The organism is uncultured Roseibium sp., assembly GCF_947494555.1.
Lineage (GTDB): Bacteria > Pseudomonadota > Alphaproteobacteria > Rhizobiales > Stappiaceae > Roseibium.
On sequence record NZ_CANLVF010000002.1, the window covers coordinates 689,425 to 804,767 of the forward strand.

Annotated in this window: 103 protein-coding genes and 2 tRNA genes (2 of these 105 only partly in view); 47 read left to right on the forward strand and 58 right to left on the reverse strand. The window is 56.1% G+C overall.

Annotated elements, in window-relative coordinates; translation table 11 throughout:
• Positions 1-873, reverse strand: partial view of a LysM peptidoglycan-binding domain-containing protein gene (locus Q0915_RS11660; protein WP_299471566.1) — the 5' end (the start) only. Its footprint begins 942 nt before the window's first position; only the first 873 of its 1,815 coding nucleotides appear in the window; it begins with the start codon at positions 871-873; its stop codon lies off the left edge, out of view.
• Positions 874-1,063: 190 nt separating this feature from the next.
• Here Q0915_RS11660 and Q0915_RS11665 point away from each other — a divergent pair, with 190 nt between their 5' ends.
• A complete protein-coding gene (locus Q0915_RS11665; RefSeq protein WP_299471568.1) occupies positions 1,064-1,699 on the forward strand; it encodes a TIGR00730 family Rossman fold protein in 636 nt (211 codons plus the stop codon).
• 140 nt (positions 1,700-1,839) lie between these two features.
• Entirely contained in the window at positions 1,840-3,096 is a 1,257-nt protein-coding gene (locus Q0915_RS11670) for a diguanylate cyclase (protein ID WP_299471570.1), read from the forward strand.
• 13 nt (positions 3,097-3,109) lie between these two features.
• Here the strand turns inward: Q0915_RS11670 and rarD are convergent, their stop codons facing one another.
• From rarD to cysS, 4 genes are read right to left on the reverse strand one after another with little or no spacing between them, the layout of a single operon-like run.
• Entirely contained in the window at positions 3,110-4,021 is a 912-nt protein-coding gene (gene rarD / locus Q0915_RS11675) for an EamA family transporter RarD (RefSeq protein ID WP_299471572.1), read from the reverse strand.
• A gap of 28 nt (positions 4,022-4,049) precedes the next feature.
• Positions 4,050-5,645 carry a citramalate synthase gene (gene cimA, locus Q0915_RS11680; protein ID WP_299471574.1) on the reverse strand — a complete coding sequence of 532 codons (1,596 nt, stop codon included), beginning with the start codon at positions 5,643-5,645 and terminating at the stop codon, positions 4,050-4,052.
• Between the two features lie 26 nt (positions 5,646-5,671).
• Complete coding sequence (locus tag Q0915_RS11685; protein ID WP_299471576.1) at positions 5,672-6,196, reverse strand: GFA family protein; 525 nt, start codon at positions 6,194-6,196, stop codon at positions 5,672-5,674.
• Positions 6,193-7,608 carry a cysteine--tRNA ligase gene (gene cysS, locus Q0915_RS11690; RefSeq protein WP_299471578.1) on the reverse strand — a complete coding sequence of 472 codons (1,416 nt, stop codon included), beginning with the start codon at positions 7,606-7,608 and terminating at the stop codon, positions 6,193-6,195. Before cysS ends, Q0915_RS11685 begins: the two co-directional genes overlap by 4 nt.
• A 363-nt stretch (positions 7,609-7,971) precedes the next feature.
• On the opposite strand from cysS, the gene Q0915_RS11695 reads away from it, so the two are divergent.
• The 3 genes from Q0915_RS11695 to Q0915_RS11705 all read left to right on the forward strand — a co-directional run bounded on the left by Q0915_RS11695 (position 7,972) and on the right by Q0915_RS11705 (position 10,297).
• Entirely contained in the window at positions 7,972-9,552 is a 1,581-nt protein-coding gene (locus tag Q0915_RS11695; RefSeq protein ID WP_299471580.1) for a L,D-transpeptidase family protein, read from the forward strand.
• Positions 9,553-9,692: 140 nt separating this feature from the next.
• Positions 9,693-9,881, forward strand: a complete 189-nt coding sequence (locus Q0915_RS11700; RefSeq protein ID WP_299471582.1) for a sugar transporter — start codon at positions 9,693-9,695, stop codon at positions 9,879-9,881.
• Positions 9,882-9,955: 74 nt separating this feature from the next.
• On the forward strand, positions 9,956-10,297 hold the full coding sequence (locus tag Q0915_RS11705; protein ID WP_299471585.1) for a metalloregulator ArsR/SmtB family transcription factor: 342 nt from the start codon (positions 9,956-9,958) through the stop codon (positions 10,295-10,297).
• 29 nt (positions 10,298-10,326) lie between these two features.
• Here Q0915_RS11705 and Q0915_RS11710 read toward each other — a convergent pair whose 3' ends face one another.
• Complete coding sequence (locus tag Q0915_RS11710; RefSeq protein ID WP_299471587.1) at positions 10,327-10,842, reverse strand: CreA family protein; 516 nt, start codon at positions 10,840-10,842, stop codon at positions 10,327-10,329.
• A gap of 156 nt (positions 10,843-10,998) precedes the next feature.
• Positions 10,999-12,234 (reverse strand): MBL fold metallo-hydrolase, encoded by a 1,236-nt coding sequence (locus tag Q0915_RS11715; protein WP_299471589.1) that lies wholly within the window; start codon positions 12,232-12,234, stop codon positions 10,999-11,001.
• A gap of 370 nt (positions 12,235-12,604) precedes the next feature.
• Here Q0915_RS11715 and Q0915_RS11720 point away from each other — a divergent pair, with 370 nt between their 5' ends.
• Both Q0915_RS11720 and Q0915_RS11725 read left to right on the forward strand, forming a co-directional pair.
• Complete coding sequence (locus tag Q0915_RS11720) at positions 12,605-13,105, forward strand: MarR family transcriptional regulator (RefSeq protein ID WP_299471591.1); 501 nt, start codon at positions 12,605-12,607, stop codon at positions 13,103-13,105.
• A gap of 131 nt (positions 13,106-13,236) precedes the next feature.
• Positions 13,237-14,586, forward strand: coding sequence for a DUF2865 domain-containing protein (locus Q0915_RS11725; RefSeq protein WP_299471605.1), 1,350 nt, complete (start codon positions 13,237-13,239; stop codon positions 14,584-14,586).
• Here Q0915_RS11725 and gltX read toward each other — a convergent pair.
• Entirely contained in the window at positions 14,549-15,910 is a 1,362-nt protein-coding gene (gene gltX / locus Q0915_RS11730) for a glutamate--tRNA ligase (protein WP_299471607.1), read from the reverse strand. The genes Q0915_RS11725 and gltX overlap by 38 nt on opposite strands.
• 358 nt (positions 15,911-16,268) lie before the next feature.
• Between gltX and Q0915_RS11735 the strand changes: the two genes are divergently transcribed.
• Positions 16,269-18,425: a hypothetical protein gene (locus tag Q0915_RS11735; RefSeq protein ID WP_299471609.1), complete on the forward strand. Its 2,157-nt coding sequence runs from the start codon at positions 16,269-16,271 to the stop codon at positions 18,423-18,425.
• A gap of 391 nt (positions 18,426-18,816) precedes the next feature.
• On the opposite strand, the gene Q0915_RS11740 is transcribed toward Q0915_RS11735, so the two are convergent.
• From Q0915_RS11740 to Q0915_RS11755, 4 genes are all read right to left on the reverse strand, one after another.
• Positions 18,817-20,022, reverse strand: coding sequence for an MFS transporter (locus tag Q0915_RS11740; RefSeq protein ID WP_299471611.1), 1,206 nt, complete (start codon positions 20,020-20,022; stop codon positions 18,817-18,819).
• Positions 20,023-20,084: 62 nt separating this feature from the next.
• On the reverse strand, positions 20,085-21,752 hold the full coding sequence (locus Q0915_RS11745; protein WP_299471613.1) for an NAD+ synthase: 1,668 nt from the start codon (positions 21,750-21,752) through the stop codon (positions 20,085-20,087).
• A gap of 97 nt (positions 21,753-21,849) precedes the next feature.
• Complete coding sequence (locus Q0915_RS11750; protein ID WP_299471615.1) at positions 21,850-22,383, reverse strand: response regulator; 534 nt, start codon at positions 22,381-22,383, stop codon at positions 21,850-21,852.
• Between the two features lie 161 nt (positions 22,384-22,544).
• The gene (locus Q0915_RS11755) at positions 22,545-23,927 is read right to left on the reverse strand and encodes a class II 3-deoxy-7-phosphoheptulonate synthase (protein WP_299471616.1); all 1,383 of its coding nucleotides are present in this window, start codon (positions 23,925-23,927) and stop codon (positions 22,545-22,547) included.
• Positions 23,928-24,202: 275 nt separating this feature from the next.
• On the opposite strand from Q0915_RS11755, the gene Q0915_RS11760 reads away from it, so the two are divergent.
• Entirely contained in the window at positions 24,203-24,934 is a 732-nt protein-coding gene (locus tag Q0915_RS11760; RefSeq protein ID WP_299471618.1) for a VIT1/CCC1 transporter family protein, read from the forward strand.
• Positions 24,935-24,956: 22 nt separating this feature from the next.
• Here the strand turns inward: Q0915_RS11760 and Q0915_RS11765 are convergent, their stop codons facing one another.
• Positions 24,957-25,550, reverse strand: a complete 594-nt coding sequence (locus tag Q0915_RS11765; protein WP_299471620.1) for a gamma-glutamylcyclotransferase family protein — start codon at positions 25,548-25,550, stop codon at positions 24,957-24,959.
• 54 nt (positions 25,551-25,604) lie between these two features.
• Between Q0915_RS11765 and Q0915_RS11770 the strand changes: the two genes are divergently transcribed.
• The 3 genes from Q0915_RS11770 to Q0915_RS11780 all read left to right on the forward strand — a co-directional run bounded on the left by Q0915_RS11770 (position 25,605) and on the right by Q0915_RS11780 (position 30,167).
• Positions 25,605-26,798 carry an aminotransferase class V-fold PLP-dependent enzyme gene (locus Q0915_RS11770; RefSeq protein ID WP_299471622.1) on the forward strand — a complete coding sequence of 398 codons (1,194 nt, stop codon included), beginning with the start codon at positions 25,605-25,607 and terminating at the stop codon, positions 26,796-26,798.
• Between the two features lie 105 nt (positions 26,799-26,903).
• Positions 26,904-28,430: a diguanylate cyclase gene (locus Q0915_RS11775; protein WP_299471623.1), complete on the forward strand. Its 1,527-nt coding sequence runs from the start codon at positions 26,904-26,906 to the stop codon at positions 28,428-28,430.
• Between the two features lie 192 nt (positions 28,431-28,622).
• Positions 28,623-30,167 carry a diguanylate cyclase gene (locus tag Q0915_RS11780; RefSeq protein WP_299471625.1) on the forward strand — a complete coding sequence of 515 codons (1,545 nt, stop codon included), beginning with the start codon at positions 28,623-28,625 and terminating at the stop codon, positions 30,165-30,167.
• A gap of 31 nt (positions 30,168-30,198) precedes the next feature.
• Here Q0915_RS11780 and gor read toward each other — a convergent pair whose 3' ends face one another.
• From gor to rpiA, 3 genes are all read right to left on the reverse strand, one after another.
• The gene (gene gor, locus Q0915_RS11785; RefSeq protein ID WP_299471627.1) at positions 30,199-31,575 is read right to left on the reverse strand and encodes a glutathione-disulfide reductase; all 1,377 of its coding nucleotides are present in this window, start codon (positions 31,573-31,575) and stop codon (positions 30,199-30,201) included.
• Positions 31,576-31,792: 217 nt separating this feature from the next.
• Positions 31,793-32,308 (reverse strand): DUF2059 domain-containing protein, encoded by a 516-nt coding sequence (locus Q0915_RS11790; protein WP_299471629.1) that lies wholly within the window; start codon positions 32,306-32,308, stop codon positions 31,793-31,795.
• A gap of 52 nt (positions 32,309-32,360) precedes the next feature.
• A complete protein-coding gene (gene rpiA, locus Q0915_RS11795) occupies positions 32,361-33,053 on the reverse strand; it encodes a ribose-5-phosphate isomerase RpiA (protein WP_299471631.1) in 693 nt (230 codons plus the stop codon).
• 321 nt (positions 33,054-33,374) lie between these two features.
• On the opposite strand from rpiA, the gene Q0915_RS11800 reads away from it, so the two are divergent.
• Together Q0915_RS11800 and gph are read left to right on the forward strand one after the other, a co-directional pair.
• Positions 33,375-35,045, forward strand: coding sequence for a methyl-accepting chemotaxis protein (locus tag Q0915_RS11800; protein ID WP_299471633.1), 1,671 nt, complete (start codon positions 33,375-33,377; stop codon positions 35,043-35,045).
• Between the two features lie 95 nt (positions 35,046-35,140).
• Positions 35,141-35,827, forward strand: coding sequence for a phosphoglycolate phosphatase (gene gph / locus Q0915_RS11805; protein ID WP_299471635.1), 687 nt, complete (start codon positions 35,141-35,143; stop codon positions 35,825-35,827).
• A gap of 36 nt (positions 35,828-35,863) precedes the next feature.
• Here gph and Q0915_RS11810 read toward each other — a convergent pair whose 3' ends face one another.
• The gene (locus Q0915_RS11810) at positions 35,864-37,867 is read right to left on the reverse strand and encodes a DUF4139 domain-containing protein (protein ID WP_299471637.1); all 2,004 of its coding nucleotides are present in this window, start codon (positions 37,865-37,867) and stop codon (positions 35,864-35,866) included.
• Positions 37,868-38,006: 139 nt separating this feature from the next.
• Here Q0915_RS11810 and Q0915_RS11815 point away from each other — a divergent pair.
• Positions 38,007-38,081: transfer RNA gene (locus tag Q0915_RS11815), tRNA-Val, on the forward strand.
• A gap of 193 nt (positions 38,082-38,274) precedes the next feature.
• Here the strand turns inward: Q0915_RS11815 and Q0915_RS11820 are convergent.
• Together Q0915_RS11820 and Q0915_RS11825 are read right to left on the reverse strand one after the other, a co-directional pair.
• Positions 38,275-38,898 (reverse strand): hypothetical protein, encoded by a 624-nt coding sequence (locus tag Q0915_RS11820; protein ID WP_299471639.1) that lies wholly within the window; start codon positions 38,896-38,898, stop codon positions 38,275-38,277.
• 359 nt (positions 38,899-39,257) lie between these two features.
• Positions 39,258-40,040, reverse strand: a complete 783-nt coding sequence (locus tag Q0915_RS11825) for an ATP-grasp domain-containing protein (RefSeq protein ID WP_299471641.1) — start codon at positions 40,038-40,040, stop codon at positions 39,258-39,260.
• Between the two features lie 248 nt (positions 40,041-40,288).
• On the opposite strand from Q0915_RS11825, the gene Q0915_RS11830 reads away from it, so the two are divergent.
• The gene (locus Q0915_RS11830; protein WP_299471643.1) at positions 40,289-42,133 is read left to right on the forward strand and encodes a tetratricopeptide repeat protein; all 1,845 of its coding nucleotides are present in this window, start codon (positions 40,289-40,291) and stop codon (positions 42,131-42,133) included.
• A gap of 11 nt (positions 42,134-42,144) precedes the next feature.
• Here Q0915_RS11830 and Q0915_RS11835 read toward each other — a convergent pair whose 3' ends face one another.
• From Q0915_RS11835 to Q0915_RS11860, 6 genes are all read right to left on the reverse strand, one after another.
• A complete protein-coding gene (locus tag Q0915_RS11835) occupies positions 42,145-43,029 on the reverse strand; it encodes a class I SAM-dependent methyltransferase (protein ID WP_299471645.1) in 885 nt (294 codons plus the stop codon).
• Positions 43,030-43,086: 57 nt separating this feature from the next.
• Positions 43,087-44,262, reverse strand: a complete 1,176-nt coding sequence (locus Q0915_RS11840) for an acylneuraminate cytidylyltransferase (protein ID WP_299472319.1) — start codon at positions 44,260-44,262, stop codon at positions 43,087-43,089.
• 40 nt (positions 44,263-44,302) lie between these two features.
• Positions 44,303-45,052: a class I SAM-dependent methyltransferase gene (locus Q0915_RS11845; protein WP_299471647.1), complete on the reverse strand. Its 750-nt coding sequence runs from the start codon at positions 45,050-45,052 to the stop codon at positions 44,303-44,305.
• Between the two features lie 69 nt (positions 45,053-45,121).
• Positions 45,122-45,985: an N-acetylneuraminate synthase family protein gene (locus tag Q0915_RS11850; protein WP_299471649.1), complete on the reverse strand. Its 864-nt coding sequence runs from the start codon at positions 45,983-45,985 to the stop codon at positions 45,122-45,124.
• Positions 45,986-46,229: 244 nt separating this feature from the next.
• On the reverse strand, positions 46,230-47,042 hold the full coding sequence (locus Q0915_RS11855; RefSeq protein WP_299471651.1) for a ferredoxin--NADP reductase: 813 nt from the start codon (positions 47,040-47,042) through the stop codon (positions 46,230-46,232).
• 181 nt (positions 47,043-47,223) lie between these two features.
• Positions 47,224-47,964, reverse strand: coding sequence for a TylF/MycF/NovP-related O-methyltransferase (locus Q0915_RS11860; protein WP_299471653.1), 741 nt, complete (start codon positions 47,962-47,964; stop codon positions 47,224-47,226).
• A gap of 339 nt (positions 47,965-48,303) precedes the next feature.
• Here Q0915_RS11860 and Q0915_RS11865 point away from each other — a divergent pair, with 339 nt between their 5' ends.
• Positions 48,304-49,338 carry a GlxA family transcriptional regulator gene (locus Q0915_RS11865; RefSeq protein ID WP_299471655.1) on the forward strand — a complete coding sequence of 345 codons (1,035 nt, stop codon included), beginning with the start codon at positions 48,304-48,306 and terminating at the stop codon, positions 49,336-49,338.
• 47 nt (positions 49,339-49,385) lie between these two features.
• Here the strand turns inward: Q0915_RS11865 and Q0915_RS11870 are convergent, their stop codons facing one another.
• Entirely contained in the window at positions 49,386-50,156 is a 771-nt protein-coding gene (locus tag Q0915_RS11870; protein WP_299471657.1) for a sulfite exporter TauE/SafE family protein, read from the reverse strand.
• A gap of 207 nt (positions 50,157-50,363) precedes the next feature.
• On the opposite strand from Q0915_RS11870, the gene Q0915_RS11875 reads away from it, so the two are divergent.
• Positions 50,364-51,581 (forward strand): crosslink repair DNA glycosylase YcaQ family protein, encoded by a 1,218-nt coding sequence (locus tag Q0915_RS11875; RefSeq protein ID WP_299471659.1) that lies wholly within the window; start codon positions 50,364-50,366, stop codon positions 51,579-51,581.
• Positions 51,582-51,757: 176 nt separating this feature from the next.
• On the opposite strand, the gene Q0915_RS11880 is transcribed toward Q0915_RS11875, so the two are convergent.
• Positions 51,758-52,132, reverse strand: coding sequence for a DUF805 domain-containing protein (locus tag Q0915_RS11880; RefSeq protein WP_299471661.1), 375 nt, complete (start codon positions 52,130-52,132; stop codon positions 51,758-51,760).
• An 883-nt stretch (positions 52,133-53,015) separates the two neighbouring features.
• Between Q0915_RS11880 and Q0915_RS11885 the strand changes: the two genes are divergently transcribed.
• A complete protein-coding gene (locus Q0915_RS11885; protein ID WP_299471663.1) occupies positions 53,016-53,402 on the forward strand; it encodes a hypothetical protein in 387 nt (128 codons plus the stop codon).
• Positions 53,403-53,457: 55 nt separating this feature from the next.
• Entirely contained in the window at positions 53,458-54,426 is a 969-nt protein-coding gene (locus tag Q0915_RS11890; protein ID WP_299471665.1) for a DoxX family protein, read from the forward strand.
• A gap of 37 nt (positions 54,427-54,463) precedes the next feature.
• On the opposite strand, the gene tdh is transcribed toward Q0915_RS11890, so the two are convergent.
• The 3 genes from tdh to Q0915_RS11905 form a co-directional block, all read right to left on the reverse strand.
• Positions 54,464-55,504 carry an L-threonine 3-dehydrogenase gene (tdh, locus tag Q0915_RS11895; RefSeq protein WP_299471667.1) on the reverse strand — a complete coding sequence of 347 codons (1,041 nt, stop codon included), beginning with the start codon at positions 55,502-55,504 and terminating at the stop codon, positions 54,464-54,466.
• A complete protein-coding gene (locus Q0915_RS11900; protein WP_299471669.1) occupies positions 55,501-56,688 on the reverse strand; it encodes a glycine C-acetyltransferase in 1,188 nt (395 codons plus the stop codon). Before Q0915_RS11900 ends, tdh begins: the two co-directional genes overlap by 4 nt.
• Positions 56,689-56,812: 124 nt before the next feature.
• Complete coding sequence (locus Q0915_RS11905) at positions 56,813-57,373, reverse strand: XRE family transcriptional regulator (protein ID WP_299471671.1); 561 nt, start codon at positions 57,371-57,373, stop codon at positions 56,813-56,815.
• A gap of 247 nt (positions 57,374-57,620) precedes the next feature.
• Between Q0915_RS11905 and Q0915_RS11910 the strand changes: the two genes are divergently transcribed.
• From Q0915_RS11910 to Q0915_RS11940, 7 genes are all read left to right on the forward strand, one after another.
• Positions 57,621-59,291, forward strand: coding sequence for a formate--tetrahydrofolate ligase (locus Q0915_RS11910; RefSeq protein WP_299471673.1), 1,671 nt, complete (start codon positions 57,621-57,623; stop codon positions 59,289-59,291).
• A 186-nt stretch (positions 59,292-59,477) separates the two neighbouring features.
• On the forward strand, positions 59,478-60,182 hold the full coding sequence (locus Q0915_RS11915; protein WP_299471675.1) for a B12-binding domain-containing protein: 705 nt from the start codon (positions 59,478-59,480) through the stop codon (positions 60,180-60,182).
• 4 nt (positions 60,183-60,186) lie between these two features.
• Entirely contained in the window at positions 60,187-60,855 is a 669-nt protein-coding gene (locus Q0915_RS11920; RefSeq protein ID WP_299544283.1) for a DUF1638 domain-containing protein, read from the forward strand.
• Between the two features lie 102 nt (positions 60,856-60,957).
• Positions 60,958-61,254: a virulence factor gene (locus Q0915_RS11925; RefSeq protein WP_299471677.1), complete on the forward strand. Its 297-nt coding sequence runs from the start codon at positions 60,958-60,960 to the stop codon at positions 61,252-61,254.
• Positions 61,251-62,141, forward strand: a complete 891-nt coding sequence (locus tag Q0915_RS11930; protein WP_299471679.1) for a methylenetetrahydrofolate reductase — start codon at positions 61,251-61,253, stop codon at positions 62,139-62,141. The genes Q0915_RS11925 and Q0915_RS11930 overlap by 4 nt, the downstream gene beginning before the upstream one ends.
• On the forward strand, positions 62,142-63,098 hold the full coding sequence (locus Q0915_RS11935) for a methyltetrahydrofolate cobalamin methyltransferase (protein ID WP_299471681.1): 957 nt from the start codon (positions 62,142-62,144) through the stop codon (positions 63,096-63,098).
• 172 nt (positions 63,099-63,270) lie between these two features.
• Entirely contained in the window at positions 63,271-65,304 is a 2,034-nt protein-coding gene (locus Q0915_RS11940) for an ASKHA domain-containing protein (protein ID WP_299471683.1), read from the forward strand.
• A gap of 70 nt (positions 65,305-65,374) precedes the next feature.
• Here Q0915_RS11940 and Q0915_RS11945 read toward each other — a convergent pair whose 3' ends face one another.
• A complete protein-coding gene (locus Q0915_RS11945; protein ID WP_299471684.1) occupies positions 65,375-66,610 on the reverse strand; it encodes an amino acid permease in 1,236 nt (411 codons plus the stop codon).
• A 68-nt stretch (positions 66,611-66,678) separates the two neighbouring features.
• Positions 66,679-67,503: a DUF1194 domain-containing protein gene (locus Q0915_RS11950; RefSeq protein ID WP_299471686.1), complete on the reverse strand. Its 825-nt coding sequence runs from the start codon at positions 67,501-67,503 to the stop codon at positions 66,679-66,681.
• 162 nt (positions 67,504-67,665) lie between these two features.
• Here Q0915_RS11950 and Q0915_RS11955 point away from each other — a divergent pair, with 162 nt between their 5' ends.
• Positions 67,666-68,487, forward strand: a complete 822-nt coding sequence (locus Q0915_RS11955; RefSeq protein ID WP_299471688.1) for an enoyl-CoA hydratase — start codon at positions 67,666-67,668, stop codon at positions 68,485-68,487.
• Positions 68,488-68,561: 74 nt separating this feature from the next.
• Here Q0915_RS11955 and Q0915_RS11960 read toward each other — a convergent pair whose 3' ends face one another.
• Complete coding sequence (locus Q0915_RS11960; RefSeq protein ID WP_299471690.1) at positions 68,562-69,023, reverse strand: BA14K family protein; 462 nt, start codon at positions 69,021-69,023, stop codon at positions 68,562-68,564.
• A 372-nt stretch (positions 69,024-69,395) separates the two neighbouring features.
• On the opposite strand from Q0915_RS11960, the gene Q0915_RS11965 reads away from it, so the two are divergent.
• The 3 genes from Q0915_RS11965 to Q0915_RS11975 all read left to right on the forward strand — a co-directional run bounded on the left by Q0915_RS11965 (position 69,396) and on the right by Q0915_RS11975 (position 71,907).
• The gene (locus tag Q0915_RS11965; RefSeq protein ID WP_299471692.1) at positions 69,396-69,812 is read left to right on the forward strand and encodes a DUF3052 family protein; all 417 of its coding nucleotides are present in this window, start codon (positions 69,396-69,398) and stop codon (positions 69,810-69,812) included.
• Between the two features lie 135 nt (positions 69,813-69,947).
• Complete coding sequence (locus tag Q0915_RS11970; protein WP_299471694.1) at positions 69,948-70,478, forward strand: CoA-binding protein; 531 nt, start codon at positions 69,948-69,950, stop codon at positions 70,476-70,478.
• A gap of 148 nt (positions 70,479-70,626) precedes the next feature.
• Positions 70,627-71,907 carry an O-acetylhomoserine aminocarboxypropyltransferase gene (locus Q0915_RS11975; RefSeq protein ID WP_299471697.1) on the forward strand — a complete coding sequence of 427 codons (1,281 nt, stop codon included), beginning with the start codon at positions 70,627-70,629 and terminating at the stop codon, positions 71,905-71,907.
• Positions 71,908-71,956: 49 nt separating this feature from the next.
• Here Q0915_RS11975 and Q0915_RS11980 read toward each other — a convergent pair whose 3' ends face one another.
• Complete coding sequence (locus tag Q0915_RS11980; RefSeq protein WP_299472320.1) at positions 71,957-72,976, reverse strand: COX15/CtaA family protein; 1,020 nt, start codon at positions 72,974-72,976, stop codon at positions 71,957-71,959.
• Positions 72,977-73,200: 224 nt separating this feature from the next.
• Here Q0915_RS11980 and Q0915_RS11985 point away from each other — a divergent pair, with 224 nt between their 5' ends.
• Complete coding sequence (locus tag Q0915_RS11985; RefSeq protein ID WP_299471699.1) at positions 73,201-73,416, forward strand: DUF2842 domain-containing protein; 216 nt, start codon at positions 73,201-73,203, stop codon at positions 73,414-73,416.
• Here Q0915_RS11985 and Q0915_RS11990 read toward each other — a convergent pair.
• Entirely contained in the window at positions 73,376-74,476 is a 1,101-nt protein-coding gene (locus tag Q0915_RS11990; RefSeq protein ID WP_299471701.1) for a polysaccharide deacetylase family protein, read from the reverse strand. The two genes, Q0915_RS11985 and Q0915_RS11990, sit on opposite strands and share 41 nt — an antisense overlap.
• A 143-nt stretch (positions 74,477-74,619) precedes the next feature.
• On the opposite strand from Q0915_RS11990, the gene Q0915_RS11995 reads away from it, so the two are divergent.
• Positions 74,620-75,828, forward strand: coding sequence for a GNAT family N-acetyltransferase (locus tag Q0915_RS11995; RefSeq protein ID WP_299471703.1), 1,209 nt, complete (start codon positions 74,620-74,622; stop codon positions 75,826-75,828).
• Between the two features lie 97 nt (positions 75,829-75,925).
• Here Q0915_RS11995 and Q0915_RS12000 read toward each other — a convergent pair whose 3' ends face one another.
• A complete protein-coding gene (locus Q0915_RS12000) occupies positions 75,926-78,385 on the reverse strand; it encodes an exopolysaccharide transport family protein (RefSeq protein WP_299471705.1) in 2,460 nt (819 codons plus the stop codon).
• A gap of 196 nt (positions 78,386-78,581) precedes the next feature.
• On the opposite strand from Q0915_RS12000, the gene Q0915_RS12005 reads away from it, so the two are divergent.
• The 7 genes from Q0915_RS12005 (at position 78,582) to Q0915_RS12035 (ending at position 86,969) form a co-directional block, all read left to right on the forward strand.
• A complete protein-coding gene (locus tag Q0915_RS12005) occupies positions 78,582-79,139 on the forward strand; it encodes a polysaccharide biosynthesis/export family protein (protein ID WP_299471707.1) in 558 nt (185 codons plus the stop codon).
• Positions 79,140-79,244: 105 nt separating this feature from the next.
• On the forward strand, positions 79,245-80,474 hold the full coding sequence (locus Q0915_RS12010; RefSeq protein WP_299471709.1) for a glycosyltransferase: 1,230 nt from the start codon (positions 79,245-79,247) through the stop codon (positions 80,472-80,474).
• The gene (locus tag Q0915_RS12015) at positions 80,474-82,078 is read left to right on the forward strand and encodes an undecaprenyl-phosphate glucose phosphotransferase (RefSeq protein ID WP_299471711.1); all 1,605 of its coding nucleotides are present in this window, start codon (positions 80,474-80,476) and stop codon (positions 82,076-82,078) included. The genes Q0915_RS12010 and Q0915_RS12015 overlap by 1 nt, the downstream gene beginning before the upstream one ends.
• Positions 82,075-83,382, forward strand: coding sequence for an O-antigen ligase family protein (locus Q0915_RS12020; RefSeq protein WP_299471713.1), 1,308 nt, complete (start codon positions 82,075-82,077; stop codon positions 83,380-83,382). The genes Q0915_RS12015 and Q0915_RS12020 overlap by 4 nt, the downstream gene beginning before the upstream one ends.
• A 26-nt stretch (positions 83,383-83,408) precedes the next feature.
• Positions 83,409-83,485 (forward strand) — tRNA-Pro (locus Q0915_RS12025).
• 137 nt (positions 83,486-83,622) lie between these two features.
• Positions 83,623-85,506: an adenylate/guanylate cyclase domain-containing protein gene (locus Q0915_RS12030; protein WP_299471715.1), complete on the forward strand. Its 1,884-nt coding sequence runs from the start codon at positions 83,623-83,625 to the stop codon at positions 85,504-85,506.
• A 503-nt stretch (positions 85,507-86,009) separates the two neighbouring features.
• A complete protein-coding gene (locus Q0915_RS12035) occupies positions 86,010-86,969 on the forward strand; it encodes a LysR family transcriptional regulator (protein WP_299471717.1) in 960 nt (319 codons plus the stop codon).
• 366 nt (positions 86,970-87,335) lie between these two features.
• Here the strand turns inward: Q0915_RS12035 and Q0915_RS12040 are convergent, their stop codons facing one another.
• The gene (locus tag Q0915_RS12040; RefSeq protein ID WP_299471719.1) at positions 87,336-87,944 is read right to left on the reverse strand and encodes a VPLPA-CTERM sorting domain-containing protein; all 609 of its coding nucleotides are present in this window, start codon (positions 87,942-87,944) and stop codon (positions 87,336-87,338) included.
• Between the two features lie 734 nt (positions 87,945-88,678).
• On the opposite strand from Q0915_RS12040, the gene Q0915_RS12045 reads away from it, so the two are divergent.
• Positions 88,679-89,191: a hypothetical protein gene (locus Q0915_RS12045; protein WP_299471721.1), complete on the forward strand. Its 513-nt coding sequence runs from the start codon at positions 88,679-88,681 to the stop codon at positions 89,189-89,191.
• Here the strand turns inward: Q0915_RS12045 and Q0915_RS12050 are convergent.
• Positions 89,112-89,822 (reverse strand): hypothetical protein, encoded by a 711-nt coding sequence (locus Q0915_RS12050; RefSeq protein WP_299471723.1) that lies wholly within the window; start codon positions 89,820-89,822, stop codon positions 89,112-89,114. The genes Q0915_RS12045 and Q0915_RS12050 overlap by 80 nt on opposite strands.
• Before the next feature lie 511 nt (positions 89,823-90,333).
• On the reverse strand, positions 90,334-90,522 hold the full coding sequence (locus tag Q0915_RS12055; RefSeq protein WP_299471725.1) for a hypothetical protein: 189 nt from the start codon (positions 90,520-90,522) through the stop codon (positions 90,334-90,336).
• 272 nt (positions 90,523-90,794) lie between these two features.
• Here Q0915_RS12055 and Q0915_RS12060 point away from each other — a divergent pair, with 272 nt between their 5' ends.
• The 3 genes from Q0915_RS12060 (at position 90,795) to Q0915_RS12070 (ending at position 94,768) form a co-directional block, all read left to right on the forward strand.
• Positions 90,795-92,030, forward strand: a complete 1,236-nt coding sequence (locus tag Q0915_RS12060) for a cytochrome P450 (protein ID WP_299471727.1) — start codon at positions 90,795-90,797, stop codon at positions 92,028-92,030.
• A gap of 46 nt (positions 92,031-92,076) precedes the next feature.
• Positions 92,077-93,276 (forward strand): glycerophosphodiester phosphodiesterase family protein, encoded by a 1,200-nt coding sequence (locus Q0915_RS12065; RefSeq protein WP_299471729.1) that lies wholly within the window; start codon positions 92,077-92,079, stop codon positions 93,274-93,276.
• 181 nt (positions 93,277-93,457) lie between these two features.
• Positions 93,458-94,768, forward strand: coding sequence for a hypothetical protein (locus tag Q0915_RS12070; RefSeq protein WP_299471731.1), 1,311 nt, complete (start codon positions 93,458-93,460; stop codon positions 94,766-94,768).
• Between the two features lie 12 nt (positions 94,769-94,780).
• Here Q0915_RS12070 and Q0915_RS12075 read toward each other — a convergent pair whose 3' ends face one another.
• From Q0915_RS12075 to Q0915_RS12100, 6 genes are all read right to left on the reverse strand, one after another.
• Positions 94,781-95,365, reverse strand: a complete 585-nt coding sequence (locus tag Q0915_RS12075; protein WP_299471733.1) for a MerR family transcriptional regulator — start codon at positions 95,363-95,365, stop codon at positions 94,781-94,783.
• A 10-nt stretch (positions 95,366-95,375) separates the two neighbouring features.
• Positions 95,376-95,690: an integration host factor subunit alpha gene (locus Q0915_RS12080; RefSeq protein ID WP_023003819.1), complete on the reverse strand. Its 315-nt coding sequence runs from the start codon at positions 95,688-95,690 to the stop codon at positions 95,376-95,378.
• A 143-nt stretch (positions 95,691-95,833) separates the two neighbouring features.
• Positions 95,834-96,811, reverse strand: a complete 978-nt coding sequence (locus Q0915_RS12085; RefSeq protein ID WP_299471735.1) for a beta-ketoacyl-ACP synthase III — start codon at positions 96,809-96,811, stop codon at positions 95,834-95,836.
• A complete protein-coding gene (gene plsX, locus Q0915_RS12090) occupies positions 96,808-97,872 on the reverse strand; it encodes a phosphate acyltransferase PlsX (RefSeq protein WP_299471737.1) in 1,065 nt (354 codons plus the stop codon). The genes Q0915_RS12085 and plsX overlap by 4 nt, the downstream gene beginning before the upstream one ends.
• 213 nt (positions 97,873-98,085) lie before the next feature.
• Entirely contained in the window at positions 98,086-98,658 is a 573-nt protein-coding gene (locus tag Q0915_RS12095; protein ID WP_299471739.1) for a DUF177 domain-containing protein, read from the reverse strand.
• Between the two features lie 31 nt (positions 98,659-98,689).
• Positions 98,690-99,238, reverse strand: coding sequence for a ubiquinol-cytochrome C chaperone family protein (locus tag Q0915_RS12100; RefSeq protein ID WP_299471741.1), 549 nt, complete (start codon positions 99,236-99,238; stop codon positions 98,690-98,692).
• Positions 99,239-99,352: 114 nt separating this feature from the next.
• Here Q0915_RS12100 and bamE point away from each other — a divergent pair, with 114 nt between their 5' ends.
• The 3 genes from bamE to Q0915_RS12115 all read left to right on the forward strand — a co-directional run bounded on the left by bamE (position 99,353) and on the right by Q0915_RS12115 (position 102,123).
• Positions 99,353-99,790 carry an outer membrane protein assembly factor BamE gene (gene bamE / locus Q0915_RS12105; RefSeq protein ID WP_299471743.1) on the forward strand — a complete coding sequence of 146 codons (438 nt, stop codon included), beginning with the start codon at positions 99,353-99,355 and terminating at the stop codon, positions 99,788-99,790.
• A gap of 407 nt (positions 99,791-100,197) precedes the next feature.
• Positions 100,198-101,142: a UDP-glucuronic acid decarboxylase family protein gene (locus Q0915_RS12110; RefSeq protein ID WP_299471745.1), complete on the forward strand. Its 945-nt coding sequence runs from the start codon at positions 100,198-100,200 to the stop codon at positions 101,140-101,142.
• A gap of 3 nt (positions 101,143-101,145) precedes the next feature.
• Positions 101,146-102,123, forward strand: coding sequence for a glycosyltransferase (locus Q0915_RS12115; RefSeq protein ID WP_299471747.1), 978 nt, complete (start codon positions 101,146-101,148; stop codon positions 102,121-102,123).
• Between the two features lie 144 nt (positions 102,124-102,267).
• On the opposite strand, the gene Q0915_RS12120 is transcribed toward Q0915_RS12115, so the two are convergent.
• From Q0915_RS12120 to mmsB, 13 genes are all read right to left on the reverse strand, one after another.
• A complete protein-coding gene (locus tag Q0915_RS12120; RefSeq protein WP_299471749.1) occupies positions 102,268-104,406 on the reverse strand; it encodes a sodium-translocating pyrophosphatase in 2,139 nt (712 codons plus the stop codon).
• A gap of 216 nt (positions 104,407-104,622) precedes the next feature.
• Positions 104,623-105,846 carry an MFS transporter gene (locus Q0915_RS12125; RefSeq protein ID WP_299471751.1) on the reverse strand — a complete coding sequence of 408 codons (1,224 nt, stop codon included), beginning with the start codon at positions 105,844-105,846 and terminating at the stop codon, positions 104,623-104,625.
• 117 nt (positions 105,847-105,963) lie between these two features.
• Positions 105,964-106,962, reverse strand: a complete 999-nt coding sequence (thiL, locus tag Q0915_RS12130; protein WP_299471753.1) for a thiamine-phosphate kinase — start codon at positions 106,960-106,962, stop codon at positions 105,964-105,966.
• 2 nt (positions 106,963-106,964) lie between these two features.
• A complete protein-coding gene (gene nusB / locus Q0915_RS12135) occupies positions 106,965-107,483 on the reverse strand; it encodes a transcription antitermination factor NusB (protein ID WP_299471755.1) in 519 nt (172 codons plus the stop codon).
• Positions 107,484-107,488: 5 nt separating this feature from the next.
• Positions 107,489-107,938, reverse strand: coding sequence for a 6,7-dimethyl-8-ribityllumazine synthase (gene ribH / locus Q0915_RS12140; RefSeq protein WP_299471757.1), 450 nt, complete (start codon positions 107,936-107,938; stop codon positions 107,489-107,491).
• A 145-nt stretch (positions 107,939-108,083) separates the two neighbouring features.
• Complete coding sequence (locus Q0915_RS12145) at positions 108,084-108,695, reverse strand: riboflavin synthase (RefSeq protein WP_299471759.1); 612 nt, start codon at positions 108,693-108,695, stop codon at positions 108,084-108,086.
• A gap of 1 nt (position 108,696) precedes the next feature.
• On the reverse strand, positions 108,697-109,821 hold the full coding sequence (gene ribD, locus Q0915_RS12150) for a bifunctional diaminohydroxyphosphoribosylaminopyrimidine deaminase/5-amino-6-(5-phosphoribosylamino)uracil reductase RibD (protein WP_299471760.1): 1,125 nt from the start codon (positions 109,819-109,821) through the stop codon (positions 108,697-108,699).
• A gap of 19 nt (positions 109,822-109,840) precedes the next feature.
• Positions 109,841-110,317 (reverse strand): transcriptional regulator NrdR, encoded by a 477-nt coding sequence (gene nrdR / locus Q0915_RS12155; protein ID WP_299471762.1) that lies wholly within the window; start codon positions 110,315-110,317, stop codon positions 109,841-109,843.
• Between the two features lie 27 nt (positions 110,318-110,344).
• Complete coding sequence (gene glyA, locus Q0915_RS12160; RefSeq protein WP_299472321.1) at positions 110,345-111,646, reverse strand: serine hydroxymethyltransferase; 1,302 nt, start codon at positions 111,644-111,646, stop codon at positions 110,345-110,347.
• A 222-nt stretch (positions 111,647-111,868) separates the two neighbouring features.
• On the reverse strand, positions 111,869-112,096 hold the full coding sequence (locus Q0915_RS12165) for a serine hydroxymethyltransferase (RefSeq protein ID WP_299471765.1): 228 nt from the start codon (positions 112,094-112,096) through the stop codon (positions 111,869-111,871).
• A gap of 98 nt (positions 112,097-112,194) precedes the next feature.
• Positions 112,195-113,415: a L,D-transpeptidase family protein gene (locus Q0915_RS12170; RefSeq protein ID WP_299471767.1), complete on the reverse strand. Its 1,221-nt coding sequence runs from the start codon at positions 113,413-113,415 to the stop codon at positions 112,195-112,197.
• Positions 113,416-113,870: 455 nt separating this feature from the next.
• The gene (locus Q0915_RS12175) at positions 113,871-114,386 is read right to left on the reverse strand and encodes a winged helix DNA-binding protein (protein ID WP_299471769.1); all 516 of its coding nucleotides are present in this window, start codon (positions 114,384-114,386) and stop codon (positions 113,871-113,873) included.
• Between the two features lie 194 nt (positions 114,387-114,580).
• On the reverse strand, positions 114,581-115,343 hold the 3' portion of the coding sequence (gene mmsB / locus Q0915_RS12180) for a 3-hydroxyisobutyrate dehydrogenase (RefSeq protein ID WP_299471771.1). The gene runs 227 nt beyond the window's last position; only the last 763 of its 990 coding nucleotides appear in the window; its start codon lies off the right edge, out of view; the stop codon is at positions 114,581-114,583.

Below are 115,343 nucleotides of genomic sequence, written 5' to 3' on the forward strand. Positions count from 1 at the left end.
GGATTGAGCCGCTGCAGACGATGTATCCGAAGCAGTGTCCGGCTGCGAGGATTGCTGTGCCGCCGATTGCGCGGCAGCACCTGTCTCGCCGTCTGAAGCGGGCTTTGGCAAAGCCGCTACAACGGTTTCTTCACCCTGTCCTTCCGCTTGCCCAGCCGGTGTCTTTGCAGATCCCGCCACCTCTTGGGTGGATGGTGCGGCTGCCTGGTCCGTTGCAGCCGTCGTTGGTGCCGACGCGCCCGCGGTCAGCTGCTCGGTGGCCGGCTTTTGCAGGATATCGGACGGTGCGTTCGGTGCGTTCAGGACGACAAGCGGCTGTTCCTTGCCGCTTTCAGGGACCGAAACGGCTAATCTTTGCGTCGATTCCTCGATCGCGTCGCCCTTTTCATCATGGACTTCAAGACCGACGTCATAGTCACCGGGTTTGAGCGGTTCTTCGAGAATGATCGTCCATTCGCCTGCCTCGTTGGCGATGCTCTTGCCGACGACATCGCCGTTGGCGGTCAGCGCCACGATCGCGCCGGCATCGGACCTGCCTGCCACAACCGTTTCGCCCGTGGGTTCGACGCCCACGACATCGAAGCTCGGGCCCTCGACCGGTGCTGCAGGCCGCTCGGCGTCCGGACCGGGTTGCGCAACGACTGTCTCGGGTTGAGCGGAAGACTTTTCGCTGCCTCCGGCCGGCGGCCTGGCGGCAACATTTGCATCTGTTTTTCCGGAGCTTTCGGTCGACCCGTCGGACCCGGGTGCCAGCTCAACGGCTTCCTGAAACGCCGAACGGCCGAGATCCCCGTAGAAATAGGCTGCAGCAAGACCCACCACCGCCAGAGGAACAGCCACGATCAAAGTCCGGATAAGTGTCCTGTTGTTCATTTTTTTCCCGTCAGAAGGCTTGCGAGCGACCCAGTCTGTTGCCAGTCCTTTTCACGGTCAGCTGCAGCATCTGCCCCTGTCACATCTTCTTAGCTGTCACATCCATAGCCCCCTTTTGGGGGCACGGCAAGAAATCCCGCTTGTTTCCCAAAGGACTTAAAACAGAATGCTTGACCTTGAGGTGATCTGAATGCCACATCTTTGCGTCATGAATACGGTTTCTCAAAAACAACTTACCAGCGTTTGCGTCTATTGCGGCTCCAGCTTCGGTTCCGATCCGGCACACGAGGCTGCCGCCACGCGCCTCGGGCAGATCATCGCGGAGGCTGGAATTCGCCTCGTTTATGGCGGCGGTTCGGTCGGCCTGATGGGCACGGTTGCAAATGCCGCGCTCGAATCCGGCGGCGAAGTCACAGGCATCATTCCCCATTTCCTGGAAAAGCGGGAAGTCATGCTTGAATCGCTGGAAGACCTCGTCATCACGAAGGACATGCACGAACGCAAGCACCTGATGTTCCAAAGATCGGATGCCTTCATCGCTTTGCCTGGCGGCATCGGGACCCTTGAAGAAGCCGTTGAAATGATGACCTGGGCCCAGTTGGGACAGCACAAGAAACCTGTCGCACTCGCAAACATAAACGGCTTCTGGTCGCCTCTCCTGGAGCTGCTCGATCACATGCGGGCGCAGGGATATATCCGCCCGGACACCGAGGTTCCCTACCTAGTCGCAAAGAAAGTCGACGATATCCTGCCGATGCTTCGCCACGCGGTCGCGGGAAACGTTATCGACGAAGCCAGCGCCCTGGCAAAAGTCACGGAGCTCTGATCCTTTCCAGGTCAATGCACTGACGCACAACACGTTGCAGGTACTCCAGGCACCTGCGCGCGAGTTTGCTGCAGCGCAAATTGCAGTCCCTTCAACGGAATAGTACGTTCGCCCAATTCTCTCCGGTTACGGACCTTTTCATGCAGACCACCCTCCTCGTTGAAGACGCATCGTTTTTCGAAAAAGCGATCGTCAAGAAATTGCATGAAGTCGGCCGAAACCAGATCATGGTGGCCCGAAACTACGCTGAAGCCGAAAGCTGCCTGTCCCTGCCGATCGGCGAACCCGATCTTGCCCTCGTGGACCTGACGTTGCCGGACGCACCCGATGGTGAAATTGTCGACCTCTGCGACAAGTGGAAAATACCCACAATCGTTTTTACCAGCCGGTTCGACCCGAAAACGCGGAAAAAGATGCTCCAAAAGGGGGTTATCGACTATGTCCTGAAGGATTCGCCGGGCAGCCTGAACTACGTTGCGGACCTGATTCGCCGCCTCGCAAAAAATCCGAAAATCGGCATCCTGGTTCTGGATGATGCCACGGTCGAGCGGCGCGCCATCTCGCGGATTGTCTCCAAACACCTTTACAAGGTTTATGAGGCGGCAAGCACGGACGAGGCGCTTACGTGCCTTAAAGAAAACAGCGACATCAAGCTTGTGCTCGCGGACTACTTCCTGCCGGGCAAAGATGGTTTTGCGTTCCTGAAAGCTGTCCGCCGCCGCCACAGTCCCGAACAGGTCGGCATCATCGGCATGTCGGCTGTCACCAATTCAGACAATCGGGTCCGCTTCCTGAAATACGGGGCCGCCGACTTTGTCGACAAGAACGGCTCACCGGAGGAGCTACTGCTGCGGATCTCACAAAATCTGGCATATATCTACCGCATCGAGGAGTTGAACAATCTCGCGATGCGGGATTCACTCACCGGGCTCTACAATCGCCGCTTTCTGTTTGACGAACTGTCCAAGGAAATCAAAACCTGGAAAGCCGCAACGAAACGCCGCAACTGGCTGGCGCTTTTCGACCTGGATTCCTTCAAGAGTGTAAATGACAGCCGCGGTCACGATTTCGGCGATGCCGTTCTGAAGAGTTTCGCGCAAAGTCTGACACAGTTTGCACGTGACGAAGACTACGTCGTTCGCCTGGGCGGAGACGAGTTCTGCGCAGTGCTCCACGACCAGTCTGAGGAAGAGGTGCATTCGCGTCTTGCTGCTTTGCTTGACGAAGTTGAGACGATGCCGGTGGAACACCGCGGCGAAAAGATCAGCTTCAAGACCAGCATCGGTGTCGCCCCCTTTCAGCCGGACGCTCTGCCAGATGCGCTGAAAGCTGCGGATGTCAGGCTCTATTCGGCAAAACGCACCGGACGAGGCCTGCTTGCCGTTTCAGACCAGTGATTAATGCCAAGCTTCAGGCGGCGCGGCGATAGCGATTCCAGCTGTCAAACGAGAAAATTGCCAGTGCCATCCAAATCATGACAAATGTCAGCAGCTTTTCCTGATCCAGGGGTTCGTTCCAGACATAGACTGCCATCAGAAAGTGCATGGAAGGTGCAAGGTATTGCATCAACCCCAGCATGAACAGCGGCAGTCTGCGCGCAGCGGCCGAAAAGCATGTCAGTGGCAAGGCGGTAACGATGCCGGTACCCGCGAGTGCGATCAGCACCGGGATATCATTGAGCACGAGCGCGTCTTTGCCCCAGCTCAGGCTCAACAGCACGTATCCGATTGCCAGAGGCAGAAGCAGCAAGGTTTCAACAAACATTCCCGGCGTTGCGTTTACCGGCGTCACTTTTCGGACATAGCCATATCCGGCGAAGGAAAACGCGAGCACAAGAGAGACCCAAGGCAAGCCGCCTGCCAATATCGCCTGAATCAAAACAGCAACTGCGGCAATCGCAACCGCTATTCCCTGTCCGAACGAAAGACGTTCCCGCAGAACCACAAGCCCGACAACGATGCTCACCAACGGGTTGATGAAATAGCCGAGCGAGACATCAAGGACACGTTCCTGCTCGATCGCCCATACAAAAACCAGCCAGTTCACCGCGATAAACATGGCGGACGAGGTCAGCCTTTTGAGAACTGCCGGCTGCTTGAAAACATCCCAGACTTCCTGCGATCTGCCGCGCAGGTAGAGAAACAGGCCGACAAAGAGGACTGACCACAGTATCCGATGAGAGACAATAATGTCCGGCGCTATGGAATCGGTGAGCTTGTAATAGGCTGGAAGGAAACCCCACATGCTGTATGCCGCCAAGCCATAAGACAAGCCCTGGCGAAATTCGGCATTGGCTTCGGCTTGCGAAACCCGCTGGGACATTCAGTTTGCCTTTCTGGCGTGCCTGTGGTCAGGCGTTGTCGGCCTTCAGCAGTGCAAATGTGATGGAATCGACCAATGCCTGAAACGAGGCGTCGACGATATTGGGAGAAACGCCGATCGTGAACCAGCGGCGCTGCGTCTTGGTGTTGTGGCTTTCTATCAGCACGCGGGTGACAGCGGCCGTGCCACCGTTCAATATCCGCACCTTGTAGTCAATAAGTTCCAGGCCTTCGATCGCGGACTGGTACTTGCCGAGGTCTTTCCGCAGGGCCATGTCCAGTGCGTTGACGGGGCCGTTGCCCTCCGCCACCGACATGCGGGTTTCGCCGTCTATGTCGACTTTCACCACGGCTTCAGACACTGTGATGAGATCACCGATCGCGTTGAAACGTCGCTCGACCATGACCTTGAATGAATTGACATCGAAATACCTGGGAACTTCGCCGAGTTCCCTGCGCGCCAACAATTCAAAGGAGGCATCCGCAGCTTCGTAGGCATAGCCCTCGGCTTCCCTCTCCTTCACGAGTGCAAGAAGCCGGTCGAGACGCGGCTCCGATTTGTCGACTTCAATACCGACGCGCGTCAGCTCACCGAGCAGATTGCTCTTGCCAGCCTGGTCCGACACCAGGACCCTTCGCTGGTTTCCGACAATCTCGGGCGCGACGTGCTCATAGGTTTTCGGGTCCTTGAGGATCGCGGACGCATGAATTCCGGCCTTCGTCGCAAAGGCAGTTTCGCCAACATACGGCGCCTGCCTGTCCGGCGACCGGTTCAGAATCTCGTCGAATGCGTGCGAAATCGATGTGACGTCCCTGAGCTGTTCTTCGCTGACACCGATCTCAAACCGGTCGGAAAAGGCGCTCTTGAGTTTCAGGGTCGGGATCAGGGTGATCAGATTGGCATTGCCGCAGCGCTCGCCCAGACCATTGAGCGTTCCCTGGATCTGCCGCACACCTGCGTCGACTGCCGCGAGCGAATTGGCAACTGCATGGCCCGTATCATCATGCGTGTGGATGCCGAGATGCGACCCCGGGACAACCTCCTGGACCTTCGTGACAATATGGTAGATTTCATCGGGAAGCGTGCCGCCGTTTGTGTCGCACAAGACGACCCAGCGTGCACCGGCCTGGTAGGCCGTGCGCGCGCAATCCAGGGCGTACTCCGGATTGGCCTTGTAGCCGTCGAAGAAGTGCTCACAGTCGATCATGGCTTCCTTGCCGGCCGCGACCGTGGCCGAAACGGTGTCATGGATGGAATCGAGGTTCTCCTCGTTGGTGCATCCAAGTGCGATGTCGACATGGTAGTCCCAGGTTTTCGCGACAAAACAGCATGCGTCCGATTTGCTGGACAAGACCTGCTGGAGACCGGGATCGTTGGAGGCAGACCGTCCGGCGCGCTTGGTCATTCCAAAGGCCGTAAACTTCGCGGTTTCGGTCCGCTTTTCGCTGAAAAACTCCGTATCGCCCGGATTGGCGCCGGGATATCCGCCCTCGACATAATCGACGCCCAACCGCTCGAGCAATTCAGCGACAACAATTTTCTCGTTGACCGAAAAATCGATTCCGCTCGTTTGAGCACCATCTCGAAGCGTGGTGTCGAAGAGATAAAGACGTTCCTTGGTCATTCGCGTTTCCCGCCGGCCATACAGGCCTAATTTTCTGTATTTTGTGATTCAGCCGACGAGCCAGGCAAAGCCTGCGGCCAGGTTTCGGTGTCGTGATCCGGATGCTGGTTGGAAACGATCGTCGCTAGGAAAGCCAGCGTTTCCTCGTCTTCTTCCGTTCTGCGTGCCGGTATCTCGCCCATGCGGTCCGCAAAGGGAAGTTTGGCTTCGACACCGTACTGGATCACCGGAGCGATCTTGTCCGGTTCATCGAAGGCACCGATTGCAATCGCGACGCCGTCGGGTGCCTTATAGGTAAGCGGTGTGCCGCACGCGGGACAAAATCCGCGTGCGACGTGGTTTGAACTTTGAAACCGTTTCGGTTCACCTCGGGCCCAGGTCAGGGTCGCATCTTCGCGCACGCTGACCAGCGGTGCGTAAAACGCACCAAAGGCCTTCTGGCACATCCGGCAATGGCAGATAGAGGCAGTGCCGAGTGGCCCTTCAACTCGAAATCGCACCGCACCACATTGGCATCCACCGGTCAGCGCCTTTTGTTGATCTGCGCTCACCTCTGAAGCTCCCAGGTCGTTATACGTTCACCGGTTTCAGAGTCTTTTGAATCCTTTAGAACAATTCCCTGAGACGACAGATTAGCCCGGATTTCGTCGGCCAACGCCCAATCCTTCTCCTTCAGGGCGGCGAGCCGCTGCTCCACGGCATCTTCGACACTGGAGCTGTCAATACCGCTAAGATCAGCTTTCACGGGCGACAGGCCCATGAGTGCCGCGCTTGCCGAATAGGTCTCCAACTTCGATGGGTCCCTCGAAGCCTCGCCCGCCAGCGCATGAAGCGCCTGGATTGCGGCCGAGGTATTCAGGTCATCCAGAAGAGCACCGACGACCAAAGGTGAAGCCTCCGCATCCGTTTCAACCGGATCCGGCCACTTGGACAGAAGATTCTCCGCTTCTTCCAACTTCCGTTTGGAAAAGTCTATCGGCTCGCGGTAGTTCGTCATCAGCATGGCCATGCGCAGGACTTCGCCCGGCCATTTGCGGCCGCCGAAATTCTCGGTCTCCAGCAACTCCTGGATCGTGTAGAAATTGCCTTCGGATTTGGACATCTTCTTTCCTTCCACCTGAAGGAAACCGTTGTGCATCCAGTAATTTGCCATGTTCTGCGTGTCGTTCGCGCAGCAGGACTGGGCAATCTCGTTTTCATGATGCGGGAAGATCAGATCCAGTCCGCCGCCATGAATGTCGAACACATCACCCAGATGATGAGCACTCATGACGGAACACTCGATATGCCATCCGGGCCGGCCAAGTCCCCACGGGCTCTCCCAGCCCGGCTCCTCGTCGGAGGAGAGCTTCCAGAGAACAAAGTCGCCCGGGTTCTTCTTATGCGCATCAACGGCAATGCGTGCGCCGGCAATCTGTTCATCCAGCTTGCGTTTTGACAGACCGCCATAGTCGGGCATGGATGCCGTGTCGAACAGCACCTCACCTTCGGCCTGATAAGCGTGCCCCTTTTCGATCAACCGCTGGATCATCTCGATCATGCCGTCAATGTGCTGAGTTGCACGCGGTTCGTAGGTCGGCAGGAGCACACCGAGCGCTTCGATATCCTTGTGGAACTGATCAGTGGTCTTTCTAGTGACCAGGGCGATCGCTTCGTTCAAAGGGAGGTCAGGATGATCGCGCAACGCACGTGCGTTAATCTTGTCATCCACATCCGTGATGTTGCGCGCATACGTGACGTGCTCGCCTCCATACACATGCCTCAGGAGCCGGAAAAGAACGTCGAACACGATGACCGGACGCGCGTTGCCGATATGGGCGAAGTCGTAGACGGTGGGTCCGCAGACATAAAGGCGCACGTTCTCATCATCGATGGCCTGAAAATCCTCCTTTGCACGCGTCAGCGTGTTGGTGATCTTCAAGCCTTTGATTGTGCCGGATCTTTTCGTCTCAGCGGCGCTCATGTCAAAAGGTCTCCTGGCCGGCTGACCGGGCGATCCGTCTCAGGGAAACTTTTGCCAAGAGGGAACGGCCACAGCCAGCGGTGTCGCTAGCTGCAAATAATGGTGATCGTAATGATGTTCCAAGTGGCCGTCATCATTCGGGCTTTATGGACCGGAACGCCGGACGCGGTCAAGGCTGCATTTGGATCGCGGACTCAATTCAAAGTCTTCGTGGCGTTGGCGCTACAGATGACATCGACTAGACTACGTTGATAGGGAATCAGAGGGGGATTTCATATGGTGTTGCCGCGTTCGATACGTCGTATTTCTACCGGGACTGCTTTGTCGCTGGTATTGTTCTTGTCCGCCTTTGCAGTGACACCAGTGAGCGCAGAACAAGCTGCAACACAAAACGCTCCCGCGCAGGAAATTGCGGCCACAGTTGCCCAGGAACCCGCAACACCGATTGCGATTGCAATCAAGGCGGCGATGTCAACCGACATTCCCGAAGGACTTCAGGGCTACTACACAGAGCGGGCATTTGCGCCGGCTTGGTTTGATCAGTCCGGCCTGAAAGAAAGAGCGCATCTGGCGATCGCCGCTATGGCGGAGGCAAACGAACATGCCCTGAACCCGAACAACTATGCCCCGCTCGAGCTCGCACAACTTTCCGAAACCGCGCAAACGCCGGAAGACTGGGCCCGGTTCGATCTGGAGCTTTCGCGCCAGTTTCTGCGCTATGCGACGCATCTTTCCTCCGGACGTGTGCAGCCCAACAAGATCAACAAGGCTCTGAATCTTTTCCCGGACAGGCCGGACCCGAAACCGTTTTTCGAAAATGCGGAAATGACTGTCGACTTCAGCGCATTTCTGGACAGCTTGCCGCCACAGTCCGACAATTATGCGCGGCTGAAACGCAGGCTTTCGCAATATCGGGAAAAGGCTGCGACTGGCGGGTTCACCTCGATCCCGGATGGCGAAGTGCTGAAACCCGGCATGACGGATCCGCGCATTGCGATCCTGCGGCAACGCCTCACCGAGGAAGACATTCCAGGCGCAGCAGAGCATTCAGGAGACACTTATGATGGGGCTCTTGTTGAGGCCGTGAAAATGTTTCAGGACCACCACGGCCTGGCGATGGATGGCGTGATCGGCAAGAACACGCTTGCGCGGCTTAATATTCCCATTCAGGACAAGCTCATCCAGATGGAACTCAACATGGAGCGCCGCCGCTGGATGCGTGACGACCTTGGAGAATTCTACGTCTTCGTGAACCTCGCGGACCAGAACCTGAAGGTGGTTCGCAGCGGCAAGACGATCCACACCACGCGTGTTGTTGTCGGCAAGCCGTATCACGCGACACCCGTCTTTTCCGATCAGCTGGAATATGTCGAGATCAATCCGTTTTGGAATGTGCCCTACTCGATCGCAACGAAGGAGTATCTGCCGAAGTTGAAGCAGAATCCCTCGGCGCTCAGCCGTCAGAATATTCGGGTCTTTCAAGATGGCAGCGAGGTCGCGGCGACACAGGTTGCCTGGAACAGCTATTCGGGTGGCAACTTTCCGTTTCGCCTGCGCCAGGACCCCGGTGACGGCAACGCTCTCGGGCGTATCAAGTTCATGTTTCCGAACGAATTCAACATCTACATTCATGACACGCCCTCCAAGTCGCTGTTTTCACGCGCCGAGCGGGCCTACAGTCATGGCTGTATCCGGGCCTCGAACCCGTTTGCGCTCGCAGACGTCCTGTTGACCGACAACAATTCCACGCCCGGTCACTGGGAGCAGATCCGTGACAGCCGGAAGCGCACAATCATCAAGCCCAAAGTTCCCATAGAAGTGCATCTGACCTATTTGACGGCCTGGATGAACAAGGATGGGTCGACCCATTTCCGAAAAGACATCTACGAGCGCGACGAGGTGCTTCTAAAGGCCTTGCGCAAGGCAATGACGGAAAACCTCTGACGTCATAAGCCGCTGGAAAACATTACTCTTTATTGGCGTTTACGAATGTGAACGGACGCTGAACGCCACGCTCAGCGTGAGTTCAAGGCCCTCATCGTAGTCTCCGGGCAATCGTTACCGATCGCTCTTTGGAGACACACATGTTGAACCGCTTCTTTGTCATTCTTTTCCTGGCCGTTGTCCTCGGTGGACCTTTCGCCGCGATCATTGCAATAACCGACGGCACCAAGGCGTTCGGCAACGACCTGCAGCACAAAAGCCTTTGTTTGCTGAAGGGTGCCGGATGCGGTGATGGCAACATCATCGTCACTGTCGCAGGCCGAATTTAAAAGAACGTGCAGAATTCACGACCTCTCGCCCACTTGGTCTTGCGGTTTTACCTTGTGTTTGGCAGAGTCCACCCATGGACTACAAAACTCTAGAAGATAAAGCGGAGTCCGCGGCAGACTTTCTAAAGATGATGGCATCTGCCCCCCGTCTGCTTTTGATGTGTCTTGTCCTCGAAGAAGAGCGCTGTGTCAGCGAACTTGCCGAAGCGACAGGCATGCGGATGCCCACCGTTTCACAACAGTTGTCGTTGCTGCGCGCCCAGGGCCTTGTATCCACGCGCCGGGAAGGCACGACCATCTATTATCGGCTTTCGAGCGAGCCGGTCAGAGACATCATGGCAATGCTCTACAAGCACTTTTGTGCCGACGCCGACTTGCCGGTCGGTAAACATCTTGAAAAGCTGGACGCAGACTGACTTTCCAGCGTCCAGCTTGCGAAGCGCGATCAATCGGTAACGTAGTCAGCGCATTTTGGAGGCGCCTTGTCCCCCCACGGCATCAGCGGCACCGTGGAAGTGGAGTTTTTCGGACTGCCTTCAATCAGTTTGTCCGAATAAACGAGATAGACCAGCACATTCCGTTTTTCGTCACAGCCACGCACGATCTGCATTTTCTTGAACACCAAAGACCTACGCTGACGAAACATTTCCTCGCCCTGCTCGAACTTTTCCTTGATGGTCACCGGGCCGACCTGACGGCAGGCCAGCGATACGTCTGAGACCTCCTCAGCAACGCCAAGCCACCCTGACACGCCCCCTTTCTCCGGGACGGTAAAGTGACACGATACACCCTCCACCAGCGGATCGTCGATCGCGTAAGTGGCCAGCTTATGATCGGGTGTCAGAAATTTCCAAACAGTCGATTTCTTGAAAATCAAATCCGGCTCGTCCGATGCCAGAGCAGATCCTGTTCCCAGGATGAGGCTGGTAAGCACGAGTGCGGCGACAGTACAAAAACGCATCAAAAACCTCCATTGTTTGGATGGCTTCACATGTGGTGATCATGGTCGGGCGATCAAGCAGAGGCAAAGAGGTTTGCCGCAGACTCAAAACGCGCGCCTTGAGGCGCGCGCTCTGTATATCACTCAGCTTTGTCGGGCCGGTGCTGGCGATCGCCGCTAACGCGCCGCCTCCATCAAAACCCTTGGCTCATCGGCCTCATGCTCCGCCGATTCCGTTTCTTCGACTTCGTATTCCACCGCTTCGGGACCAACTATATCGTTCGTGGAAAGGTCCAGTATCTCTTCTTCATCCGTCTCTTCGCTCGCCTGCTTTTCGAGTAACGAAGCGGCAAAATCGTTATCGGAGACCAGTTCAGCGGTAATCCTGGCCTCCACGTCATCCACGGCCTCTTCGGACGCCGGCAATTCGGTCTCGTTTTCCACTGGCTGATCCGTATTCACGACACCGTCCAGCGCATCCTTCAAGTCGGCGCATCTCTCGCGAGACCAGATCTGCGGCTGGTCCAGGCCGAGTGCCTCGTCATAGGCCCTTGCCACGTTGAACGACAGGTGTAGATCGAAATCGGCCTTAGAACCGAATTGTGGACCCAACGCGTCCTTGACGGCATTGAACGTGTCCTTGAGGCCCAGCCTCTGTTCCACGCAGGCTGAAGCTGCTTCCTGCAGCGTCGTCACGAACTCCCTCGTGTTTTCAATGGCATGCGCAACGGCAGATGCGCCGATGGCCGAGCGTCCGCGTCCGGGCATGAGTGCTGTCGGCCGAAAAGCGGTAATCCGGTCAAGAGCCCGCGGCCAATCGGCCAGATGCGCATCACCGCAATACGGCACAGACGACGTTTGAACCAGATCGCCTGCAAAAATCACCGAGCTTCCCGGCACCCAGACCAAGACGTCTCCCATCGTGTGGCCCCTGCCCAGATGCATCAAGCGTACATCCAAATTACCCAGGTCGATGGACATGGAAGACGCGATTGTCATGCTCGGCAGGCTAACGCCGACATTCGACGGCAGACCGGAGAAAAGCCCAGGCAGCCGATCCCGGGCAACCAGTATTTCTTCCGCACCGCGCGTATCCATCATGCGCCGTGTAAGATCGGACGCGACAATCTCGCCGGCATCAAAAGCCTGGGCCCCAAGCGTGCTGTCTGCATGAAAATGCGTCAACACGACCTGCTTGATCGGCTTGTCGGTTTTTTCCCTGATTTTCTCCAAAACCTTGGCGGCCAATTCTGGTGTCGCCTGTGCATCGACGATCAGCACGCCCCGCTCACCGACGATCACACCCGTGTTCGAGCAGCCGTCAGCACTGAATGCGTAGCAGCCGCGGCCAATTTCCTCGAACCGTTCGTTCGCTCCTGGAGAAAGCTCGGAGTTGTTCGATTCGTTCGTCATTGCGGCCTCGCTTTCATGCCAGCTGTCTGATTGACTTCCAGGATCTTTCTACCTGCCATACACCACTAACCTGTTGACTGTAGCGTCTCAGTTTCCGTCTCTGATTCGCAATTTTCCACGTGCCAATTCCTTAACTATTCCTTCTTTATCAACAGATAGGTCAGCCAATTTCAGCACTTCATGACTTCATCCGGCGAAGCTCTCCGGCGAAACTGCTTACGTTCCTCATACTTTTACGAAGCAGCGCTCACTGTCTTTCGTCTTCAACTCGATCAGCTATACTTGCTAGTGGTACAAAATGGCCGGATCACGGCATTGAATTTTGCAGATCCATTTCGGCAGACCATCGTCTTCAAGGCAGCTCAATCCCATGTCGCAAAAAACACCTTTCAACAAAGGACCGGTTTCCAAGGACGACGGCGAAAGACCCGTTCTGGAGCTCAATCGTTTTTTGCCCTATCAGCTCAATCATCTCGCAGAGACTGTCAGCCGTTCCTTTTCGAAGATTTATGCCGAGAAATACGGGATCGGCATTCCTGAATGGCGCGTGATCGCAATGCTTGGTGAGCGCGGGGCGATGACGGCCCGGGACATTAGCGTGGCAACGTCAATGCACAAAACCAAAGTCAGCCGCGCGGTCGCCGCTCTTGAAAGTCGAGACTTCATCATGAGGGTCAAAAACCCTGAAGACATGCGTGAACAAACGCTGAGGCTGACTTCAAACGGCACGGCGGTCTACGAAGACATCATTCCCAAAGCGCTTGCTTACTCGGACGAGCTGCAAAATGCCCTTACGAGCGAGCAAAAGCACCTGTTGAACGACGTATTCAACCGTTTGCACCAGGCGGTGCGTCAACGGGACGAAACTTGAATGTCCACAAGCCGGGTGCGGCAGCATTAACCGAACGTGAGAGCTTTCGTTGCTATTGATAGGGACAGAAGCGATACTTTTGTGATCGCTATGGACGGTTTGGCGCGGGATTGCGCTGCAGGGGATAATCGATGGCGCGGCACTCAAAAGCCAGGTCTGTCAGGATTGCGCAAGCCGCAGGCGTGCTTGTAACGCTGCTGCTGCCTCTTAACGCTGCCTATGCGGCGACCTGCGCGGCATTGAAGTCCGAATTGCGGCAACTGGAATCCGGTTCGAGAGCCAAATCGCCTGCGGCAGTCAAATGGTCCACGGCGAAAAGACAACAGGAAAAGGCAATCTCAGCGGCAACGCGGGACGCCCGACACTTCGGATGTTCGCGAAACCCCACCGCCAAGTGCCAGGACCTCAATCAAAAAATCAAACGCATGAAGTCCAATCTGTCTGCGATCGAGCGTCAGTTGAGCAAAGCAGGCGGCACCAACACAAAAAACACCAGACGCATACGCCAAGTGCGTGCGTCCCTGGAAAGACAAAGCTGCAATGCGCCCAAGACGCAACGGCAGCGTCAAGCCTCATCCGAAAGGCCGGTGAACGCCGAAAAACCAAAATCGCTGTTGGCCCGCCTCTTCAACCCTGAGTCAAAGGCCCAGCAGACATCGGCCAGGACTGGAGACAGGGAAACCTCCTCCGTCAGGTCACAACACAAGCGGGACAACACACGACGGCGGCTGCCGTCCGGCAGTGCCTTCCGCACGCTTTGTGTGCGCACGTGCGACGGCTATTTTTTTCCGGTGAGTTTTTCGGCAGGCAAAAGCCAGTTTGCGAACGACGAGGCGCGGTGTTCCGAAATCTGCCCAGCAGCACCAACCGAACTCTACATCTATCGCAACCCGGGCGGAGACCAGTCTCAGATGACGTCGCTCGCCGGCGTACCCTATGCCGATCAGCCCTTCGCGTTCCGTTACAAATCCGAGTTTGTGGAGGGATGCAGCTGCCGCCAGTCCAAGCAGGCGAAAACGCGCTCTGCCTGGTCCGAAGTCGGCACGTCGTCAGGACAAAGGTTCTTTTTCGCCGACATAAGCGCAGGGCTTCCGCGCCGTACACAGCAGCCGAGCCTTGGCAGCACATATGAAGAAGAAAGGGCAAAACCATCAGCCCTGGCCATGACGCCCCTGCTTCCCGCCCAGTTGCCCCGTTACGACGATCCTGGCACACTTTTCAATCTTGAAAAAGGCTTTGACGTCACATCGGTGGCGGCATTCGCACAAGTTAGAATGGCGACTGCATCGCAGGCATCAGCCACCGACACGGCCTCTGAAGATGGTTTTCCATTGCTGACACTGCGCAAGACTGAAGACGGTTCGATCGAAGCCGTGTCAGCCGCGCCGGTCTTCAAGACCGAAGACCCGGGCTTTCGGCCCGCGCCGGAAAGATCCTCACCTGTCAGGGTAGTCGGTCCAGAATATTTTGTCGCCCAATAAACGGCAGCAACGCCTTCATGTCCGGTCCGTGATCCATGCCGGTCAGGACACGCCGAAGCGGCATGAACAGACCGCGGCCCTTTCGCCCCGTTTCCGATTTCAAGGCGGTTGTCCAGGTACCCCAGGTCTCTGCAGTCACCTCACCGCCGGGCAGTAGCGTCTTGGCCTGGGCGACAAACTCGCGGTCCTCGTCCTCAACCCTGCCTTCAACCGGTCCGGTGACAACCTTCCAGAATTCCAGTGCGTCGGACACCACTACGCAGTTACCGCGCACGATCTCCCAGAATTCAACACCACCGCCGACGCCAAGCTCCGACAGGTGCGTTTCAACCGCGCCGAAAGGCAGTTCATGCACCAGCCTGGCATTCAGGCTTTTCAGCTCTTCGGGATCGAATTTCGCAGAGGACCGGGAGACATTTTTCAGATCGAACTTTTCGATCAGTGCGTCCATGTCCGGAAGGGGTTCGACTGCCTGGCTTGTTCCAGTCAGAACAGCGAGCGAGGCGACCGACATGGGTTCCAGACCCTCATCGCGCAATGAACCGATGGAAAGCGCTCCCTTGCGCTTCGAGAGCCCCTCACCGTCACGTGTCGTCAGCAAATTGTGATGCCCGAATGCAGGCACCGGCGCCCCCAGTGCCTCGAAGATGGCTAATTGTACCCCGGTGTTCGCCACGTGGTCTTCGCCGCGGATGACGTGCGTGACCCCCATATCGATATCGTCGACGATAGATGGCAGCGTATAGAGATACGTGCCGTCGGCCCGGATCAGAACCGGATCGGACAGCGACGCCAGGTCGACCGTCTGGTCGCCGCGGCAAAGATCCGTCCAGCTCACATCTGTTCGCCTGGTTTCAAATGGATCGCCGTCGTGATTGGGAAGCACAAAGCGCCAATGTGGCTTTCTGCCTTCTTTCTCGAACGCGACCCTTTCGTCTTCACTCTGCTTAAGTCCCGCGCGGTCGTAAACGGGCGGGCGGCCGAGAGCTCGCTGACGCGAGCGGCGGCGCTCAAGTTCGTCCGGCGTCTCGTAACACGGATAGAGAAGACCCGCGTCTTCCAGCTTGCGCGCGGCTTCATCATAACGTGCGACCCGCGCCGATTGCCGCTCAATCACGTCCGGTTCGATACCGAGCCAGCGAAGGTCCTTCTCGATCGAATCTGCATATTCCTGTTTCGAGCGCTCCAGATCGGTGTCGTCGAAACGCAGAATAAAGCGCCCGCCCTCCTTCCTGGCAAACAGCCAGTTGAAAAGTGCGGGCCGGCTGTTGCCGATGTGAATGTGGCCGGTCGGCGACGGCGCGAAACGTACAGTTACGGTCATGCCGCCTCAGTTAGCCGCTGACGCGGAGCGCGGCAAGACATAACTGGGCGCTGGCACAAAAAAGAAGGAACCGCGTTCTGTTGCCGCGCTCGGCATCAGTCAACGCTGTCCTGCTCGCAGCCACTTGCGAAATTGGAACTCGATCTGAAGAAGAAAAGTACTTTGAGAAGACAAAAAACAACCTGATACACAAACTGAAGTTGCATTTCCTAGAGTATTTGATGATCTATACTGATGTGATATAAGTATAAAGAGAGAGATTTTTTATTTTTTTCACTTGATGCAATTGAACGACAAGTACCGGGGCAAAGTGCACAAAACTAAAAACGCACGTGGTAATATTGAGGACTGACTGGCAATGACCACCACCTTCATTATCTCATCGATTATTACGTTTCTTGTCATGATAACGATCATCACGATCGACGAACGAACGATAAATATTCAGGGCACGGACCACAGACAATTATTCGACAACAAGTACATCAAAGCAGTCGTGCGTGCTGACATACTGATCGCACTTGTCTTCATATTCTTCCTGATCCTGTTTGGACTTGCGATACTGCTCAGCGTGACCGGAATACTGCCAAGCTACAATCATCTTTACCGCTGGCATGAGTTTCTGACATCGGCGATCGTCTCCAAACTGATCCTCGGGATCGTATTTGGCGGCTTGCTTGCCGTATGGGTCGCCAAAAACTACCGCAGACCCGCGGAATCGAAGCTGACGCTTCTTGAGAAGATCGAAGGTGTCGCCCTTGTTTTCCTCTTGATCGCCGGGATGACGACCGCATCGCTGGATGAGCTGCTGCGCTCCGTGAGCCTGAACGACGGCAAGGTGAACTTCCAGCTCGCACAACCTGCCTCCAGGCAATCGAGCGGTCAGGAAGCGCAGTCGGTGAATACAAACAAGAACGACAACGGTAACGGGGGCAACAAGGAATCCTTCTTCCTTGGCGGGTTTGGTCCGATCAAGGGCATGATCTCAACGATGAAAAGGGACTATGGATACATCAAGGCCCACAATCCCGACCTCGCCGAAGTTCTGGCGGCTCACGAAGCCGAAAGCGGATTCAGCGCGACAAACGACATCCGCCCGCCGCTGCCGGTTGCCACCGTCGCTGCTCTCGCAGTCAGCGCTGATCCTCAACCTGTTCCCGCTCCCGTCGACCCGAAACTTGAAGCAATCCTGAACCACGGCCGGATGACCCAGAACTTCGAGACATCCTTCAAGTCGTTCTTCGGATGTATTGCAGGATCGCTCGAAAAAACGGCCGATCGCCGCTACCTCTTCAACCAGATCGCGGAATTTCGTCCGCTCATCGGCGCGCTCTATCTCAATCTGATCGAGCTGGAAAAACTGGAAGGCGAAGACCTTTCGCCAGCCCAAACTCTGAGGAAACAGAAAATAGAGGGGCGCATCGCAGACGTTGTCAACAAGTTCAACAACCTGGACGAAAATTCAGTCAGTTCGATTACCACTGCCTTCACCGAGATCAAGACGTTCGGGGCTGACTACCATGGTGTCGCTGTATGTTCGGATCTCAAGATTGGGGACATCAATCTCCCGGTCGATCTCGAACTCGCCTCCGTTTCCCTGAGGCCTTATCTCGCGACGATTTATGCTTCTCTTCTGTACATGGACAACCAGAAGCTGGCAGCGATCCGTGCGCTGAACGAGGACGTCGACAAGTTCAAGAAACGGTTCAAGGGCGCCAGCGTCTCCGATGCAGAATTCTGGTACCTGCAACGAGCCCTCTTCGACGTGATTTTCATGGTCGAGGATTTCTTCATTACCGAGACGCAGTCCCCGCCCCCGGACGTACTTGAAATGCATCTTAAGAACTTGAAGTTCTATAGCAATCTGATCAAGCAGATCGATCGCCGGATTCCGCACGAGGAAATGTACGGCAATCACGTCGTCGGCAGCTCCGAAACACTGGTGGAGTCCCGATTTAACCGCGATCCGGGCTTTTCATTTGCCTGCCCCGACGATGGGGTGGACAAGGACGCATTGGGGTATGGCGGCGGATTTCTCTCACTGAGGCAGGCTGGAACGTTCAGTTACCTCTATTACACCATTCAGTCCATTTACGTGCAGCGCGCGCTTGGTCACCCCGACTTCAACGATCTTTTCGGAAAAGATGCCGGGCATTTGGCCGAAGTCATCGCAAATATCGATCTGAACTGCTCAATTGAAGTGTTGGACCACCCTGAAATCATCGTGCGCCAACAAAGAGCATCGTTTCTTCACATCTATGCCTTGTATGTGGAGCACCTCACCGAGGCAAAACGCAATATCTCCACAAATCATGTCGCCTGGCTTCGCGACCGGCTGGACCTTATCGACAATGCGGCGACCCTCGCGCTCGAAGTTCTGGCGCGAAACGAAGCCACGCAGCAAAATCGCGACGCGTTGCGCAATTTCAAGCTTGATAGCGTTCAGGCTGAGTTGAGATACAATCTGCGTTCGCTGTTGCGGAGAAACCAAAGCAAGATAAACCGCATTCAGTAAGAATGCGATTTCAAGCACTTACAGGTTTCTTGGGTGCGCCGGATTATGGCTGGGGCAGATACGGGGTGGCCTGAGCCACAGCACTTGCAAACTGCAATGCCGCCAGCATGACCCCTACATATGATACTTTTCTAATCATACTTTTCATCTCCATACCTCCAACATAGCTCAAAACGCGTGAATTTTCAAGTTTCGCAGCCATTTTACGCAGCTATCCTGAACCTAAGCTGAACAGTTGTGCCTGACATTGAAATGCGTCAGGGGCATTGTCCGCCACATAGCGCCTACGCCTCTAATATGGGCATTGAAGGAAACAAAATCAATCGGACCGGGAGCAACGCGGTGGGCCATCGCTCAATGACCGGCGCGGCAAATTGATGACGTCCGAGGCTTAGTGCCTTGCATATGCCCGCGACATTGCGGCCAGAACGCCGGTGAAAAGGAGGCAATAAAGCCCCATCGCGATGATCTGAGTATTGAAAGCAACGCCGATATCGATCAGCCAGCCGACCAGACCGGGCCCGGCGGCGGAGGCGAATACCATAATGGAAAAGGCAACGGCGCGGATCGCCCCCATATGCCTGGTCCCATAGACCTCGGGCCAGAATGCGCCAACAAGCGTACCATTGAAACCATGGCTGATGCCGACCAGGCCCAGAAACACGAAGGCCGCAGCCTGGGCATTAAAATTCGCAAGCACAAGACAGGCCAGCGTCAGGGGAATCAAAGCATAGGGCAGCAGTTGCCGCGCGGAGAACCGGTCAATCAGCGGGCCGATTGCAAGCGATGCACAGACGACACCCGCCGCCATCAGGAAAAACGCGCTCGCAAACACTTCAAGAGACCAACCGCGCAATTCGACAAGATAGACCTGATGGAAGAAGATGGCCGTTGCAATGAATGCCGGAGCGTTAAGGCCAAGTGAAACAAGCCAGAAACGCGGATCGAGCAACGCTTCCTTACGTGTCCATTGCCGTCCTTCGACCTTGGCTGACGCGATTTCGGCCGCTGAAGGCGTGCGCTCTTTGGCCAGAAGAATCATCATGACCGGGATCGCGACAAGCACAAGGACAAGGGACGATGCCGTCCACGCACCGCGCCAGCCGATTGTATTGCTCAAAACGACGAAGCAAAGAGGAAACAGGGCTTCAGCTGTCGGGAATCCCAGCATGGCAATCGACACGGCCCTTCCTCTTTGCGCGGAGAACCAGCGCCCGGCGGCCGTGATCGATGTGTGCGTCATCATCCCCTGCCCGCAAAGCCGAAGCCCGAAAAACGCGACAGCAACTGTCCACACCGCAAATGTGTGCGCCATTGCAAGGCAGAACAGCGCCAACCCTGCGATGACGACCAGAGCAATTTTCTGAACGGGAAAGTGGTCCAGGCTCTTGCCCACATAAGGCAGGATCAATGCACTGCCGAGCGTTGCCAGCATGTACAAAAGTCCCAGTTCGCCGTGGGTCAGACCGAATTCTGCGCGCAAGTCACCAGCGGACAGGGAAATGAAGAAAGTTTGCCCAAACCCTGAGAACACCGCCAGCAGATAACTGGACGAAAGCCAGCGCGCGTTGTCGCGCAGGAAAGTGAAGTAGCTCATGTCGACGAAGCCGTTTGCCCGAAACGGGACAAATCAGGAGGGGTTACGGCTCCGGACAGAAATCAACTGCGGTCCCGGAACCGGTTTGTGATTGGGTATCTGCGATCCTTGCCGAAATTCCGTTCGGTGATCTTGACGCCCGGTGGCGCCTGGCGCCGCTTGTACTCGGCAATATAAAGCAAATGCTCGATCCTGTGAATCAGAGCTTTGTCATGTCCGCGTTTTTCGATCTCGCCGACAGACATCTCCTCCTCGACAAGACATTCGAGAATATCATCCAGGACATCATAGGGTGGCAGGGAATCCTGGTCAGTCTGGTTCTCCCGCAGCTCCGCCGTTGGAACCTTGGTGATGATGTTGGTGGGTATCACTTCACCATCGGGACCGAGCAAACCGGCAGGTTTTTGAGCGTTGCGCCAGGCTGAAAGGTGATAGACCTGGGTCTTATAGAGATCCTTGATCGGGTTGTAGCCTCCGTTCATGTCCCCATAAAGGGTCGCATACCCGACTGACATTTCGGACTTGTTGCCCGTGGTCATGACCATCCGGCCAAACTTGTTGGAAACCGCCATGAGAATGACGCCGCGCGCACGCGACTGGAGATTTTCCTCCGTCGTGTCTTCGTTGGTTCCAGCAAAGAGACCGCCCAGCGCGGATCTGAAGCCTTCGACAGGCTCGGCAATCGGCACCGTGTCATAGCGTATTCCGAGTGCCGACGCGCAAGCTGCCGCATCCTTGATGCTTTCGTCAGACGTATATCGATAAGGAAGCATGATCGCGTGAACGCGGTCGGCACCAAGGGCATCGACCGCCATCGCCGCGCAAATTGCCGAATCGATACCACCTGACAAGCCCAGTACGACGCCCGGAAACCCGTTCTTGTCGACATAGTCGCCAAGCCCCAGAACACAGGCGCGCCAGTTGGCTTCGTCGAGATCCGGCAGTTTCGCGACCTCGCCGCTTTCGCAAATCCAGCCGTCGCCTGACCTCTTCCAGTCGCTGATGCCGAGCGCCGCTTCGAACTGGGGCATCTGGAATGCAAGCGAACGGTCCGCCTGCAGCGCGAACGAGCCGCCGTCGAACACAAGTTCATCCTGCCCGCCAAGCTGATTGCAGTAGACAAGCGGCAAGCCGGTTTCGACGACGCGCGATACAACAATCTGCAGCCGTTCCTCGGCGCGATTTACCCAATAAGGCGATCCATTAGGAACCAGAAGCAGCTCCGCACCTGTTTCCTCTAGGCACTCGCAGACTTCATCATTCCAGATATCTTCACAGACCGGCAAGCCTATGCGCACGCCTCGAAAATCAACGGGTCCGGGCAGCGGTCCGGCGGTAAACACCCGTTTTTCGTCGAAAACGCTGTAATTGGGCAGATCGTATTTGTAACGCACTGCGCGCACTTCACCCTGGTCCAAAAGAACAACCGCGTTGTACACCTCTCCGTCGCTGCCCACCCAAGGCGTTCCGACCACAAGCCCGGGGCCACCATCGGAGGTCTCGGCAGCAAGCTGCTCGGCGGCTTCCATGCATCTTTGAACGAAGGCCGGCTTCAGAACGAGGTCTTCCGGCGGATAGCCTGCAAGAACCAGTTCGGAGAAAAGAACCAGATGCGCGCCTTTGTCGGCAGCGTCGCGACGTGCCTTGCGGACAAGCTCCGCATTGCCGGAAACGTCACCTACTGTCGGATTGAGCTGCGCAACCGCCAGCCTGAATTGATCGGTAATCATGGGAATAGCACCAGGATGAGTCTTTCATCCCTGATTTAGCGCCAAGGCCGGATGGTTGCAATCACTCAGATCCGTATAACCGACCAACGCATCAACACTACAGCAGCGCAAGCCCGGTATCGTCTTCCGGCTCTGCATCGGATGCATCATCAGAGATACCGGCGATGTTGAGCTTTCTCGACTTTTGCTGAGAACCGGGTCCCATTATGCCTTTTGACCTGCCCTGCATTTCCTGCCGCTCGAGAATATCTCCGATGTGGCGGTAGAGAATCGCCGGAGCAATCGGCTTGGCGACAAAACCGTGGACACCGATTCCCATCGCCTCCAGGATGGTCGCGCGGTTGGCATGTGCTGAAATCACGAGAACCGGCACGGTTGAAATCACCATATCGTGGTCACCGCGCAAAATTCTCAGGAATTCACTGCCGCCAAATGGGTTCATGACCCAGTCGAGCAAAACGATGTCTGGCTTGCGGTCGACGACCAGTTCCAAAGCCTCAGCACCATCACTTGCTTCAAAGATGGACCGGACGCCGAAACCGGAGAGCACCGAACGTACGATCGTGCGCATGTGTGGATTGTCTTCCGCGATCAGGCACGAAATTCTCGAAAGATCCCACTTGTCACGCAACTCGGTTTCTCCGCCACTCAAGTCAATGAGGCCCAATATGAGAAACGAGCGTTAAATGTGGCTTACTAGAGTTGCAAAAATTTCACAAAGCCCGCTTTGAGAACCAAAAAGGGTGGCCGGAGCCACCCTTCAAGGTACCGTTATGAGACTTGAACGCCTGCTCAGGCGCTTGCGGCGATCGGTTGAGCCTGGCGTCCGTCACGTTCTTTCTTGAGGTTTTCGGCGATCAGGAACGCCAATTCCAAGGCCTGGTCTGCATTCAGGCGCGGATCGCAATGCGTGTGATAGCGGTCACCGAGTTGCTCGGCAGTCAGAGCACGCGCACCGCCCGTGCATTCGGTGACGTTGCGGCCGGTCATTTCGACATGGACACCGCCGGCATGCGTTCCTTCGGCCCTGTGGACTTCAAAGAAACTCTCCACCTCTTTCAGGATGCGGTCGAACGGTCTGGTTTTGTAGCCGCCCGCCGTGATGGTATTGCCGTGCATGGGGTCGCATGACCAGATCACCGACCTGCCTTCGCGCTCAACAGCCTGAACTAGTTGCGGCAAATGGTCGAACACCTTGTCCGCACCAAAGCGCGCGATCAGGGTCAAACGACCAGGCTCATTGTCCGGGTTGAGAAGGTCGATAAGCTCCATCAATCCGTCAGGTGTCAGCGACGGTCCGCATTTCAAGCCGATCGGGTTTTTGATCCCGCGGAAGAATTCAACATGCGCATGGTCCGGTTGCCGTGTCCGGTCACCGATCCAGAGCATGTGGCCCGATGTCGCGTACCAGTCTCCGGAAGTGGAATCGACACGCGTGAGCGCTTCTTCGTAGCCCAGCAGCAACGCTTCGTGGCTTGTGAAGAAATCTGTGCCACGCATTTGCGGCACATTGTCCGAGCTGATGCCGCACGCGCGAATGAATGCCAGGGCTTCCGTGATCCGGTCGGCCAGTTCCTTGTATCGGTGACCTTGCGGGCTGTCGGTAATAAAGCCGAGCATCCACTGGTGCACCTGATCAAGGTTGGCGAAACCGCCTTGCGCAAACGCACGAAGAAGGTTCAAGGTCGCTGCAGACTGGCGATAGGCCATCGCCATCCGGCCCGGATCCGGTATCCGGCTGTCTGAAGAAAAATTGATATCGTTGATAATGTCGCCGCGATAGCTCGGCAGTTCCACGTCGTCCTTCTTTTCAAAATTCGACGAGCGCGGTTTTGCGAATTGGCCCGCGATGCGGCCAACCTTAACGACAGGCTGGCTCGCAGCGTAGGTCAGAACAACCGCCATCTGAAGAAAGACGCGGAAAAAGTCGCGGATGTGATCGGGATGGTGCTCGGCAAAGCTCTCTGCACAGTCACCGCCCTGCAGCAGAAAACCGTTGCCGGCAGCGACATCGGCGAGTTGCTGTTTCAGCGCGCGCGCCTCACCTGCAAACACGAGCGGCGGATACGTCGACAGGCGCTGTTCAACACTCGCCACAGTCTCTTGATCCGGGTATTCCGGAACCTGCAAGATCGGCTTCGATCTCCATGTTTCCGGGCTCCACTTCTCCGCCATTTTTTCTACTCCTACTGGACGCGCGCCATGTCTCGCATTGTTGCGCGCGATCCGCACTATTCTAGATCTTTTCCGTTTGCGCTTCTAAAGCAAACGTGCGGCGTTATACACGCCGATGAATGCTAACGCCACAGGGTAAATCAGCCAAATTCGCGCCTATCGTGGCACAACATCTTGCCGAAGCGCCTTGTTCATGCCCAAGCACGTTGACTTTGATCATGGCTCCATTCGTTCTTACCGCTCACGCTGTCTGTTCGATAGACCAGGACAGACAAATGCCCGTTCCCGTTTTGGAGCACAGTCACCGGCCCGACGAAATCGCGTCCAGACTTTCTGTAAGGCCCAAAGCCAGTTACCTGCGCGACTGGATCTACGGCGGCATTGATGGCGCTGTTACCACGTTCGCTATCGTTGCAGGCGCTGTTGGCGCGTCGCTGACGCCCAATATCATCCTTGTTCTTGGGGTGGCAAATCTTCTCGCAGACGGCTTTTCTATGGCAGCGGCGAATTACAGCGGCTCGAAATCTGAAGATGAGGCCTATGCCCGCCTTCTGGCCATCGAGGAAAAGCACATCTGCCTTGCGCCAGAAGGCGAAAGGGAAGAAATCAGGCAGATTTTCAGGGCCAAGGGATATGAAGGCGACGACCTTGACGACCTGGTGCGCCTTGTCACGTCCAACCGGGCGACGTGGCTCGAAACAATGATGCAGGCGGAGTACGGTCTCACAGCAAGCACACGCTCACCGCTCAAAGCGGCATGCGCGACGTTTGCCGCCTTCGTCTTCTGCGGCAGTCTCCCGCTTTTGCCGTTTGTCTTTGGCTTCAGATCATCCGCGGTCTATACGACAATTCTTACCGCACTCGCTTTTTTCCTGATTGGTTCGATCAAGTCACGCTGGTCGACAAAGGGCTGGCTGTATTCGGCGTTCGAAACGACGGGAATTGGACTTTCGGCGGCCGCAATTGCCTATCTCGCGGGTTACCTCCTGCGTGGAATAAGTGTTTGATGAGACCTTATGCGATAGCGTTTCAGCGTGGCCCGATAAAGTTCAAGCCATGGGATTTCGTCGCCATGTCGATCGCATCGCGCACCTGTTCATCAAGCGTGACGGCTCTTGGATAGACCGGCGCGTGCCTGTCCTTGAGAACGGGTACATGCCATCCCTCTGTTGTCTCCAGAAAATGCTCGATGCCGTCTTTGCCCCACAAGCGATAGAAACCGGCCAGCACGCAGTCGAGGTAACTCTGCAGTATCGGGTGGGTTTCGGTTCCCCACCGGTAATGCTCAGGCGCGGCCACAAAGACAAAAAGGTCTCCCGGCCCCTCGTCCTGCGCCGTGTCGCATCGGAACGAAACGCCGAGCGAACCGACCTTGCGATATCTTTTTTCGCGGCGCTCAAGCTCTTCGAGCCCGGTGCGGGGTTCACGCACCATGACACCCCAGATCTCCTTCCCCGGATCTTCGCGGATACTGAGAGCGCATCGGCCCTGACCCTCGCTTCCTTCACCGCAAACACGCCACTCGCGCACCCAGCCTTTGAGCCTGCCAGGTGTCGCGTCCGCTTTCGGCGGCAGCGTGTCAAGATTGACGAGGGAGCCATAACCAAAATATGTGATCGTCATTGAGCGCAGGTCTTTGATTTGCGGACTGCCAATAACACGGAGCCGAAGGTTGCCATGATCGTCCCGTCCCTTTCCCGGCATGATGTTGCGGTATTAAGAGAAGATACACCCGGTTTAGGGGAGCTCATCCACTTTAACAATGCCGGAACCGGACTGGCCCTAAAGCCCGTTCTCAATGCCGTCATTGGTCATCTGGAAGCGGAAGCCAATCTGGGCGGCTATGAAGCTGCGGCCAGGGCAAAATCGAGCCTTGATACCTTTTACTCGGCGCTCGCAGCACTGATCGGCAGCAAACCACACGAGATTGCCTACGTCGAAAACGCAACGCGTGCCTGGGACATGGCGTTTTACGGAGTTGATTTTCGGGAGGGCGACCGCATCGTCACCGGGCGGGCCGAGTATGTTTCGAACTATGTTGCCTTCCTGCAAATGAAAAAGCGCAAGGGGGTAGAAATCGATGTTGTCGAAGATGATGCCGACGGCCAGATCGATCTGAAGGCACTGAACAGCGCCATCACTGCCAGGACGCGTCTGATCGCCCTCACCCACATTCCAACATTTTCGGGCCTGATCAACCCGGCAGAGGATGTCGGTGAAATCGCCCGGTCCAAGAAAATTCTTTATCTCCTCGACGCGTGTCAGTCGGCAGGACACATCCCGCTCAACGTCAACGCAATCGGCTGTGACATGCTGTCCGGAACAGGCCGCAAGTATCTCCGCGGTCCGCGGGGGACCGGTTTTTTGTATGTCAGCGATCAGATCCTGGATCAGCTGGATCCGCCTTTTGTTGATCTGCAATCAGCGAACTGGCTGGACGACAACACCTATGAGCTCGTGCCGCATGCCCAGAGGTTCGAAACGTGGGAGCGCTATGTGGCTGGCCAGATCGGACTTGGCGTTGCCGTCACCTACGCCATCGGATTTGGAATGGAGCGGATCGGAAACCGGATCTGTGCGCTCGCGGCACAGCTTAGGACCGAACTCTCAGCACTCTCAGATGTAACGCTGCACGACAAAGGCGCGCGCAAGGGCGGGATCGTTACGTTTACAGTCGACGGCGAAGCGCCTGGCGAGACCCAGCTGCGATTGTCGAAAGCCGGCATAAACGTCTCGGTCAGCAGCGCAACCTCTGCGCAGATCGATCTGCCGCACCGCGGCCTGGACGCAGTCGTGCGCGCCTCCTTGCATGCGTTCAATACAGAAGACGAAATAGAACGTTTCGTTAAGGCTCTCGGCAAATCGGAGTGATTTTTCGCGAGAACAAGAGGGCGGAGCACGCTGCGTTAAGCTTCATCTGGTATTCGAATTACCAGATTGAAGGGGGTGTCAGCTTTGCTGGGAAACGACGCAGACATGGGACAGTCGTATGTTGCGGCCACGAGCCGTGCAACGACGGGACGGCAGATCAAGATCTGGATCTTCGGCCTGGCCGTATTGCTGATCGTTTTATCAACAGCCTCGCTTACCTTCATTGCCCATCTGGCCTGGAGAGAGGCCGACAGACGCTCGCTTGAAGGCGACAAACTTCGTTTCACCAGCGCGATGAATTCCTACCAGCGCCTCATTGCGATGGATCAGACGGACATAGCGCAATGGGACGAGACCTTTATGGCGCTGCAGCGTCCGCTGGACCGGGATTTCATCGAAGGCCAGTTCATCGCTGAGATTTGGGAGCAGTTCGATCTGGAGCGAACATTCATCGTTTCCACGAGCGGCGATCTGGTCGCACAAGCTCTTGAAGACAATGTGCGATTTCCAGAGCGGATGACGCCGGCGGATCCGGTCATCCGAGAGTTGGCGCAACGGACACGGGAAAGCTTCGAAGCCAGAAAACGTCAATCGAATTCCGGTTTCGCCGAGTGGTACTTGCCGCAATCGGTCTTGCTTGATGTCTCCAATTCCGCCTTTGCGACGATCGACGGCAAGCCGGCTCTTCTTGTCGCCGTGCCGATATTGCCTGACTATGGACGCGTAAGGCTCACCGGTGAGTATCCGGCTGTCCTGGTCAACGCGGTTTACTTCGACGACTTCCTCGTTTCAGAACTCAACGAAACGCTTAACTACCGGGATCTGACATTCCAAGTCGGTGAACCTGCCAATATGCATCCGACAAATCACCTCATCTGGGCTGCGGATGGATCGGTCCTCGGCTATTTCAGCTGGGATCAGGCCAAGCCCGGTCTGCATATCTGGCTCATGGCTCTGCCGCTTATTTTGCTGATGACAGTGATCATTTCGGTTATCGCCTTCGCTGCCGCAGCGAGGATCAGCCGCCTGTCGAATTCGCTTGAAGAAAGCGAACGCAAAAATCATCACTTTGCGAACCACGATGCATTGACGGGACTGCCGAACCGTCACCACTTTTCCGACCGTCTCGCCTATTCGATCGACAGTCTCCCTGAAAAAGGGTTTGCCCTGTTCACCTGTGACCTGGATCGTTTCAAACCAATAAACGATACTTACGGGCACGAAGCCGGTGACAAGGTTTTGTGCCAGGTCGCCGCGAGATTTCAGACCCATTTCGGCAAGGACGCGGTCGTCTGCCGGATCGGCGGTGATGAGTTCATCGTGCTCCTGACGGCCTATTCCAGCCTTCAGGAACTGGAAGATCTCGCCGATCAGCTCCAAGAATCCATGTCAGCTCCCATAGAGGTCGGTCACGGCGAGAACGTTGAGGTTGGTGTTAGCATCGGCATCGCGACTGCCCCTGAGTGCGGTCTGAATGACAAGGACCTTATCCGGATGGCCGACATGGCTCTTTACCGGGCCAAAGAGAACGGTCGCAATGCGATCGAGTTTGCCGCACCACTTTATCTGGAAGCAAGATCCGGCGCCGCGCATTCCGACCAGACCTATTCAAGACGCACCGCCGCGAAATAACCTTCAAGCGTCGAGATAGCGCCCGAATTAGGCAAGACTTACAATATTTAAATAAAAATGCCTCGCGTCTATCACTAATAATTCATCTTCGCGAACACCATCGCCACGTCTTATTAATTCCTTTCATTTTACACTGTATAGAATCTCGAATGACTTAAAATAACTTTACGTAGCATCTTAAGAGACTGCAACTTGACCGAATTTCGCAGAAGATACAGCGATCAGGCTCCCAAACAGGCAAAGCAGCATATTTCGCGGCTTGCCTTCATGCTTGCAGCGCTTCTCATTGCGGTCACATCGGTATCCTTGCTTTTCGTCGGCTTCATTGCGACGCGCGCGTCCAATCAGCAGACGATCGCGAATGAGGAACGATTGTTTGAAAGTGTCCTCACCGACGAATTGCGCGCTCTTGTACGCGAACAGCTCAGGATCACCTCCTCGGATCTTTCTGTCGAAAACCTGGTGCACACTTTGGATCCGGCCTATGCAAGGCAGAGCTTCGACGTGCTCTGGACCGACTACGGCCATGACAAGATCATCCTGATTTCCGGAAACAACACCGTTCTTGCAGAGTCATTCGAAGACTATACCCACATAGTCAGCCGTCCGCTTGCCGAGACTCCGGAGCTGGAGGTGATTGTCCGGCAGCTGACTTCGAAATATATGCTCAACCGTGTTCGGGTTCCCGGCGGTTTCGGACACCGCTCACTCCATGATGTGAAGCCAGCAGACTATGCTTCAATGGGGTTTGCCCGCCTGGACGGAAGACCGGTGATGTTTGGTGCCATGCCCGTGATCCCGGACCGTTACGAGACCAAACTGCCCGACGGACCGCCAACGATCCTGATGTCGGCCCGCTACATTGACAGCGAACTCACACAACAACTGAATTCTCAGCCTGACTTCACCGCATTCAAATTTCAGGAAACGGCTGCTCCCCCTCTCGACGGCCCGTTCCGAGCAGTACGAAGTCAATCAGGAACTCTCATGGGCGCGTTTCACTGGGAAAGCGGGTCCGCCACCACATCGATCTGGCCTACGATCATACCCGTGATCGCCATCCTCAGTGTCGCGCTTGGCGCGCTTGCATTCGGAATTGCATGGCGCATCGGACGCCTGACAAGTTCGCTTCAAGCCAGTGAACAGCAAAACCGCTATCTTGCGCTTCACGACACGCTTTCCGGCCTTGGCAACAGACTATTGTTCAACCGGGTGCTGGACGGCTCGGTCAAGGAACTTCCGGAAAAACAATTTGCTGTTCTTCATTGCGATCTGGACAAGTTCAAAGAGGTCAACGACACGTTGGGACATGCAGCCGGAGACGCGGTGATCAAGGCCATAGCATCGCGATTGCAGGAGACGATCGGCCGCCAGGGGCTGGTGTGCCGTATTGGCGGCGACGAGTTCATGATAATTTACCGGAAGGACACCTCGAAAGTCCGGCTGCAATCGCTTTGTGATGCACTTATCGCATCCGCTCAGGCTCCAGTCACGCTCCCGGGGGAACACGAGGCATGCGTCGGGCTCAGCATCGGTATCGCGCGCGCGCCTCAAGACAGCTCCAAGCCGGAACAACTTGTGGGCCAGTCCGACGCTGCGCTTTACCAATCCAAGGATCTCGGCAGAAGCCGATACTCATTTTTTGCCGACACACTCCAGGGTGGGCACCGCAACACCGCAGTGGCCCCGGGGCCGGTGCGCGAACACGCCGGGCTTCGTTCCGCAAAATCAGCTTAAGGGGCTATTCGCCTCTATCGGCTTTCCCGGCCTATCCGCGCAGTTGTTCGCTCGGCTCACGCATCGTGACCAGTTCCTCAGCAGCTGTCGGATGCACTGCGATGGTCCTGTCGAAATCAGCCTTTGTGGCTCCCATCTGCAGTGTAACTCCCAGGATCTGGGCAAGTTCACCCGCATCCGGCCCGACAACATGCACACCCAGAACCTTCTGTGTGTCCGCATCCACGATCATCTTCATCAGCATTTTTTCGTCGCGGCCGGATAGAGTGTGTTTCATCGGCCGGAAGCTGGACTTGTAGATATCGAGATTTGGAGTTTGCTCCAGGGCCTGCTCTTGCGTCAGGCCAACCGTTCCCATCTCGGGCTGTGAGAAAACCGCAGTCGCAATAAGGCTGTGATCGACACTCCAGGACTTGTTTCCGAAGACGGTATCTGCAAACGCATGGCCTTCGCGGATTGCGACCGGTGTGAGATTTGCACGGTTGGTTACATCTCCAACGGCGTAGATCGAATCAACGTTCGTCTTCGAGTCAGCGCTCACCTTGATCGCACCGATCCGATCGGTTTCGACGCCTGCCTTTTCCAGTCCAAGATCCTTGGTGTGCGGATTGCGGCCGATAGCGAACATGATTTTGTCCGCTTCCAGCGTCTTTCCGCTCTTTGTATGACCGATCAACGACCCGTCGCTTCGTTTTTCAATGCTGGAGAAGGTATCGCCCAGGACGACCTTGATGCCTTTCTTCTCCATTTCCTGACGAACCGTCGTGCGCAGATCCATGTCGAATCCACGCAGGATCTCCTCGCCGCGATAAATCAGCGTGGTGTCGACCCCGAGACCATTGAAGATGCCGGCAAATTCAACCGCAATATAGCCACCGCCTGCGACAATGATCTTGGAAGGAAGCTCTGCCATGTGGAAGGCTTCGTTCGAGGTGATCACGTGCTCCATGCCCGGCACGCTGTTGTCGACATTGGGTGACGCTCCGACAGCGACCAGGATGTATTTGGCGCTTACGGTCTGTCCGGTCGACAGCAGACGCACCGTATGCGGGTCTTCGATCACCGCACGGCTGTCATGTACTTCAACGTTTGTCCGTTCAAGGTTGCGACGGTAGAGACCTTCCAGGCGCGTGATTTCCTGATCCTTGGCAGCGATCAGCTTTTCCCACGAAAAACTGCGCTCTCCAACGGACCAGCCAAACCCTTCCGCGTCCTCGAATTCCTCTGAGAACTTGGAGGCATAGACAAACAGCTTTTTGGGAACACATCCGCGAATGACACATGTCCCGCCGTATCTGTACTCTTCGGCAATTCCAACGCGGGCACCATGGGTCGCGGCAATGCGCGCAGCCCGGACGCCGCCCGATCCGCCGCCAATTACAAATAGGTCGTAGTCGTAGTCGCTCATGTCTGCCTCTTGTTAACGTCGCCTGCCCATATGCAGCGCGTTCCCAGCCTGCCCCAGATAGGCGATGCATTTCATCGTACAAGACATGACGCGGGTGAATGCAAGTCAGCCCTGCAGAAAACCGGGCTCACCAAACCAAATTGGGCCGCGATTGCGACCCAATCTCCGGCAAAAAGCCAGCATCAAATCTCTGTGTATGATGCGTCAGACAAGCTGTTCACTGCGGCTGATTTCGCTTTTGCAGCTCCTGCTGAACCATGGTCACCATGTCAGTGGAAAGCTTGTCCTGCCACTCGCGGGCCGCGCCGACGGAAAGCTGGGTAACAACCGGCAGAGTGCTGGTCAGCTTTTGCCCCAGATCTGTCTGGTAAAAAACTGCGAGCTCATTCAACTCGTCTTCAGTAAAGTTCTTTGCCCACGCCTGGTAAACCAAACTGTTCAGATCAACCCGGGTCGGCGCGAGTTGCAGAGCGACTTCCTGGGTCACTTCAATGATCTCTTCTGCACGTGCCGGTTCAGCCTGAATGAACGCGGTTCGGGTCTGCTCGGCAAGGATCGGCAGGATATCGTCAAACGGCTCCAGAACCTTGGTAACTTCTGCAACGCGCTTGGCCGCGGCTAGGTGGCTCTCGGCAATCTCGTCCTGCGCAATCGACGCGCTTGTGAAAAATGCTGTGGCACTGAAGACTGCGCCAATAACAGCGGCCCGCGGCAACGCTTTCATAAGTGTCATTTTCTACTCCTCGGCGGCTGTCAGACAGTGTGTAGACGCCAAATCCAAACAATCAAACAGGTAAAACGGTCTTTACCCCATTCGTACCTGCTACGTAAGCCTTTGTTGCTAGTCCGATGAAAAGGCCGTGTTCAACGACACCAGGTATCTCAACGAGCCGGGTAGCCAGAGATTGTGCCTGAGTTATGGCCTCAAGGTGGGCATCAAGGATGTAATGTCCGCCATCGGTGACAAAAGGCGTCGCAACGCCGCCCCTCAAAACCAGTTTCTGTGGCAGATCGAACTCACCAAGGACCTGTGAGATTGCGTTTGTTGTCGTTTTCAGACCGAAAGGCACGACTTCGATCGGAAGTGGAAATCTGCCAAGCGTGGCGACTTCCTTGCTGCTGTCGGCGATCACAATCATCCGACCGGACGCTGAGGCAACGATTTTCTCGCGCAAAAGCGCGCCGCCGCCGCCCTTGATCAGGGTCAGTTGCGCATCCAGCTCGTCTGCACCGTCGATTGTAAGATCAAGCTCGGGGAGATTCTCAAGCGTGGTCAGTTGGATCCCGAGATCAGCCGCAAGCGTGTGGGTTCGTTCGGACGTCGCAACGCCGATAACATCCAGGCCGCCCCTCACCCGCTGAGCAAGCGCATGCACGAAAAATTCTGCAGTCGACCCGGTTCCGATTCCCAACCGCATTCCCGGCAAGACGTCTTCTGCCGCGCGTTCAGCTGCTTGTTTCTTAAAATCGTCGCTCACCACTGTTTCCCTCGCCCGGCACCCGAGAGCGTGGGTGACAGTCTTTTGTCTTTCTTTGCCGCGGCGTGCTTAACATGCGCGGCAAGCATGGGTCCAGTGGCATTGCCGACATCAAGGCAGAAACCGACGCGGCTGCGCCAAAGTGTGATTTCATTAACCATGACTTTAGATTGATTTGCGATGTTTTGCCGACTTCATGAGCTTAGAAAAGCCTGGCCAAACATGAAATTATTTCGTCGCAAGCAAAACCGCCAAGACCAGTCGATCACTCCGTCCCAGACCTTTGTGGAGGAAAGTGAGCCAGGTGGCTCACAAGATACGATGCCCCAGGCCTCCGACCAGCTGGAGTTCGTGCTCGACAGCCTTGAAGACGACCTCCAGGTTGCTGCCAAGACGATAAACGTTGCCGCAGACAAGGTTCAGGACCGCCTCGCTGGTCAGATGCAGACCCTGGAAAAGATCCGAAGCGACACCCAGTCTTTGTCCGATCAGTCATCGATCGCCGATGAAAATGCCTCCAGCCTTGCAACCTCAATCCAGGAGCTTTCTGCCTCAAGCGGTGAAATCGGATCGCAGGTCGAAGTTTCCAACAAGCTGGCAGACGAGGCGCGGGAAATAGCGGACCAGGCCAACGATGGCGTTCTGGAACTCAAAAGCGCAATCGACGATATCGCGAATGTCGTGAGCCTCATCTCAGACATTGCAAAGCAGACGAACCTTCTTGCACTGAATGCGACGATCGAAGCGGCCAGAGCCGGAGAAGCCGGAAGGGGCTTCTCTGTTGTCGCAAACGAGGTCAAGGCCCTGTCCGTTGAAACACAATCCGCGACGGAACAGATCGTTGCAAATATCGAAAAGCTGAACCTGTCTGCGGAGCACAGTCTTGGGTCGGTCAACCAGATTATCGACGTGATCGGCAAGATACGGCCAAGTTTTTCCGCTGTGGAAGATGCCGTCCGGTCGCAGGTGGACACGACCAATCTGATAGGTGAGCAGGCCAACAAGACTGCCGAGTTCGCCCAAGAAGTCGTTCATAAGGCGCAGGCCATAACGGAGAGCGCTGTTTCGGCGGAGGAAGGTGGAACGCGTGCGCGTGAAACCGGATCCCAGATGAGCGAGGCGACCAAGTCGCTTCAAAGCCGCTTTACAATGATGATCCGGCAAACGGGCCTCGGCAACAGGCGTCAACACGACAGATTGCCGGTGAAGCTCGCAGGATCGATCTCCGGAAGTGGCGTGTCGGCACGCGGCGAAACACTGGACATCTCCGAAGGTGGGCTGCTCTTCAAGGCTGCGGAAAATGTCGGGCTCCGGCAAAACGAAACGGTCCAGCTTGACCTGAGCGGCCTGGGAAAGACATCAGCACGCCTCGTGGCTGTGTCGGAAAACGGATTTCACTGCTGTTTCGTCGATCCGGATCAGGCCTTCGAGAACGCCCTGCATCGTAAGATCGCCTCGATACACGAAAGCTATTCAAGAGAAGTTGAGTGCGCGCAATCTGGCGCCTTGAGGATCGCAAATGCGATGGAGGAGCTTGTTGCCCGCCACACATTGAATTCGGACGATCTGTTCGATACCGGCTATCAGCCGATTGCAGGAACAAATCCCCTCCAGGTCTCGACAAAAGCGCTTCGCCACCTGGAAACAATCCTTCCCGATATTCAGGAAGATATTCTGGCATCGGGCAAACCCCACGGGATGGCCTTTTGCGCCTCGGTCGACAGAAACGGCTATCTTCCCGTTCACAATCTCGTCTTCTCCAATCCACAGCGTCCCGATGATCCTGTCTGGAACACGGCCAACTGCAGAAACAAACGGATTTTTGACGACCGTGCGGGCTTGAGCGCGGCGCGGAATACGCGACCTTTCCTGATCCAGTCCTACGCGCGCGACATGGGCGGCGGAAACATTGTGTGGATGAAGGAAGTAGACGCACCAATTCTTGTCCAGGGCCGTCATTGGGGCGGGTTCAGAACGGCTTACAAGCTTTAAACAAGTCGTTTCAGAACCGGTCCCGGCCACCCGGCCTTGCCGTTGAACGCAGTTCCGGCTAGGCAAGCGTTTCCTGAACTGCCCATGAGGATTCCATGACCGTTCTTGTCTTTGACCTGGATGGCACTCTTGTGTCTTCCATGGAGGATCTTGTCGCAGCCTTAAATGCGGTGCTCACGGCAAACGGGCACAATGCGGTTCCCGAGGAGAATGTCTCCCATATGGTTGGAATGGGTGCGAAGGTCCTGATCCAGCGCGGCCTGGAATTCAACCAGATCGAATGGACAGACGAATTGGTCGAGCCGCTCTTTCACCAGTTCCTCGACTACTATGCCGCCAACATTGCGGTCCATACGCGCGCGTTCGAAGGCGTCGTTGCCACGCTTGAAAGGCTGCGCGGCGAAGGCTGGAAGCTGGCGGTGTGTACCAACAAGGCGGAAAAGCTAACGCTGCCGCTGCTCGAAGTCCTCGATCTCGCACAGTATTTCGACGCCGTCGTCGGCGGCGATACCTACCCGGTTTCCAAGCCGCATAAAGATCCTCTGCACGGGGCGATAAACCGCGCCGGAGGTAAGGTCCGCGGATCGATCATGATTGGCGACAGCGGCACTGACATAGATGCCGCCCGCAACGCAGGCATACCCGTCATTGCGGTTGATTTCGGCTATACACCCGTTCCGGTCACTGAACTCGGCCCGGACAAGGTGATCTCGCACTTCGATGAACTGGCAGACGCGATTGCCGATGTGATGTCCGGACCATCTGTCGCAAACCATCGCTGATGCTTCTGTCAGCGCCGTTACGCTTCCAACGCACCGTCAGAACTTCCGGATCGCTTCCGCCAGTTGTTCGCCCAGCTCCACATATTGGGCTTCCAGCGCTTCGACCGCCCGGTCCAGTTCCTCGATCCGGTTCTCTGAAGCGTCCAGTTTTGCAAGCGAACGCTTGTAGAGATCAGAACCCGCAGACAATGCAGACAGATTGGCGCGGTGACGCTGTTGGTCCTCAACCTCTTCAGCTTTGCTGCGCGCTGCGCGTTGAATGCCGGTCCTAATGCGCACGCGTTCAGCCTGAAGGCTCGCAAGTGCTCGCAACTTGTCTGCGCTCTCCCTGTCTGGGATACGGCGTACGAGGTTCAAGAGGCTCTCGTGATCTGTGTTCAAGAGAGTATACCGCTCTTCGATGGAACGCTCCATTTCAATCATTGCGGCGGCGATTTCTCCTTCAGGGACAAACACCTTCAAGCGATGATGGGTATTGGTTGAATCCAGATACTGCGGCGATGAGAAACGCCAGCTCTCTCGACGCGGATGTTCGATGATCACGTTCCTTCCGTCGTCCGGCGCTCCTTTGATGGTGTAAAGCGTTGCCGATCTTTCCGTCACGTTCACAGTTAGAAGACCACGGTTTACCTTGACCGAAGTAATCTCCTGCGTAGGCTCTGTTTCGCTCGTGACGGTGACTTTCCGGTCCGTTGCAAAGCTCGCCAAGCGAAGTTCCCCAGCCGGCATGCCACTGATTTGCGCGTCACCGACATAGCCTTCCTTGCGATCATAGACCGTGAGGATGCCTTTCGGCAGGCTGGTATCGGTCTCGTTGCGGATCATGATTGCGGCGACCGGGTGCTCACTGCCGCTTTCCGGCTGGAACACGGAAACGGACTCGGCTGAAACGACAGCGTCGACAATCGGTGCAGACAGGGTCTCGCCGTTTTCAAGATCAACCGTTTCCGGCAACGCAAAGAAGGCTGTCACCGCACCTTCTTCGGCCTGCCCCACCTGAGCAGCTGCCATTTCCGCGTCCATGGGCGCGGCCGACGCTGGCGCAGACGGCGCTGCAAACAACGCCTGGACACCGTTCCTGGCGACCTCTGCGCGTTTCACTCTCGCCTCTTCCATCAACGTCCCTGCCCCCATTGAAGGGGTCGCGCCGCTGTCTACCCGAGGCACGTAGCCGCCGGCGACATCAACCGCAACTTCCGGACGTTGCCGCCAATAAAGATCGTGCAGGCGCTGCTTCAAGGTCACCGGCGCGCCGGACGACAACGTGACACTGACGCCTTCCCAGTCCTCGCCGCTGGCATTTTCCAAAACGGCCCACGCCTGAAGGCGAGCCTCGTCATCCGGCAACATAACGACCCTGTAGGCCGTCTTCCAGATCGGTGTCGGTACAACATACGACACGGCAACCTCACGTTCGCCCTCTCCCGCAATCTTGAGAGTTACGGTCCGGGCCCCGTCGGACTTTCCACTGCCGACTGCCGACAGCGCTTTGGCAACCTTCTCGCGGATTTCAGGATCCATGAAGCGCACAACAGTGTCCGCCTCCAGATCGACGCTCACGATACTTCCCTCGCTCAGGATTGATGCGACACCGATCTGTCCCTCGTCGCCCCTGTTCAGGATGCTGACACCCATAACGAGCCCTTCAACAACTGTTCCCTCTTTTTCCAATTGTACCTGTGTCCCTTGAAGACGGGACAGCAGGGTCACCGGTGACTGGAGGTCGTTCGCTGTAAACGGCAGGTTCTTGAAAGTTTCACCCAACGGATTCGGTCCGGGTAATGACAGCCCTTCGACAACGCCTGCCTCGTCATAGACCACGATGCTTTTCAGGATGTCGTTGACCTGCTCCAGCGGCACCGTCATGGCGATTTCGCCGCTGCTGTCGATGTCGGCCTTGCGGACAATCTCCGCAAGGCCACCGGACGACAGCGTGATGCTTGTGATCGGGCCACTTTCCTCGGCCAAAGCGGCAGATGGCAAAGCAGCCGATGTCAGGAATGTGGAACAAATGGCAATTGCGGAAAAACGCAAAATCATGAAACAGGCTCCAAATTAAATTCAATGTCGGAGCGTCTTTGAAAATTGCGGCTATTGTGGGAATAAAAGCACGTGCGTCAGGCCAAAAATTCTTGCCTTTGCCATAAGTCTCTTTTAGGCACGCACCATCCAGCTGAATGGGCGATTAGCTCAGCGGGAGAGCACTCCCTTCACACGGGAGGGGTCACTGGTTCAATCCCAGTATCGCCCACCATTTTCTATTGTTCGCTGATTGCGTTGGAAAGGGTCAGACGGCGCTTTCTCGCTTCTCCTTTCGAATAGCCAAACAAAAGATCTTGAGTACACCGAGCGAGCGCACAAGCGCTGCAGACTTTTGCTACACTTGAAATGGAAAGCCCGCCAGACCAAGGCCTGACGGGCTGGAACGTTTCCTTGTTGAGGAATGTTTAGGCTGTCGTCTCCTTGCGACGGTATCCCATGTAGCCAAGAAGGCCCAAGCCACCTACGAGAAGCGGCAGAGCTGCAGGGATAGGCACCGCGGTCAGCCGAATGTCGTAGGTCGCAGCTGCACTCGGATTGTTGTTCGGCCCGTTTTGAACAGAGAACGTGTAGGGAGAACCTGCTATTCCATTGAAAATCAACGGATTGCCACCCGTAATATTTGTGCTGAACACCATCGACTGGCTTGCGCCGCTAAGATCGAGAACAAAATTTGAACTATTCCCCGTTCCACCTTCCTGAACGAAGCCGCCGGTGATCGTTCCACCGTTGTCGAGTGCGATATCTCCAAAGATGAATTCAACCCTGAAGCGGGAATTGGCTGAGAAGCTGAAGAAATCCGTCGCACCGACAATTCGTCCGTGGATGTTGATCTGACTAAATTCCGTTGCACCGAAGCCCAATGTTCCCAGGTCAAAGCCAGGAGGACCTGAGGACGAATCCGTCGGAATGGTTGGACTTGTTCCGGCAACCAGGTTTCGAACACCCTCCGTGTACCCGACCGACATAGCGCTCGCCGACCCAGTTATCATCACCGCAAGAAACGCGGCCCCAAACACCTTCTTAAACATGATAAAAATTTCCATGACAGTTAACGCATTGTTAATATGCGCATGCAATTCGTCTTACGTAAAGTCATTTCTCGCTAATTTTTCGGCGATTTAGATCAATATTTTGCGAAAACCGTCGCTAAATTCTCGATTTCGGCTCCTGACCAAACAGAAAATCTATTTCTGAGAACAGAACAACAGTTAGATCACAAACAAATTTACCGTACTTCTGAGCACAATCGGACCTAATTCGTTGGAGATTGTCTGCCATGCGAAGATATTTAACCAAAAAGATCTAAGCGCGAGGGATTTCACCGATCCTCAGCAACTCGACATCTCAAGTTGACTGGCAACGTCCGCCAACTAATACGGACTATTGTCTAACAACCAAGCGCATCAATTGCGGCTGCCAATCTGACCAGATCCGCCTCGTAAAATCCCGCTGCGTTTATGCAATTGGTTTCAAGCAGCTTCAGCCCCTCCGCGGTGCGACAGACATCAATCACATAGGCGGGTGAGTAGTCCGGATTGAGTTCCGCCATGTGCTGAGCAAACGCCAGCGCATCGTCGTCAATCTCATGCCGGTAAACGACCCTGCCGCCTTCCTTGTACAGCGAATAGGTGACGACCTCACCGCCGACAACCCAAAGCCGCCACTCCTTGAGAATGCGAACCGGTTGTGTCAGCATCAGAAGCGTATCGTGACGGAGCGATCCGACTGGAATTTCCGTTTCATGCAATCCAAGAATTTTTTCTGCTAATGATCTGATTTCCCGCTCTGTTTTAACGTTACCAGGCTCTTCCTTACTATCGTCAACCGGTCGAAGGAACCATTCTGTTTCGTTGTCCTCGAGAACTGTCGGGACGTCCTTGAGCGTAACGAAACGTGCATCTGCACCATTGAGCAAATGAGGGTGCCAAACCTTTTCGTAAACGAAAGGCCGCAGCTTGCAGACACCGGGTTTGTATCCGCACGCGCTTGCGAATTTCCAGAGAGAATAAGACCCGAAGAGAACGATGCGATCCTTGTTGGTAACCACAGGCTCAGGTACGAGGTCTCCGACAAACGGCACGACCTTGTGCCAGGAATATTCAAGGCCAAGACGATCAAGTGCTGCCGCCAGCTTTGTGGCGTCCTCAAATTCCTGAAGTATCCATTTCATCTTCCAGCGCCATTTCTCTTCCTGCTGCCGGTTACATCCTTCATTGGCAGCTCTTCTAAGGTTGCATCGGTGTCGGCGTATTCAACAAGCTCTGCAAGCCTTGCGCCCCGCTCTTTTCTGCAAAGAGAAAAATCAGCCGCTTCGGCAGACTATCCCCAAGGGATTCGCAGGGCTGCCAACGCAGACATGCTCAAGTCGACAGCCGGCTGATATGCTTGAGGGGGTGATTCCAAAGGGATTGAGCGACTATGGCGACGCAAACGGCGGCAAATCCGCTACGCGAAAAAATGATGAAGGGACTTTCCTATCAAAAGTCCGGCGAAATCGAAAAAGCGCAGCGCTGCTACAAGCAGGTTCTGAAGAAGGTTCCGAACAACGCCGATGCACTTCACCTCCTTGGCGTTACCTACCGGCAACTCGGCTATCCCAAACGCGCGGTGGAATTCATTCAAAAGGCCATAGGCGCGAACGCCAACCAGGCACCTTTCTATGCCAATCTTGCCCGGGCAATGATGGACATCGGCACCGATCCCGGGAGTCTGCTTGCTGTTTCTGAAAAGGCCCTGTCGCTAAACCCGCATGAAAAGGAGGCCTTGAACATCAAAGGCATTGCGCTGACGCGGCTTGAGCAGAGCGAGGAAGCAGAAGCAATCTTCCAGCGTCTGATCGTGGCATACCCGGATTTTGGCGATGTTTACCGGAACTACGGCATTTTGCTGCGCCAGAACAAGGACTACCCAAAGGCGCTGGTCTTTTTCCAAAAAGCTATTCAGCTCACACCCGACAATCCGCAAAACTATATCGAGCGTTCGCGCTGCCGGCAGGAATTGAAGGATTATGATGTCTCGCGCGAAGAATTGACCGAGGCACTTCGTCGATTTCCGAAAAATGCAGATCTCAAGCACGAGGCGGCCAGACTGCTTTTCTCGATTTCGCAGACGCATGTCGGGGTCACCTTTGCCGAGGAAGCCGTTGAAGACAATCCGCGGGATTTCCACCGGCTTGTCACCCTCGCCGTGCACTATCTGATGCTCGGCAGAGGTCACGAGGCAATCGAGACGTTCCTGAAAGCAAAGAAACTCGCGCCCGAAGGAGCCGCCGGGATCGACTGGAACCTGTCGCTGTCTTATCTCTCAACGGGCGATCTGATCAATGGCTGGGCCACGCACCGCGCCCGGTTCGCCGACAAGATGTCCAGCTCTCAGAGCCGGGAATTCAGCGTTCCCGAATGGGACGGTGAGGATATAAGCGACAAGACGGTGCTCGTCTGGGGCGACCAAGGGCTCGGCGATGCACTGAAATGCGGAACAATGCTCCCGGATCTCAGTGCTCTGGCCCGGAAGATCATCGTCGAGTTATCGGAAAAGGCCGTTCCACTTTACAAAAAGTCTTTTCCCGATATGGAGTTCCGGATCAAACGGCCCGACGACACAGATGCTCCGGTCGACTATGACGTTACCGCAAACATCACCGATATTGCGCGGTTCTTAAGAACAGATCTTGACCAATTCCGGAAGGCCAAGTCACCCGCTTACAGCTTCGACAAGGACAGGGCACGCAGCTTCCTCGCCCGGATCCCCGATGCGGACGAAAAACCTATCATTGGCGTCGCATGGAGATCGAAAAATCTGCAGAAATATCGCGCAAGATACTATCTTTCAGCACCCGATTTCGCTCCGGTCATCGAAGCGGTAGACGCGATCTATCTGAACCTGCAATACATGGCCATCCAAAAAGAGCTGGATTTTCTGTCGGCGAAAGCAAACGGACGCTTCACCTATTTTGAGGACGTTGATCTCTTTGACGATCTGTGTGCAGCGGCAGATCTGACCGCCATCTGCGACCTGGTCGTTTCGGCAAACACGAGTGTGGCGGACATGGCAGGAATTCTGGGAGTGCCGTGTGTACGCTTCGGACCGGTTGAGCCACCGCTATTGCTCGGCCAGTCGTCGCCGCCCTGGTATCCGAGCATGAAATACGTCTATGTCGACGAAAGCAAAAAAACGTCGGAAATCCTGCCGGAGATATTCGGTGCGATGAAGCGCGAGCTGGATGAAGTCTACCCGCATTCGCGCCTGGAAAGGCTCAAATAAGCCAATCGCGCTCAGGTTTTGCGGGCGATTGCGACCAGGGTATCTGTTGCATCGATTTTTCGAAGCGCAGCTTCATAAGCGGATCTCAATTCCGGCGTATCAAGGGCTGACAGGACACTCTTGTGCCCACCCGGCTTTCCTTGCGCGAGCCAGTTCAGGTGATTGGACAGCGGATAGCGCTGAACACCTTCGATTGCCACGTCCGTGAAACCCGCAGCGCATAGCAAACGTCTTAGGCTTTCCCTCGTATGCAACACAAGGTGCTGGCTCCAGAGTGTAAAGTCCTTGAAGGCGGAAGATTTCAAATGCGACAGCAGCACGTCGGATGCATGCGGCACTTCAAACACCGCAATCCCACCCGGTTTCAAAATTGCTGAGAGATCCGAGAGTGAAGACAATGGATCAGGCAAGTGCTCCAGAACGTGGAAAGCGAAAACGGCATCCTGGGAGTTCTCATCGATCTTCGATGCATTATCGAAACAGCGGATACCGTCTTCATCCAGCGCTGAAATGAAATCCGCCTGCAGCTCGATGCCGGTGACCTGTTCCGAAGAGCTTTCAATCTCCCGTAAAAAGGCCCCCTCGCCGCACCCGAATTCGGTAACGGTCCGCCCCGTGTAAAACTGACTGTAAGCGCCAGCCCGACGTCGCGTATCTTCACAGAGTTCGAAATCCCGGCTGCCGGCGCGCTGGAGTGTTTCCCGCCTGTAGACACCTTCCTGGTAGGTGTCGTCGCCGACATAATAGTCCCCGATATAGACTACGCCCGACTGGCTGTCCCTGTAAACGGTCAGCCCGGCGCGGTCCCTGGTCGAGGTGGCAAAAACCTCTCTGGTCTCCTCACTGGCCACACCAAGTTGCTTAAGCGTGCGGAAAATGTCTGTTTCAGTCTGCATTCAAGACGTCCTCGCACCTGTCCGTCACTTGTTCAGACATTGACCGTCTTCCACGGATTAGCCTCTGCCAAGCATGCCGCGGGAGATGAGCAATTCACCAAATTCATGCACCACTGCGGCGCCGCCGGCACTTTCAAGAACCAGGGTCGCGTTCGCCTTCACTTCGGCTGGTGCGTTGCGTGGCGCTGCACTCAATCCGCACACCTTCATGCAATCTATATCGGCAACGTCAGCGCCGATATAAGCCAATTCGGCAAAGGAGATCTCCTGCTTGGCACTCCAGTCGGACATGATCTGCAATTTATCGAAAGGGTGGTATCTGTATTCCATTCCAAGCTTGCGGGCACGCTGGGCAGCGAGGCCGTTGTCGTCCCTGTCAAGCATCAACAGCCGCACATTTCGTCCGTGCAGGCGGTCAAGACCGATTTCGTCGTAGCGGTTGCACACGATCGATTCCGTCCCGTCCCTGTTGACGAAGACCGAGTTGTCCGTATGGACACCGTCGAAGGCGGTCACCAGCGCACGCACCGGGTTCACGCTTTCTGGCGAGAGTTCACCCGTGAACTGTTCGGTTCGGATGAAGGCTTCGGCCATGTCCCAGTCCTGGGAAGTGTCGATTTCGATCCATGTCGAATCGACAGGAACCAGAATGGTCTTGCCGCAATACCGGTTGCCGGACTTCAGAAACTCCGGCACGCGCATCGCGTAGACGGCACCGTTTTCTCTGTACCGGGCGGAGATGTCTTGGCGCCTGACACGTTGCGTGCTCGGGTCGTGATTGAGCCCAACGCCCGCGCCGTCTGCTCCGATCTCCCAGTAAAAGCCATGGTCGTCGACGACAGAAATCGCGCTGGTTGCGTCCTTGTTGAGCAGCGCTTCAACGACCTGATCGACATGGTGAGCCTGCGTGAACGGCGCCGTGCACTGAAGGAAAACCAGAATGTCAGGCGGCTCACTCTGCAGTGAGGGTTCGTTTTCAAGAAGATGCACAAGCGCAGATTCCGACGTCGCTGTCGGCCCGGAAAGCTCCAGAGGCCTTGATACCGGGTGCGCGCCGTACTTGGCGGCGACCGTCAGAATCTCTTCGGAGTCGCTTGAGACGAAAACTTCGGAAACGAATCTAGATCCACGCGCCGCACGAACCGTGCGCCCAACGAGCGGGATTCCATTCAATGGCCGGATGTTCTTACCGGGTAATCCAACCGAGCCGCCGCGAGCGGGAATGGCCGCCACAATTTTCAAGCTTCATCTCCCAGCATTCAAAAGTCGGCCTTTACTCCGGTTTGCGTGCAAAAACGGTCACGAATGACCCCCAAAATGCGGGCGAGACATCCGCTTTTGCGCGAACCATTGTCTCGAAGGCTTCGGGCGAGGCAAAGCGTGTTCCAAAAAACGGATAGTCGACCTGTTCGATGCGAAAGCCCTTGTCGCGAAAAAGCCGGATCAGGCTGTCGTCGGTGAACAGGCTCACATGCGTCGGATCGTGCAATAGGCGGAAGCGGTCCTGAAACACCCGCGCGGCAGCACTGGCGAAATTAGGCGTGCCGCAGATGAAATCACCACCGGGTTTCAGGATGTCGAAAACGGTTTCCACGAACGGCACCGGTTCGTCGACATGCTCAATGACATGGTTGGCGACCACCACGTCAAAGCTGTTCTTGGCAAACGTCCCGGGCTCCAGCACGCCCTGCTTCAGCTGCGCCGAACAGCGTTCTCGACCGATTTCAACGGCGCGCGCCGAAGGGTCCAGACCGAAACAGTTATTGAGGTCTTCCACCTGCTCCAGCAATTCGCCCAGACCGAAGCCGATGTCCAGAACAGTGCCCGGCGCGCGGCGGTTAATGTAATCGGCAATGTAGCGGACATCTTCCTTGCGCGTGTCGCGTTCGGATGCGGCGTCCCTCACCTTCCCGTCGGGATCCTTTTTGACGTCCCAATAATCCTGCGGCAACGGGCGTGCAGGATAGGTCACGTAGTAGTTCTCACCCCGGTATAGCTCCAGACAACGATCAATGATCGACATTCGTGCCCTCGATTGAACTGAGCTTTGCGCGGCAGAGTTTTCGACTTTGCACGTCGTCGCGCGATCGATTTATGCAGCCTGAAGCGTGTCCTTGCGGCGCAGCTTTTCTGCAATCGGCTTTTCGTCCTCGTAAAAGCGCAGAACACCGTCGCCGCGGACAAGTTCGAAGCGGCGCACCTGTGCGACAAGATCGGCAAGCTCCTGCATTTCCAGAGATGCTTTCTGGTCGGAGCCCCAATCGGACCGGTCGAGCGTGACATGCCGCTCGACTGAGGCAGCGCCCATGGCCGCTGCGCAGACGCTCGGCAGAACGCCGTTTTCGTGGCCCGAGAAGCCGATTTCCAAATGCGGGAATGCCTTCTTGAGCGTAGCAATTCCGAGTAGGTTGATTTCGCTGTCGAGGGTCGGGTAGGTCGATGTGCAGTGATACAGGCAGGCAATGGTTCCACCCGCATTTTCAATGATTTCCACCGACCGGCGGACCATTGCAAGATCGCTCATGCCTGTGGAAACCAGCAACGGACGTCTGGTGGATGCGCAGTATTCCAGGAAATCCCTATCGGTTACCATAGCCGACGCGATCTTGAGATAGGGTGTGTCATACCCCATCAGAAAGTCGACGGATGGCTCATCCCAGGGCGAAGCAAACCAGTCAATCCCCAGCCGTGACGCCTCTCTGTGAATGGCATCGTACTCGTTCTTTCCGAACTCCAGCCCGCGCTTCAGATCGCCGTTCGTCTTTCCGAAGACATTGGCACGCGGCCGCGCCAGCTCTTCGGCCGAATAAACGATTTCAATCGTGCGCTTCTGGAACTTAACGGCGTTGCAGCCAGCCCTTTCCGACTCGCGCATCATCTGGATGGCCTTGTCGATGTCGCCGTTATGATTGATGCCGATTTCAGCAATCATGTATGTTCCATTTTCGGAGATCATGGCATGGCACCTTACTGTTTCACCCGCGCCGGATCGCAACACGCGCCGGTCTTACGAATTTCCATATAAACTCTTGCCACCGCTGGTCAGACCTGTCCACCCGACAGCCTGTATCAGCCACAGAAGCCGCGTGCTTTCTTTGGAAAACCCCAATTTATGTATGAAAATCAAAAGAAGGCCCGCAGATACTGCGGACCTTCATTATTTAAGCTTGAAAAAGGAATGATTTGCTGCCGGAGGCGACTCAGCCGACGAACGCCCGCTCGACAACAAACTCGGCCGGCTTGTTGTTCGCACCCTCGGTAAGGCCCGCCTCTTCAAGCAACGCTTTCGTGTCCTTGATCATGTCCATGGATCCGCAGATCATGCCACGGTCGACCGCGGGATCCAACGGCGGGACACCGAGATCCTCAAACAGTTTGCCCGATTTGATCAGATCGGTAATCCGGCCCTTACGTGGGAAATCCTCACGGGTCACAGACGTATAGTGAACCAGTTTGTCCTTTGCGAACTCGCCTATCAGGGGATCATTGATAGTCGCCTCGACAAGGTCCTCGCCGTATTTGAGCTCGGCAACCTCACGGCATGTATGCGTCAGAATAACCTGATCGAACTTCTCGTATGTGTCCGGATCACGGATGAGGCTCGCAAACGGTGCGATGCCCGTTCCTGTCGAGAACATGTAGACCCGCTTGCCCGGAACAAGCGCATCGTTGACAAGTGTTCCGGTCGGCTTCTTCTTCATCAAGATGGCATCGCCAGGCTGGATTGTCTGAAGATGCGACGTAAGAGGTCCGTCAGGCACCTTGATGGAAAAGAACTCGAGCTCTTCATCCCAAGCGGGGCTTGCGATGGAATAGGCCCTGTAGAGCGGTTTTCCGTCGATCATCAGACCGATCATGACAAATTCGCCCGAGCGGAAGCGAAAACTTGCCGGACGTGTCATCCGGAAGCGGAACAGGCGGTCCGTGTAATGCTGGACGGTTTTCACTTCTTCGACAAAGACGCCGGCGGGCGCAGCGGCTTCGAGGTCTGATGGTTTGGCAAGTACATTCATGTCTGCTGGATTCCGTGAGTCATCGCGCATTGGGAGTTATGCTCCATGTAGACCACGCACTCTTTGACTTGAAGCAACTCAGACCCACAAAATGACCGGCGAACAAAAAAATCATTCTACAAAAACCCTGAAATAGAGGCGATTGGCAGAATTCGTTTTCAGGATTGCCGCCAGACCCAGATTATTCGACCTGAAAATAGCTCACCCAGGGGTCGTAGTAAAACTTCTTCAGCGCCACCTTTCCGATCGCGACCTTCTGCTTAAGAGCAATGGTTTCCCCCTGCCATTTTTTGCTGTTGATCTCGTCGAGCGCGACAATACCGCCCTTCGGAACAAGAGGCAGAAGGTGATCGAGTGCAACGCGAGTCGGTTCGTAGATGTCAAAATCTAGGTAGAGAAGAGCAATGATGAGATGCGGATTGTCTTCAACGAATTCCGGAATGGTGTCGAGAGCGTCGCCTTTCACCAAGTCCATCTTCGGAATATGCGCGACGGCGCGATTCCTGTCCTGCAATTCGTGCCACTTGCGAAGCTCGTCGTAGTTCGTATCGGCGAAATCCGATTCACTCAGATTGCTGTCGTCTTTGGACGACAGGCTCCTAAAGCCTTCGAACGTGTCGAACCCGATGATTTTACGGTTGAAGTTGTACGGCTCGAGAATGGTAGACAGGTGATAATAGAGGAACAGGGAGTTCGCCTTGTGCACGCCGCATTCGACGATCGCCCCTTGCACTTCCAGAACTTTCCTGAAGAGGTCCATGCGCGTCAGCGAACTCGTGACCGTCTGCCTCTCGGCATAAACAAAAGGTGCGGCTGCGACATCATGTGACGGCGTCGATGACAACAGTTCGTCGCGCTGCTCGGCATAGCTTTTTTCAGATTCGGACCATTTCGAGCCCGAAAGTTCGGTCTTGGATTTCATCCGTGCCCCCGGCGGGAAATTTCCTGCGAATCCAGCTTTATCAAAGTTACCCGCCCACTCCCAGAAGATCTTGCCCGAAATACCCAGAACAGCCGTCAGCCAACAGGTATCGGAGCCGCATTTCGGACCCAGCCAGGAGAGAAATTCGGGTTTGTATGCAGGTCCGATTACTTTGTTCGCATCTGCACAATGGAATGGCAGGAATCCGCTTCCAATTATGACAATTTCGAGAAGTTGCTTGGCGATATATTTTTTTATTTGACAGACAAATACAAAATGCAAAAATTACTGAAATATCAAAAACAAAGCATAATAATACCTTCCAATGAGGTAAAGTAAATGTCCGGACGCACGCACGAAGAAACAGGCCAATCCATAGCATTTGTGCTCATGGACAGGTTCTCTATGAATGCATTCGCCAGCGTCATAGAGCCACTTCGATTAGCAAATCGACTTCTTGGCCGCGAGTATTACAAGTGGACTACTTATTCCCTTGATGGAAATTCAGTTGTGGCCAGCAACGGCTGCGATGTCATGGTGAATAAATCTATTCGAGAACTTATTGATGCTGACATTACACTTTTGTGTACTGGCATCGATGTCGAACGACTCCCGCTCGACACGGATCTCGGCAACAAGCTGCGCCGCCTGAATGCCATGGGCCGGACGTTCGGCGCCATTTGCACCGGTGCTTACCTGCTTGCACGCTACAATCTTTTGGATGGGCGCCGCTGCACCATTCACTGGGAAAATCTCCGGTCGCTTCGTGAGGAATATCCGGACGTTGAGGTTACGTCTGATATCTTCGCGATCGACAGGAACTGCATCACCTGCGCCGGCGGCATGGCATCGCTGGATATGATGCTTCGACTGATTGCCATTCAGCATGGTGCCTATCTCGCCCACGAGGTGGCCGAAGTCGCCCTTTACCAGAACATGCGCTCTGGTGAGTCGGCGCAGCGCCATGATATCGAGGCGCGCACCGGCATTTCGAATGCAAAGATCCTGGATGCGATCCGGATCATGGATCTGCATATCGAGGACCCGCTCAGCTGCCAGCAACTGGCAATGACCGTTAGCCTGTCGCCGCGCCAACTGGAGCGCCTGTTCCGGCGGCATTTCAACTGCACGCCGGGCCAGTACTATCTGCGTCTACGGCTTGAAACCGCACGGGATCTGTTGCGCCGGACAAGTCGTCCGGTCCTGGATGTCGCACTCGCCTGCGGCTTCGCATCCACCTCACACTTCACCAAGTGCTACCGCGAACGGTTCCTGTGCACCCCGACCGAGGAACGCCAGTCCTATCAGTGGGCGAATACCAAGACGACCTCGGGCGTCGGAACGGCAACACCCATGCGGCTTGTGGCGAAGTAACGAGGACAGAAGTCCGGCTATTAAAGCGCCGCCCTCGGGCGGCGTTTTCATTGGACCAGCCGCCAGAGACCGAGCGGAACCAGATAGAGCCCGAGACCAAGGATTGCGAGCTGAATCAGTCTGCGAAAGGCTGCTTCCGAAACACGGCGGCGAATCCGCTGGCCAACCCAGACACCCGAAAGGGCTGGCACGACAAGCACCAGCGAAGCAAACGTTTCGCGGCCGCTCATAAGTCCGTAGCCACCAAGGGAAACACCAAGACCAATCGTTGACAGCAGAAACAATAGGCCCATCGCCTGAATGAAAGCGTCTCTCGGCAACCCGAGTGCCTGGAGGTACATGACCCCCGGAACCGTGAACGCCCCCGTCAGTCCCGAGAAGAAGCCATTGAGAAGTCCCGCCAAAATCCCAATGGGCGTGACATGTTTTTCATTTAGCGTCAGGGACAGGCCCAAAAGCATCGGGACCGCGTAGGCCACCATGAGCAGGCCAAGAATGAGATCCGCCGTCCCTTCCTGCACTCTTGTAAGAATGAACGTGCCGAGCCCGAGGGTCACGACAGCCGTCGTCAGAAAAGGCCAGAGACGCCTCAGGAGCGGTTTCAGATTTCCACCGGAGAGCGCCTGCCAGACGTTGGTCAGGAATGCGGGCCAGAGGATCAGCAACATCGCTTTTTCAACGCCAACAAAAATGGTCATCAAAGAAAGCCCGATCAACGGCAGGCCGAAACCGACCAGGCCCTTGACGAGCCCGGCAAAGACAAACGCAAATCCGGCGATTACCAGGAGATCCGGGCTCAAGCCCAATACGTCACTCAAACCCGCGTCCTGTTTTCATTCGTCATGCACTTCCGACCATTTCTTTAAATCAAACCAAACATTCCTTGCACCACAAAGCCTTACAGCCCTTCCATTTTCTGAACCAGTGCCAAGGCGGTGGCGCAGATCGCAACCAGGTTCAGAACGCTCGCAATATCACTCGCAAAGCGGATTTCGACTCACCTGCGATAATGCTACGGTCGCTTCATGGCAGCATCTTCCCTTCCGCGACTTTCCAATGCACAAGCGCGCCGTCTCTTCCTTCACAAACACGGCCTCTGCCTTCACCCTAAGGGCAGCGGCAAGAGTGAGGATCTGTCCGCGGTAATCGGGCAACTCGGCTTCGTTCAGGTCGACAGCATCAACACGGTTGCGCGCGCGCATCACATGATCCTCGCGGCGCGGCGTCCCGCTTACAAGGAAAAGAACCTCAAGCTGCTCCTTGAGCGCGACAGACATCTGTTCGAGCACTGGACGCATGATGCGGCAATCATCCCGACGGAGTTCTTTTCGCACTGGCAACTTCGCTTCAACAGAGACCGTGAAAAGCTGATCCAGCGCTGGCGTAACTGGCACCAAAACGAGTTTGAGGCAAAACTTGATGAGGTCCTCAAACGGATCAGCGATACTGGTCCTGTTACATCTGCCAGCGTTGGTGAAGATGAAACCCGCAGTTCGGGCGGCTGGTGGGAATGGCACCCTTCCAAGACCGCGCTGGAGTTTTTGTGGCGCACCGGCGCGTTATCCGTCTGCCGTCGCAACGGGTTTCAGAAGGTCTATGACCTGACCGAACGCGTCATTCCCGAAGAACACCGCACGCGCGACCACTCAGCGGAAGAAACCATTGACTGGGCCGCCCGCTCCGCGCTCGACCGGCTCGGATTTGCCACTTCCGGGGAGATTGCAGCATTTTGGGACCTGATTTCACCTCAGGAAGCAAAGGACTGGTGCCAGGACGCCCTTCAGGAAGGCCTCATCACCGAAGTGGAAATCGAGTGCGAAGGCGGAGCATTCCGAAAAGTCTTTCTCTATCCGGAAACACTCGAAAACATTGAGGAGGTTCCGGAGCCGCCATCGAGAGTGCGCATCCTGTCCCCTTTCGACCCGGCACTTCGAGACCGCAAGCGAGCAGAACGGCTGTTCGGCTTTTCCTATCGTATCGAAATTTTCGTGCCGGAGGCAAAACGGCAATACGGTTACTATGTCTTTCCGGTGATGGAAGGCGACAGACTGATCGGGCGGATCGATATGAAAGCGCATCGATCGGATGACCGCCTTCAGGTGCGCGCCTTCTGGCCTGAAAGAGGCGTCCGATCCAGCAAGGGGCGTTTTTCGAAGCTGGAGGCTGAACTTTGCAGGATGGCCCGGTTCAGCGGATGCTCAAACGTTTGTTTCGACAAGGACTGGGTGCGGGAGGCGGTCTGAGAGCCGAGGCGCTGATCTCGCGCAAGTTTCCGGGAAACGTCCAAGGACCATTAGGCAAATTCAACCTGGTGGCGTCCATTCTTGGAAAAAAATCTGGAATTTCATTCACCGAAACTACTTACCGTTTTTGGGTTCAAGCCGCTAATTCCACAATTCGATCGTTTAATCGGTCAGTCTCACGAAAACACTTCCGCATTCACTTTCGGCTTGCCCGGCAAAAGCAGCAGGACAAGCAGAAAGATAAGGTTGCCAACCGGTACGTACGCCAGCAGAGCGAAAAAAGGAGACCAGCGCAGATCCTGCAGCCTCATGATCTGAAAACGCAGGTTGAAATAACCAATCAGCAGACCGACGCAAAGAAGGATCAGCGCGCCAAGCGTCGCATCAACAGACTGGCTTGACGTGAGAAGCACAACCCCGGTCCCGACGACCAGTAAGACCACAATACGAACAAAGAACTCCATCCGGTTCAAATAGCGCTCGCGCGACGTGGTGAAATATGCCGCAACGAACAGACCGATCGGAACGACGATAATCAACAACTGGAACATCGATGCACCTGTCTATTATTGCCATATGGCTTATCGGCCAAAGTTCATTGAAATCATAGTTTAAGGCTGCTTATTGAAAATAATTTCACGCTCACCCTCATGTTGTCCACACACCGAGACCTGAAATACTTCTTGCGATCACGGCAGTGGTCACAAAAAGCTCCCGAAAATGCGGCGAAACATGCGTTTTCCGACACTGGTAATTCGGTGTTCCAAGTTCAAATCGATCAGAATTTTCGAAATCAGCCAAAAGACTGATATCTGAATCAAGATGAAAAACACTATCTCATTCGTAAAAATTGCACTTCCACGCGTAAGCGCGGGTAGATTGAAAAAGCAATTGCTGCCAAATCAGATCTTTTTCGAATTATATTGGCGTGGTTGAGTATTCTATCAGTGATATATTAATGCAACTCCAGGATGAATCAGAGAAAAACATTCAGCAGATTTAATTTAAGTGATTTATTAATAAATCTAACGTAGCGTCAATCTTGCGAACCTTGAAGTCGCCAGCAGCCTCGCGAATGTTTCTCCGTATACCCAACCATGATTCGCGAGGTTGCTATTTTCTGCCTTGCACTCCCCGTTCTGCAAATTCCATTTTCGAGAGTAGAGCACGCATCCTGCCGTCGAGACGGCTGCGTAGATGAGTACGGTGTCAAATGCATCAAAGATAATCAGGTCAAGAACGCCGGCTGCTTTGCCGGACTTAATCACGACACACTCTCATGCGACGTCGCGCTGCCGGTTCGACGAAACCGGGCTTCATTTTCATAGCGACAGAACTCCACATCACAATTACTTTAGAGTGTATTTTTCACTTGAGCTCTTTTAAATTGCATGAAATGCTGCAATGCAATAGTGTCGAGTTCCGGTCCCCTCCATGCATCCTAACAACTGGCGAAAACATCCTGTGATCGTGCTGATCCTGCTCGCTTTTTGGACGAGTGCCCAGACAGTGTCGTTCTCGCTGGCTGCTGTCGACCCTCAAGATTTTTCGGTCGTGACAGACCTGACCGCTGAGACTGTTCACGTGTCGCAAATGGCATCAACTGAAAACAAGTCCTCAACCGACCGAACCCGGCCCTGCCTGCTGACATGTTTCGCCTATGCGGACATATGCGTGAGTCAATGCGCTACGTCTCCGCCCAAAGTTTCGGTCGCAGTGCGCGTCGGCATCGCATCAGCACGCCTGCGGTTTCACGGATCTCCAGCCCTTGCCGGGAAAATCGTACCGGTCGAACCCGCGCCTCCAAAGACATTCGGTTAGCTCGCCTGCCCGGCAAGTCCGGGCGGAACAACCAATTTCCTTTGGAGTAATCAAAATGTCTGCGACACACTCGCAAGAAAAGGACCTGAACGGTCCAATCAATTCCTTATTGTCCGCCGGACCGGACAGACTTTCCTCCCGGCAAGCCGATCAGGCGGCGCTGATGCTCAGGCTGGGCCTTGGCAGTGTCTTTGTCGTCGGCGGCTGGTGGAAGCTGCAACGCGCGATCGATTCCGCCAGATCCGCCGATCTCGTGGAAAAATACACTGCCTCCAACGGCTACATAAATGAGTTTTTTCAGTCCTACCTATTTGCCGATGGCTGGATATCGGCCTGGGGATTTCTCACAGCGCTCTCGGCATTTGAACTTGTCGCGGGGATCGCCCTCGTAGCCGGGATCTTCGTGCGGCCTCTTGCGATCGTCTTCGGGCTGCTCATGTGGTCGTTCGTTGCGGCATTGCCCGTATCGACCGTTCCAGGCCAGGAGGTTGCCGTCAGCACATTTTTCACGCCGGCCCTCATCGTGCAGATCCGGGATGTCGGTCTCTCCGGCATGTGTTTTGCGCTGGCAGCACTCGGCTCGGGAGCCTTCAGCCTCGACGAGCGTCTGACCGGAAGAGGCCTCGGGGTAGAGAGCGCCGATTGGAAATCACTCGGGTTGCTCCTGAGGCTTTCCGTTGCCGTCGCGTTTCTTGCAGGTGGCTTCTTTTATGGCCTCGACCACGTCAAAAGCTGGTCCGGCTTTCCCTTGCTGCTGGCGCTTGTCGGCATCGTACTGGCGTCCGGGCACGGGGTACGGTTGGCGGCCGGCATCGCGTTTGTTTTGCTGGCGATCTATTGCGTTGGGAAAGTCTCTTTCGACAAATCTCTCTGGGACAACCTAAACGCGGTCAAGCGCGAGTTCGCGTTCCTGGCCTCTTGTCTCGTGCTTATGCGCTTTTCCGGAGGGACAGGCTTCAGGCTCAGCGACCTTGTCGCTGCACCCCGGGATGTTTTTTTCGGCAGAGCACGCACTCAATCGTGATTAAAGCGGACAGGAGGGCAGCCATGCCCTCCTAACCTCAGGTCCAGCTAAGCACCACTTTTCCCGCTTCGCCCGATTTCATCGCAGTAAAGCCTTGTTTGAAGTCGTCGACGCCAAACCGGTGCGTGATGACGTTGCGCACATCAAGACCGTTCTGCAGCATCGCGATCATCTTGTACCAGGTCTCGAAGATTTCGCGGCCGTATACGCCCTTGATGGTGATCGCCTTGAAAACGATCCTGGACCAGTCCACGGGAGACTTGCCCGGCGGAATGCCCAGCAGCGCTATGCGTCCGCCCATGACCAGATTTTCAACCATCTGATCGAGCGCCGCCTGATTGCCCGACATTTCCAGACCGACGTCGAAGCCTTCGCGCATGCCCAGTTTCTGTTCTATGCCCTTGAGGTCTTCAGTGGCGACATTTACGGGCACCACATCGACCACCTTCGTCGCCAGGTCGAGCCTTGCCTGGTTGACGTCCGTGATAACGACGTTGCGCGCACCGACATGGCGTGCAACAGCAGCGGCCATGATCCCGATGGGACCGGCCCCGGTGATCAGGACATCCTCGCCGACAAGATCGAAGCTAAGCGCCGTATGAACCGCATTGCCGAGCGGATCCAGGATTGCACCGATTTCGTCGTCTATTTCATCGGGCAGCGGCACAACGTTGAATGCTGGCAGGCGCAAATACTCGGCAAATGCTCCCTGTTCGTTGACACCGATTCCCCTTGTTTCGGGGTCAAGATGGAACTTGCCGGCTCGCGACTGGCGGGACTGCTTGCCGATCAGATGCCCCTCTCCCGAGCAGCGCTGACCGATTTCGAATTCCGTCACGTTCCTGCCAAGCTCGACGATCTCGCCGGCGAATTCATGTCCCGTAATGAGCGGCACGGGGACGGTTTTCGCGGCCCAGTCGTCCCAGTTCCAGATATGTATGTCCGTGCCGCAAATCCCCGTCTTGTTGATCCTGATCAGGACGTCATCCGGCCCGATCTCGGGAACGGGAGCACGGGTCATCCAGAGCCCTTCTTTGGGCTCGGATTTGCAGAGAGCCTTCATCTGGTTGCTGTTCATGCCAGCACTCCCGTCTTCCTGCCCGCCTTTCCGAAGGCCTCAAGCGCGCGGTCGAGATCGCTGCGTGTCAGGGCCGCGTTCATCTGCGTACGGATACGCGCCTGTCCGCGTGGCACCACAGGAAAGAAAAAGCCGGAAACGTAGACGCCTTCCTCGAAGAGTTCGGAAGCCATGGCCTGTGCCAATTTCGCCTCGCCCAGCATGACGGGTATGATCGGGTGTTCTCCTGCAAGCAGCTCGAAACCGAGTGCTTCAAGCCCGGACCGCCAATAGTCCGCGTTGTCAAACAACCTGCACCGAAGATCGTCGCCCTCCTCCACAAGCCGGATCGCCTCCAGGCCACTCATGACGACAGCCGGTGGAAGGGAGTTTGAGAAAAGATAAGGCCGCGCCCGCTGACGCAGCAGATCGACCACTGGCTGCGGACCGGCAATATAGCCGCCAATTCCGCCGCCGAGCGCCTTGCCGAGCGTACCAGTCAGAATGTCCACGTCGACCCCGAAATGGGCCGGCGTCCCCTCACCTTTCGGCCCCATAAACCCGGTTGCGTGGCAGTCGTCGACCATGACCACTGCGTCATAGCGTTTCGCAAGGGCTGTGATCTCGGGCAACTTTGCCAAATACCCGTCCATCGAAAAGACGCCGTCGGTCGCAACCATGATATGACGGGCACCGGCTTCGCGCGCCTCTTTCAGTTTCGCTTCCAGATCCGCCATGTCCGAATTCGCATAGCGATATCTCTTTGCCTTGCAAAGCCGGACCCCATCGATGATCGAGGCGTGATTGAGTGCGTCCGATATGATCGCGTCCTCGGGTCCCAGGAGTGGCTCGAAAAGACCGCCATTGGCATCAAAGCAGGCTGCAAAGAGGATCGAATCATCCTTGCCCAGGAAATCGGCCAAGCGCTTCTCCAACTGCCTGTGAATGTCCTGCGTCCCGCAGATGAACCGGACAGAGGCCATGCCATAGCCCTTGGGCTCCAGAGCCTTTCTGGCCGCTTCCTCCAAAGCCGGATGGTCGGCAAGTCCGAGGTAATTGTTTGCGCACAGATTAATTACCTCGCGACCGCCAACTGTAATTCTTCCTCCTTGCGGCGATGAGATCAGGCGCTCGGTCTTGTAAAGACCCTCGGCCTCTATTTCCTTGAGCGTTTCAGAAATATGGGACAGGAAGGCATCGGGCACAGCGGCACTCCGGTAAAATGGACAGTACATCCACTATATCGGATTTTTGTTCAGGATAAAAGATGCTTTGTCTGTTATCGCGGAATCGCGCTCGCCGACATCCGCTGGAACGGATCTTGTCGATCTAGAAATTCACCACCATGAGGATAGCCCGGGCCGGGCCGTTGAGCGCCTCAATGCAATGCGGTACATCGGCCGCGTAACGCGCGGTTTCTCCCTTGTCGATAACCCCCTTGGCAACCCCGGATGTCACCTCCAGCCGTCCCTCTTCCGCGATGAGTTGTTCCCGGGTTCCACTTTCGTGCGGCTTGCTGTCGAGTTTACCGCCTTCGGAGAATATCAGCTCGTAAACCTCAAGCTTTCCGGTGTCCTGGGGGGGCGAAAGGATCCTGATCTTGCAGCCGTCTCCGGCACGATCGAGCGCCGGGGTCTGGTGCTCATGCAGGATTTCGACCCGATCCTCCGCGACGTCCTCGCCAAGAAGGCCCGCGAAATCCACGTTCAGCGCTCTTGTGAGATTGAGCAGGGTCGCGACGGTGGGATTTGACTCGCCCCGCTCGATCTGGCTGACCATCGAACGTGATACGCCGGAGAGCTTTTCGACCGCCTCAAGCGAAAGACCTTGCGCGCGGCGCGCCTGTTTCAGGCGTTCTGGCAAACGGGAAAGAATCTCGGAATCTGTCATGACGGAGTTAAAATCCGTTTTTCCGGACTTTGCAATTTTTCTTTTTCAGAACGAGTTACGGCGCCGGAAATCACCATTTTGTCTGCGAGAATCGGTGTTCAAAGACCATCGTCGTTTCCGGAGTGCATCCTGTCGCATTCGGAACACATGCTGCACTGCGCTCTCACATAGCGTGCCGTCGGACATCAGCGGGCCTATGCCTGCGAAAGTAAAGCCAGTTTTCAAGGACACGCCGCGGAGAAATAGAATGGCAAGCGATATCGAAATTGCCCGTGCAGCCAAAATGAAACCGATCCAGGAGATCGGCGACCGGTTGAACATTCCAGACGAATCCCTTCTTCCCTATGGCCGGACCAAAGCGAAGGTTTCTGCAGAGTTCATCGAAGGACTCGGCGAACGCGAAAACGGCAAGCTCATCCTTGTAACGGCAATCAACCCGACACCTGCCGGGGAAGGCAAAACCACGACAACGGTTGGACTCGGCGACGGGCTCAACAAGATCGGCAAGAATGCCATGATCTGCCTTCGTGAACCCTCCCTTGGCCCGTGCTTCGGCATGAAGGGCGGCGCGGCGGGCGGTGGCTTTGCCCAGGTCGTTCCGATGGAAGATATCAACCTGCACTTCACGGGTGACTTCCACGCCATCACGTCCGCGCACAATCTTCTGTCCGCCCTGATCGAGAACCACATCTACTGGGGCAACGAGCTCGGCATCGACCAGCGCCGCGTAACCTGGCGCCGCGTGCTCGACATGAACGACCGCGCCCTGCGCTCCATCGTCTGCTCGCTCGGCGGTGTCGCCAACGGCTTCCCGCGCGAAGGCGGCTTCGACATCACGGTTGCCTCCGAGATCATGGCGATCCTCTGCCTGGCGACAGATCTGGAAGACCTTCAGAAGCGCCTTGGCGATATCATTGTCGCTTACCGCCGCGACCGTACGCCGATCTACGCGCGCGACATCGAAGCAGATGGCGCCATGACCGTTCTGCTCAAGGAAGCTCTCCAGCCGAACCTGGTGCAGACACTGGAAAACAATCCGGCATTCATTCATGGCGGTCCGTTCGCCAACATCGCGCACGGCTGTAACTCCGTCGTCGCCACACAGACCGCGCTTAAGCTGGCTGACTACGTCGTGACTGAAGCCGGTTTCGGTGCGGATCTTGGTGCGGAAAAATTCTTCGACATCAAATGCCGCAAGGCGGGGCTTTCCCCTGATGCCGTCGTGATCGTTGCAACGATCAAAGCGCTGAAAATGAACGGCGGCATCGCCAAGGACGATCTCGGCACCGAAAATGTCGAAGCCGTCGCCAAGGGTTGCGCCAACCTCGGAAGACACATTGAGAACGTCAAGCAGTTCGGCGTTCCCGCCGTTGTTGCCATCAACCACTTCACCGCTGATACGGACGCCGAAATCCAGGCCGTCAAGGACTACTGTGCCGATCTTGGCGTCGATGCGATCCTGGCCACCCACTGGGCCAACGGTTCCGCAGGCACCGAAGAACTGGCGACCCGCGTGTCCGAACTCGCCGAAAGCGGCGCGGCACAGTTCGCCCCTCTATACGAAGACGGCCTGTCGCTGTTTGAAAAGATCGAGACAATCGCCAAGCGGATCTACCGTGCGGACGAAGTGCTTGCCGACAAATCGGTGCGCGATCAGCTCAAGCGCTGGGAAGCGGACGGTTTTGGCGATCTGCCGGTCTGCATGGCCAAGACGCAATACTCCTTCTCAACCGATCCGCAGCTGCGCGGCGCTCCGACCGGCCACAGCCTGCCTGTCCGCGAAGTGCGTCTTTCGGCCGGTGCCGGCTTCATCGTTGCGATCTGCGGTGAGATCATGACAATGCCCGGCCTGCCCCGCGTGCCGTCGGCAAACCAAATCCGGCTGGACGACAACGGCCAGATCGAAGGTCTGTTCTGATCTGTCCGGACCAGAACAGTTAACTCAGGCGGGTCAAATGACCCGCCTTTTTCTTTGTGAACACCGGTTTACCGCCACTGTCGCGTAAGCGACTTGCCGTGTCGCATTGGAGATATCGGATTTTTGGACTTCAGGCATAACATTTTGCACTAAGTTATAGTCACTTGCGCCCTGTTGGAGCTGCCCATGTCCGATGAAGAAGATATCGATCTCGCGTCGCTTTCAGATGACGAACTCGTCGAGCAGATGCATGACGACCTCTATGACGGTCTTCAGGAGGAGATCGTAGAGTCCGTCAACATCCTTTTGGAGCGCGGCTGGGTCCCCTATGACATCCTGACGAAGGCCCTCGTTGAAGGCATGCGGATCGTCGGTATCGACTTCCGCGATGGCATTCTGTTTGTGCCTGAAGTCCTGCTTTCCGCAAACGCCATGAAGGCCGGCATGGGCATCCTGCGTCCGCTGCTGGCGGAAACCGGCGCACCGAAGGTCGGCAAGATGGTGATCGGCACGGTGAAGGGCGACATTCACGACATCGGCAAGAACCTCGTTTCCATGATGATGGAAGGTGCCGGCTTTGAGGTCATCGATATCGGCATCAACAATCCGGTCGAGAACTATCTGGCGGCGCTTGAAGAGCATCAGCCTGAAATCCTCGGCATGTCGGCGCTCCTCACCACCACCATGCCCTACATGAAAGTCGTGATCGACGAAATGAAGGCGAAAGGCATCCGGGACGATTACATCGTGCTCGTCGGCGGTGCACCGCTGAACGAGGAATTCGGTGAAGCCGTGGGCGCTGACGGCTACTGCCGTGACGCGGCTGTTGCGGTGGAAATGGCGAAAGACCTGATCGCCCGCCGCCACAACCAACTCGCCTCCAAAGGCTGAGACAGTGTTTGAAGGGGCTGCCGGCATGCAGGTAGGCGAGCCTCTCTTTCCGATCGAAAATGATGAGGACGCGAACGACAAGATCGGCCGCGTCCTTATTATTGCCTGCGGCGCGCTCGCGCGCGAGATCATCGCGATCCGCGATCTGAACGGTCTCGACCATATCGACCTCACCTGCCTGCCGGCCAAGCTGCACAACACGCCGGACAGGATACCGGACGAGGTCCGCCGCGCGATCCTCATGAACCAGGACGTTTATTCCGAGATTCTCATCGGATACGGCGATTGCGGCACGGGCGGTCTGCTTGACCGGGTGCTGGAGGAGACCGGTGCCAAACGGATCGAAGGCGCGCATTGCTATGCCTTCTTTTCCGGTCTGGAAGAGTTTGAGAAAATCGCTGAGGAAGAGCTCGGTACATTTTATCTTACGGACTTTCTGGCACGGCATTTCCAGACAATGGTGATCGAACCGCTTGGGCTGGACTGGCATCCGCATCTTCGGGACATGTATTTTGCGCACTACAAGCGGCTTGTCTATCTGGCGCAAACCGACGATCCCAGTCTCGAACAAGCCGCAAAGGAGGCCGCCGAAAGGCTCAACCTGACGTTTGAACTCAGGCGCACCGGCTACGGCATGCTGTCAACGTTTCTGCGTGGCGGCGACGCGCCTTGACGCGGGTTTTGGACAGGTCGGTTTTTCACGTGCCGATGCCGTTATCAGGCGACTTGAATCGAGCGAACTCCGTCAATGATGCTCTCGGAGGAAGCTGAGCAAATGGCGCAGAAAATCATTGTATTTTGGAAAGATATTCCAGCGCAGATCCTGGTGAAAAAGGGCCGGAAGTCCGCGCGCAGGGAGTTGCCGCCGATGTTCATGGAGGCGATCGATGCCTGCGCCATGCGCGTCGGTGCCAAGGACAGCGAGGCCTATATGGCCGAATGGCGCCGTACCGATCCGGTTGAAGTTTCGGACGACCTTGAAACCGAAGCAGAAGCAGCCCTGAGCGACCTGCTTGCCGCTTATCCCAAAGACCGACTGAAAACCCTGCTCGCAAGTGGAGGCACGGAATGACTGAACAGCGCCTTTTGGCCAACGGGCGCCTGGCCGCCTCCACCGAAATGTCGCCAAAGCAGGTTGTCGAAAAGACCGAACTGCTGGCAAACATTCCCGCAGGCACGCAGGTCTATGTTACCGATCTCGGCAACGCATCGGAGGACATTATCGTTGATGCAACGCGTATCTTGACCGACCAGAAGCTGATTGCCGTTCCGCATATGGCAGCGCGGCGCTACCCGTCCCTCAAGGCGTTTGAACGACGGATCACGCGCCTGACGCAGGAAGGCGGCGCAACCGAAGTTCTCGCGATTGCCGGCGAGGCCGAAACGGCCGGACCGCTGACCTCTTCGGTCGCGCTTCTTGAGACGGGGCTCTTCGACAAACTCGGCATTCGGAAAATCGCCGTGGCGGGCCATCCGGAAGGTGCGCCTGATATCAAACCCGCCGTGATCCAGTCTTTCCTGATGCGCAAGCATGAATTGGCCGCCCAGAGCGACGCAGAATTCCGGATTGTCACTCAGTTCGGGTTCGATCCGCACAGGGTGAGCATTTGGCTGGATGAATTGAGAGAGTGGGGCAACACATTCCCGGTCCATATCGGTGTTGCAGGACCTGCGAAAATGACCACGCTCTTGAAATATGCAGCATTTGCAGGCGTGGAAAACTCGCTAAACTTCCTGAAAAAGCGTGGTGGCGCAGTGGTTTCCCTGCTGTCCGGATATGACCCGAACACGATGGTCGAGCCGCTGGAAACACGCGTAACAAGCCAGCCGGATACGCAGCTCGCCCAGATCCATGTTTATCCCTTTGGAGGCATCCAGAAAACGTCAGACTGGTTGCACGGCCGTGGGAGCTGGTCTTTTCAACCTTCATCATCCATGACTGCCAACGAGAGCGCATAAATGACACGCACAGTCGTCGCATCCGCCACCAAAGAAATTGTCATCGGTTTCGATCAACCGTTCTGTGTCATCGGAGAAAGGATCAACCCGACCGGACGCAAGAAACTTGCAGCCGAAATGGTTGAGGGAAACTTCGAAACAGTCAAAGCCGATGCGCTCGCACAGGTGGCGGCAGGTGCGACCATGCTCGACGTCAATGCCGGCGTGACAGCGGTCAACCCGAACGAGACCGAACCTCCGCTCCTGGTCAAGACTCTTGAGATTGTTCAAGAGCTTACAGACATTCCTTTGTCGATTGATTCATCTGTCACAGAGGCAATCAAGGCGGGTCTTGAGGCCACGAAAGGGCGGCCACTGGTCAATTCCGTCACGGGCGAGGAAGAAAAGCTTGAGGCAATACTGCCGCTGATCAAGAAATACGATGTCCCGGTTGTCGCCATTTCCAACGACGAGACAGGTATTTCTGAAGATCCGGACGTCCGGTTTGAAGTCGCCAAGAAAATCGTGGAGCGTGCCGCCGATTACGGCATTCCCGCGCACGACATTGTCGTGGATCCGCTGGTGATGCCGATCGGCGCCATGGGTACGGCGGGCCTTCAGGTGTTCCGGCTCTTGCGACGCCTGCGTGATGAGCTGAAGGTCAACACGACCTGCGGCCTGTCGAACGTTTCCTTCGGGCTGCCTCATCGCCACGGCATCAACGCAGGTTTCATTCCGATGGTCATCGGCGCCGGTATGACTTCGGCAATCATGAACCCTTGCCGTCCGGCGGAAATGGAAGCGGTCCGCGCGGCCAACGTGCTCAATGGAACCGATCCGAATTGCCAGGAATGGATCATGACCTATCGGGACCACAAGCCCGCGGCAGCCGGCGCAGCGGCAGCTCCGGCCGAAGGTGGAGCGGCGGCCGGCGGACGTCGCAGAGGCGGCCGCGCAGCGCGGAGGTCTGCAGGCTAGTCATCCTGACGGGTGCGCCGACATGCGTACAGCGCTTCAGGTTACATTACGTACCGCTTTCCCCTCCCCTTGCCCGGGAGGGGTTTTGCGTTGAAAGATCAAGGCCAAAGACCCGCGACCGAAACAGGTTCCGTGAGTTGGCGGCCGGCCAAAACCATAAGACGAAGCAGACATGAGCGAAGACACCAAACTTGCGAAAGTCGTATTCCAGCCAAGCGGACGGCGCGGAACATTTGCCGTGGGTACCCCGCTGCTCGATGCGGCACGGTCCCTGGGTGTCTATGTGGAATCCGTGTGTGGTGGGCGCGGGATCTGCGGGCGCTGCCAGATCTCCGTATCGGAAGGAACCTTCGCCAAGGAAAACCTGACAAGTTTGGCCGGTAATCTTGAAGGCGCGACGGAAGCGGAAACCCGCTACGCGACTTTGCGGAGCCTTGCATCCGACCGGCGCCTTTCCTGTCAGGCGAAAATTCTCGGCGATCTGGTGGTGGACGTGCCAACGGATGCGCAGACCAACCGGCAGGTTGTTCGCAAACGCGCAGAAGCCAAACATATAGACGCTGATAGCGCGATCACCCTCGTTACAGTTTCGCTCGCAGAACCGGACATGGAAACGCCGCGCGGCGACATCGACCGCCTGCGGGAAGCGTTGGCTGAAAACGCCGGGATCAGCGGCCTGACGGTGGACCCTGCTCTGTTGCCACGTGTTCAGTCGATCCTGCGCAAGGGCAACTGGACGGCGACTGCCGCAGTTTATGCAGATGAAGCGGTTGCACCGGTCGTAACAGCCCTTTGGCCCGGCGAGAAAAAAGCCGCGTATGGCCTTGCCGTCGACATCGGCTCGACAACGATCGCAGCGCATTTGTGCAACCTGAAAAACGGCAGGACCGTCTCTTCGGCAGGCACGTCCAATCCGCAGATCCGCTTTGGTGAGGATCTGATGTCCCGCGTCTCCTACGTGCAAATGAACCCTTCAAAGCTGCCGGATCTGACCAAGGCCGTGCGCGAGGCGATCAACGCACTCGTTGGAAAACTTGTCGGCGATGTCGGTGCTGAAAGATCAGACGTTCTGGACGCGACCTTTGTCGGCAATCCGGTGATGCATCATCTCTTCCTTGGGATCGACCCCGTTGAACTCGGCGGGGCACCTTTCGCGCTTGCCGCATCCGACGCGATGGTCCTGAATGCGCGCGATCTCGATCTGGAACTCAATCCAGGCGCACGTGTTTACATGCTGCCTTGCATTGCCGGTCATGTCGGCGCGGACGCCGCTGCTGCGACCTTGTCGGAAAGCCCCTACACTCACGACGAAATCACACTGCTCGTTGACGTGGGCACGAATGCGGAAATCGTGCTTGGCAACAAGAACCGGCTGTTGGCGGCCTCTTCCCCAACCGGTCCGGCCTTTGAAGGTGCCGAGATCTCATCCGGCCAACGCGCCGCTCCGGGCGCAATCGAGCGGATCCGGATCGACAAGGACACGCTCGAGCCGCGCTTCAAGGTGATCGGTGTCGACGAATGGTCCGACGAGGACGGATTCTCGGAAAAGATCGACAGTGTCGGCGTCACCGGCATTTGCGGATCGGGCATTATCGAGGCTGTTGCCGAGATGTATCTGGCCGGCCTTATCACCGAAGACGGGGTCATAGACGGGTCCCAGGCGGAGCGCACACATCGTGTCCGCGCACAAGGCCGGACATTTTCCTATGTCATCGCCGAAGAAGGCGTTGAAATCTCGATCCTGCAGACGGACATCCGCGCCATCCAGCTGGCCAAGGGTGCGCTTTATGCCGGCGTGAAACTTTTACAGGACAAGCTCGGCACCTATTCCCTGGACCGTATCCGTCTCGCCGGTGCCTTCGGCAGCTACATAGACCCGCAATACGCCATGGTGCTCGGACTCATTCCGGACTGCCCGCTGGACGGCGTGACGGGTGTCGGCAATGCCGCCGGAACCGGTGCGCGCATGGCCCTTTTGAACAGGGGCTACAGGCGCGAAATCGAGCAGACCGTTCGCGACATCGAAAAGATCGAGACCGCACTGGAGCCGAAATTCCAGGAACATTTCGTCAATGCGATGGCTCTGCCCAACAAGGTCGACCCGTTCCCGAACCTGAGAGCGGCAATCGAGTTACCCGAGCGCAAGTCCCAGGACGCTGCCGAAGCATCCGGCGGCGAACGGCGGCGGCGCCGCCGCAGGGGCTAGAATTTTCCTTCGCAATCGGCCATTGCCGGTCTGCAACGAGGCAACAGAACAGAAAGCCGGCACATTTCACTCAATGTCCGCCGGCGGCACCAAAAGTGATCTGAAAAACCGCGATTGTCAGACAGAGGATTGCGCCAGCAAGTCCCCACCAACGCCGGCGATGAAGTTGACCGGTGCTCTCTCGCCTGCCGAGCTGGAACAGTGACAGGTTCACCAGCGCGAAAACGCCAAGTGTCACGAGACTGGTTGTCGCCGCCAGTTGGACCAATGGAAAGAACAGCGCCAGCAGAAGAACAAGTCCCGCAACAAATGCCGTCGCCCTGGCTGGCGTTTTCCTGCTCGGGCTGACCGCGGAGAACCATTTGGGCGCCAGCCCTTCATTTCCCATGCCGTACAGGACCCGGCTCGCCATTACGATTTGAACCAGAATGCCATTGATCATCGCGATTGTTGCAGCTGCGGCAACAGGTTTGCCGGACAGGCCCGATACCGCCTCGAAAAGCCGTGCCATCGGTGCGGAGGATGAAACGATGGACTGCCTGTCCTCCGCCAGCGCCGCGATAACAGCGAGCAAGACATAGACGGCAATTGTGATGCCCAGGGTCCAGTAAATCGCGCGCGGCACGGTTCTTTCAGGCGTAACCGTTTCCTCGCACATGTTGATCATGTCTTCAAAACCGATGAAAGCAAAGAACGCGAGCACACCGCTTGAAAGGATCCCGGCAAGAAGCGTTGGGTCCAGCGTCGGCGACAATGTCCGCGCAACTCCACCCAAATCGCCCAGCAATGGCGCGCCAAAAGCGATCACGATCAGCAAAGTTCCGAGTTCTATGAGCGTTACGGAGACTGCGAAAAACACACTTTCACGCACGCCGAACCAGGCGACGGCCGAGAGGCCGCAAATCACCATGGCTACAAGCAGAAACTCCGGCAGATTGACAAATTCGCGCACATATCCGGCAAAGGCGATCGAGATGACGGCACTGGACACTGTTCCCGTTACGACAACGCCGTATCCCGCAACGCGCGCGAAAAGTGCTCCCACTCCCCTGTTTACGAAGACGGCCTCGCCGCCGGCCATCGGAAAGCGCTTGATCAGCGACGCATAGGACACGCCTGTTACGCCGGCAATGAGACCCGCAAGTAGAAAGGCGATCGGCGCACGATCGCCAGCCAATGCCAGGACTTCTCCGATCAGAGCAAATATGCCCGCACCAATCGTGACACCAACACCATAAAACACCAGCAGTGGCAGCGTTATCGTACGTTTGAGTTTTTCTTGAACCTGGGTGTTTTTATCGGTCATGAAGTCAATTTGACCGATTGTTAAGCGCTGTCCAATTCGGCGATCCACTTAGACAGACATGCATTTTCCTAGGGATCCCAGAAAAATTGCTCTCTTAGTCGTCGCCAAATCTTTTCACCGACAAGACAGTCATAGGGCTCTTCGAACGTGAATTGGACAGGCTGAACTAACGGTTCCAGAGGTGCAAAACCGCCGATCTCCAGGATCAGCTTGCGCCGGACCGCGTCTGGAAACTGGGCCCAATCAGTCACCGGAATGACGAAACTTGCCGGTCCACCCGTGACGCAGCGGCGATAATATACGTCGAGGTCGGGAATGTTGAACTGCGACCCGGGACCGCCGGTGGTCATCAGGGGCAATCCGTTGATCGTTATTCCACTTTCAACGGCAGCGTCACGTGCGAGCGTTACCGGCGTGCCGTGATTGTTCGGGCCGTCGCCGGAAATGTCGATCACATACCGGTCCGCTTCGAACGGAACCTCCTCAAGCATTTCCGCCGCATGCTTGATCGCTCCTGAAATGGATGTCCGGCGCTGACTGTAGGACTCATCCCTCAGCACCTTGTCGGCAAACTCGACGGCGTCCGCCTGCTCGTCGATCAGTGTCCAGTCGACGATCACCCTGACATGATTGTCATTCGCCCACTCGAACATCATCAGAGCGATCTTGCCGTGGGCACCGAGCTCGATGGCGCGTACGACTTCCGCGCTGGAGATTGCCGCGGCATAGCCGCGACGCTGTATCCTGAGTTCATCGGGAGACATGGAACGGGAGACGTCGACAGCGAGCACGAGCGCGACATCAACCCTTTCCTGGGCTTTTGCAAGCGACAGGGGCGCCAGCATGGCGAGAAGCACAAGGGCAATACGCAGCCGAAGATGATGCCTCAACATAGGCAAAGGATAGCCGATAATTCAAAAAGCTGAAGGTGCCAATTTTCAGATGCCCATAAACCATCCGTGAGCGGGTTCGTTCGTTGCCCAACCTCCCCCTATCGCTCTGCCACTCAATTCAGCTATACAACCATCAAACAGAGCCAATTCAGGAAATGCCGCATGTCTGAAACCGCTGCAAACGATCATGTCGAAAAACCAATGCTCGGAACGCTTCTGCACGAAGGGGTCTACAGGATCGTAATGCAGCGCCCGGAACGCATGAATGCCTTGTCTACAGAGATGATGGCGGCTTTGTCGGCAGAACTTGCCAAGGCTGCGGCGGACCCGGCGGTCCGTGTCGTTCTCCTCGGCGCTGAAGGCAAAGTGTTCTGCGCCGGCCATGACCTGAAAGAACTGACTGCGGCAAGGGCCGAAGAAGACGGCGGCAGAGCGACGTATGAACGGATCATGCGCCAGTGCTCTGACCTTATGCAACAGATTGTCCGCCTTCCAAAGCCGGTCATCGCCGTCGTGACGGGCGTTGCAACTGCGGCGGGCTGCCAATTGGTCGCCTCCTGCGATCTTGCAATTGCGACCGACACGGCCACGTTCTGCACACCTGGCGTCAATATTGGTCTCTTTTGCTCAACGCCCATGGTCGCCCTCTCGCGAAACGTCGCTCCAAAACAGGCAATGGAAATGCTGCTGACAGGCGAGAGCGTCGATGCGTCAACCGCAAAGGAATTCGGTCTCATCAACCGGATCGTACCGCGCGACTATCTGGACCAGGTTGTCCAGAAATATGCCGAGGTCATCGCCTCGAAGTCCTCAAAGACCCTCAAGATCGGCAAGGAAGCCTTCTACCGCCAGCTCGAGATGCCGCTTTCCGAAGCCTATGACTTTGCGGCGCAAACGATGGTCGACAACATGCTCGTCAACGATGCCGAAGAAGGCATCTCCGCCTTCCTGCAAAAACGCAAGCCGGAGTGGACGGACAGCTGATTAAACGACACAGGGCAGAACGCCAAAGAAAGGGGCCTCAAAGGCGCCTCTCCATTTGGACGTGCGATACCGTGTCAGTTGCAGAATTTTCGACCACCGGAAAGTGCCAGGTAAGTTCCGGTCTTCGGGTCGAACGACTTGAATTTTGATGCACAGTAACGGTGCCAGGCGGGCGTCCAGGGCTGCAATCGAGAAACAGATTTGTGGGGCCGTTGATAAATAAAGGCTCTGGAGTTCTGGTGATACCTTGTGCCCAGCCTGCGTTTGCCGAAGTCGTGGCGGCGATAGAATTTGTCGAAGCGATCGAACCGGTTGTGGCGACTGAAGTGTCTGTGTTTCCGGCCACTGCCACGGTGCCGTTTGATTTTCTTGTGTTTTTTGAAATTGGCTTTTTGAACCAGGTCCCCGGCATGACCAAGCTGGGTGGATTTCACTGCGCCAAGTTTGGGTCCGGTCAGTGTCCCGGCCTCGGCTGAAATACTGATACCGGTTGCAACAACCAAAGCTGCGGTGAAGGTGATAACTTTCGAGATCATGGTTTCCTCACGAATATTTTCCTTCCAGCACTACCATCGGAACTGAGGTTCGCGCCGGACTTCACGTGTCGTTGCCGCTCACCGAAAACTGGGATTGAGGACTGTCAGCTTCAAATCACGTTGCCGAAACAAGACGTGAACCACTTTGAATGATCCGGTAATTTCGAATGGAAAACGCAATCACGCTCCGTGCACGGTAAGTGCGTAACTGTGAGGCGTCGTTTCGTCTGGTGAGCAGCAGCCCGACAGACCCTTGAAAAAGAACTCTGCTTCGTGGAGCGTGCCTTTGTGAAACACGAATAAACTTTCAACTTTGAAAGAGCTGGCTAATGCAAACCTTCAGAGTTGTCTGTTCCGCCAAGAGCAGGTGTCATGAACCAGAATGGTTATTCGGGTCGTCCATTGGCTGCGAAGCTCGGCCTGAAGCCGGGCATGACCTGCTGGCGGCTCTGCATGCCGGACGAAATTTCCGGAATGCTCGACGAACAGGTGCCGGAGATGCAGGTTCTGTCATCGCCTGTCTCAGGGGTCGAATGCGCGCATTTGTTCGTCACGGAAAAGGACGCTCTTGCAGAACACCTTGGCAAATTGCGGCGCTTGCTCGCCCCGGACGGGATAATCTGGGTGTCCTGGCCAAAAAAATCCAGCAAGGTGTCGACGACGGTTACCGAAGACGTGATCCGCGAAGTGTGTCTCCCGATGGGGCTGGTCGATGTAAAGGTGTGCGCGGTCGATGCGGTCTGGTCCGGTCTCAAGCTGGTGATCCGGAAAGAACTCAGACCCGGGTAAACCGGGCATTTTCTAACCGTGAACCTGGGATAACCCTTTGGCTACAAACTTGTTACCGGTTCGCGCGCACGTGAGGCTTGCAGCAACGAACCATTTCGCATTGGATAGCGCAGCACCGGTAAGGATCACTGCTAAATGAATCACGACACGTATTCCGACACATATATCAAGGGCATTCTGGACGAGGTCAAAACCGTCGCGATGATCGGCGCAAGCGCCAACAACGTGCGCCCCTCCTATTTCGTTTTGAAGTATCTGCTGTCGAAAGGCTACGATGTCTGGCCAATCAATCCAGGCCAGGCAGGCAAGGAAATCCTGGGCCAGCACGTTTACGCTTCGCTGGATGATTTACCGGATGTTCCAGACATGATCGACATATTCCGCAACTCGGCAGCAGCGGGTCAGATCGTTGACCAGATCCTTGAAAGCGGCAAACTGCCCAAGGTCATTTGGATGCAGCTAACCGTCCGCCACGATGAGGCGGCACAGCGTGCGGAAGCCGCCGGCATAAAGGTCGTGATGGACCGGTGCCCCAAGATCGAATACGGACGGCTTTCCGGTGAAATCGGCTGGGCTGGTGTCAATTCCAGGACACTTTCCTCAAAGCGGCCGAAACTCCAGACCGGCTTTCAGCACCGCGGCCTGTCTGGCAAAGGATCCGGTTGAACTTTCAGGAATTATCTTCAAGGCCGGCTTGCCACCCTAAGCCTTTGACATCGATATTTTAACGCGGTGCGTTAAATCAGAAAATCCTGCTTTGACCTGCCGTCTGGGTTCGGTCAAACTGGCCAAAATTCCAAAAGGGAGGTTGTTTATGAGCGATAATATTCCAGGGTTTTCCACGCTGGCCATTCATGCCGGTGCCGCGCCGGACCCGTCCACGGGCGCACGCGCCACACCGATCTACCAGACGACATCTTTCGTGTTTGACGATGTGGACCATGCCGCCTCGCTCTTTGGCCTCCAGGCCTTCGGCAATATCTATACGCGCATTACCAACCCGACCACCGCTGTTCTGGAAGAACGGATTGCCGCCCTGGAGGGGGGCACCGCCGCCCTTGCAACCGCCTCAGGCCATTCCGCCCAGTTGCTTTGCTTTCACACAATGATGAAACCCGGCGACAACATCGTCGCGGCCAACAAGCTCTATGGCGGGTCCATCAATCAGCTGAACCACTCCTTCAAGAGCTTTGGCTGGGACGTTAAATGGGCTGATCCGGATGACCTCAATACGTTTGAAGCCGCGATTGATGACAACACCAAGGCGATCTTCATCGAGAGCCTTGCCAATCCCGGCGGGATTGTCATGGACATCGAGGCGATCTCTGCGCTTGCCAAAGCCAAGGGCATTCCGCTGGTCGTCGACAACACAATGGCCACCCCTTACCTGTGCCGTCCGATTGAGCATGGCGCTGACATTGTGCTGCACTCCCTGACCAAATTCATGGGCGGACACGGCAACTCCATGGGTGGCGTGATTGTCGACGGCGGCAGTTTCGATTGGTCGGCAGGCGGACGCTACCCGCTGCTGTCAGAGCCGCGCCCGGAGTATCAGGGCATTGTTCTGCATGAGACGTTCGGCAATTTCGCTTTTGCCATCGCTTGCCGCGTGCTCGGGCTGCGTGACCTTGGCCCCGCGATTTCACCCTTCAATGCCTTCATGATCCTGACCGGCATCGAAACACTGCCGCTTCGCATGCAGCGGCATTCCGACAACGCGAAGAAGGTTGCGCTCCACCTGTCAGGGCACAGCAAGGTGAACTGGGTCTCCTATGCTGCGCTGCCGGAAGACCCGCATCACGCGCTTCAGCAGAAGTACATGCCCAAGGGTGCCGGCGCAGTATTCACGTTCGGCGTCGAAGGCGGATACGACGCAGGCGTCGCGCTGGTGTCGAAATGCGAACTGTTCTCGCATCTTGCCAACATCGGCGACACACGCAGCCTGATCATTCATCCGGCCTCGACGACACACCGGCAGCTGACCGACGAACAGAAAACCGCCGCCGGCGCAGGACCTGACGTTGTAAGGCTGTCCATCGGACTTGAAGAGGTTGACGATATCATCGCTGATCTCGATCAGGCCCTGTCCGGCTGAGAGATCCTTTTATGAGAAGAATGAATGCCCGCCGCCGGCGGGCATTTTTTCAGGTGTTCCTGATGGGATAAGCACCCTTTAGAACGGCAAGATGGTCGACCGACGCCGCGAGCACAAACACGGCAAATCCCTGGTGCACCAGTGCGATGGAAAGCGGCACCTGCCAGATCAGGGTCAAAATCCCGATAACTGCCTGCAACAGAATGAACGCGGCGACATGAGCACCGGCCCGCCGTAGTTCGCTGCGTTTGCTGACCCTGAATGTCGACAACATCAAGAAAAGTCCCAGCACGATCAGCAGATAGGCCGTCATACGGTGCTGGAACTGCACTGTCAGAACATTTTCAAACAGATTGAGCCAGACCGGCTGCATCATCAGCAAGCCGTCCGGGATGAATTGCCCATCCATCAACGGCCAGGTGTTGAATGTAAATCCGGCATTGAGACCTGCAACGAGGCCACCCAGAAACATCTGCAGAAAAACAAAACACAGCAGCAACGTGCTTAGACCGGAAAGGCGCGCCTGCTCCTCAGGAACCGCATCCGCGAGTGGCGACAACCGGCGCGCTATCCAGAAAAGGTAGGCGAAGATTATCAGCGCAAGCGTCAGATGGGTGGCCAACCGGTACTGGCTCACATCCACCCGGTCCACCAGACCGGAGGCGACCATCCACCAACCGACAAATCCTTGCAAACCGCCGAGCGCCAACCCGAGAAGAAGGCGCGGCTTCAACCAGGGTTCGATGCGTCCTGCGGCCCAGAAGACGACCATGGGTACAAAATAGGCGATACCGATAAACCGTCCCAGCTGCCTGTGACCCCATTCCCACCAGAAGATGAACTTGAACTCTTCAAGGCTCATGCCCTTGTTGATGAGCTGGTACTCCGGAATCTGTCGGTATTTCTCCAGTTCTTCTTCCCACTCTGCCTCACTGAGCGGCGGGATTACCCCATGGATCGGCTTCCATTCCGTAATCGAAAGGCCCGATTCGGTGAGCCGGGTTGCTCCTCCGACCACCACCATTGCAAGGATCAGTGCGCAGACGCAGTAAAGCCACCATCGGATCATCGCCCTGCTGCGCCTGATGCGTTCCAGCTTGGCCGGCAGGATCTGCGCCTCCCCTTTTCCCGTGCCGTCTGCAAATGCGTTCATGAAGCAGTCCCGATTATTCCCCTGGGCCGAATTGACCTTTGGTGTGCGGAGATATAGTTGCATGGCCGGGACGGCAAGCGGTCTGAGACATTTTGCCGTCTTTCAGCACAGGTCCCAACAGGTTCAACGGATACCCAAAGATGGTTCCTTCTTTTCGCAAGTTCGTCGGTATGGTCGTTCTTGTCATTTTTGTCGTGGTCTACGCCTTCGTCGCAATGGTGATCGGCGATATTACACTACAGGAAGCATCCAATCTGGCGCGTTTCGCCTATTTTGCAGTGGCCGGCCTTCTTTGGGTCATCCCGGCAGGCGCAATCATCTGGTGGATGGAAAGAAGCGGGAAAAACCGGACCTGACGCCAAAACCGGATGCTGCCCACCGGGCGGCGCGGTAGAGAGCGAAAGGAGCGCCTGTCAAATACTGATCGACAATCGCCGGATCCTGAAACCGGCCGTTGAGCGACACACGCGGCAGCATCATCGGGTCGCGCGCATTCACAGACTGCAACACCCCTGGCAAAGTCGTCACTGAAGACGAAAAACCAATGTCCCGCAGGATGTCCGCATCGCGTAAGCTGACGGCATGCGACTTGCCATAGGGATAGGCGAAGTGTTTGGGGCGGCGGCCAAGTTCCCTTTCCAATATTTTCATGCCTTTGGTAACGTCCGCGCGCGCCGATGAACTGTCGAGCCGCGCCAGCGCGAAATGATCGTGGGTGTGCGCGCCGATCGTGACCAGCGGATCAGACGCAAGCTCCCGGACCTCGTCCCAGCTCATCATCTGCTGATCCGCTAGCAAGGTCAGGCCAAGGCCGTATTTTTCGGACAAGGCTCTGATGATCTTGCGCTGATCCAACTCACCGATCTCCAGCGTCAGGTAATCGACGATCCTTTCAAAACACGCGTTTTTTTCCTCAGTGCTGCCGCAGGGAATGCCGTTTTCCTCGCCCGCCCGGGTGAAGACCACGGTGTCGTTTTCCGCAACGATCCGCTCAAGCGCAAGCCACCAGAGTTCGCTCGTCCGCTCTACAAGGCCTGTAGCTACGAAGACGGTGAATGGCGCCTGCAATTCCTTCAAGATCGGGTAGGCAACCTCAAGATTGTCCCGATACCCGTCATCGAACGTCAGAACGGCATACCGGTGATGCCCGTAGCCTGACTTCAGCAGGTCGACAGCTTCGTCGAGAGATATGATCTCGTAGCCGTTGGCACGGATGCGCTCGACGGCAAGACGCAGAAACTCGGGCGTGATCTCCAGATGAGCGTTCGGTTGAAAGGCGTCCGTTCGCGGTTCGCGCACGTGGTGCATCATGAACACCGCACCGCATCCCTGGGTCAGTGGTGCCAGCATGCGGCCGATCCCGGTGCCCTTCAGGACCCTGAATGCGCGTGAGACTGCTTTTTGACGTATGCCCATGTGGCCTTAATGCCTACTCATCAATTGTGCACCAGTAAGGCACGTATTCTTTAACAATTGTTGCTAAGTCTATCGCGACGTCAGCTTGCCAGCCAGCGCCACGCCGAGCTTTCGCCGATGTTCCTTTAAAATGGATTACCCCGATGTCACCGATTGCCGCGACCGTCTTGGAGACACACACACACGAAGAGACGGTGTGGGAAGAGACGTCGCTCGAAGTCTCGGTGTTTTCGGACTTTCGCGACATTGAGGAAGACTGGCGCCGGCTCAATGCTGCCGGATACGGCAACCCCTATCAGTCGCCTGGATGGCTGAGAGCGTGGAGCGAAACCGTCGGGCGTGGCAAGTCCATAGAACCCGTTATCGCCGCCGGAAGGTTGAACGGAAAATCGGTACTCATTCTACCGCTTGCGGTTCAGCGCCAGGCGGGCGCAGCGACTGTTTCCTTTCTGGGGCACCAGAACGGCAATCAGAACACGGGTATCTGGGACCCCGGTTTCTACGCAAACGTCACCAAAGAGCAAATCCGCGATTTCCTGGTGCAGATTTGCCGAACGCTTCGCGCCGATCTCCTGATTTTGCAAAATGTCCCCGAGAGCTGGCAAGGCCGCCCGCACCCTCTGGTCCTCGACGAGGCGGAAACAAGTCCGAGCCCGATTTTTGTACGTGAACTGCCATCCGACTTCGAAGCCCTTTTTAAAGAGACCCACAGCAAGTCGTCGCGCAAAAACCTGTCACGGAAACAGCGGCATCTGCAGTCCATCGACGGTTACGCCGTTGTCAAAGCGGAAACGGAGCAGGACATCCGGCGCGGCTTCGATGCTTTTTTGGAACAGCGTGCGACGCGCGCGCAGGAGGCTGGAATTCCGAACGTTTTTTCAACGCCTGTTGCCGCGCTATTCCTGGAGAAACTGATCGGGCTCGGTGAAGACGCCGAAGCCGAACGCATTCTGGATCTCTGGTTTCTGGAAGCTGGCGGACAGATCCGGTCGACGTATCTGTGCGCGCGCCATCACGAAACAATTTTCGCCTACAGCAACAGTGTCGCGCATGACGAATTGCTCCCGAACAGCCCTGGCCTTGTTCTGATCAAGGAGATCATCGAACGGGCCTGTGCGGCCCCGGATACCAGCGTGCTGGATCTCGGTCTCGGCGAAGAACGCTATAAAACCTCATGGGCGGAACCGGTTGTTCTAAAGGACAGCCTTGTTGCCGCGTCTTTCATGGGAAGATGCCAGAAAAACATTGCGGTACTTAGCCTCAACGCCAAGTCGGCAATCCGCAATTCCAATGTCCTGTGGCCGCTCGTCCGCCGCATGCGCAATTGGACATCAGGGCTCGCAAGCCGCTGATACCGCGCCTTCATTTCCGTACCTTCAAAGGTCCGTGCCGGTACTTTGTTTCGGCAGAGCAGCGAAAGTGATCAGGATCTGAAGAGACAACACCCGCTTATGCGGCGTGGCCGTCTCCGTTGCGGCGCGGATCGGGGCTCATATCCCCTGCGATCAACACTTCCACGCGCGCACCGGTGTTGTGGGCCAACAGGTTGGCTGCGCTTTGGAGTTCGTGACTGTGATCGGGCGCGCTTGCGGCGATGAACACTCTGTCGGCAAAACTCAACATGCGGGCGCTGGCAAGCGAACCGTCGATCGCGCCCAGATCCACCACAACGGCTTCGTAAGTCGAGCGGATGGCGTCCAGGGCGAGCTTGAAACGGTCCGAATTGACCATGTCGTCAGTGATCGTATACCGGCCCGCCTCGATAATATGCGCCTTTGACACCGCATCGCGGTAAACCACCTTGGCAAACGGCATGCGTCCTGACACGACGTCGGAAAACCCTTCTGCGCCTCGTTCATTCGCCTGATCGGGAAAGACTTCAACGACCAGCGAGGATTTGCCGCTCTTGGATGCCTTGCGTGCAAGTTCAAAAGCCAATTCATGCGACAACGCTTCGTCGTCGACACTCAGGACAACGATGCGCCCGTTCACGTCAATATCCTTGGAGAAGGTCGCCTTCTGACTTTTCTTCCACGGAACGCGTGGTACTTTCTCACTTAAAGGCTGCGGTTCCGATGCGGGCTTGGTTGCCCGCTCCTCTTCTCGTGCGGACGCCGGGACATCTTCGTTCCCGCGCAGGCTGCCAAGCCAATCCGGCGCGACATCCTTGTCATAGTTCCTGTAGACATCATCCAACGACCGGCGCCTGGTTTCCTTTGACGGCGCTGATCCGTCTTCCTCATCATCAATCTCAGGCAGCGAACGTACGTCGGGTTCGCGAGCTTCTTCGGGATGCGGGTGCCTTGCCGGGTCTTTCAGGTCGGTGCCGAATGCATAGTTAGCAGATGCCACGCCGTAGCCCTGATGCCAGCCAAGTGGCTCCCTGGGGCTCAAGCTGCCGGCTGAAACGGGGGCGCTTTGTTGGAAATCCGGATTGGAAACCGGCGGGTCTTCACTGCGCCGGCTGCGCATCCCGGAAGCCTGAGGAGCTCTTGCCGAACCCGCATTGTAGAGCGCTTCGCCGGACAGAAACGCCTTCATGATGACGAAGGCACATCCCAAAATGAATGTCACGAGAGCCGCGATGATCGTGCTTGGTATGATCTTGGGCGCATATGGTTCCACGGGCACGCTTGCTCTGGAAATAATGCGGGCGTCTGCCGGAAGAACCTGCGCGCGAAGGCGCGAATCGGCTTCCTGAAAACTGAGCATGAGCTGGTCGAGCTGTGCGGCCTTCGCATTGGCCTCGCGCTCAAGTTCATTCAGACGCGCCTGGTCAGCATTGGATCTGGCCGCAGCAACCTTCAACTCTTCAAGACGGGCCTCCAGCGCAAGAGCCTGCTGATTGGCAACTTTTGCGTCGCTCTCGAGCCCCTGGAGGATCTTGCCGGCTTCCGACCGGATCTGCCGGTTGTAATCGTTCAGCTGAGACTGCAGCGATCTCAATTGCGGATGGTTCGGCAACAAGGTGATCGACAGTTCGGCAATATTCGACTGAATTTCGACCTGACGTTCCCGCAGTCTTTGTATCAGCGTAGAATTGAGAACATCGCTCGCCGTTTCCAATGAACCACCGGAATTGAGCAGTTCGCGCAAGAGGTCCGCCTTGGCCTGTGCCTCCGCTTTGGACGCCTGCGCCGCCGAGTAATCGCTGCTCGTCTCTGCAAGCTGTTGCTGGTTCAAGGGGATGTTGTCAGCGCCGATCAGAAGGTCCGCGCGCGCGCGGAAATCAGCAACGGCTTGTCGCGCCGCCTGCACTTCCTTGCGCAATTCCACAATTTGCGGCTCAAGTGCTGCGGACGCCAGTTCGGTGGTCTGCCTCTTGGCGCTCGATTGAAGTGCAAGATATTCATCGACAATTGTGTTGGCGACCTTGGCAGCCAGAACAGGATTTTGCGCGGAATAATCAACTGCGATCACCCTCGAGCCTTCAAGGCGATAGATATCCAGGTTCTCATAGAAATGCTTGAGGACCCGCTCTTCCTCGCTATTGCCGGCCGTGTCGCTTCTCAAACCGACATATGCGAGCAGATCTCCGATCAGAGAGCCATCACCTTTGGCATCGAATTCGGGAATGGCCGCAAGATTGAGTTTGTTTGAAACACGGCGCGCCAGATCCGCGGACATGAGCAGCTGCACCTGACTGGCGACGCCCTCAGCATCCAGAAGCGCCCTTTCCTCTTCGATGCCGCGCGAACCACCCGGAAACTTGTTGTCTGTGCTTTCGATCAGGACCCGGGCTTCACCCATATATTTTGGGGCAACAAACTGGAGACCCAGAAATACGGCCGCAGCGACAATCAGCGTGAGCGGCAACAACCAGCCAAGCGAACGTCCAATGGCACGGAACAGACCTCCAAGGTCCAGCGCCATGTCGTCATCGGGATAGGTCTGCCGCTCAGCGTTCATTGCGTTTTGTCTCCACGTTCCGGCAAACTATGTCGAATTAGGGTAAGCGATCGGTTAAGCAATTGACAATTCCATGTTTGTCACCGTTAATATTTGCCTTTGGAGCCGCTACGTTCCTTTTCCGGTCTGAAAACGCTCTTCACCCTCAATTAACCATAACACGCGATGCTGTTACGGAATTGTAGGAGAGTCGTTGATGCGAACGAAAGCGCTTCTGGTCCTGGGTCTTTGCCTGGGCCTTGCTGCTTGCAGCGGGTACAGACAGCCACCGACCGCGTTTCATGAAACGCTGACCCAGCCTTATCGCTTGGATTCAAGTGACCGGCTGCGCATTATCGTGTTCGGTCAGGAAGACCTCTCAAACACCTATGTCGTTGATCAGGCAGGGTATATCTCCTTTCCTCTCGTTGGTAGCGTGGCCGCCCGGGGGCAAACGCAACAGGGTCTCGCCTCGGAGATTGGCGCCAAATTGCGGCAAGGATATATCCGCAATCCCGATGTCTCGGTCGAAGTGGACACTTACAGACCCATCTTCATCATGGGTGAAGTGCAAGATGCAGGCCAGTATAACTACGTTGCGGGCATGACGGTTCAAAATGCCATTGCCACGGCCGGTGGCTTCAGCACCCGGGCCCAGCAGACCAATGTCGACATCACCCGTCAGATTAATGGTGAAATTCTAAACGGGCGTGTTCCCATTTCGGACCCTGTTCGCCCAGGCGACACGATTTACGTTCGGGAACGCTACTTCTAAACCTCCGTAAATTAACTGGGGACTCATCTCCCTTTGCTAGTGTGCAGCCTTAGTGCTCCACGGGTTCAAAAAGAAACCCGGGGGTAAAAACAGGGAAACTGCACCATGACAACGACCCCAATGCGGATCGTGCATTGTGTCCGGTCGCCTATTGGCGGAATATTTCGTCATATCCGCGATCTTGCGACTGCTCAGACGGAAGCAGGACATGATGTCGGCGTGATCTGCGACAGCAGTACGGGCAGCACATTCGACAACAGGTTAGTGGAAGAGCTCAAATCCACTCTTTCTCTCGGCCTGGAACGCTTTCCAATGCAGCGTCAGCTGACTTTTCAGGATCTGTCCGCGACGCATGCCCTCTATAGACATGTAAGGGACCTGCGCCCCGATATCTTGCACGGGCATGGTGCAAAGGGTGGTGCGTACGCACGCCTTATCGGATCCGTATTAAGGTTGCGCGGCAACAGGACTGCACGCGTCTACTGCCCTCACGGCGGCAGCCTGCATTACGATCCCAATCGGTTCGAGGGGCGTGTCTACCACACGCTTGAACGTATCCTCGGCCGTCTGACCGACGGCATCGTCTTTGTTTCCGACTACGAAGCTGCCGCCTATGAGAGCAAGGTCGGCCGCCCGAGAGCGAAGACGCGTATGGTCTATAATGGATTGACCCCGAGCGAGTTCAAACCGGTCGAGGTCGGTCCGGATGCCGGCGATTTCCTTTACATCGGCATGCTCCGCGACCTGAAGGGCACGGATCTGTTCATCGAGGCGCTCTACAACATCCGCCTCAAGACTGGCACGGCTCCGAGCGCGCATATCGTGGGTGAAGGCCCGGACGAGGAAAAGTACCGCCGCATGGTCGGCATGCTCGGTTTGGACAAAGCCGTCACATTTCATGGCGCCCTGCCAGCACCCGAGGCTTTCCATCTTGGCAAAACCATTGTCGTGCCGTCCCGCGCCGAGGCAATGCCCTACATCGTTCTGGAAACCGTCGCGGCTCAACGTCCGCTGATCGCGACGCGCGTCGGCGGCATCCCGGAGATATTCGGCCGATATGCCGACCGCCTGATCGAACCGGGAAACATCGGCAAGCTGACCGTTGCGATGGAAAATGCCCTGGTGGACCCGGCACAAATGACCGCCGATGCCAGGGAATTGGGCAGTTGCCTGGCCGAGACTTTCTCCGTCGAACTCATGAGCGATCGCATCACGACACTCTATCAGGAGCTGAAGGGCCTCAAAACGGCGGAAACATCCCCTGCGGGGGCAACTGCTGCTGCCGGGGGACTTTCACGAAACCAGTCCGTATACGCCAGATCGAGCAACCGATAATGAGCAACGCCGCTTTCAAACCCACCGAGATTGTCGGCCCCGCTCCGGAAGGCAAAACAGGCGTGGACCTGCGACACAACATGGAAAAACATTTCCGGCACAGCGTTCACGACGCTATCGGTCCGCAGAATTTCCATACATTGTCGCAGGCCGGCAACGGTCTTTCCGCCGGCGCGGTACAGATTGCACAAAGTCTTGGCGGAAAGGGCGTTTCCGTCCCCGTCCTGACAGGTTTGGTGCGTTTGACCGATATTCTGCTGATCGTCATCGCAGCAGTGGCCGCGCTGGTTGGAGGCGCAGACAGCGTTGCGAGCTGGGCGCATGTTCTGGTCACAGGTGCCGCCATACTGTTCACCCTCGCCTTTTTTCAGGCCGCAGACGTTTATCAGGTCGCGGTCATGCGTCAGGGCTTGTCGCAATTGGGGCGCGTGGCGGCCGGCTGGACGCTCGTCTTCGCCATGCTTGCGCTCTTGCGCTCAACGACCGGGATCGGATCGGGTTTGTCGGATACCTGGATCGGCGCATGGTTCGCGCTTGGACTTGCCGGATTTTGCCTGTCCCGCTTTACCGTGTATTCCCTCGTCAGGCACTGGATGAACAGCGGACGCCTGGAGCGCCGTGCCATCATTGTCGGAGGGGGAACAGCGGCAGCAGAGCTGATCCACGAGCTGGAAGCGCAACCCGACAACGACATCCGCATCTGCGGCATTTTCGATGACCGGAACAACGACCGCTCGCCGCCCGTTGTGGCGGGTTACCCGAAGCTTGGGAACATCAGTGATCTGGTGGAATTTGCCCGGCTTGCCCGTATCGACATGCTGATCGTCTGCATTCCTCTGCGCGCCGAGCAAAGGGTGCTTGAACTCTTGAAGAAACTCTGGATCCTGCCGGTCGACATCCGCCTTTCCGCTCACACCGACAAGGTCAGGTTCCGCAACCGCGGCGCATCGTTCATTGGAACTGTCCCGTTTGTCGACGTCGTTGAAAAGCCGATTGCAAACTGGGACATGGTCGGCAAGCGCATCTTCGACCTGCTGTTTGCCTCACTTGCGATCGTGACCCTTTTCCCGGTGATGATTGCGGCAGCGATCGCCATCAAACTCAACAGCAAGGGGCCGGTTCTTTTCCGCCAGAAGCGCTACGGCTTCAATAACGAGATTATCGATGTCCTGAAATTCCGGTCCATGTATACCGAAATGGCGGATCCGGACGCAAAGCAGGTCGTGACGAAGGGCGACCCGCGTGTAACCCGGGTCGGGCGCTTTATCCGCAAGACATCCATCGACGAACTGCCGCAGCTCTTCAACGTGCTGGCCGGCAGCCTGTCGCTGGTCGGTCCCCGGCCGCATGCCGTCAACGCCCACACGGACAACACGACCTGGGATGACGTCGTTGACGGATACTTCGCTCGGCACAAGGTCAAGCCGGGCGTAACCGGCTGGGCGCAGATCAACGGTTGGCGCGGTGAAGTGGACACGCAGGAAAAGATCCAGAAGCGCGTTGAGTGCGATGTCTACTACATTGAAAACTGGTCGATCCTGTTTGACCTGAAAATCCTGCTCCTGACACCGTTTCGCCTGCTCAATACGGAGAACGCCTATTGAGTATCGCGGGCGGACATTTTGGCGATGCGCGTCTGCATGCGCCAATCGGTCTGCCGGTCAAAAGCCTGGGCAACAGCGCACTGTGGCTTGCGGCCTTTCTGTCTGGGTTCGTGATTGAGGAACCGGCACCCTACGAACTCTATATGGTGCTGCTGTCCGTCGTCTGGCTCGCCTGCGGCCTCAAGCTTCGCAGGGAATTCGGGCCGCTTGTCATCTGCCTTATTCTCTACATCACCGGCGGAATCGCCTCGATCCCCATTGCCAAGGACATTGGCGATGCCTCCATGTACATGGCGGTTTCGGGCTTCCTCGCGATCACCGCTATCTTCTATGCGGCCATCCTGGCGGACGACCCGGGCCGCTTTCGCATCATTCAAAACGGCTACACCATCAGCGCGGTGTTGGTCTCTTCAATCGGTATAGCGGGCTATTTCAACCTGTTTCCGGGCGCTGAATATTTCACGCTTTATGACAGGGCGCGTGGCACCTTCCAGGACCCGAACGTTTTCGGACCGTTTCTTGTTCTGCCGACGCTGCTGATTATCCGAAAACTCCTCAACGACTCGGTTCTGAAGAACCTGGTTCTGCTGGTGCCGCTCACGATCCTCCTGCTTGGGATTTTCCTCAGCTTTTCCAGAGGTGCCTGGGGCGTGCTTTTTGCCGGCGTGCTGGTTGTCTATTTCCTTGCCCTGGTTACGGAACATAGCAACCGGCGCAGGTTACGGCTGGTGATGCTCGGCATTACCGGCGTTCTGGCCATACTCGCCCTTTTGGCAGCCGCGCTTTCAATCGACACGGTCGCGGACATGTTTGAACAGCGGGCGCGCCTGGTTCAGGACTATGACAGCTCCCGTCTTGGCCGTTTTGCACGCTACGCCCTCGGGTTTCAGCTGGTGATGGAGCACCCGCTCGGCCTTGGACCGCTCGGCTTTCGAAATTACTTCCCGGAAGACACCCACAACGTTTACCTGAAGGGCTTCACGACCTATGGCTGGCTGGGCGGGGCAACCTATGTCGCACTGGCGATCTGGACGCTTGCCGCCATGTTCCCCCTTCTTTTCAAGTCGCGGCCCTGGACGGGTTTTCTCCAATGTGTCTTCGCGGTTTTTGTGGCTCATCTGATCCTGTCGGTGGTCATCGACACTGACCGCTGGCGGCACATGTACATGCTTTACGGACTTGCCTGGGGCATGATCGCGACGGACAGGCTCGAACGACGACGGCGCCTTGCCGCCGAGGGCCATCAAAATACGGATGGCTGGGTAAACCCGGCTCCGGGTGCAACAAGCCGCTTGCGCTCTTAATGTGAACAAGCTAGGTAGGACCCGTTCGGGCAGTAGCGCAGCCTGGTAGCGCACTTCACTGGGGGTGAAGGGGTCGTCGGTTCAAATCCGGCCTGCCCGACCAACAAATTCAGCAGCAACGAGTAAAAATCTCCTGTTGCTTGACAGATCGAACACCCCTTCCCGCTCTTGCAAAGGCCCAGTCAGGCCAATAGCTTCGACGGTAAGCGCCGAGAGCAAGCGCTCGTCGTGGGGCGACGAATGGGGCCGATGAAACCGCTTTCAAGATTTTCCATAACCGTCAGTCTGTTCACGGTAACCTTGAGCGTCGCGCTCGCACTTGCGGCGACGATCATCTCCTATACCCACTATGCCAACCGGGAGACGGCCCTGACGGCGGGGCGTGAGCTGATGGAACGGTCCGCCGAAGTCGTGCGGCTCCAGACCGCGTCCCTGATCGAACCGATCAACGCCATCGCGCGATATTCAGGTGACTGGCTTGACGTCAACGTCGACCCCAAGGCAAGTGGCCACCCGGCACGCAAACGGCTGATCTCGTTTCTTTCCGCCATGCCGCAGATTGCAAACATCTATATCGGCTACGAAGACGGCAGCAACTATCTGGTCGGTGCCACCCGCACCCTGCCCGAGGCACGCCTTGAAGAAATGGGAGCGCCGGAGGGAACCGTTTTCCGCGAGCAAGTCATCTTGAGGGGCGACCGGTCACGTCCGGTCCAGATCGACCGCTTTCTGGACGAGAACAGTGTCACGCTTCATACAAACTCGAACGAGGACGAAGTCTTGTACGATCCGCGTGAGCGGCCATGGTACAAGCAGGCCATCGACAGCCCCCTGGTGGAGCGCACGGACGTTTATCTGTTCACAGGCTCGAAAAGGCCGGGACTGACTGTCAGCAAAAGACATCCGCGCGGCGTCGTCGGCGTCGACATTACGCTATCCGACCTCAGTTCGTTTCTGGATTCAGAACCTCAGGCGAAAACCGGTGTACTGGCGATCATCAGCCACGAGGGCACTCTGCTCGCGCACTCTTCGCTGAAGGACAGCCCAGATGGCGGTGACAGATACGCCGCCCTCGCAGCCCTTCAGGATCAGGTTCGAAACCCGGATCGCGACACGATCAAGACCGTCGAGGTAAGCGGCCATCCCTGGATGACGCACATTTCCGCAATCGGGCTCGGAGCAGGTGAACGTGAAAATCTGGCAATTGCCCTGCCTTCACACGAAGTGATCGGTGAAATCACGAAGGCTTCGAGACGAACGATCCTGGTGTCCGCTCTCATCGCACTGTGTAGCATTCCCCTCATCTGGCTTGTTTCTCGCTCGCTGTCGCGCCCGCTCAAGACGCTGGCAAAGGGCACACAACGCATCCGGAACTTTGACCTCGACAGGCCGTTTTCGCAGTCCTCTGTCGTCAACGAGGTGTTCCAGCTGGAAACCGCCCTCGACCAGATGCGGACGTCGCTCCTGACCTTCGGCAGATATGTACCGAAGGCCCTCGTTCAGCAGATGATCAAGCGGCAGGAGACGCCCGAACCTGGTGGCGAGAAACGGGACGTTACCGTCCTATTCATGGATATCGAGAACTTCACCGCCATGTCGTCGAAGCTTCCGCCTGAAGAGGTTATGAACAGGATGTCGCGGTATTTCGAGGTCGTTACACAAACGCTTCTGGAGCACGAAGCAACGATCGACAAATTTATCGGCGACGCGGTCATGGCGTTCTGGAACGCTCCGAACCTTGTGGAAGATCACCCGGTGAAAGCCTGCCGCGCTGCGCTTGCGGTGATCGAGGCCTGCAAAGCTGAAACGGATTCCTGGTCAGACGAGGACATCCTGCCACTGCGCACCCGCATCGGCCTACACGCCGGAGAGGCCATTGTCGGCAACGTGGGCAGTTCGGACCGTCTGAACTACACGGCCCTTGGAGACACGGTCAACTTTGCCTCAAGGCTCGAGGGCCTCAACCGGGACAAGAAAACCAGCATCCTGATCAGCGCCGAATTGGCGACCCGGGTCGAGGGCCGTATCAAGGTCCGATCGGCGGGAGAAGCGCAGATCAAGGGGTATGAAGACGCCATAGAAGTTTTCGAACTTTTGCCGGAAGACAATAACGTCGAGGCCTAGACCAGATGTTTCGTCTCCGTTGCAACAGGCATTCGACCGGTCACTGGCGACCGGGAAGACCTGCCGGCTCTGAAAGATAATAGTCGACGCACGCAGAAACGGCCAATTGGTCTTACGCAGCCCGATGCTCCTGTCCTTCCGGTCCGTGAAGGCTTGCGGGCATGTTTTCCGCCGGTTTTCCTCGAAAAAACGACTACGAAAAACCGGATGACTTTGCAGTTTCTGCGTCGGGATACTTGCGACTGACCAATCTGATTTGACCTGAAAAAATACTCTCTGCGTCTCGGAACCGAACGGGTCCTTGGCAGCTGCACGTACCGGTTTCTGCATGCAATGCTTCCGGCAAGTGTTTCAATTGTATCGAAAGAAGCTGCGCGGCCTTTACAATTGAAACAGAGCGCGAAAACCGCGTGAAACATTCCTCATTCATATTCAGCGTGTCGGCAACAAGGCTGGCGATCGAATCTTGGCAGGTAAGGCCACTTGAGCCGAAGCCAGAAAAGATGAGCGGATTGAATGATCCGTGCCGAGTGCGCTTCGGACGCTACGTTCCGATCGAACTGAATAAAGACATTGGCGAAGCGAAATTTCTGCATAGAGGCATCGGTATGGATTTGAACTGGGACGATATTCGCATTCTTCTCGCCTTGGTACGCGCCGGTTCTTTGAAGCGCGCGTCGCAAGTTCTGCAGATCGATCAATCCACTGTTGGACGCAGGTTATCGTCCTTGGAGAGTTCACTTGGAGCCACTCTCTTCCTCCGTTCAAAGTCCGGCATCATACCAACAGAGACAGGCCAAAAAATCATTGCAGATGCTTTGGAAATCGAGCGAAGAACGGACCGGATTGTCCAGGCCGCTTCCTCAAAAGGGAATGAGCCGATCGGAGAGATCTGCATCCTCGGCGAGCAATGGATCCTACAATTTATCGCGGCTCACTTTCTTCCCTCGCTTGTGGCGTCCTATCCCAAATTGACGGTCCGGCTGGTTTCCAAACCCGAAGGCATTTCGTCCAGAACCGCTGCAACGGTTTCCCTCTGGTTCGAGGACCCGCCCCAAGTCGGGGAGTTCGCCATCAAGTTGGTTGAGGTTCCATTTGCTCTTTATGTCAAGCAAGGCATAAACGAGCGCGACACAGAATGGGTTGCGGCGCGCGATATACACACGACCCGCAGGGCACCAATGGTGCTGACTGATAAATTAAGAAAGCGCGATGAGCCTGTGCGCATCCTCGCGGACGATCTGGGAATGGTTGAAGCCTGCATTCAAAGAGGGCTTGGCAAGGGAGTTCTTCCTGTGTGCCTCGCCAATCAAAACAGCGAGCTCGCAAGAGCCGGAGGAAAAGAAGCCGAGGTATCGCGCCAACTGCATCTGCACGCGCATCCTGACACTGTCCAGTCCCATCGTGTACAGACGATCATACGACGGCTGCGCGAGGATGCCAGCGCACTCTTTGCCGCGTGAGCTGACAGCATTCTCTCGCCCGGGGCGGCACTAGTCATCATTATTGCCGTGTTCTTCCCATAGCATTCCAGGGTGGGAACCGGTTTTTCTGGCGCATGCGAAGCCGCAAGCTCGCACATGAATTTCAGTTGTATTTGAAACACCCAACTGTGCGAGGGACGGTCTCTTCAGTCTTTTTCGGGCAGAATAAAAACCAGCTAATTTGGGTGAACAGCAATCGTTCGGTTTCATACATCCGCCATTGGCTCTTAGGTTCCTCTCGTGACAATGAACTTTGCCAGAGCCTTTGGCTGCGTTTGCACAAACGAAATACCCCGCCAACCAAGGTCCGGAAGGCGGGGTTTGTTAATCCTTGAAGTCAGGAATTTAGGCCTGAGTGCGCCGTCGGCGCAGGAGAGCCAGGCCACCAAGGCCTGTCGCAAGGAGCAGAACTCCGGCAGGCAACGGAACTGGCGTGACGCGTACGGCATCAATGTCGAAGCCGCCGGTCGATCTGCCGCGCTCAGGGGATGTGTCCTTGATGCGAACCGTGTCGAATGTGCCATCGAGCAGGATCGGAAGAATCCCACCGCCCTGGGCGGCTGCATTTGAAATGATCCCGATCGATGTAAAGGAAACGCCGTCCCCGACCAGGACTTCCGCGCTTTCCGGCCAGTTGGTTACGGTGCCGAAAGTGATTTCGAACAATTTGACGCTCGTGTCGAACAAGGTGCCGAAGGTCAGGTCGACATAGCTACCAAAGCCAATTTCAAAGAACTTGGTGTCTGCAGACCCCAGAGCGTTCTCGGCGTTGTCGCGGTCGTTAGAACTTCCGCGCGCAGCATTCTTGTCGAATGTGATCGTCGTCGCGTAGCCATTATTGAAGCCACCGGCCCCGACGGTCTGCCAATCGGCAGCCGCGGGCAAAGCACTTGCTGCTGCGCTGCTCGCAAGAAGGAGTGCGGCTGCTATCGCGGTGCGCGCATGTCCAAGCATGTTTGTTCTCTTTCTTTGTTCAACCAATGCGGGCCCCCGACACCGCCCTCGTATCTTGTTCGCTGACCGGGTGTCAATCACATTTAGGCTTCATTAACCATGGTGCGCGCGCTTTTTGGTTGCTTGGTTAACTTTAGGGACAATTTTTGCGTGTCTCAGCTCGCTCCTAATCCCAATTGCAATGCGCCCGGAAACGACCGGTGGCTCGTACGCGAAGAGGACGCGCCCGCTTCCGGTTCCCTATCCCTGTAAAGTTTTGGTACGGAGCGTCGGATATCGAGAGATTGAAGATCATGTTGAAATCGCAACGGATGCCACCGATTGAGAGCGTGAAACCTGCTCCTGTCAGGCGGCCCACAGACGAATAGCGTATTGACCATTCCCGGAACCAAGGCGATAGGCTCGCGGTTCGCCTTTGAAAACAACCCGCCACGATGGGAAGGCCGCGCGGCGTTCTGCTGAAACTGGATCCGCACACTTGTTGCGTAGCGAGCGTCGTGTGATGTCCGAACAGATTGACGGTATGTCGACATACAGGCGTTTCTGCAGGACGAAGTTGTTGCTATTTTAACGGATATGGAAAAGCAGGTATAATATCAGATAGTTTGTTCGGTTGTAATTGAAGGGTAAGATGCAAACTCGAACTGACAGGACTTTGCACCCGGCGCCTGAACCGGGGTCATTCTCAATTGTCACAGGAGCGTGGAACGCCTGTGGCAACTGGAGGACAGTTGATGCACATTAAACGCGTTGATCCGGCGAACATGAAAGGGCTGGCGGGTCAGCACATACAGGAACTTGAGGCATATCTGCGGTCTTCGGAGGCGACGTTCCGTCCCGACATGCCGCAGTTCCATCGCGTGGTCTTTACCTCAATCCAGGCGATGGGCGATCATATTCCGCAGATCGGATATGTCGGCAAGAACAGCTACATCAAGGAAGTGATGGAAGGACAGTTCGGAAGCGACTTTGCCTCCGCAATTCGAAACCAGGATCCGGAGTTTGACCAGGCAGTTGCAGGCGGGTTTGCAAGAGCGGCCCAGGGCGACCGGGTTTTCGAACTGGTGGAGATGGAAGTGACGCCTCCCGGAGCGCTTACCAACATTCCGGTGAGCTACTATCGCTTGATCGAACGGCTTTGGCTCGGCACGCCCCAACCCGTCCTTGTCAATCTGACGCTTCCGACGGCTGCCCAGTTTCATGAGCATCTATTTTTGCAAGATAGAGCACGTCAGACGGCCAGTTAAACAAGAACATATCGTCCTGTTCGCGGTCTTCCGGAGGATTGACCCATCTGGTTGCATATGGGTAGCGATGGAAGGCTCCGTAAATGTCACCCAGTGATTTTTGCACCCTGTTTGCGCGCGCGAGACCGACGCATGCGTTCGCCTCCTGCCAGGTGGCCAGACCCAGGTAGAGGTTCATCCGCGCAATCAGCGCAAGGCGTTCGAGCGACAGGCGCGCCGAACCGAAGCCTTTGACGTTGAGCGCATCGCCGGAATAGACCACCTTTCCCTGGATCTCTTTCATCGGCGGACAGATCCAGGACATGTCGACCTCATAGTCGGCACCGTAAATCCTGGCCAGTTGAACCCGATGATATTCCAGATAGCTCATGCCGCCCGTGTCGAACAGCTGACTGCAGTAGAACGAAACAGGCTCGTCATTCGCGAAGGCGACATGGCAAAAGCCATTGTGCCCGTTGAAATCAAAAAACCGGGTCTGGAAGAAGGGGGTCACGTCTTTGCCGCATGCTTCGAGTGCGGGAATGACCTCGCTGAAATCGCGAAGCACGCGCACGGAACAGCCGAGCGCATAGAGCCGGGCACGGCACGCTGAGTACGCATTAAACAATGTCGAAACGTTTTCAGGTCCCAAGGAACCCCCCAACTACGATTTGCCAAAAGTCCGAATAGATGCGGTCAGCGAGAAATGGACAGGATGATCTTCCGACCGGTCCCAAGCAACCCGGTCACCGGAAGCCCTTCCCGTCAACCAAAGGACTGTTCCAGGCCTTAGCGAACAGTATTATTCGCTATTAGTTGTTTTGCCTAGAAAAAATCGTCAAATTTACCATAAATTGAAGCTTATATGGGAAACACAAACCATCCAATTCCAGTAAAATTTTAATTAAAAATTGTAAAAGCAAAACAAACAATCGACACACCCCACTCAAGCGGAGGCAACACAACTATTTCAACCTGCAATGTACTCGAAATATTGAGTCCACGCACGCTCTAAAGTCGAATAGACATCGTTCTATTAAGCTTTTTTAGAATGCAATCGAAATCATGGTAAACCCGACGCAGGGGAACTTGGCGACTTCGTAAGGCTAGCGGAAGCGTTTTCGAGCAAAGTGACAGGCTGACGGTCCTTTCTAACTTTCTGATCACGCTGCCTGGTGAGCCTTTTGTCTGACCTTTCCAATAAATTCAGACAACCAGGAGATCTCCTTCAGGTAGACTTCCATGCTCAGGGACGCCAATTCCATCAACAAGTCCTGAGGATCAGGATTGTCAAATCCGGTTTCCTTCAGAAACGTATCGTATTCTTCACTGAATGCTTCCGGCACTTGCATTTCAGCCTCATGCACGCTTGTTTCAATTTCGTTTGTGCCGCGTTTTGGCGACGACCCGCCCTATCGTTACGGTTTGCCGCAGGAACCAGGTATCGTCAGTTTTTGCCTTTCCTCGTTATCCTCAACGGCTTTGCTCCCGGGATCGCAAAACGTGTTAATTTGCAGAAAAAAGCAGATTGCTGCCTCACTGCCCTTGAACTTTCTCAACGAAAAACGCGACGCTGATGAGAATCACGATTTTAAATCATCATACGTCCGTCCAAGAGCCCTGAATGAGTCCGTCCACACACCAAGTGTTCAATCCTTTGTCAGAATCTTTTGCGAGAGATCCTCACGTGCACTATGCGGCCTTGCGAGCGCAGCCGGGGCTGACCTACTTTCAGCATTTCGATGTGTGGCTGGCCGCCCGCTTCGATGATGTTTCTGAAATTGTCATGCATGACAAGATGGTCCGGTCGATGGAACATATTGCAAGCGCTGACGAGATTGCCCGCCAGAAGAGAGCGGGAAACTGGCATGACATGCCGCACCACAGCCGATTTGTGCAATTTTCCCTTCTCGACAGCGACGGCGACGTTCACGACCGATTACGCAAGCAGGTGTTCAAGCTGTTCACCCCGGTCATGGTCAACAAACTGCGTGACGACATTCAGACCTATGTTGACGGACTGATCGATCAATTGGCGGACAGACCGCAAATCGATTTTGTGGAGGATCTGGCAGCGCATGTTCCCGGCCACATTATCGGCCGCATCCTAGGTGTGCCCGATGAAGACTGCCCGCAATTGCGCGTCTGGTCTGAGAACATTGTCCAGTTTTTCGACATCGAGCGTTCAGACGAACGAAAAATGCTGGCGGAAAAGAATACCACGGAGTTCTACCGGTATCTCCTGGAGCTCAAAGCCAATCGCGAGAGATCGCCAAAAGACGATCTGCTTTCTCTGATGATCGATGCGGAGCGGCAGGGTCACATGTCCTACGACGAACTTTTTTCGACCGCAATGCTGATCCTGATGGCCGGACACGGATCGACAATAGATGTCCTTGGAAGCGGCATGCATGCCCTGTTGAAGTTTCCATCCGAAATGCAAAGATTGCGCGTCGATCCAAGCCTGATGAAGACGGCTGTCCAGGAGATGTTCCGCTATGAATCGCCCCTTCCCTTCTTTCATCGCTATTGCACCGAAGATGTCGAAATCTGCGGCACCGATTTTCCGCGGGGCACAAAGTTCGGTGTCCTCTACGGCTCGGCGAACCGCGACCCCAAGCAGTTTCCAGATGCTGACAGGTTCGATGTCGGGCGATCGCCCAACTGGCATATCGCCTTCGGACGCGGCGCTCACTTCTGTCTCGGCAACCATCTGGCTCGCCTCGACATGGACATCATCTTCACGACACTGTTGAAGCGCTTCACTGCCCTCGATCTCTCTGACGAAAATGTCCGCTACAAGAGAGGACTTTCCGTAAGAGGGCCGGAATCGCTTCAGATCAGCTGGCGAATGAACTGACCAGCGCTATCTCATGTCAATGACGCAACCAACATCCGGGTTTCCAATGCGCCAGTTTACAATTCCGTTCCTCACAGTGTTCTGCATTGCTCCAGCCGTGTCGTTGGCCGACACGATCGAGCTTGGTCCACGTCCGGCCTACCTTGTCAGCCAGATGGAGGAAAGCAGCTTGAAACAAAAGCTTCAGAGCTGCATTGGCCAGCCGGCTGAACGCACCTTGTTTTCCATCGGGCATCGCGGCGCCCCGTTGCAGTTTCCCGAGCACACCGAAGAAGGATACCGGGCTGGAGCGCTCATGGGCGCGGGCATACTGGAATGCGACGTGACCTTTACAAAGGACAAGGAACTGGTCTGCCGACACTCGCAAAATGACCTGCATACCACGACAGACATTTTGGTAACCGAACTTGCCGGCAAATGCACAGCCGGTTTCACACCCGCCAGCGGAGGCGCACAGGCGTCAGCCGAGTGCCGCACATCTGACCTGACACTCGACGAGTTCAGGGCTCTGAACGGCAAGATGGATAGCGCAAACAAGAACGCTCAAAGCATAGACGCTTACATGAAGGGAACGGCGCCCTGGCGCACTGAGCTCTACGGCAAGACCGGTACCTTGATGACCCACAAGGAGTCCATTGCTCTATTCAAGGAACTCGGCGCAAAATTCACTCCAGAGCTGAAGGCGCCCAAAGTGGCCATGCCGTTCGACGGTTTCACACAGGCAGACTATGCTCAGAAGCTCATCGATGACTACAAAGCGATGGACATCCCGCCGGCGGATGTCTTTGCACAGTCCTTCAACCTCGACGACGTTCTCTACTGGATTGAAAACGAACCGGAGTTCGGCCAGCAGGCTGTTTTTCTCGATGGGCGCCGAAACCTTGATCCTCTCGATCCGGCTACATTTGAACCGTCAATGGCCGAATTGAAAGAGATGGGCGTAAACTACATAGCGCCGCCGCTGTTTGTGCTCTTGACAGTTGAAGACGGCGAGATCGTCCCCTCGCCCTACGCGAAGGCGGCAAAATCGGCCGGACTCAATATCATCACCTGGACACTTGAACGCTCTGGTCCGCTTCACGAAGGTGGTGGCTGGTATTATCAAACGGTCGGCGATGTGATCGACAGCGATGGCAAAATGCTTGAAGTTGTTGATGTACTTGCAACAGACGTCGGTGTTACCGGCATCTTTTCGGACTGGCCGGCAACCACGAGCTTTTACGCAAGCTGCATGGGATTGGAGTAACGGCTGCCCCGTTTGACCGCAGGCTGCAACACAAGGCAAATATCCTGATTTTTGCTAATACCTTGTTCACCGGTTTTGTTTACCCTTGCGGAAGTTTGAAATCGAATTTGCGGTCAATGAATTGAAGATACACACTCTTGAGAGCATAGACTGCCAGATCCTCTGTCGGCAGTTTAGACCCTTGAGCGATGAGACGCTCCAGGACGCCGTGATATCGGCAGCCCGCGCTGCCGGTCTGGATGCCGACGATTGCGAAGTGCTGGATGCAACGGCAACACATGACATTTCAATGCGTTGCGATCTCTATCAGATATCCGTCACGCAATCTGTGCCTTTTGCCGAAGATGATTATCTTCAGGTCGCCCTCGATACATTCTCCCTGGAAAGTGCCATTAGCGGACCTCCCAGCGTTGACGAATCCATTTCAGCATGCACGCACATCTCGGTTCAGAAAGTCGCCCCAGCCTCCGGCACGGAACCGGAATCCGGCGTTTTTGATACCGGCACGGCCAGGTCCGGTTTCAACACGTCCGAAGAAGCCATGCATGCAATGGCACTTGCGAAGTCCATCGCCTTGCTTGTTGTTGATGAAACAGAAGCAGAATCAGTCTTCTGGGGCCCGAGTACATTTTTGCTGAGCATCGCTGATTTCAAACGTCTCGCGACTTCAGGCGATCCGCTGCTTCTTTACCTGCACTGCCACGTCTATCCGGAATTCGACAAGGTGAGCGGCAGGGAACGAACGGGGGTCGTTGCTTCCGGTGCGCAATGGCTGATCGGATACAACGTCGCTTTTCAGCCGTCAAATCGTCCGGCGGAATACCTGGTCGAGAAACTCTATGACTTCGTTCGGCTCACGCTAAAGTCCGGCGGAAAGCCGGAAGACGGCGTAGTTTTTGAAAAAGAAGACGGTGACAAGACGAAAGTCGGCATTCATGCGGCGGACGGGACGGGACCGGACAAGATAGAGTTGAGCGTGATGGAAACCCCGGACATCGCAGCCCATGTCGATAGGCCCGCGGACCTTCGCAACTGGCTGACACCGGACATGAAGGACATGGGCTTCGACGCACGCGAGGACGAGGGCAAAGAGCTTGATCCGGAAGACCCGGTCGATGCAGCTATCCTGGAGCGCCTGGCGGAACTGAACGCGGAAAACACGGCTCCCGAAACCGAAGAGCAGGCGCCGGTCGAGTTCGTAGAGGTGCCTGTCGGAATTGTCCCGGAACCAAAGACGGAAACATTAGAAGAAACCGATTTGAGCAGCACCGCACTTCAAGGGGCTGAAGCCGAGATACCAGCCGAAACAGTTACGGCTCAGGCAGCAGAGCCGGCCAACCGTCCGCGTCCCCATAGACGGCCGTCACAAAAAATGTCCATGGCTGAATTGCGGGACTTTGCCAGAGAAGCGCAGGTTGCCACTCAAAACCGCGACGTCGACACGAAAAAACGCGGCCTCATCGGGAAGATGTTCAACAAGAAGTCCGGGTGACGGAAGGCGTCGTTAACGCGCCTGATCCAGTGTCCGCTTGCACTCAAGAAGCTCGAACAGAGTTGCCTGCAATCGGCGTATGTCTTCTTTTGAGACTGCAGACTTGCCAACGGCAGGACTGGAGGCAGATTTGTCGCCCCGCAGCCTGTTCAGGATATTCAGCCCACCAGATGAAGTCGGTACGCTGTCCTCTTCGCTCGTTTCAGGCAGGACACCTTTCGGCAAGGCTTCCTCGGTCGCGCTCGCCGCAGTCGAAATCTCGACAACCGCAACACCTTCGTCATTGTTTTGCGTTATCGCCTGCAGCGGCGATGCGTCTTCGCGCCAAATCTGGGTGACAAACCGTTGTCCCTGCTCCTTGAGAATCCGCTGCACGCCTTTGATCGTGTAGCCCTCGCCATAGAGCAGATGCCGTATTCCCTTGAGGAGCTCAACGTCATCCGGCCGATAGTATCGCCGTCCTCCGCCGCGTTTGAGCGGCTTTATCTGTGAAAAACGTGTCTCCCAGAACCGAAGCACGTGCTGCGGCAAGTCCAGATCCTCTGCGACTTCGCTGATCGTTCTAAAGGCGTCCGGGCTTTTTTCTTGTGAACTCATCCGGTCTATTTTATTTGCTGGCCTGACCAGTCAGCGCATCATTGATCCGCTGTTTCAACACGTTAGATGGTTTGAAAACCATCACTCTCCTGGGTGAAATCGGCACTTCCTCACCCGTCTTCGGATTGCGGCCGATACGCTCACCCTTGGAGCGGACCACAAATGAACCGAAGCTTGACAATTTTACCGATTCTCCGGTGACAAGACAGTCTGAAATTTCAGAAAGTACACGTTCAACCAATTCAGATGACTCGGTCCGTGATAAGCCGACCTTTTGATAAACGGCTTCACACAGATCCGCACGGGTAATAGTCCGATTGCCCATAACCCCTCCACAACGACGCCAACGATCTGGCTGATTTTGCAAGAGAACTCCAACGCAGGTCCCTACGGTATTGCCTCACGGCGAGCCGGTCAACCGGAACTCGGCATCAAGATAATATTTGTCGGCAAAGGTGGTCGCAGCTGTTACCAGCGCAGGAGAACCGATCCCCAGGTAAATCCGCCGCCCATGGCCTCCAACATCACGAGATCGTTCTTTTTGACACGTCCGTCCCTGATCGCGGTATCGAGAGCGAGAGGGATTGATGCTGCTGAGGTGTTGCCGTGCGATTGAACCGTTGTCACCACCTTTTCAGGTGCAATACCAAGTTTCTTTGCGCTTGCATCAATAATGCGCTTGTTGGCCTGATGCGGAACAAACCAGTCCAGATCGTCTGAGGTCAGGCCGGTCGCTTCGTAAGCGTCTTCGATGACATCCGTGATCATGCCGACGGCGTGTTTGAAGACCTCACGGCCTTCCATGCGCAAATGCCCGACGGTCTGGGTCGCCGACGGCCCGCCGTCGACATACAGCTTTTCCTTGTGCCGTCCATCAGAACGCAGATGCGAAGTGAGAACACCCCTGTCTTTGTTCGTCCCGGCGCTTTCTGACCTTTCCACGATCAGGGCACCTGCCCCATCACCGAAGAGCACGCAGGTGGTCCGGTCCTCCCAGTCCAATATGCGCGAGAAGGTTTCCGCTCCAATGACGAGACATCGATTCGACAAGCCGGTTCGAATGTATGCGTCGGCTGTCGTGAGCGCATAGACAAATCCGGAGCAGACTGCCTGTACATCGAACGCGCAGCCATGGGTAATCCCAAGGTTCGCCTGCACAGTCACGGCGGTGGCCGGGAATGTATTGTCGGGCGTCGCCGTTGCGAGAATGATCGTGTCGATGTCGGAAGCGTCTCTGCCCGCATCCTGAAGAGCTCTTTGGGCAGCTTCAAGAGCGAGGTCAGATGTCACCTGGCCTTCGGCCGCAATGTGGCGTTGCTCAATACCCGTGCGCTGGACAATCCATTCATCGGACGTGTCCACCATCTTGGCAAGATCGTTATTGGTCAGAACTTTCTCCGGCAGAAAACTGCCGCAGCCGGTCACGATAGAACGGATTACGCTCACAAATCACCTTCCGATGTCGGCGCGGCTTCTGCGAAGCGGCCACGATGGTAATGCACAAGATCCTGGGCGATCTTGTGGGTCAGTTCATTTTTCACCATGTCATAGGCCAGATCGATCGCGGAGGCATAGCCTTCAGCATCCGTTCCCCCATGGCTTTTGATCACAATGCCGTTCAGTCCCAGGAAAACGCCTCCATTGACTTTGCGCGGGTCCATTTTTTCACGCAGGAGGTCGAAAGCTCCCTTGGCAAACAGGTAACCTATTCTGGACATGAATGTTCGGTTCATTGCAGACCGCAAATAGCTGCCGATCTGTTTGGCCGTGCCTTCAGCGGTTTTCAGCGCGATGTTGCCCGCAAATCCCTCGGTGACCACGACATCGACCGTTCCCTTGCCAAGGTCGTCGCCTTCGACGAAGCCCGCATAGTCAAGTGATCTGAGCGGCGTCTCGCGCAGCAGGCGGCCGGCGGTGCGAACCTCTTCCAGTCCCTTGACTTCCTCGACACCTATATTGAGCAACCCGACACTTGGCCGCTGCACTCCGAAGAGCGCGCGCGCCATCGCGCCGCCAAGAATGGCAAAATCGATAAGTTGCTGCGCATCAGCGCCAATGGTCGCGCCGACGTCAAGAACCACTGATTCTCCGCGCGTCGTCGGCCAGATGGCTGCAATCGCAGGACGCTCGATGTTGGCCATCGTCCGCAGACAGAACTTGGACATCGCCATCATTGCGCCGGTGTTTCCGGCCGACACCGCAACAGAAGCGTCGCCGGATTTGACCGCCTCAATCGAGCGCCACATGCTCGAACGCCATCTTCCCTGCCGCAGAGCCTGGCTCGGCTTGGTGTCCATAGCGATGGATACTTCGCAATGATGGAGCACCGAGGCGTCTCTTACACGCGGGTACTGTTCCAGAAGCGGGCGCACAACGTTTTCGTTGCCATAGAGAAGGAAGCGAATGTCCGGGTGGCGTACGAGCGCGATTTCCGCTCCGGGAATGACAACATCGGCCCCGTTATCGCCGCCCATGGCATCCAAGGAAATCGGAATTGTTTTCGCCATTCAGAAGGTCTTTTAACGTTTCACATTCAAGAACGCACCAGCTGGTGCACCCAAAGGAGTTGCGCCCTTTCGGCAGGGGCCCGGATCGGGCGCGAACATAAAGGTTTTGGTCGGAGTGACAACCGTTTTCATGGACTCATTCAGAACTGACGTTGAAAACTCGCGTGCAAGACAATCTTTGATCGCTTATCGGATCCAGAAGAAGCTTTAATGTCAGTCTTCCTTCCTGGTCTTTAAACCCTCCAGGGCCGCAAAAGGGGACGGTTTTTTTTCGGCTTCTTCTTCGACCGCGGAGTTTTCTTCACCACTGCCCTCAAATTCAACACCTGGCCTTCTCGGAAACGGATCGAGCGACAGGGCAAGTTCTTCACAAATCAGGGCACCAAGGTCGAGGACACCATCTACCAAGACATCTGGTGGATCCAGTGATTCCAGATCGATTTCAATTTCCCCGTCTTCGTTCAGATCCCTGATCCTTGCCGGCCGGCTCGATACCGGCTCGAACGTCCTGTCCACCTCAAGCAACAAACTGCTTTCAAACGGTTCGAGCGACACAACACAGGTCTGTACGATCGCAGCGCTGATGGTTCCGACGACACGAACGCCCTCCTTGCGGTAGGGTTTGAGCGTAAACCGCGCCTTAAATCCTTTAATTTCCAACAGATCATATGCCTCAGCAATTTCCTGCTGCTGCTTGCCGCCGGGTTCTACGACGATGGTCTCGTCCTTGTCGACAACCCGGTTGGCTTTGACGGAGTGTGAATATGGAAACGCGCCCGTTGCCATGATCTTTCTTTCTTGTTTCTGTTTTGCTGCATTAAACAGCGATCGTCGCAAAGGCCTCAGCTTCGGGCCAAGTCAAGTCGCCGCTGATAAGATGTTCAGTCGATTGCTGCGACAGTTTTTCTGCTGCCGACATCATGTAGAGAGCGAGCCGTTTTTGTGCGACCTGCTCCGGAGCATCGGGGAAAAGATTGCGGCCGATTGCTTCCGCCAACTCGTCAGCGTCATTGCCGTCGATCGCGCGGATGTAAACATCAGCGCGGCCGTAGAAGGCTTCTCCCATCACCTTGACCTTTTTGGGCACGCGCGTGTCGCTGACACCCATCTCCCGCAATGATGCATCCATGTCCTGAAAAAAGAGGTCGAAAACGCCCTGCGTGAACTCAGATACTTTCGCACCCTCGCCGCGCATGCGGCGAAAATAAAGCACGGCGTGCAGAACGATTAGATCGAATCTGCCATCAATCGTGTCTGGAACAAGAAAGTCTGTGTAAAATACAGGCTGCCGCGCTTGAGCCACGATTTCACAATAGACCTTGTGCTCGGCGTTACGCGACCGGCGGCGGAACAGGCCGAAAACCATGACCGTCTCCATTTGACTCAGGTGTTGCCTTGTGCCCTATCCCACGATAGTGAATTTGCCAAGCAACGAAATTCAAAAGCAGCCAGATTGATCTGGCGAAACGGGACTTCTTAGATGAACTTCAAGGCGAGCGCCCTGATCCTTCCGCTTCTGGCCACGCTACCACTCGGCGGCTGTTTCACATCGACATATACACATGGCCATGTCGTGACCACATCCATGCTGAACCAGGTGCAGATCGGATCCAGTCGCGAACAGGTGGAACTCGTTCTCGGGTCGCCGTCGACAACCTCAAGCCTGAGTGGCGACGCCTACTATTACATATCACAAAAAACGGCGACCACAGCGTTCCTCGCCCCCGACATCGTCGAACAGAGGGTGGTCGCAATCTACTTTGACGAAGACGGTTTCGTGAAAGATCTCGGCAACTATACCCTTGAAGACGGTAAGGTCGTTGACATCGTCACCCGCAAAACCCGTACAGGCGGCGCGGACTATGGCTTCCTGACCCAAATCCTGAGAGGAGCCACGAACCCTGGTATTGGGCTGTAACTTCTCGAAAGCACCGCCTCGTATGAAATGACGGTCTTCGAACTGCTGTTCCTGCGAACGGTGCGCCGTCGAACTCATGTTTTCGGACGCACACGCCGTAGGACAGGGAACCTGCGCGGCCTTGCAAACTCATTTGCACTGTCTTGCCCATAGGAAAGCCTGACCGTCCTGATTGCGCGATCTGTCGAGTCTCGTTTGCTGCTACAAGAGTAAAGAAGCAGAACTTGTCGAAGGCACCGCTTATGGAGTACACGGCTTCTGATACGGGCCTGAACGAGCGGCCGGAAAACGCATTGGGGACACGATTTTCTCAATCCGCAGGATGACGCGACTTATTGTGCCATCTGAGTCAGGAGTAGAAAAATGTCCCACAAAAATGGCGCAATGTGCCGGGGGGCAGCGGATAAATGAAAGTCGCCAACAGGAAAAGAATTCTCGTCACGGGCGGTGCCGGTTTCCTGGGGTCCCATCTGTGCGAACGCCTTCTCAGCGAAGGTGTAGATGTCCTATGTATCGACAATCTCTACAGCGGGACCAAAGACAACATCTCACATCTCCTGTCGAACCCGCATTTCGAGTTTCAGCGACACGATGTGACATTTCCGATCTACCTCGAAGTCGACGAGATTTACAATCTCGCCTGCCCTGCATCTCCAGTTCATTACCAGCGCGATCCGGTGCAGACCACGAAGACCAGCGTTCACGGCTCCATCAACATGCTTGGTCTCGCCAAGCGCACGAAAGCCCGCATATTCCAGGCGTCGACCAGCGAAGTCTACGGCGATCCGGAAGTGCATCCACAAACGGAGGACTACTGGGGCCGGGTCAATCCCATCGGCGTCAGATCCTGCTACGACGAGGGCAAACGCTGCGCTGAGACCCTCTTTTTCGATTACAATCGCCAACACGGTCTGGAAATCAAGGTCGCCAGGATCTTCAATACCTACGGCCCGCGCATGCATCCCAACGACGGCAGAGTGGTCAGCAACTTTGTTGTGCAGGCGCTTCAGGGAAAAGACATCACGATCTATGGCGATGGGCTGCAAACGCGCAGTTTCTGCTACGTCGACGATCTCATCGAGGCATTCGTGAGGCTGATGTCATCGCCGAGCGACCTGACCGGTCCCGTGAACCTAGGGAATCCATCGGAGTTCACCATCCTTGAACTTGCCGAAACGGTGCTCGAACTCGTGGGTGGCTCGTCCAAACTCGTGTTCCGCCCACTCCCTCACGATGATCCGAAACAAAGGCGTCCGGATATCACTCTTGCGCAGGATCGGCTTGACTGGACACCGTCAATTCCACTCAAAGAGGGATTGAAGGAAACGATCGCCTATTTCCGGGATTATTAGAAAATGGTCTCTTCCGACCCCCGCCTTGTCATCGTCACACCGGTCTACGAAGACTTTGAGGCCAGCAGCCGCCTGTTCAAGGAGCTCCAAGCGGAATTCGGCGACGCCGTCTATATCGTTGCCGTGGACGATGGCTCCGTTCGGCAGCCCTTGGACACGTCCAGTCTTGATCTGGCAAATGCCCGCGGTGAAGTGCTGAAGTTGAGGCGAAATGTCGGCCATCAAAAGGCGATTGCCATCGGCCTTGGCTACGTCTCAGCGCAAATCCGCGACAACCAGATGGTTGTTGTGATGGATTCAGACGGCGAAGATCTCCCGTCCTCGATTCCGAAACTGTTGAGCGAGTTGCAAGACGACAACGTTGATGTGGTCGTGGCCCGCCGAAAAAGCAGGGTCGAAACGCTGCGCTTCAAAACGTTCTACAAGATTTACAAACGTCTGTTTCGGATCATTACCGGCAGAACGATCAGCTTCGGCAACTTCATGGGTATGAAACCGGCCGGGGTGAGACGCCTCGCCGCGATGCCTGAATTATCAATCCATGTCGCTTCAGCTGTCCTTGCTTCGAAACTTCGCATCACAACCTGCCCTCTCGACCGTGGTCCGCGCTACGCCGGACAGTCGAAGATGAATTTCGTCGGCCTGGCATTGCACGGTTTCAAGGGAATGATGGTGTTTGCCGAGGACGTTCTCGTGCGTGTTGGGATCGCATCAGCGATCGTTGCGGCATTATCGGTCGTATTCGGCACAATAGCGGTCGTTTTGAAAACCATCGGCTATTCCACCCCCGGGTGGGCGTCCGTGGTGTTGGGAATATTCATCCTCATGTTCCTGCAGACCGGTGTGCTGGCGCTCATGACGCTCATGTTGACCGGCGTGGTCAGAAGCGGAACTGTTACGTCCGAACTGGACTACCAGGATTTTATTGGCCAGATTCTGTTCAGCAAGCGGGCAGAAACACTGGCCAACGCCCCACTATAACGGCAACCAGCAAGCGATTATCCGATCGCCGGCGACCGTTTATGCATCGTTCACCCAAAGGGCCCCGACAACAAAGCCTGAAAAAATGCGGCGAGCCTTTTTTGAGGCTCGCCGCGTTTCGTAAAGATCGACCGGTAAAGCCAGTCAGTGCGCCAGGATCGCCAGCAGCAGCAGGGCCATGATGTTGGTGATCTTGATCATCGGGTTCACGGCAGGACCTGCCGTATCCTTGTACGGATCGCCGACTGTGTCGCCTGTGACCGACGCCTTGTGCGCCTCACTGCCTTTTTGATGCGTTACACCGTCCTTGTCGGTGAAGCCGTCTTCGAAGGACTTCTTGGCGTTGTCCCAGGCACCGCCGCCTGCCGTCATCGAGATGGCCACGAACAGACCGGTCACGATCACGCCGAGCAGCATTGCCCCGAGCGCCGCAAAGGCATCAGCCGGCGTTGCCACTGCGCGAACGACAAAGAAGACGACAAGGGGCGACAGCACCGGCAGTAGCGATGGAATGATCATTTCCCGGATCGCAGCCTTGGTCAGCATGTCCACCGCGCGGCCATAGTCGGGACGCTCGGTGCCTTCCATGATGCCCGGCTTTTCCTTGAATTGACGGCGCACTTCTTCGACAACCGCGCCGGCTGCCCGGCCGACAGCCGTCATGGAGATTCCACCGAACAGATAAGGCAGAAGACCGCCGAACAGCAATCCGGCCACGACATAGGGATTGGACAGCGTGAACAATGTGTCCACGTCGATCCCCGCGAAGATCGAGCCTTCTTCAGCGGTGCTGGAGAAGTATTTCAGATCCTCGGTATAGGCGGCGAACAGCACGAGCGCACCAAGACCTGCCGAGCCGATGGCATAACCTTTGGTAACGGCCTTGGTTGTGTTGCCGACTGCGTCGAGCGCATCGGTGGTGGTACGGACCTCGGCTGGAAGATCAGCCATTTCCGCAATACCACCGGCATTGTCCGTGACCGGTCCGAAAGCATCGAGCGCGACAACCATGCCGGCAAGCGCGAGCATCGTGGTCACCGCGATTGCGATGCCAAAGAGGCCGGCAAAGCTGTAGGTGACCAGAATACCGGCAATGATGATGATCGCCGGAAGGGCGGTCGCCTCAAGCGAAACCGCAAGACCCTGGATGACGTTCGTACCATGCCCGGTTACGGACGCCTGGGCGATGGACTTCACCGGACGATACTCCGTGCCGGTGTAGTATTCGGTCACCCAGATGATAAGGCCTGTCACCAACAGGCCGACAACGCCGCACACAAACAGGTCAAAGCCGGTGAAGGTGGTGCCCCCTGACGTTGTGTATTCCGTGCTGCCTCCGAGCCAGCCGAACACGATCACGGCGAGAGCAACCGCCGAGAGCACAGAAGTCGCGATAAAGCCCTTGTAGAGCGCCCCCATAATGGAGTTGTTCTCACCAAGCTTGACGAAGAACGTGCCGATAATGGAAGTGACCACACAGCTTGCGCCGATCAGCATCGGCAAAAGCATCAGTTCCAACGCCTGAGCGCCGGTGAAGAAGATCGATGCAAGAACCATGGTCGCAACGACGGTCACCGCGTAGGTCTCGAACAGATCGGCAGCCATACCGGCACAGTCGCCGACATTGTCGCCAACGTTGTCGGCAATTGTCGCCGGATTGCGCGGGTCGTCCTCCGGAATTCCCGCTTCAACCTTGCCCACGAGATCGCCGCCGACATCGGCACCCTTGGTGAAGATGCCACCGCCCAAACGCGCGAAGATGGAAATGAGCGACGCGCCGAAGCCCAATGACACCAAGGCGTCGATAACGGTCCGGTCTGTTGCTTCGTAACCCATCATTCCGGTGAGAATGGCGTAGTAGACCGCAACGCCGAGCAGCGCGAGGCCGGCAACCAAAAGGCCGGTGACGGCACCGGCCTTGAATGCAATCTCCAGTCCGGCCCCCAGACTTTGGCTTGCGGCCTGCGCTGTGCGCACATTTGCGCGCACGGAGACCATCATGCCGATGTATCCGGCAGCCCCTGAGAGAATTGCTCCGATCGCGAATCCAATTGCGGCAGGTCCGGATAGCAGGATCCAGACAAGTACGAACACAACGGCACCAACGATGGCAATGGTCGTATACTGCCTATTGAGATAGGCACTGGCCCCTTCCTGAATCGCTCCCGCGATTTCCTGCATGCGGGCGTTGCCCGCATCCGCCGCCATGACGGATTGGATTGCCCAGGCGCCATATGCGATGGACAAGAGGCCACAAACAACGATGATGACAAGTTCGATCATACTTCCTCCCAGAGCTGCGGCGGGCTTCTTTATGTCGTTTTGGCCGCCAGACTGCACCCCACGCAATTTCCTCAGCGTGAGGAGAGCACACGATAGCAACAAAGCGCGGCGCTTCGTCAAGCTCTCACATCGTTTAATTTCACTCTTCCGTTGCGGTATCATTTGGTGCAGCGCGGCATTTTTGCTGCGCTCACGAAATGAAATTCGAAAGAGACTTTAAGCGGTTGTAACTGCTTTTCTTTCAGCGAAGGTGAGCCAAAGTAGCAATCCGATGCACAGGACGACAAAAGGAAAGACAAGGATGTTCACCGTTCCCCAGCCAAACGCATTCAAAAGTGCACCGGAGGAAAACGAAGCGGCGGCAACGAAACCGAAGACCAGAAAATCATTGACTGCCTGAACCAGATTGCGCTCCTCCGGGCGGTAGGTGTCCGTCAGCATGGCCGTTGCGCCAATGAAGCCGAAGTTCCAGCCAAGCCCGAGAAGAACCAGCGCCGTCCAGAAATGGGCAAGCTCGATCCCCATCAGAGCCACGATGGAGCAGCCCGCCAAGAGCACCAGGCCGATCGACACGATCCGTTCCTTGCCGTAGCGGGCAATCAGACTGCCAGTGAAGAAACTCGGCCCGAACATGGCCAGAACGTGCCACTGAATACCCAGTGCGGCATCTGTTTCCGATAGACCGCAGGCTATCATCGCGAGCGGTGTTGCCGTCATGACGAGACTCATCAACGCGTAGGAGCAGATGCCGCATGCGGCGGACACAATAAAGCGCGGCTGCGACATGATCGTCAGCAGAGGCCGTCCACCGGATTGCGATTTCGTCTGGCGCGGTGGCTTCGGTATTTGAATGAAAATAAGCAGGAACAGTGCAATGAGCGCGAGCCCTGCCTGTGCCAGATAGGTTCCGGCAAAGAGGATAGGCGCGAACATGTCTTTCGTTGCGATAACCGTTTGCGGCCCGACAATGCCAGCCAGCACACCGCCTGCCAGAACCCAGGAGATAGCCTTGGGCTTGAACGCGTCACTGGCCGTATCGGCTGCTGCAAACCGGTATTGCTGAACGAAGGCGCCAGCAAATCCACCCATGCAGCACGCAAGCGAAAACAGTGCAAAACTGTCCCGAAATACCGCAAACGAGGCAAGCAACCCCGAAATCACTCCAAGAAGCGAGGCCCCGGTGAAGCCCGCCCTGCGCCCGAAACGACGCATGATAATGCCTGCAGGGATCGTTCCGAATGCCGTACCGAGGACCATCGTGGAAACCGGCAGCGTTGCAAGAGACTTGTCTTCCTCCAGCATCATATAGCCAACAAGCGGTCCGGTCGCGATTACAATCGATGCCGAAGCACCCCCAAGCGCTTGGGCAAGCGCCAGCAAAACGGCGTTGCGCTTTGCCAAGCGATCATCAACAGCTGTGTCCGGCATTGCGGTCTTCATTGGTCAGGTCTCGGGATTCGCCACGACGGCGTATTAGGGAAGTTCCTCACCGGTAGCATGACCGGGAGCATTCGTAAAACATCTGCTTTTCGCGAACCGGACAGCCGGTGCTGGCTCTTAGAAGTGGCGAAAGCCGCTATCCCGCTGGAGAGCGACGGGACGTCCATTCTCTTTTACTCTGACCTTACCGGCTTCTTCGCTCATCCGGCCGATTTCGGTAACCGGGCATCCGGCGCGTTCCGCCTGTCGGCTGAATTGCGCCGCCTTTTCGGCAGGAACCGCCGCGAGGATCTCGTAGTCGTCGCCACCGTTCAAAAACCGTACAAAGTCTTCGGGTGCCTTCGTATGAAGGTGCCTTAAAGCTGTGGAAACAGGGACCTTCGAAAGATCAATTTCAACACCAACTTGAGAGGCCTTGGCCAGGTGGCCGCAATCGGCGAAAAGTCCATCGGACACGTCCATGGCCGCCGAGGCATGGTCGACGAGCAGCGGCGCCAGAGTTGTGCGCGGCCGGGGCAGCAGATACCGGTCCAAAATATGGCTTTCGTCGACCCTGGCCAACGACACTCGTTCGCAGAATGCGGGATCAATCCTTGCATTCAGACCGGCAGCAGCGTCTCCGATCGTGCCCGATACGAACAAGACATCACCAGAACGCGCACCCGACCTGCGAACAGCTTTGCCCGGTTCCACCTGTCCTATCGCCGTGATGGAGACTTGCAGCCCGTTGTTGGAGCGGATCGTGTCGCCGCCAAGCAACCGGATATCATAGGCGGATTGATCCGCCGACAAACCCGCACAGAAGCGTTCCAGCCAACGCTCGGTCCAATCCGATGCCAAAGCAAGGCCCAGGAGATAGCCACGCGGCTTGGCACCTTTTGCCGCCAAGTCAGACAGGTTCACTCTAAGTGCCTTGGCTGCAATCGCTTCGGGTGCATCGTCAGCAAAAAAGTGAACGTTTGAGGCAAGAACATCTTTTGTCAGAACCAGATCGAGACCTGGTTCCGGTTTTAACACGGCTGCATCGTCCGTCAGACCGAGACTGCCAGGGTCGTTCGCAAGAGGCGCGAAATACGCCCTGATAAGCTCAAACTCTCCAGGCCGGTCTTGAGCCATTTTCAGGAAGCGCCGCCTGCCTTGCCAGCGTCGAACTCGTCGTCACGCAGCTCGTGCGCAAGTCTATCGAGAACTCCATTTACCAGGCCGGGTTCATCGTCTTCGAAAAATGCTTTGGCAACGTCAATATATTCCGAGATGATGACCTTGGCCGGCACATCCTTGCGCCGCAAGAGTTCGAAAGCACCCGAACGCAGAATCGCGCGCAGCAGACTGTCGATCCGCTTCAACGGCCAGTCTTCCACCAGTGCCGTGTGAATGAACGGATCCAGAAATTTCTGGTCTTCCACGACACCGGCCAAAATCTGCTTGAACCACTGTTCATCCGCGTCACGGTACTGCGCGCCATCAATTTCCTTGCCCAGCCTGAACGCGGTGAACTCGCTCACCACGCTTGTCAGCGGTGCACCACCGACGTCCATCTGGTAAAGCGCTTGCACAGCGGCCAGCCGCGCAACGCCACGCTTGTTGGCAGGGCGTACAGATTTAGCCTGTTTTTCCGGGTCGGCCTTTCCGGTCATATTGCTTATACTCCGAGCCGTTCGCGCAGCGCGATCATGTCGAGTGCCGCTCTTGCTGCCGCACCGCCCTTATTCTTGTCGCCGACCTTAGCGCGTGCCCAGGCCTGTTCATCATTTTCGACTGTAAGGATACCGTTTCCAACGGCCAGGTCCGCATCCACGATCAGATCCATGATCACACGGTTCGACTCATTCGCAACGATATCGTAGTGCGTTGTTTCACCGCGGATCACGACACCAAGAAGCACGAATCCATCATAGAGGACACCGTCGTTTTCCATTGCGGTCATGGCCATGGACAGAGCTGCCGGAATCTCCAGAACTCCGGGCACCGCAATCCGCTCGTAGGTGGCCCCCGCCGCTTCAATTTCCTTTACCGCGCCTTCCGCCAGCGCATCGGCCAGATCGTCGTAAAAACGGGCTTCGATGATCAGCAGTTTCGATGCATCGCTCATGGGTTTTCATCCTGTAAGAGGCGGCGACAGGAACCACGTCTGTCCCGGTTTGTCCAGTGTCATTCATACAAGGCAGTCAGAACCGTACCGCATCCCTGCAGTCAGACCCTAGCTTCGCCAGGTTCTTGAAGTATTGCCCCGTCCCCTACCCGGTCTTTGGGAATTCCGCAAGCCGCGCGGCATAACGTGCCATCATATCCACCTCGAGATTAATCCCGTCCCCGACGTTCCGTTCCGACCACGTGGTCACCTCCAGCGTGTGCGGGATCAAGAAGACGGAAAAGAACATTCCGTCGACTTCATTTATCGTCAACGAGGTGCCGTCCAGGGCGATCGATCCCTTTTTGGCAATGAAGGGTGCCGCTTCCCGCGGCGCTTCGAACTGGAAAAACACCGAGTCGGGATGATCTTCCCGCTTGACCACGTTCGCAATTCCATCGACATGGCCGAGCACCAGATGACCGCCCAACTCAGCTCCCATGGTCAAGGACCGTTCCAGATTGATTTTTTGTCCCGCACGCCACTCCGAGACCGTCGTCAATGCGAGTGTTTCAGCAGCGGATTCGACCGCAAACCAGTTTCCCCCGGCAGCGTTCGCCTTCTGCGTCACCGTGTGGCACACGCCTGTGCACGAGATGGATGCGCCGATGTCGAACGTATCCGTGTCGTAGGTCGTACGTATCCGTGTCCGCTTTCCCGCCGGGATATCTTCAATTGCGAGGATCTCGCCAAGGTCGGTCACAATGCCGGTAAACATGTCAGGCTCCACGGCGTCTGAGGTAGATGAAACTGTCGGCATCGAATTTGCCGGCGTCGATCCGCTCGAATCTGGGGTCGCGGTAAACATCTGCAAGAGCCAAATCGTGCAGGGCCGGTATGCCGTCCTCACCGATTTCCAGATCTCCCGTGACAACACAGAGATCGTCGACCAGGTCCGACTCCAGAAAAGAAGAGGCCATGCGCGCCCCGCCTTCGACCATGACCCTGGTTATGCCTCTTGTGGCCAGCGCGCTCAAGATAACGCCCGGTTCGATCGCGCAATCCCCGGCCGGTACCCTGATGACATTTACTCCGGCAGCGGTAAGAAGCTCGATCTTTTCAACATCGGCGTCGTTTCCGCAAACCAGCCAGACAGGTACGTCCACACAGGTTCGAACGAGTTTCGATTCCAGCGGCAAGCGGGCGCAGCGGTCCACGATAACCCGCACCGGCGAGCGCTCGGCCAGACCCGGCAAGCGGCATGTCAGTTGCGGGTCATCCGCCAGAGCCGTTCCTGAACCGACGAGGATCGCATCGTATTCGGCACGGAAGCCGTGTACCTTGCGCATCGACAAAGGACCGGAAATCTTGACCTGCCCCTCCCCGGCCCGCCCAATATATCCATCTCGGGAAACCGCCAGTTTCAGAAAAACATGCGGCCGCTGTTTGAGCTGACGCAGCATAAATCCATCATAGAGAGCCTTGATCTCGCGCGCTCTGACACCGACTTCAACAGCGACCCCGGCATCGCGCAGCATCTGCGCTCCTCGTCCGGCAACGCGCGGATTCGGGTCCAGAATGCCGATCACAACACGCGTAACGCCCGCTTCAATAAGCGCCAGCGAACAAGGAGGCGTTCGTCCGTAGTGGGAGCAGGGTTCGAGCGTCACGTAACACGTCGCCCCGCTGGCCAGATCGCCGGCGTGGCGCAAGGCGTTTACTTCCGCATGTGCCATGCCGGGCCGAGAGGTAACACCTCGTCCGACCAGAACAGGTCCCGCCTCTCCATCTCTGACAATGAGCGCGGCAACTGCCGGATTCGGCCAAACCCGCCCGAGCCCACGGCGGGCCAGACGTTCCGCGGCCGCCATGAAACGCGTATCAACTGAACTAACTGAAGACATGAAATCTATTTCGCAAAGATCATTGGTCTTTTAGAGGCGCGCTTTCAGAATCGCTCAGTTCGTCCAGAAGCGCTTCAAAATCCTTGGCCTCGCGGAAATTCTTGTAAACGGAAGCAAATCGTACATATGCGACGTCATCGATGCCTTTCAGCCCTTCCATGACGTGGTTGCCGATCGTCTCAGCGGTAATTTCGCTTTCGCCCGAGCTTTCGAGCTGCCGAACGATGCCACTGACCATGCGTTCGATACGGTCCGGATCCACGGGCCGCTTGCGTACGGCAATCTGGACCGACCGCATGAGCTTTTCCCGATCGAACGGCACGCGGCGCCCCGACCGTTTCAGAACCATCAGTTCACGAAGTTGCACCCGTTCGAATGTCGTGAAGCGGCCGCCGCAGGTGTTGCAAATCCTGCGCCGGCGTATCGCGGTGTTGTCCTCAGTCGGCCGGGAATCCTTTACCTGGGTTTCCTCGCCGCCGCAGAATGGACATCTCATGTCTATAGCTCCTGAACGAGCCCGTTATTACCCACCGTAAATCGGGAACCGGGCTGTCAGTGCTTCTACCTTGGCTTTGACGGCTGCTTCAACCGCTGCATTGCCCTCTTCACTGTTTGCGGCCTTCAAACCGTCCAACACTTCCGTGATCAGTGCGGCAACTTCGCGGAACTCGGCGACGCCAAAACCACGCGTGGTCGCTGCAGGTGTGCCGAGGCGAATGCCAGACGTCACAAACGGCTTTTCAGGGTCAAACGGAATGCCGTTCTTGTTGCAGGTAATGTTGGCGCGGCCCAAGGCCTTCTCGGCGACCTTGCCGGTCGCGTTTTTCGGACGCAAATCCACCAGCATCAGATGATTGTCCGTGCCGTCGGACACGATATCCAGGCCGTGTTCCTTCAACGCACCTGACAGAGCCTTGGCATTTTCGGCAACAGCGCGGGCATAGGCCTTGAATTCAGGTTGCAGGGCTTCCTTGAAGGCAACCGCCTTGGCAGCGATCACATGCATGAGCGGACCACCCTGGAGGCCGGGGAAAACCGCGGAGTTGATCTTCTTGGCGATTGCCTCGTCATTCGACAGGATCAAACCGCCGCGCGGTCCGCGCAAGGACTTGTGCGTTGTGCTTGTGACGACATGCGCATGCGGAACCGGCGAAGGATGCACACCACCGGCAACAAGACCTGCAATGTGCGCCATGTCGACCATCAGATATGCGCCGATGCTATCGGCAATTTCGCGGAACTTCTTCCAGTCCCAGATACGCGAATAAGCCGTTCCGCCAGCCAGGATCAGCTTCGGCTTATGCTCCTGGGCAAGCCGCTCGACCTCGGCCATATCAAGCAGATGATCGTCCTCACGCACACCGTAAGAGACCACATTGAACCATTTGCCGGACATGTTGACCGGAGAACCGTGGGTCAGATGACCGCCAGAGTTCAGGTCGAGACCCATGAATGTGTCGCCAGGCTGCAGCAGTGCCAGAAACACGGCCTGGTTCATCTGGCTTCCCGAATTTGGCTGAACGTTCGCAAACTGGCACCCGAACAGTTCCTTGGCCCGCTCTATCGCAAGCGTTTCGGCGATGTCCGCAAACTCGCAACCACCGTAGTAACGTTTGCCCGGGTACCCTTCCGCATATTTGTTTGTAAAAATCGATCCCTGCGCTTCGAGCACCGCGCGAGACACGATGTTTTCGGATGCGATCAGTTCGATTTCGTGCTGCTGGCGGCCGAGCTCCTGCTGTACGGTCCCGAAAATGTCAGCATCAACTTCGGCAAGACTGCTGGTAAAGAACCCGGAATGGGTCTGTCCGGAGCTTTCCATCAAAGACATCGCATTTTCCTTGTATTCGTATTCGAAGAGCCTGGTCGTGGCATTGCGTCCCACACAGATTGACTTGAACCTGCGGACCACTTGGCGCGAGGAATTAGCACAGCGTCCCATGAGAACCAAGGGGCATACCGACGCGGCCAGTTTGGAAAACGACGCCGGTGTCCTTCGGAAACCGCTAATACGGCGAATGAAACTCCTGCGAGCCTCGCCTGCCCGTCAATAAAGCGTCGGGTCGGACGCCTGATCGCCTGCTCCGGCAATCTGGCTTATGCGGCGTTTGAGCTTGCGAACCACAACGCGCTTCAGATCTTCCTCAGATACCGATGCCGGTCCGAAGGTGGAAACCTCTATTCCAGTCGCCGCGTCGATCGCGGTGACTTTCACCTGCTGACCGATCGGATGGAATTCCAAGTAGATCTCACCCGGCCGCGGGTTGCGACTCATCCGCATTCTCCCAACTGCTGATACCCTTAAAAGCCACGAAACGCCGGCCTTATCAAGACCGGCGTTTCAACTGGTATGCTCAAATGGCTGGCAGCAGCTTAGAGTCTGGCTTGCGTTTCGGTCGCAAAAACATCATCGCGGTTGTAGATGTCTTCGCGGAAATGAACGACGCCGTCCGAATTTGCCCAGGCTGTCACATAGGTCATGTAGAGCGGAATCGATTTCTTCAGCTTCACATCTTCACGCGTACCTGTGCGGATGACACCGTCAACGCGGCTTCTGTCCCAATCGGGCGTTGTCGACTGCAGCATCCAGGTCACAAGTTCACGAACGTTTTGTACACGGACGCACCCGGAAGAATGGAAGCGCTGACTTTCACCGAAAAGTGTTTTTGACGGCGTGTCGTGCAGATAAACCTGATGCTTGTTGTGGAAGTTGATACGAACCGACCCCAGGGAATTCTCGGCACCCGGGTCCTGGGTAAAGCGGTACTGGGTGGCTTCGTCCGTATTCCAGTCGATCTGCTGCCAGGCGAGCTCGTTTCCGCTCCAGTCGAAGATGCGGATATTGTTCTTGGAAAGGTACTCCGGATCCTCTTTCATCTTGGGGATCAGATCCTTGCGAATGATCGAAACCGGAACCGTCCAGTAAGGATTGAAATTCAGCTCATAGATCTTGCTGTTCAGGATCGGGGTCTGACGGTCGATTTTGCCGACAACAGCCGTGTGCCGGGAACGAACACGGCCATTTTCAACGGCCTCGATCTCCGCAGCCGGAATATTCACCATCACATAGCGATCACCCAGGAAACCGGACATGGACCGCATGCGCACAATGTTCGTTTCAAGCTGCCCCAGCCGCACGTGAGCCGGTACGTTCAAAGCCAGAACCGTGTCATTGCCCATGACCCCGTCCGGGATCAGACCGTGACGGAGCTGGAAACGGCGCAGCGCCGCCTCGACATAAGAATCGAACGCATCGGACAGGCCCGCCTGCTGCTCAAGATCGCCCGAGGCAATCAGACGACGGCGCAATTCGACGACGCGCGGGTCCTTGGCACCAATCCGAAGCGCTTTGCCTCCGCCGGTCACTGTTCCCCAGCCACCGGCTTGAACGATACGCTGATACCGGTCAATGGCGATCGCGATATGGTCGGCCGTCTCGGGCGACAGTGTCGGCGCCGAAGAATTGACTTCTGTGATGTTCTCAGTGGCGATATCGAAATTATCGGCCCACTCGACGTTCTGGCGGTTCTGCTGCAAGGACTGCAATGCAGTCTGCGCATTTGCCGGGGCACCGTTCGCAAGAAGCGCGCCCATGCTCAAAGTAACTGCGCCGAAAAATGTCTTACCTGCCGACCAAATCGGAAATCGTTTCTGTCCTGATCGACCAGCTTGAAGGTGCATCGCCAATTTCATCTGCCGCGCCTTATACAATCGGTTCACGTGCTCAACACCGCCGGACTTTTTTGTCGTAGCCCGGTCGGCGGTTCCAGTTTGAATTCATAATTGACGGGAGTTAACAAATCGCTTGATTTTTTAACCATGTCACCGTCTTAAGCGCCGCACAAAGCCACTCTTTTGTGACCACAAGATGTCAGGGAACATCTGAATTCATACAAATTCCGATGTTTTGAGACCTTTGCAAGCAAGCAACGCACCGTCGGATAGGTAAGACGCAATTGGAAATGGATAAAGGCAAATTTGCGTGATAAGCCGAAAAGAAAAGCACCGCCCAATGGACGGTGCTTTGTCATCTGGAATGTGCCGCTTTCTTAAAGACGGTAAAGGATCTGGTCAGTCCAGAACCGCTCGAGGCGGCGGAGCGACTTGTTGAGCGCAACAAAGTCTTCCGGGCCGATTTCACCGACCTGTTCCACGGACAGGATGTGACGCTCATAAAGATCGTTGACGATCGTTGCGACTTCCTGGCCCTTGTCGGTCAGGCTGACACGAACCGACCGGCGGTCCATGCGGGACCTCTGGTGGTGGATGTAGCCGGTTTCAACCAGTTTCTTAAGGTTATAGGACACGTTCGAGCCGAGATAGTAACCGCGTGTGCGCAGTTCGCCGGCGGTCAGTTCAGCATCGCCGATATTGAACAGAAGCAGAGCCTGCACACTGTTGACATCGGACCGGCCCATGCGATCGAACTCATCCTTGATGACGTCGAGAAGACGCCGATGCAGTCTTTCAACAAGAGTCAGGGCTTCCAGATAAAGTGGCTTGATTTCCACTTCTTCCGCTTCGCCCGGTGAAACAGCGTCGACTGCCCTACTTGCGGTGATCATGTGATTGCGCCTCTTATAGTACCTGTTGATGGACGGATATTTTCCCGCCTTGAGACGCAATCTAGCCGAGTGTTTCTAAAATCCGCTTAAGAGACACGCTGAATCCTTCGTTAACGTTTGAAGGCACTTTCAGCACCCCTATTCAGGTTTTGTTAACCGGCCACTCTCACCCAATCAGACCGGGCCGAACAGGCCTAGGTTCCGCGCAGGAATTTCACGATGCCGGAAAAGTCCGTGCCTTCACCGCCACTGTTGCAGAAAAGCGCGTAAAGCGCTGCCGCTTCTGCCCCCAAGGGTGTTGCCGCGCCTGAAGAATTGGCGGCTTCTTGCGCAAGTTTCAGGTCTTTGAGCATCATTTCTGCGGCAAATCCCGGCTGATAATCACGATTTGCGGGCGACGACGGCAGCGGTCCGGGCACAGGGCAATAGGACGTCAGAGACCAGCATTGCCCTGACGCCGTTGACGAAATGTCGAACAACTTCTGCGCGTCCAGTCCCAGTTTTTCGGCAAGCACAAAGGCCTCGCAGACACCGATCATGGAAATTCCGAGGATCATGTTGTTGCAGATTTTTGCCGCCTGACCGTTGCCCGCGCCACCTGCATGAACAATCGTCTTTCCCATAATGTCGAGAAATGGCTTGGCAGCAGCAAAACCCTCATCGCTTCCGCCAACCATGAAGGTCAGCGTGCCGGCGGTCGCCCCCCCGACCCCGCCGGAGACAGGTGCGTCGACCATTGCAAGGCCTTGTTCAGCCGCCGCTGCGCTGACGACACGCGCACTGTCGACGTCGATCGTAGAAGAATCGATCAGCAATGTTCCGGCTTTTGCGTTTTCAAGAATGCCGCCTTCACCCTGGTAGATCTGGCGCACATGCTTTCCGGCCGGCAGCATCGTGACGACGACTTCGGCGGCGGCGGCAAGCTCAGCCACACCGCCGGCCTTTTCGCCACCTGCA

Coding starts and splice junctions, on each gene's coding strand:
- Q0915_RS11665 (WP_299471568.1), top strand. CDS start 1,064: ATGCCACATCTTTGCGTCATGAATACGGTTTCTCAAAAACAACTTACC.
- Q0915_RS11670 (WP_299471570.1), top strand. CDS start 1,840: ATGCAGACCACCCTCCTCGTTGAAGACGCATCGTTTTTCGAAAAAGCG.
- rarD (WP_299471572.1), bottom strand. CDS start 4,021: ATGTCCCAGCGGGTTTCGCAAGCCGAAGCCAATGCCGAATTTCGCCAG.
- cimA (WP_299471574.1), bottom strand. CDS start 5,645: ATGACCAAGGAACGTCTTTATCTCTTCGACACCACGCTTCGAGATGGT.
- cysS (WP_299471578.1), bottom strand. CDS start 7,608: ATGAGCGCCGCTGAGACGAAAAGATCCGGCACAATCAAAGGCTTGAAG.
- Q0915_RS11700 (WP_299471582.1), top strand. CDS start 9,693: ATGTTGAACCGCTTCTTTGTCATTCTTTTCCTGGCCGTTGTCCTCGGT.
- Q0915_RS11705 (WP_299471585.1), top strand. CDS start 9,956: ATGGACTACAAAACTCTAGAAGATAAAGCGGAGTCCGCGGCAGACTTT.
- Q0915_RS11710 (WP_299471587.1), bottom strand. CDS start 10,842: ATGCGTTTTTGTACTGTCGCCGCACTCGTGCTTACCAGCCTCATCCTG.
- Q0915_RS11715 (WP_299471589.1), bottom strand. CDS start 12,234: ATGACGAACGAATCGAACAACTCCGAGCTTTCTCCAGGAGCGAACGAA.
- Q0915_RS11720 (WP_299471591.1), top strand. CDS start 12,605: ATGTCGCAAAAAACACCTTTCAACAAAGGACCGGTTTCCAAGGACGAC.
- Q0915_RS11725 (WP_299471605.1), top strand. CDS start 13,237: ATGGCGCGGCACTCAAAAGCCAGGTCTGTCAGGATTGCGCAAGCCGCA.
- gltX (WP_299471607.1), bottom strand. CDS start 15,910: ATGACCGTAACTGTACGTTTCGCGCCGTCGCCGACCGGCCACATTCAC.
- Q0915_RS11735 (WP_299471609.1), top strand. CDS start 16,269: ATGACCACCACCTTCATTATCTCATCGATTATTACGTTTCTTGTCATG.
- Q0915_RS11740 (WP_299471611.1), bottom strand. CDS start 20,022: ATGAGCTACTTCACTTTCCTGCGCGACAACGCGCGCTGGCTTTCGTCC.
- Q0915_RS11745 (WP_299471613.1), bottom strand. CDS start 21,752: ATGATTACCGATCAATTCAGGCTGGCGGTTGCGCAGCTCAATCCGACA.
- Q0915_RS11755 (WP_299471616.1), bottom strand. CDS start 23,927: ATGGCGGAGAAGTGGAGCCCGGAAACATGGAGATCGAAGCCGATCTTG.
- Q0915_RS11760 (WP_299471618.1), top strand. CDS start 24,203: ATGCCCGTTCCCGTTTTGGAGCACAGTCACCGGCCCGACGAAATCGCG.
- Q0915_RS11765 (WP_299471620.1), bottom strand. CDS start 25,550: ATGACGATCACATATTTTGGTTATGGCTCCCTCGTCAATCTTGACACG.
- Q0915_RS11770 (WP_299471622.1), top strand. CDS start 25,605: ATGATCGTCCCGTCCCTTTCCCGGCATGATGTTGCGGTATTAAGAGAA.
- Q0915_RS11775 (WP_299471623.1), top strand. CDS start 26,904: ATGGGACAGTCGTATGTTGCGGCCACGAGCCGTGCAACGACGGGACGG.
- gor (WP_299471627.1), bottom strand. CDS start 31,575: ATGAGCGACTACGACTACGACCTATTTGTAATTGGCGGCGGATCGGGC.
- Q0915_RS11790 (WP_299471629.1), bottom strand. CDS start 32,308: ATGACACTTATGAAAGCGTTGCCGCGGGCCGCTGTTATTGGCGCAGTC.
- Q0915_RS11800 (WP_299471633.1), top strand. CDS start 33,375: ATGCCCCAGGCCTCCGACCAGCTGGAGTTCGTGCTCGACAGCCTTGAA.
- gph (WP_299471635.1), top strand. CDS start 35,141: ATGACCGTTCTTGTCTTTGACCTGGATGGCACTCTTGTGTCTTCCATG.
- Q0915_RS11810 (WP_299471637.1), bottom strand. CDS start 37,867: ATGATTTTGCGTTTTTCCGCAATTGCCATTTGTTCCACATTCCTGACA.
- Q0915_RS11820 (WP_299471639.1), bottom strand. CDS start 38,898: ATGTTTAAGAAGGTGTTTGGGGCCGCGTTTCTTGCGGTGATGATAACT.
- Q0915_RS11825 (WP_299471641.1), bottom strand. CDS start 40,040: ATGAAATGGATACTTCAGGAATTTGAGGACGCCACAAAGCTGGCGGCA.
- Q0915_RS11830 (WP_299471643.1), top strand. CDS start 40,289: ATGGCGACGCAAACGGCGGCAAATCCGCTACGCGAAAAAATGATGAAG.
- Q0915_RS11835 (WP_299471645.1), bottom strand. CDS start 43,029: ATGCAGACTGAAACAGACATTTTCCGCACGCTTAAGCAACTTGGTGTG.
- Q0915_RS11845 (WP_299471647.1), bottom strand. CDS start 45,052: ATGTCGATCATTGATCGTTGTCTGGAGCTATACCGGGGTGAGAACTAC.
- Q0915_RS11850 (WP_299471649.1), bottom strand. CDS start 45,985: ATGATCTCCGAAAATGGAACATACATGATTGCTGAAATCGGCATCAAT.
- Q0915_RS11855 (WP_299471651.1), bottom strand. CDS start 47,042: ATGAATGTACTTGCCAAACCATCAGACCTCGAAGCCGCTGCGCCCGCC.
- Q0915_RS11860 (WP_299471653.1), bottom strand. CDS start 47,964: ATGAAATCCAAGACCGAACTTTCGGGCTCGAAATGGTCCGAATCTGAA.
- Q0915_RS11865 (WP_299471655.1), top strand. CDS start 48,304: ATGTCCGGACGCACGCACGAAGAAACAGGCCAATCCATAGCATTTGTG.
- Q0915_RS11875 (WP_299471659.1), top strand. CDS start 50,364: ATGGCAGCATCTTCCCTTCCGCGACTTTCCAATGCACAAGCGCGCCGT.
- Q0915_RS11880 (WP_299471661.1), bottom strand. CDS start 52,132: ATGTTCCAGTTGTTGATTATCGTCGTTCCGATCGGTCTGTTCGTTGCG.
- Q0915_RS11885 (WP_299471663.1), top strand. CDS start 53,016: ATGCATCCTAACAACTGGCGAAAACATCCTGTGATCGTGCTGATCCTG.
- Q0915_RS11890 (WP_299471665.1), top strand. CDS start 53,458: ATGTCTGCGACACACTCGCAAGAAAAGGACCTGAACGGTCCAATCAAT.
- tdh (WP_299471667.1), bottom strand. CDS start 55,504: ATGAACAGCAACCAGATGAAGGCTCTCTGCAAATCCGAGCCCAAAGAA.
- Q0915_RS11905 (WP_299471671.1), bottom strand. CDS start 57,373: ATGACAGATTCCGAGATTCTTTCCCGTTTGCCAGAACGCCTGAAACAG.
- Q0915_RS11910 (WP_299471673.1), top strand. CDS start 57,621: ATGGCAAGCGATATCGAAATTGCCCGTGCAGCCAAAATGAAACCGATC.
- Q0915_RS11915 (WP_299471675.1), top strand. CDS start 59,478: ATGTCCGATGAAGAAGATATCGATCTCGCGTCGCTTTCAGATGACGAA.
- Q0915_RS11925 (WP_299471677.1), top strand. CDS start 60,958: ATGGCGCAGAAAATCATTGTATTTTGGAAAGATATTCCAGCGCAGATC.
- Q0915_RS11930 (WP_299471679.1), top strand. CDS start 61,251: ATGACTGAACAGCGCCTTTTGGCCAACGGGCGCCTGGCCGCCTCCACC.
- Q0915_RS11935 (WP_299471681.1), top strand. CDS start 62,142: ATGACACGCACAGTCGTCGCATCCGCCACCAAAGAAATTGTCATCGGT.
- Q0915_RS11940 (WP_299471683.1), top strand. CDS start 63,271: ATGAGCGAAGACACCAAACTTGCGAAAGTCGTATTCCAGCCAAGCGGA.
- Q0915_RS11945 (WP_299471684.1), bottom strand. CDS start 66,610: ATGACCGATAAAAACACCCAGGTTCAAGAAAAACTCAAACGTACGATA.
- Q0915_RS11950 (WP_299471686.1), bottom strand. CDS start 67,503: ATGTTGAGGCATCATCTTCGGCTGCGTATTGCCCTTGTGCTTCTCGCC.
- Q0915_RS11955 (WP_299471688.1), top strand. CDS start 67,666: ATGTCTGAAACCGCTGCAAACGATCATGTCGAAAAACCAATGCTCGGA.
- Q0915_RS11960 (WP_299471690.1), bottom strand. CDS start 69,023: ATGATCTCGAAAGTTATCACCTTCACCGCAGCTTTGGTTGTTGCAACC.
- Q0915_RS11965 (WP_299471692.1), top strand. CDS start 69,396: ATGAACCAGAATGGTTATTCGGGTCGTCCATTGGCTGCGAAGCTCGGC.
- Q0915_RS11970 (WP_299471694.1), top strand. CDS start 69,948: ATGAATCACGACACGTATTCCGACACATATATCAAGGGCATTCTGGAC.
- Q0915_RS11975 (WP_299471697.1), top strand. CDS start 70,627: ATGAGCGATAATATTCCAGGGTTTTCCACGCTGGCCATTCATGCCGGT.
- Q0915_RS11980 (WP_299472320.1), bottom strand. CDS start 72,976: ATGATCCGATGGTGGCTTTACTGCGTCTGCGCACTGATCCTTGCAATG.
- Q0915_RS11985 (WP_299471699.1), top strand. CDS start 73,201: ATGGTTCCTTCTTTTCGCAAGTTCGTCGGTATGGTCGTTCTTGTCATT.
- Q0915_RS11990 (WP_299471701.1), bottom strand. CDS start 74,476: ATGGGCATACGTCAAAAAGCAGTCTCACGCGCATTCAGGGTCCTGAAG.
- Q0915_RS11995 (WP_299471703.1), top strand. CDS start 74,620: ATGTCACCGATTGCCGCGACCGTCTTGGAGACACACACACACGAAGAG.
- Q0915_RS12000 (WP_299471705.1), bottom strand. CDS start 78,385: ATGAACGCTGAGCGGCAGACCTATCCCGATGACGACATGGCGCTGGAC.
- Q0915_RS12005 (WP_299471707.1), top strand. CDS start 78,582: ATGCGAACGAAAGCGCTTCTGGTCCTGGGTCTTTGCCTGGGCCTTGCT.
- Q0915_RS12010 (WP_299471709.1), top strand. CDS start 79,245: ATGACAACGACCCCAATGCGGATCGTGCATTGTGTCCGGTCGCCTATT.
- Q0915_RS12015 (WP_299471711.1), top strand. CDS start 80,474: ATGAGCAACGCCGCTTTCAAACCCACCGAGATTGTCGGCCCCGCTCCG.
- Q0915_RS12030 (WP_299471715.1), top strand. CDS start 83,623: ATGGGGCCGATGAAACCGCTTTCAAGATTTTCCATAACCGTCAGTCTG.
- Q0915_RS12035 (WP_299471717.1), top strand. CDS start 86,010: ATGAGCGGATTGAATGATCCGTGCCGAGTGCGCTTCGGACGCTACGTT.
- Q0915_RS12040 (WP_299471719.1), bottom strand. CDS start 87,944: ATGCTTGGACATGCGCGCACCGCGATAGCAGCCGCACTCCTTCTTGCG.
- Q0915_RS12045 (WP_299471721.1), top strand. CDS start 88,679: ATGCACATTAAACGCGTTGATCCGGCGAACATGAAAGGGCTGGCGGGT.
- Q0915_RS12055 (WP_299471725.1), bottom strand. CDS start 90,522: ATGCAAGTGCCGGAAGCATTCAGTGAAGAATACGATACGTTTCTGAAG.
- Q0915_RS12060 (WP_299471727.1), top strand. CDS start 90,795: ATGAGTCCGTCCACACACCAAGTGTTCAATCCTTTGTCAGAATCTTTT.
- Q0915_RS12065 (WP_299471729.1), top strand. CDS start 92,077: ATGCGCCAGTTTACAATTCCGTTCCTCACAGTGTTCTGCATTGCTCCA.
- Q0915_RS12075 (WP_299471733.1), bottom strand. CDS start 95,365: ATGAGTTCACAAGAAAAAAGCCCGGACGCCTTTAGAACGATCAGCGAA.
- Q0915_RS12080 (WP_023003819.1), bottom strand. CDS start 95,690: ATGGGCAATCGGACTATTACCCGTGCGGATCTGTGTGAAGCCGTTTAT.
- plsX (WP_299471737.1), bottom strand. CDS start 97,872: ATGGCGAAAACAATTCCGATTTCCTTGGATGCCATGGGCGGCGATAAC.
- Q0915_RS12095 (WP_299471739.1), bottom strand. CDS start 98,658: ATGGCAACGGGCGCGTTTCCATATTCACACTCCGTCAAAGCCAACCGG.
- Q0915_RS12100 (WP_299471741.1), bottom strand. CDS start 99,238: ATGGTTTTCGGCCTGTTCCGCCGCCGGTCGCGTAACGCCGAGCACAAG.
- bamE (WP_299471743.1), top strand. CDS start 99,353: ATGAACTTCAAGGCGAGCGCCCTGATCCTTCCGCTTCTGGCCACGCTA.
- Q0915_RS12110 (WP_299471745.1), top strand. CDS start 100,198: ATGAAAGTCGCCAACAGGAAAAGAATTCTCGTCACGGGCGGTGCCGGT.
- Q0915_RS12115 (WP_299471747.1), top strand. CDS start 101,146: ATGGTCTCTTCCGACCCCCGCCTTGTCATCGTCACACCGGTCTACGAA.
- Q0915_RS12120 (WP_299471749.1), bottom strand. CDS start 104,406: ATGATCGAACTTGTCATCATCGTTGTTTGTGGCCTCTTGTCCATCGCA.
- Q0915_RS12125 (WP_299471751.1), bottom strand. CDS start 105,846: ATGAAGACCGCAATGCCGGACACAGCTGTTGATGATCGCTTGGCAAAG.
- thiL (WP_299471753.1), bottom strand. CDS start 106,962: ATGGCTCAAGACCGGCCTGGAGAGTTTGAGCTTATCAGGGCGTATTTC.
- nusB (WP_299471755.1), bottom strand. CDS start 107,483: ATGACCGGAAAGGCCGACCCGGAAAAACAGGCTAAATCTGTACGCCCT.
- ribH (WP_299471757.1), bottom strand. CDS start 107,938: ATGAGCGATGCATCGAAACTGCTGATCATCGAAGCCCGTTTTTACGAC.
- Q0915_RS12145 (WP_299471759.1), bottom strand. CDS start 108,695: ATGTTTACCGGCATTGTGACCGACCTTGGCGAGATCCTCGCAATTGAA.
- ribD (WP_299471760.1), bottom strand. CDS start 109,821: ATGTCTTCAGTTAGTTCAGTTGATACGCGTTTCATGGCGGCCGCGGAA.
- nrdR (WP_299471762.1), bottom strand. CDS start 110,317: ATGAGATGTCCATTCTGCGGCGGCGAGGAAACCCAGGTAAAGGATTCC.
- Q0915_RS12165 (WP_299471765.1), bottom strand. CDS start 112,096: ATGAGTCGCAACCCGCGGCCGGGTGAGATCTACTTGGAATTCCATCCG.
- Q0915_RS12170 (WP_299471767.1), bottom strand. CDS start 113,415: ATGGGCGCGCTTCTTGCGAACGGTGCCCCGGCAAATGCGCAGACTGCA.
- Q0915_RS12175 (WP_299471769.1), bottom strand. CDS start 114,386: ATGATCACCGCAAGTAGGGCAGTCGACGCTGTTTCACCGGGCGAAGCG.